Source organism: Micromonospora sp. M71_S20 (assembly GCF_003664255.1).
In the GTDB taxonomy this organism is placed as follows: Bacteria; Actinomycetota; Actinomycetes; order Mycobacteriales; family Micromonosporaceae; genus Micromonospora.
Window position 1 is genome coordinate 621678 of the sequence record NZ_RCCV01000001.1, and the last position, 114131, is coordinate 735808.

Consider the following 114131-nt stretch of genomic DNA (forward strand, 5'->3'; position numbering starts at 1 on the left):
TGCGCGTCGCGTACGGGGACCCGGACGCGGTCAGCGTCGGCGACTTCCACGTGCCGAACACGGTGGCCTGGGCCCTGGCGGGCGAGCCGCGCGGCGACGACGCCCGGATGCTGGCCCTGCTGGAGCCGTTCCGGGGGCACCGGGGGCGGGTCTGCGTGCTGCTGGCGGCCGGTGGCGTGCAGGCGCCGAAGTACGGCCCGCGGATGCCGATCCGCTCCTTCGCCCGGTTCTGACCGGGTCCTGCCGACCGCCGGGCTTCGCGCCGGGGTACGACGCGGTGCCGGCCGGGCATGCGGGTCGTCGTGGCGGGCTGCGACGACGGGTGGCGAGGGTGCGGGTCAGGGGCGCGCGCAGAGGCGGCGCAGGGTGCGGCCGAGCCACCAGGCGTACGCCCGCTGGAAGGCCCGACCGGCGGGCCCGGCGGCGCGCATGACCCAGCGGTCCGGCCGACTGAACGCGACCACCTCGAACCAGACGTGGCCGGCGGCGTCGCGGCTGACCACGAACGCCTCCTCGCCGCGCGCCGGGTGCCCGGGCAGCGTGCCGTACCCGAAGCCGGCCCGCCGCCCGTCGTCGACGGCCCAGACCACCTCGCAGGGCGCGGCCAGCCGCAGCGGCCCGACGCCCAGCCCGGAGACCACCCGGACCCCGGGCGCGGCCCGCTCGGCGGCGGCGTCGATCCGGATGCCGGCCGCCCGGTGCAGGCGCCAGCCGAGCACGGCGTCTCCGGCCGTCGGGAAGCAGGAGTCGGGCAGCCGGACCCGGTGCCGCACGTGCCGCCAGCCGGCCGGCAGCTCGCCGGTCTCGGTGGCGCCCACGTGCGGATAGGTCAGTGCCGGCACGGCGCACCCCCACGGCTCGACGGGACACCGCCAGCGTACGGGCGGTGCGGGCGGCCCGCCCGGCGGCCTGTGGTTGGCTGTCGGAGTGATCATCGAGCCGCGCATCGCCCCCGCCGACGTCACGGACGCCGGCGAGATCCTCACCGTGCAGCGCGCCGCGTACCTCACCGAGGCCCAGCGCTACGCCGACCCGTTCCTGCCCCCGCTGACCGAGACCCTGGAGGAGGTGCGGGCCGCGCTGGCGGGTCCGGCGACGGTGCTCACCGCCCGGCTCGGCGACCGGCTGGTCGGCTCCGTGCGGGCGCACGTCGACGGCGACACCGCGCACGTCGGCCGGCTCTCCGTCGCCCCGGACCAGCAGGGCCGGGGCGTCGGCGGGCGGCTGCTGCGCGCGGTGGAGGCGGCCTGCGCCGCCCGGGTGCGCCGCTTCGCGCTCTTCACGGGCGCCGACAGCGCGCAGAACCTGCGCCTGTACCAGCGGCACGGCTACCGGGTGGTCGGGCACCGGCCGGACCCGAACGGCATCCGGCTCGCCCTGCTCGAGAAGGCGGTCAGTCCCGCTCGCAGCGACGCCTGAGCCCGTCTGCCTCCAGCCGCAGGTATCGGCGCATCAGGTCGCCGTAGAGCCAGCCGACGGGCCCGGCGAGCGGCCCGGACTGCGTGATGGCCAACTCGACGCGGCTGCGCCCGTCGGGCAGCGGCAGCACCCGGTGCTCGCCGAGCGTGCGCACCCCCGGGCTGCCCGACACCCAGGAGAACGACCGGCCCTCGGTCAGCTCGGTGACCCGCCACACCGCCGGTCGCAGCTTCGGCTGCTCCAGCCGGGCGGTGGCGCCCAGCGCGAGCGGTCCCGCCTCCCCCCGTAGCGCCCGGCGCACCGAGGGCGTCCATTCCGGCCACCGCTCGACGTCGACCAGCACCGCCCAGACCCGTCCCGCCTCGGCGGCCACCTCCGTACCGGCCTCGAACCGCATCGCGCCCCCTCCCCGTGTCGGCGCCCGGCGGCGCCGCTGCCAGTCTCGACGACGCCGGCTGGAGAATCGTGACGGGGCGTCGTCCGCCGGCCGGTCCGCCGGGGTGCCGGGGCCGGCGGCGTGCCGGGCCGCCGGGGGGTCCGCCGGGCTCGGCCGCCGCCGGGTCAGGCGGCCTCGCGCAGGTCGGCCAGCCCGAGGGGGGTACGCCGGCGCAGCAGTTCCTCCAGCTCCGCCACCGTGCCGGCCTCGCCGAGCACGTCCTTGCCCCCGCCGAACTGGCGGGGATAGCGGCGCACCAGCCGGTACCGGTAGCGGCCCCGGATCAGCTCGACGCTCACCCGCCACCGCCCGCAGCACCCGCACACCCACTCCGACACCCCGCGAAGGTAGCTCTGACCTGGGCTTTTGCGATTCGCTCGGTGCGGCACGAGCGGCGCGCGGCCGGACACGCCGCCCGCCAACCGAACGTGTTCTGCCTCACAACTGTCGGTGCGGTCTGGTTGACTGTCGCCGTGAAGCTGCCGATCAGTCCGCCGGTCGAGCCGATGCTGGCCAAGAGCGTCCCCCGGATCCCCACCGCGCCCGGGATGACCTACGAGCCGAAGTGGGACGGCTTCCGGTGCATCGTGTTCCGCGACGGCGACGAGGTGGAGCTGGCCAGCCGCGGCGGCAAGTCGATGACCCGCTACTTCCCCGAGGTGGTCGAGCAGGCCCGCCGCCAGCTGCCCGCGCGGTGCGCGGTCGACGGCGAGCTGATCGTGATCCGGCGCGACGGCCCGGGCGGGCAGCCCCGGCTCGACTTCGAGCTGCTCGCCCAGCGCATCCACCCGGCCGCGTCCCGGGTGAAGCTGCTGGCCGAGACGACCCCGGCCGACTTCGTCGCCTTCGACCTGCTCGCCCTCGACGACGAGACGCTGCTCGACGAGCCCTATCCGCGGCGTCGGGCCCGGCTGGAGTCGGCGCTGGCCGGGGTGCGCCCGCCGGTGCACGTCACCCAGGTGACCACCGACGTCGACACCGCGCACCGCTGGTTCGACGTCTTCGAGGGCGCCGGCCTGGACGGCCTGATCGCCAAGCCGGCCGACCTGCCCTACGAGCCGGGCAAGCGGCTCATGTTCAAGGTCAAGCACGCCCGCACGGCCGACGTGGTGGTGGCCGGCTTCCGCTGGCACAAGTCCGGCCCGGTGGTCGGCTCGCTCCTGCTCGGCCTGCACGACGACGAGGGGGTCCTGCACCACGTCGGGGTGAGCGCGTCGTTCACCATGGCCCGCCGCGCGGAGCTGCTGGAGGAGCTGGAGCCCTACCGTGACGTCGGCGCCGACCACCCGTGGGTGCACGGCGACCACGAACGCGGCCAGCGCCTCCCCGGCGGGGTGAGCCGCTGGACGGGCGCCCGCAACCTCGAGTGGGAGCCGCTGCGCCCCGAGCTGGTGGTCGAGGTCGGCTACGACGCCATGGAGGGCGACCGGTTCCGGCACACCGCCCGGTTCGTCCGCTGGCGGCCCGACCGTGATCCCCGCTCCTGCCGCTACGACCAGCTCGACCGGCCCGTACGGTTCGATGTGGACCAGGTGCTGCGCGGCGATCCCACGGTTACCGTGGGGTCCGCCGCCGGTCCGGCGTAGCCTGGCCGTCGACCCGACACGGAGGCCCGCTCGTGACCCGCACCCCCGACCGGATCCGCCGGTTCCGGCTCACCCTCGCCGGGCTGGCCGCCGCCGCGCTGGTCGCCGCCGGCTGCACCATCCCGACGATCGCCCCTCGGACGGAGGCCGGCGGCGAGGCCGCCGCCCCGGGCACGGCGCCCACCTGGCGGGCCTGCCCTGAGGTGGCCGAGGAGCTGGTCGGGCGCGGCGCGCCGAACATCCGCTACGAGTGCGCGCGGATCAAGGTGCCGCGCGACTGGGGCACGGGCCCGGGCAGCGGGGCCACCGCCGGGCCGGGCGCCGGGCAGACCTTCGAGATCGCGCTGCTGCGGGCCCGGTCGACCAAGCAGCGCGACCGGATCGGCTCGCTGGTGATCAACCCGGGCGGGCCCGGCGGCTCCGGCGTGGACACGGCCGTCTACCTCTCCTTCGGCCCGGCGTTCGGCGGCCTGCCCGCCTCGGTCACCGACCGGTTCGACATCGTCGGCTTCGACCCGCGCGGGGTGTCCCGTTCCAGCCCGGTCAAGTGCATCCCCGACGCCGACCTGGACGCCAGCTTCGGCTACGACCCCGACCCGGAGAGCCAGGAGTCGTTCGACGGGTTCGTCGCGCTCAGCCAGCGGATCGGGCGCGGCTGCGGCGACCGCTACGGCGACCAGCTGCCGCTCTACGGCACCGAGCAGGCCGCCCGGGACATGGACGCGGTCCGCGCCGCCGTCGGCGACGACAAGCTGACCTACCTCGGCTACTCCTACGGCACCCTGCTCGGGGCCACCTACGCCCAGCTCTTCCCGCAGCGGGTACGGGCGCTGGTCCTCGACGGCGCGGTCGACCCGAAGCAGGACCTGATCGCCGGCTCGGAGGGCCAGGCCAAGGGCTTCGAGCGGGCCTTCGGCAACTTCACCACGTGGTGCGCGGCCAACGCCGGGCGCTGCCCGATCGCCCCCGACGCCCGGGCGGCGGTCACCTCGGCGATCGACAAGGCGCGGGTGTCCCCGGTGCGCGGGGACGACGGCCGGGAGGCGACCGCGGGCTGGGTCTTCTACGCGATCATCTCGTCGCTCTACACGGAGTCGGGGTGGCAGGAGCTGGCCCGCGCCATCGACAAGCTGGAGGGCGGCGACCCGGCAGACGTGTTCCGCCTCGCCGACGCGTACGCCGACCGGGACTCCGACGGGCACTACTCGAACATGTTCGACGCCAACCTGGCGGTCAACTGCGCCGACGAGGAGCAGAAGCCGAGCCGGGAACGCATCCGGCAGCTCCAGTCGCAGTGGCGGGCGAAGTATCCGCTGTTCGGGCCGGCCCTGGCCGTCGGCCTGCTCTCCTGCGCCGAGTGGCCCGGGGGGCGCGACCCGTACCCGACGGGCCCGGCCGCCGGGGCGCCGCCGATCCTGGTGGTGGGCACCACCGGCGACCCCGCGACGCCCTACGAGCAGACCCCGGCGCTGGCCGCGATGCTGGGCGTGGGCCGGGTGCTCACCTGGGAGGGCGAGGGGCACACCGCGTACCCGCAGACCTCCTGCATCACCCGGGCGGTCGACGCCTACCTGATCGACCTGGTCGTGCCCAGGGATGGGCTGCGCTGCCCGGCCCGCTGACCGGTCGTTCCGGCGGCAGGTCGGGCAGGTCGATGCCCTGCCGGGCCGCGATCTCCTCCAGCAGCGCCCGCATCCGGCGCACGTCGGCCTTGAGCTGCTCCTGCTCCTCGTGCTCGAAGGCGTCGTCGTCGACGATGAGCTGACTGGCGAAGTGCGCGGTGATCAACGGGATGACCAGCAGCACCATGGTCGAGATGAGCAGCGCGGCGAGGGTACGGCCCTGCCAGCTCACCGGGGAGATGTCGCCGTAGCCGACGGTGGACGCGGTCACCACCGCCCACCAGACGGCGTCCGCCGGGCTGCGCTTCTCCACGTGGCCGTAGATCACGCCGGCCACCACGATCATCAGCAGGTAGGAAATGATCAACGTACGGGGGGAGTTGGCGAACCAGACCAGCCCCCGGTAGATCAACCGGAACGGCAACAGCAGGACGTCCATGGACAGTCATGTTGCCCCCCGTACGCCAGCGCTGCCTGCCCATCGGTCCGGCTCACTGTGCCACGCTGAGCGGCATGAGTGACGTGATCTTCCGGGAGGCCGTCCGAGCCGACCTGCCCGCCGTGATCGCCCTGCTCGCCGACGACGTGCTCGGCAGGACCCGCGACTTCACGGAGGTCGACGCCCGGTACGAGAAGGCGTTCGCCGACATCGACGCCGACCCGCGCAACCAGCTGATCGTGGCCGACGCGGACGGTGAGCTGCTCGGCTGCATGCAGCTGACCTACATCCCCGGGCTGGGCCGGCACGGCGCGGAGCGGCAGCTGATCGAGGCGGTCAGGGTCCGCTCCGACCTACGGGGGCAGGGCCTCGGCCGGCAGATGATCACCTGGGCGGTCGACCAGGCGAAGCAGCGTGGCTGCGCCCTGGTCCAGCTCACCACCGACAAGACCCGCCACGACGCCCACCGCTTCTACCTCGACCTCGGCTTCCTCCCCACCCACGAGGGCATGAAGCTCCCCCTCTAACCCGCCTCTCCCCCTCTCCCGCCCAGCCCAGCGCCACCCCGCCGCCCCACGGCCGCAGCCCCGCCGCCCACGGCCGCAGCCCCACAGCCCGCCGCCCAACAGCCCGTCGCCCAACAGCCCGTCGCCCCACAGCCCGTCGCCCCACAGCCCGTCGATCATGCAGTTGTGGTGCCCGACGAAAGGGGTGAAGTAGCTGAGAGCTCCCACCACAACTGCATGATCGACGCGGACGGGGCGGGCGATGCGGGTGGGGCCGGGCGACGCGGACAGGGGGCGGGCGACGCGGGTGGGGCCGGGCGACGCGGACGGGGGCGGGCGGCGCAGGCAGGGCTGGGCGGGGCGGGCGGGGGGCGTGGAGGGGGTGGTGGGAGTGGTTTCAGGTGGGGAGGAGGTGGCCGTCGCGGAGGGTGAGGACGCGGTCGGCGAGGTCGATCAGAGCCGGATCGTGGGTGGCGACCAGCGCGGTCATGCCTCGGGCGTGCACGACCGCCCGGAGCAGGTCCATGATCGACCGGCCGGTCTCGGAGTCGAGTTGACCGGTCGGCTCGTCGGCGATCAGCAGGTCCGGCTCGTTGGCCAGGGCCCGCGCCACCGCCACCCGCTGCTGCTGCCCGCCCGAGAGCTCGTACGGGCGCTGGCCCGCGTGCCCGCCGAGGCCCACCAGCTCGAGCAGCACCGCCACCCGCTCCTCCCGCTCGGCCGCGGGGACCCGCGCCAGCCGGAGCGGTACGCCGACGTTCTCGGCGGCGGACAGGATCGGCACCAGCCCGAAGGTCTGGAACACGAAGCCGACCGTGCCGCGGCGCAGCTCCAGCAGCTCCTTCTCACCGGCGCCGGTGACGTCGTACCCGGCGACCACCACCCGGCCCGAGTCGGGCCGGTCCAGCCCGCCGACCAGGTTCAGCAGGGTCGTCTTGCCCGCACCGGAGCGACCCCGCACGGCCACCAGCTCGCCCCGCCCGGCCGAGAACGACACGTCCCGTACGGCGTGCACGGCGTGCTCGCCGCGGCCGAACGTGCGGCTGACCCCCTCCACCCGGACCACCTCGTCGGTGACGGTGGCGCCCGCCACCGTCCCGGCCGACCGTCCGTCCCGCGTCACGTCGCGCTCGCTCATGATCCCGCCCCGCTGTGCTCGGCGCGGTCGACCGAGTCGACCACGCGGTTCCGACTGATGCCCCGCCCGCTCACGGCGACGGCCTTCCGCCCGCCCGCCGCGCCGGCTTCCCGCCCGTTCACCGCCACGACGATCCGCCCGCTCATCGCGGCGTCTCGCGCTCGTCCTGCGGTCGGTCGCCCGGGCGCACCTCCACGTGGTCCGGCTCCAGGTTGAGCCGCACCCGGTCGCGCAGCGACAACGCGTCCACGAACGGCGCCGGCAGCTGCATCCGGCCGCTGCGGTCGAGCACGGCGTACTCCTCGCTGACCAGTTCGGTGCTGCCGTCCGCGCCGATCCGCGCGGTCCGGCGTACCTCGGAGGCGGTCCGGCCGTCGCGGATCGCGACGGTCCGGCGGACCTGGTCGGCCACGGCGTGGTCGTGGGTCACCACCACGATGGTGACGCCGAGTTCGGCGTTGATGGTGCGCAGCGCCGCGAAGACGTCGGCTCCGGTCGCCTCGTCCAGCTCACCGGTCGGCTCGTCGGCGAAGAGGACCTCGGGATCGTTGGCCACCGCCACCGCGACCGCGCAGCGCTGCTGCTCGCCGCCGCTGAGCTGCCCGGGCCGCCGGTCGGCGCAGTGACTGACCCCGACCATGTCGAGCAGTTCCCGGGCCCGCTCGCGGTGGGCCCGGCGGCCGCCGCGCCGCCCGGCGAGCCGCATCGGCAGCTCGACGTTCTCCAGCGCGGTCAGGTACGGCAGCAGGTTGCGGCCGGTCTGCTGCCAGACGAATCCGACCATGTTCCGCCGGTAGCTCAGTCGCCGCCGGGTGGAGAGGTTGAGCAGGTCGTACTCCCCCACGCGGGCGATGCCGGCGGTGGGCGTGTCCAGCCCGGAGAGGATGTTCAGCAGTGTCGACTTCCCGGAACCCGAGGCGCCGACGATCGCCACCAGCTCACCCCGGTCGATGACCAGGTCGAGCCCCTGCAACGCGACGACCTCCACCCCCTCGGTCTTGAAGATCCGGACCAGCCCGTCGCAGACGATGTGCCCGCGCAACCGGTCCCGGCCGCCGGCCCGCTCGGCCGCACGCTGGGCGGCCCGCTGTTGCAGGGCGGCCAGATCCGGCACGGCGGTGGTCTCCGCGGTAGCGGTCATTGTCAGTTCTCCTCTCCGAGCCGGAGCACCTCGCCGAGGCGCATCCGGCGGTTGTTCAGGGCCTCGACGGCGACCGCGAAGCCGAGGGCGAGCGCACCGAGCGCGACGACCGCGGCCGCCAGGCCGGGCTCGAACGCGACCCGGACCTCGACGCCATCGGTGAAGGCGGACAGTCCGAGCACCGGGGTGAGCAACAGCGGCAGGGCCGTGCCGACCAGCGCACCGGTCACCACCGAGACGCCCACCAACGGGACCAGCTCCACCAGCAGCAGCCCGCGCCACTGGCGTCGCGACAGGCCGAGGGTGCGCAGCCGGGAGAGCACCTGGCCGCGCTCACGGGCGCCGGCGAGCACCGTGAAGGCGATCGCGAGCAGGCCGAGGGCCGTCCCGCCGGCCGCGCCGGCGGTGAAGCCGAAGGCCAGCACCCCGTTCGCGCCGCCCTCACCCACCTGCCGGCGGGTGTCCGCGAAGGTCAGCACCTCCACGCCGCGCGGGCGCTCCCGGCCGGTGACCGCCCCGCCGGTCTGGAAGCGGGACTGCCCCGCATCGCCGGCCCGGCGCAGCGCGTCGCCGTCCAGGTCGTCGCCCGCCACGAGGAAGCCGGTCGGCACGGCGGCGTAGTCCCGCCGGGGCAGGGACTGCCAGGGCAGGACGACGAACCGGCTGCTGTCGGCGCGCAGCAGCGGGAAGCTCTCCGCCTGCCCGGCGACCCGGAACTCGTACCGCTGGCCCTGGGCACTGACGAAGGCGGAGCCGTCGAGGCCGGCGGCGGCCAGCTCGGCGGCGACCGTCGGGGAGACCACCGCGGGCAGCGGGCCGCCTCCCCCGGCGGGGGCGAGCAGCGCCGCCGGCACCGTCACGTCGACGCCGGACTCGCGGACGATCCGGGCCAGGGCCGGACCGTCGACCATGAGCACGGTCACCCCGCCGAGCCGGGTCTCGGTGCCGACCGCGTCCTTCGCCAGGCGTTGGCCCGCCTCGTACAGCACGGGGCTCGCGGCGCGGACCCCCGGCAGCCGCTCCAGTTCGGCGCCCGTGTCCGGGGCGATCCGGTCCCCCAGGATCAGGGCGTCGGCGGGGACCACCCGGCTGGCGGCCCGGTCCCGGCTCGCCTCGATCCCGGCGGCCGTCACCGCGCAGAACGCCGCGGTCGCGATGGCCAGCACGACGACCACCAGCGGCACGGCGACGACGGAGCGGCCGGCCCGGGCCGTGCCCAGGAAGGCGACGCTGCCCCGGGCCCGGGCCGCGAGCCGGCTGACCAGCCGCAGCGGCCACGGGTACAACCGCATCGCGACCACCGCCGCCGCGACGGCCAGCAGCACCGGCACCGAGACCAGCAGCGGGTCGACCTCCCCGGGGGTGAGGCCGCGGCGGCGCAGCAGCACGACCGCGAGGCCCGCGAGGACCAGCAGGCCCGCCTCCACCGTGAGGCGACGCGCGGAGGGGCGCGACCGGATCAGGTCGCGCCGACCGGCACCGCCCCTGGACGCGGCGAGGGTGGCCACCGGCAGCGCGAACGCCACCAGGACGGTCGCGGCGACGGCGAACCACAGGGTCTCCCCCGCTGCCCCCGGGGCGAGGCCACCGACCAGCCAGCCGAGCGCGCCGGCGGGTGGCACCACCAGCAGCGCCTCGGTCAGGCTGCGGCCCGCGCTCGTGGTGGCCGCCCCGCCCCGGGCACGCAGCAGCGTGAACTCCGAGCGGCGGCGGCGCACCAGCAGGCCGGCGGCCAGCACGACGAGCCCGGTCAGCGTGGCCAGTACGCCCGCGGCGATGACCCCGAGCACCGTCCGCGCGCTGTCCACCTCGGCGGAGAACTGCCGCAGCGGGATGTCCAGCCCCTGGACGAGGTTGCGGCCGCCCGCCTCCCGGGTCATCTGCTGGAGGCCGTCGATCACCTGGTCCAGCTCGCGGGCGTCGACGCCGTCGGCGCCCAGGCGGTAGCGCCAGCTGAACGTCAGCGGCCAGCCGGCGACGGCCTGGCGGTTCAGCGCGGCGCCGTCGACGACGCCGACGGCGATGAAGGGTTGGCCGTCCCCCACCGGCTCGACGATGCGCAGCAGCGGCGGCAGCCCGTCCCAGAACCCGTCGGCGGCGTCACGGGGCTGGAAGAGGCCGACCACGGTGAGCTGGGTGGGGGGCGGGGAGTCGGCGGTGAGCGGCTCCGGCGCGGCGAGGGTGAGCCGGCTGTTGAGCCGCAGGTTCAGCTTGCCGGCGACGTCCGCGGCCAGCGCCACCTGCACCGGCTGGTCCTTCGGCGTGTCGGCCGGCCAGCGTCCCTCGACCAGCGTGCCGGCCTCCTCGATCCCGGTCACGGACCGCAGGCCGAGGTGGACCAGGAGGTTCTTCGCCGCCAGGTCCGGGCCCCGCACCAGGCTGGCCGGGGTCTCCCCGGCGTACCACCGCTGCTCGACCATCCGCCGGACGACCGGCGGCATCGCGCCCTCGATCGCCGCCAGGTCGCCCTCGTGCGCGGCCACCACGGAGGTGCCGTTGTCCGCCGCGGCGAGCGGCCCGGACGAGTACGTCACGTCCCGCTGCTGCGGCGGCACGGCACCCAGGTGGGCCTCCAGGCCCTCCTGGGCGTGCCCGTTGACGATCCTGGGCACCCCGCTGATCACCAGCGTGGCGACCAGCGTCAGCGCCGCGAGGAGCAGGAACTGCCCGCCGTACGCCCGGACCCGGCGGACGACCGCCCCGATGCTCACCACGCCCCGTCTCCGCTCCTGGTCGTCCCTACGCTCCCGGTCACCGGTCTCCCCCGATCCGCAGCTGCGCCACGGCCACCCGCTGCCGGATGCCGAGGGCGATGAACGCGCTGAAGGCGAGTGCCGCCAGCAGCAGGCCGAGCGCGGTCAGGCCGATGGGCAGCCAGGGCAGCACGAAGGCGGCCTCCGGCACCGGCCGGCCCGCGGACGGCGTGAGGATGACCAGCGGGGCCATGGTCGCGCCGACCGCGGCGCCCAGCAGCAGGCCCACACCGACGCCGATCCCGGCCAGGAAGGTCTGCTCGGCCAGCAGCGCCCGGGCCAGCAGCCGGGGGCTGGCGCCGAGCGTGTGCAGCACGGCGAACTCCCCCAGCCGGTGCCGGGCGGTCGCCCAGACGTCGACGATCAGGCCGACCAGGGCCAGCAGCACCGAGCCGAGCGCGGCGGCGAGCAACCCCGTGCGGGCCCCCTGCCAGTACGGGTCGTCGGCGGCCCGCGCGGCCACCTCCCGCCGGTCGAGCAGCGTGGCGTCGGTCAGTCCGGCCGCCGCGCGGGCCGCCTCGGCGTGGCCGCCGTCGTCGGTGCTCAGCCACCACTCCCCGACCGGTCGGACGCCGCCCCGGTCCCGGATCAGCCACTCCGCCGCCGCCGGCAGGTCCAGCAGCACGCCCTCGCCGGCCGTGGACGGCACCTCGTCCAACTCGCCGACCAGCGTGACCGGCACCGTCGCGCCGGACAGCACGAGATCGACCGTCTCACCGACCTTCAGGCTCAACGCGTCGCGCACGGCCGGGGTCATCAGCGCGGGCACCGGCCGGTCCTCGCCGGCCGGCACCACGGCGAACCGGCTCGGCGGCTGGAACGCGAACCGGCCGCCCGCCCGGTACTCGACCTCCCAGTCGGCGCTCAGGCCGGTGGCCGTGACCGGCGCGCCGACCGGCTTGCCCTGGCCGTCGACGGCCACCCAGTCGCCGTCCAGCGACGCCGGCCGGGCCGTGCCGTCGGCGCCGACCAGCCGCAGGTCCGACACCTCCAGGCGGTACGCCCGCCCGCGCGCGCTCCCCCCGTCGGCCTCGAAACCGGACAGTCGTACGGAGCCCTCCCCCGCAGGGACGGCGACGGTGAACGCCGCCGGCCGGCCGTCGCTGCCGGTGCTGCCCGCCGGAAGCCGGAAGACCAGCCCGTCCGCCCGGGTCAGCAGCACCCAGAGGCCGATCTGGTGCGGCGTGACGGCGTCGCGCACGGGGGTGCGTACCGTGCCGGTGAGCGAGCGGGTGCCGGCGGGCAGCTCCACCCCGGTCGGCGCGCCGCGCGCCCGGGTCAGCCGGTCGAACAGCGCCGCCGCCGGCTCGTCGGTCAGCCTCTCGTTGAGTCGCAGCACGTCGGCCGCGGCCGAGGCGTCGAGGCTCACCACCGTCGTCGGCAGGTCGGCGCGGCCGAGGCGGATCTCGTCGCGCCAGGCCGGCAGCGCCTCGCCGACGCCGGGCAGCGCGGCGAGCTGACCGGCCCGGCCGTCGGGCGCCGAGCCGGTGCGCTCGATTACCCGCAGGTCGGCGCCGACGGTGTGGTCGGCCTGGTCGGCCTGCGACAGCTCGCCCGTGGTCACCAGCGACCACGCCAGGGTGCTGCCGCCGACGGCGAGCGCGAGCAGCAGCACCGGGCCGGCGTGCGGGCGTCGCCCCGCCTGCCACATGCCGAACATGGTCGCGGTCCACGGCTTGCGGTCGACGAACCGCTCGGCGAACCGGGTCGCGGGCGGCAGCAGCCGCAACGCCACGACCGCGCCGGCCAGCACGCCCAGCGTCGGCGCCGCGACCAGCAGCGGGTCCACCCCGAGCCGGCCGGCCGCCCCGGCGACCGGCGACGAGTACTGGCGCAGCTGGGTCCAGGCCAGCACCGCGAAGCCGACCAGCACCAGGTCGAGGCTGGCCCGCTGGACGCTCGCGGCGCGGGTGGGCCGGGACCGGGCCGCCATGTCGGCGACGTAGGTGCCGGCGCCCCGCAACGTCGGGACGACCATCGCGACGAGGCAGCCGGCGGCGGTGGCGGCCGCGGCGGCCCAGACCAGCGTGGTGTTGCCGGCGGCGAGCGTCAGCGGGGTCGCGCCGCCGGTGCCCACGTGCCGCAGCGCCTCGCCGGCGATCAGGGGCCCTAGCACGCCGGCGGGCAGGACGACCAGTGCCGCCTCCCGGGCCGCCAGGCCGGCCAGTTGCCGCCGTGCGGCGCCCCGGGCCCGGAGCAGGGCGGTCTGGCCGCGCCGGTCCTCGTGCAGCAGGGCGGCGACGAGCACCAGCGCGTACCCGCCGAGGACGACGATCAGCAGCAGCGGGGTGGCCAGCGAGGAACGGCCCACCAGGTCGGCCCGGGTGACGCGGTCGAGGAGGCGGTCGATCGCCGTGACGGTCTGGCCGGAGGAGCCCAGCCCGGCCGCCTCGGGCACCTCGGCGAGGGCCGCCGTGAGCGCCTGCCGCACGTCGGGCAGCCGGCCCGCGCCGGCCGCCGCCGCGAGGTCCGGCTCGACGACCCAGGACGCCGACACCGAGCCCGGGTAGGCGGCGACGAAGTCCGCCGGGTCCAGCACGAACGGCCCGTACGAGGTGCCGGCGTCCGCGGCGCTGCCGGCCCCGACCCCGGGTGCCAGCCGCCAGTACGGGTCGGCCGGGTCGCGGGGCCGCCACGTCCCGACGAGCACCACGGTGCTGGCCTCGTCGGACCGGCGGTCCAGCATCGGCACCCGGTCGCCGACGGTCATCCCGAGCAGGCCGGCGACCTTCTCCGGCAGCGTGACCTGCAACGGGGATGTTCCCGGGGCGGGCCAGGCGCCGCTGCTCAGCTCGGCGTGGCGGGGCAGGTCGTCGAGGGCCGCCAGGGTGGCGAAGACCGGGTCGTCGTCGCGGACCACGGTACCGAGGTCGCCGGTCAGCTCGCGGCCACCGCCGTAGCGGGCGGCATCGACGGTGACCGGCGCGCCGCCGAGGCCGGCGGCGAACCCGTCCCGGACGGCCCGGTCCCGGGTGGCGAACTCGGCCGCGTCCCGGCCGGCCGTGCCGCTGACCAGGAGGCTGCGCTCCTCGAACGACGCCCCGCTGAGCAGGGCACGCTGGCCCGCCTCGACGGCCCGCCGGTTGTAGTCAGAAAGCCCGGTGACCAACGCGACCGCCACCAGGGCCGCGACCACCGCGGCGAGCAGCAGCCCACGCGCCTCGCGGGCCCGCCTCCACACCAGCTTCATCCGATGCCCTCCCCTGGCCCGCTGTCGGGCCGACGATCAGGGAGAGGGGCGACGTGCCGGGAAAGGTTCGCGCCCGTTACTTGATCGTTATCCGGCGGCGCCGGCCGGTCGCCGGGTCGCCGGCCGGGCGAGCGGAGGAGCGCGGTGGCGCGGATGTGCTTCGATCACCGGATGGAGATCGCCCTCACCGCCCTGATGGCGGCCGTCGTCGCGCTGCTCGTCGCCCAGTTGCCGGGCAGGGCCGAGCAGGCGCGCACCGCGTACCGGCTCGCCGAGATCGAGCGCCGGCTCCGGCTGGTGATGGACCACCTGGGCGTGGTGGACGCCTCGCCCCTGCCGCCCGAGGTGGGTCGGCACCTGGCCCGGGGCGACAAGATCAAGGCGATCGCCGCGTACCGGAAGGCGACCGGCGCGGACCTGCGCTCGGCCAAGGAGGCGGTGGAGGCGTACGGCGACCGGCGGTGACGGCGCGGGGCGTCAGCGGGGGCGGTCGCGGTCCTTGGAGGGCTGCACGCGCTTCGGCTCGCCGGGCATCTTCGGGTGGTCCGGCGGGTAGGGCATGTCGCCCTGGCCGGCGGTGGCGTCCCGGTCGGCCCACTCGAGCAGCGGGGTGATGTCCCACGCGGTGTCGTCGATGCCGGCGTGCGGGTCGCCGCGCTCGGCCAGCCGGGCCGGGACGGTGCGCAGGTCGAAGTCGTCGGGCTCGACGTCGGGCAGCTCGTCCCAGGTGACCGGGGTGGACACGGTGGCCCGGGCGTTGGCCCGCAGCGAGTACGCGCAGGCGATCGTGCGGTCGCGGGCCATCTGGTTGTAGTCGACGAAGACGCGGGCGCCCCGCTGCTCCTTCCACCAGGCGGTGGTCACCAGCTCCGGCCGCCGCCGCTCCAGCTCGCGGGCCAGCGCGATGGTGGCCCGGCGCACCTCGGTGAACGTCCAACGGGGCGCGATCCGCAGGTAGACGTGCACGCCACGGCCGCCGGAGGTCTTCGGCCAGCCGGTGACGCCCAGCTCGTCGAGGAGCCCGCGCAGCTCGCCGGCGGCAGAGGCCGCGTCGGCGAAGTCGGTGCCGGGCTGTGGGTCGAGGTCGATGCGCAGCTCGTCGGGGCGGTCGACGTCGGCGGCACGCACCGGCCACGGGTGGAACACGATGGTGCCCATCTGGGCGGCCCACGCCACGTGGGCCAGGTCGGCCGGGCAGAGCTCGGCCGCGCTGCGCCCGCTCGGGAAGCTGATCGTGGCCGTCTGCACCCACGGCGGTACGCCCCGCGCGGGCACCCGCTTCTGGAAGAACGCCTCCCCCTCGACGCCCTCGGGGAAGCGCTGCAACGTGGTGGGGCGCTCGCGCAGGGCGCGCATGATGCCGTCGCCCACCGCGAGGTAGTAGTGGAAGACGTCGGCCTTGGTGAAGCCGCGCTGCGGGAAGATCACCCGATCGGGACTGGTCAGCCGGACGTCGCGCCCGGCCACCTCGATCTGTTCGGCCGCGGCCTTCGTACCACCCATTGCGCGACCATATGCCACACCCCCGACGTCCGGCGTACCGTTGGCGGGTGAGTCTTGACGAGAGTGAACTGCCCCGTACCGAGGAAGAGTGGCGGGTCCGGCTCAGCCCGGAGGAGTTCCGGGTGCTGCGGGAGGCCGGCACCGAGCGCCCGTGGACCGGCGAGTACGTCGACACGAAGACACCCGGGACCTACCACTGCCGGGCCTGCGGCGCGCAGCTCTACCCCAGCGACACGAAGTTCGACTCGCACTGCGGGTGGCCCAGCTTCGACGACGCGATCCCGGGCGCGGTCAAGGAGATCGAGGACCGCAGCCTGGGAATGAGCCGCACCGAGATCCGCTGCGCCCGGTGCGACAGCCACCTGGGGCACGTCTTCCGGGGCGAGGGTTTCACCCCGAAGGACACCCGGCACTGCGTCAACTCCGTCTCCATCCGGCTGGAGCCGCGCGCCGACGCCTGAGGCGCCCCGGCTCCGACGACGGCGGCCGGCGGACCTCCGGGGCGCCGGCTCGCCGGGTCTCGGCCGACGCCGGCGCGCCCGGAGGGTCAGGCCCGCCGGCCCGGCGCCAGGCCGGCCATCAGCGAGACCTCGGCCGTACGCGACCGCTCGACGCGCCCGGCGAAGTCGCGTACGCGCGGGTCGGCGCCGACCGTCTGGTGCGCCCGGGCCAGGTCGGCCGCCGCGTCCTGGTGCGGGGCGAGCAGGTCGAGCAGGACGCGGTCGACCTCGCCGTCCGGGGCGGCCCGCAGGCGTGCCATGTCCTCGGCGGCGGTCCCGTGGTGCCCGTGGTCGTGCCGGCGGGCGGCCTCGGCGGCGGCCGGTCCGGCGTCCGTCAGCCAGCCGCGCATGGTGGCGAGTTCGTCGGTCTCGGTGACCTCGATGGCGGCGACGAGGGTGCGCAGCTTCGGGTCGGTCACCCGGTCGCGGCTGAGCCGCACCATCTCGAGCGTCTGCTCGGTGTGTGCCGCCAGCGTGGCCAGGAAGACCACGTCCAGGCCGTTCATCGCGGTCCCGCTGGTCGCGGCTGTGCCCGGCGGCGCGGGGGCGGGCGACGCCGGGGTGGTCTGCGCGGCGCAGCCGGGGACGATCAGCAGGGCGGCGAGCAGGGCGACCGTGGGCAGCCGTCGCATGGCGTACTCCGATCCGGGGAGGGGTGACGGGTGCGGCGGACGCCGGGAAGGCGGGCCGCACCCGTCCGGTCAGACCTGCGACCAGAGCGCCGGCACGTGCGGCGGCTCCCAGCCGGGGATCGCCGTGTGCGCCTGCCGGCAGCGGTACGTCAGCCCGCCGTAGGTGACCTGGTCGCCGACCTGGTAGGCCCGGCCCGTCGTCCAGCTGCCGCCCGGCGCGGGCGGGGTGGTCGGGGCGGCGGTGGGGGTCGGGGTCGGCGACGGGGCCGGCCGCGTCGGGCTCGGGGTGGGCGACGGGTTGCCGCCCCCGCCGACCTGGAGGTCCACGCAGGAGTAGAACGCGTTGGCGGTGTCCGCGATGTTCCACACGGCGAGGACCTTCTGCCGTCCCGGGTAGCCGCCCAGGTCGACGGTGTGCGAGACGGTGGCGCCGGGCTGCTGCCCGCCGCCGTTGACGACGGCCACCCGGGTGCCGCCGATGAAGTACTCCCAGTTGCTGGTGGCGTGCCGGGCGGTGTTGGTCCAGGTGAAGGTGACGGAGCTGCCGACGGAGGTGGCGGGCCAGCCCCGGCTGTCGTCGTTCAGGACGGCGAACTGGGCGATCCCCGCGTGGCAGCTGCGCAGCCCCTTCGGCCCCTCGACGCTCTGCGGCTCGTACTTGATCTGCCCGCAGTCGGAGACCCGCCCCTGGGCGCAGAGCGCCTGCCGGCTCGGCGGGCCGGAGACGTAGCCGTGGGCCTGGGCGGGCGCCGCGACGGCGAGTGCGGAGACGACGGCGCCCGTCGCCACGAGCGGGATCGTGATTCTTCGGCGCATGATGGCCGCTCCTTCGGACTTCAGCCTGGTGAGGTGCCCTCAACATAAATTAAAGCTTGTTAACAGTAAAGACTCCTGTCGATAAAACATCGGGCGATCTGAGTACGCAGGGTGACCGTCAGAGCAGCAGCAGGCTGCCCCGCTCGTCCACCCGGTCGGCGGACTCGTCGTCCAGCCAGACGCCGCCGGCGGCGAGGTAGCGGAAGCGGTACTCCCCCGGGCCGAGTCGCACGGTGACCGTCCGGGTGCCGTCGCGGCGCGGGACGAGTTCGTGCCGCCCCGGTTCCCAGCCGTTGAAGGAGCCGACCACGCTGACCGCGCCGGGCGGGGTGTCGCGGGGCAGGCTGAAGGTGACGCGTACCTGGTTGCCGAAGAGCTTGTTCCGCTTGATCATGTCGTGTTCCTCCGGGGTCGTGCGCGGTCAACCGGTACAACGCCCGACACGCCGGGGGCGACACGCCGCCACCGCGGAGTGACCCGGGCCGTTCCGCCGGCCGGGCACGGTCCGGCTGCCGCACGCTCGGGGAAACCGTGTCGGCGTTCGGGGGGTTCTGTCGTGGCGACGTGCGAGGTCTGCGGTAACGACTACTGGATGGCGTTCGAGGTGCGGACCGTCAGCGGCGACGTGCACACCTTCGACTGCTTCGAGTGCGCCGCGCACAAGCTGGCGCCGATCTGCGAGCACTGCGAGGTCAAGATCGTCGGGCACGGGGTGGAGGTGTCCGGCCGCTTCTTCTGCTGCGCGCACTGCGCCCGCGCGGAGGAGGGCACCCGGGGCGCCGAGATCCGCGACGCGGTCGGCGCCCGCCCCGCCTGAGGCCGGCCACCGGACCGGACGCTCGGCGGGGCGACGGCCGGCGGGCCGACGGGCGCGGCCTACCATCGCGGAGTGCCGCAGACCCCCGTGACCAGGACCGCCTCGTTCGCCGACCTCGACGCCCGCACCTTCCACGACCTGCTCCGGCTCCGGATCGACGTGTTCGTGGTGGAGCAGGCGTGCCCGTACCCGGAACTCGACGGGCGCGACGTCGAGCCCGGCACCCGGCACCTCTGGCTCGACGACGGCGGCGCGCCCCTGGCGTACCTGCGGATCCTCGCCGACCCGGGCGGCGTGGCGCGGATCGGTCGGGTGGTGGTGGCGCCGAAGGCGCGCGGCGGCGGGCACGCGGGCCGGCTGATGGCAGCGGCGCTGGAGCTGGTCGGCGACCGCCCCTGCGTGCTGGAGGCCCAGTCCCACCTGGTCGGCCTCTACGGCCGCCACGGCTTCGCCGTCGCCGGCGCGGAGTACGTCGAGGACGGCATCCCGCACACCCCGATGCGCCGGGAAGGCATTGACGGAAGCCGATAAATGTGGCAGCCTCCGGGCAGAGCCGTCGCGGAAGCCACGCAGCGCGCACGGGAGGGGCAACTCCCGGGCCGTCCGGGCGTCGTCGTCCGACCTCTCCCCCCGGGGGCTCCATGTCCACTCAACTTCGATCTTCCCGCCTGGCATGGCTGCTCGCCGTCACGGCGACCGCCGTGCTGCTGCTGACCACGGCCCTGGCCAACCCCGTGTCGGCGCACGGCTCCGTGGTGGACCCGGCGTCACGCAACTACGGCTGCTGGCAGCGCTGGGGCAGCGACTTCCAGAATCCCCGGATGGCCACCGAGGACCCGATGTGCTGGCAGGCCTGGCAGGCCAACCCCAACGCCATGTGGAACTGGAACGGCCTGTTCCGCGAGGGCGTCGCCGGCAACCACCAGGCCGCCATCCCGAACGGCCAGCTCTGCTCCGGCGGCCGGACCGAGGGCGGTCGCTACAACGCCCTCGACACGGTCGGCGCCTGGAAGACCGCCCCGGTCTCCAGCAACTTCCGGGTCCGCCTGTACGACCAGGCCAGTCACGGCGCGGACTACATCCGGGTGTACGTGACGAAGCAGGGCTTCGACGCGCTCACCGAGCCGCTGGGCTGGGACGACCTGGAACTGGTCGGCCAGATCGGCAACACCCCGGCGTCGGGGTGGAAGCCGGAGCCCACCGGCGTGTCCATCGAGATCCCGGCGAACGCGCCGGGGCGGACCGGGCGGCACGTCGTCTACACCATCTGGCAGGCCAGCCACCTGGACCAGTCGTACTACCTGTGCAGCGACGTCGACTTCTCCGGCGGGCCGACCAACCCGCCGCCGACGACGCCGCCGCCGACCACTCCCCCGCCCACCACGCCGCCGCCGACGACCCCGCCGCCCACGACCCCGCCGCCGGCCGGGGCCTGCACGGCGACGTACCGGGTGACCGGGCAGTGGACCGGCGGGTTCCAGGGCGAGGTGACCGTGACCGCCGGTGGTGGGGCCGTCAAGGGCTGGTCCGTGACCTGGACCTACGCCAACGGTCAGCAGGTCACGTCGGCGTGGAACGCGACCGTGACCACCAGCGGCACGCGGGTCGTCGCCCGCAACGCGGAGCACAACGGGTCGCTGGCCCCCGGGGCGAGCACCACGTTCGGCTTCCTCGGCTCGTGGTCCGGCACCAACAGCGCGCCGACACCCACCTGCACGACCGTGGTCTGATCCGCACCGGAACCCCGGCCGGGGTCGCGTCCCACTCCCTCCGGGGCGCGCCCCCGGCCGGCCCGCGCCTCGGCACCGTCAGGTGACTGTCGAGCTGCCCCACCGGTGGGACCACCACCGGGCGGGCGGCCGGGCGTCAGACGAGACAGTTGACGATGTCGGCGACCGAACGGCGACGACCGGTGTAGAACGGGATCTCCTCCCGGACGTGCCGGCGGGCGCCGGAGGCCCGCAGGTCACGCATCAGGTCGACGATGCGGTGCAGCTCGTCGGCCTCGAACGCGAGCATCCACTCGTAGTCGCCGAGCGCGAACGAGGCGACCGTGTTGGCCCGCACGTCCGGGTAGCCGCGGGCCATCTTGCCGTGCTCGGCGAGCAGCTCGCGCCGCTCGGCGTCCGGCAGCAGGTACCACTCGTAGGAGCGGACGAACGGGTAGACGCAGACGTAGGAGCGGGCCTCCTCGCCGGCCAGGAACGCCGGGATGTGGCTCTTGTTGAACTCCGCCGGCCGGTGCAGCGCCATCTGCGACCAGACCGGGGTGAGCGCCCGGCCCAGCGTGGTGCGGCGGAACCGCAGGTACGCGTCCTGGAGGTCGTCGCTGGAGGCGGAGTGCCACCAGATCATCAGGTCGGCGTCGGCGCGCAGCCCCGAGACGTCGTACGTGCCGCGGACGACCACGTCCTTGCCGGCCAGCTCCGCGAAGAGCGCCTCGACCTCGCCGGTGACGTTCTCGCGCAGCGACGGCAGCGGGCTGGTGGCCCGGTACACCGACCACATCGTGTAGCGGATGCTGTCGTTGAGCTCCCGCAGCCGGGCCGCGTTGGTCTGCTCGGTCATGTCCCCGATCCTCCCAGTGCTGTGATGATCTCCTCGGCCGCCGTCTCGCCGGAGCGGACGCAGACCGGGATGCCGACCCCGTCGTACCCTGCGCCGGCCAGGACCAGCGTCGGATGGCTCGCCCGCAGGGCCGCCCGCGCGGCGGACACCCGGTCGGCGTGACCCGGGGTGTACTGCGGCAGCGACCCGCCCCAGCGCTGCACGTGGCCGGCGACCGGTGCGGGCAGCGGCACGCCGAGCACCGCCGACAGTTCCCGGTGCACGGTGGCAGCCAGGTCCTCGTCGGTGCGCTGCACCTGCCGTTCCTCGCCGTAGCGGCCCACGGAGGCGCGGACGAGCGCCAGCCCGTCGGTCCGGCGCAGGTGACCCCACTTGGTGGTGAAGAAGGTCGACGCCTTGATCAGCAGGCCCTCGGTGCTCGGCACCAGGAAGCCCGACAGCTCCGGCAGCTCCGGCTCGGGCAGCGCCAGGGTGACCAGCGCGACGCTGGCGTAGTCCAGTCCGCCGACGCCCTCGGCCACCTGCGGGGCCGGGCCGGCGAGCAGCCGGGCCGCCGGGCGGGCCGGCACGGCCAGCACCACGGCGTCGACGTCGACCGACTCCGGATCCCGGGTGGGTCCGACGGTCAGCCGCCACCCGGCCCCGGCCGGGGTCAGCTCCCGGACCGCCGCGCCCCGCCGGATCGTCGCCCCGCTGGCCGCCGCCGCGGCCTCGACCAGCGTGCTGAGCCCGCCGGCCAGGGTGCCGAAGACCGGCGCCCCCGGCGCGCGGGGGGCCGCGGCCTGCGCGGCGCGCACCGCGCCCACCAGGGTGTGCTCCACCCGGGCGGCCCGGGCCAGCGCGGGCATGGTGGTGGTCAGGGAGAGGTCGTCGGCCCGGCCGGCGTAGACGCCGCCGAGCATCGGGTCGACCAGCCGGTCGACCACCTCGTCGCCGAACCGGGCCCGGACCAGCGCGCCGACGGAGACGTCGTCGTCCGTGCCGAGCAGCGGACGGCCGGCGTCGACGTCGGCGTCCGCCGCCGGCCGCGCGACCGTGGCCACCCGCTCCAGGTCCCCGGGTACGCCGACCAGCGTGCCGCCCGGGATCGGGCGCAGCCCCCCGTCGACGACCAGCGCGGCCTGCCCGACGGTGGGGTGCACGATCCGCTCGCCCAGGCCGAGCCGGCGGACCAGGGCCACGGCGGCGGACTCGCCCCCGGCCGGGTCGCGCATCAGGAACGACTCGGCGCCGAACTCCACCGCCGAGCCGGCCAGCTCCCCGGTGCGCAGCTTGCCGCCGAGCGCGCCGGACTGCTCGTACACCGTGATCCCGGTGCCGGCGGGGGCGCGGTCGCGCAACCGGACCGCGGCGGCCAGCCCGGCGATCCCGCCGCCGACCACCGCCACCCGCCACGGCGCCCGCATGCCGCTCAGCCCCGGTCGGCCGGCTGGGCGGACAGCTCGTGCACCAGGGCCACCACCCGGGTCAGCACGTCGGGGTCGGTCTCCGGCAGCACGCCGTGCCCCAGGTTGAACACGTGCCCGGGCGCGGCCCGGCCCTGCTCCAGGATCCGCCGCACCTCGCCCTCGACCACCGGCCACGGCGCGAACAGCACGCACGGGTCGAGGTTGCCCTGCACCGCCCGGTCCGGCCCGATCCGCCGGGTCGCCGCGTCCAGCGGCGTACGCCAGTCGACGCCGACCACGTCGGCGCCGGCCTCGCCCATCGCGCCGAGCAGCTCGCCGGTGCCCACCCCGAAGTGGATCCGGGGCACGCCCGCGTCGGCCAGCCCGGCCAGCACGCCCGCCGAGTGCGGCAGCACGAAGCGGCGGTAGTCGGCCTCCGACAGCGCACCGGCCCACGAGTCGAAGAGCTGCACCGCGGACACCCCGGCGGCCACCTGGACCCGCAGGAACGCGAGCGTCACCTCGGCCAGCCGGCCGCAGAGCGCGTGCCACAGCTCCGGCTGGCCGTACATCATCGCCTTGGTCTTCGCGTGGGTCCGCGACGGGCCACCCTCGACCAGGTAGCTGGCCAGGGTGAACGGCGCGCCGGCGAAGCCGATCAGCGGGGTGTCGCCCAGCTCGGCGACGAGCATCCGGACCGCCTCGTCGACGTAGGAGACGTCGTCGCGGGTGATCGGCCGGATGCGTTCCACGTCGGTCAGGGTGCGTACGGGCTCGGCGACCACCGGGCCGGTGCCGGGCACGATGTCCAGGTCCACCCCGGCGGCGGCGACCGGCACCACGATGTCGCTGAACAGGATCGCGGCGTCCACCCCGTGCCGGCGTACCGGCTGGAGGGTGATCTCGGTGACCAGGTCGGGGCGGCGGCAGGACTCCAGCATCGCCACGTTGGCCCGGATCTCGCGGTACTCCGGCAGCGACCGGCCGGCCTGGCGCATGAACCAGACGGGGGTGTGCGGGCCGGGCTGGCGCCGGCAGGCCCGGACGAAGGGCGAGTCGGCCGGTCCGCCGGGGCGGGGGTCTTCGTCTCGGGCGTCGGCGCCCGTCGTCGTGGTGGTCATCGCGGCCATCGTGCCACGGGGGACGCGGGCGGCAGCGGGCAGCGCCGCCTTTTGTGACGCCGGTCGGCCCGGCGAAAGGCGGGCGCCCGCGGGGCGTCCTCCGGGGCAGTGGCACGGCCGCCGCGTGGCCCGGCATCGGCGCGCCTCTCGGGCGGGCGGCTGGCCGGCGGCATAGGCTGCCGGCATGGCCCCCCCGATCGCGCTCCCGGAGACCTTCGCCCGCGCGGTCTCCGGGCTGCGGTCCGCGGCGCCCCGGTCGGAGATCGTGCTGGAGGAGGTCGGCGCGCCGCAGCGGCTCGCCCCGTACGCCTTCGCGCTCTCCGCCACCGTCCTGCGCGACGGCGAGGAGGTGGCCTCCGGGCGGCTGATCCTGCTGCACGACCCGGCCGGCCACGAGGCGTGGCAGGGCACCCTGCGGCTGGTCACCTACGTGACGGCGGAGCTGGAGGTCGACCTGGCCGCCGACCCGCTGCTGCCCGGGGTGGGCTGGACGTGGCTGACCGACGCGCTGGAGGCGCAGGACGCGGAGCACCGGGCGATCGGCGGCACCATCACCCAGACCATGTCGACCCGGTTCGGTGACCTGGCCGGGCCGCCCGCCGCCGCCGACATCGAGATCCGCGCCTCCTGGACGCCGGTCGACGACGACCTCGCCCCGCACCTGCTGGCCTGGTGCGCGCTGCTGGCCTCGACCGCCGGGCTTCCCCCGCCCGGGGTGACCGCGCTGCCGGAGCGTCGCCCCGCCGGCGCGGCCTGACCCCGCGACGGGTCACCTCACAGGTACTTCTCGGCCTCGTTGCAGACCTTGTCCATGCCCTGGATGGCCTTGTCGTAGGCCGCCTTGTTGCCGTTCGCCGCCGCCGCGAGGGCGGTGGTGAGCTTGTCGAGGCAGCTGGCGATGACCTTCTTCTGCCGGGCCTGCTCGTCCCGGTCGTTACGGGTGCCGGTGAGGTCCTGCTCGGTGTCGCCGAGCTTGTCCCGGACCGCCTGGAGGTCGGTCTTGAGCTTCTCGATCTCCTTGCCGTTCGCCGCGATGGTGCCGTCGCGCTGGCTGACCTCGCTGGCCATCTTCTTCTCGGTCCGGTCCAGCTCGTTGGTGGTCGACACGAACAGGCCGGTCATCACCCCGCCCAGGACGAAGAGGAGCCCGGCCACGACGGCCAGGATCAGCACCTTGTGGCTCTTGCCGGGGCCGCCCGGCGCGGGGGCGCCGAAGGGCGGGGCGGAGCCGGGCGGGGCGGACAACGGCTGCCCGTACGCCGGCCCGGAGGCCGGGGGCACGGACATCGGCTGCCCGAAGGCCGGCCCGCCGGAAACCTGGCCGGCGTGCGGCGACGCGCTGCCGGGGGCGTAGCCGGGCGACGCGCTGCCCGGGGTGTAGCCGGGCGACGCCGGCGGGGCGGACTGGGGGTAGCCGCCGGACGGGGCCGGGTTGTACTGCTGCGGCGCCGGGGAGTACTGCTGGCCGGCGTCCGGCTGTTCGGGCGTGTACGGGCGCGCGCTGCCGTAGGTGGTGCCGTGCGGGGCGCCGCCCGACGGCGGCTGACCGGGCGCGGCCGGCGGGTACGGCGGGTAGCCCTCCGGCCCGGTCGGTGGCTGGGACATGTCGTTCTTCCTCCACGTGTACTGGTCCGCGCGGCATGCTCCGCCGGGCCGAGGGGGGTTGGGCGCTGACGGGGTCAGCAGATCTTGAAACCGTCGCAGGCGACCTTGATCGGTACGGCGAGACCGATCCCCTCGGCGTTGCGGGCCTTGGCGGTGGCGATGCCGACGACCTGCTTGCTGCCGTTGATGACCGGGCCGCCCGAGTTGCCGGGGTTGATCGGGGCGTCGAACTGGATGACCGGGCCCTCGCCGCCGCCGGCCTCGCGGAAGGCGCTCACCACGCCGGTGGTGACGCTGTCCTCCAGGCCGAGCGGCGCGCCGACGACCACGATCTGCTGCCCGGACTTCACGGCGGCGGGCGCGGCGACCAGGCCGGTGAACTTGCCGTTGGTCCGCAGGTGGGCGACGTCGTTGGCCTCGTCGACGCGCACGATGGTCGCCGGGAAGCGCTGGTCGGTGCGCTCCAGGAAGACCTCCCGCTCGCCGGTCTGCCAGAGCGCGTCCACGACGTGGTAGTTGGTGAACAGGTTGGTGCCCCCGCCCGCGGCCGGCTTGCCGATCGCGAACGCGGTGCCGGTGGAGTTGCCGGCCCGGACCCGGAACACGCTGGGCAGCACGGCGCTGGCCACGGCCTCCGGGTTGAACGCGGCGCCGGCCTGCTTCTCCAGCGCCCCCGCCCGGGACTCCAGGCCGTCGAGTCGAGTGCCGTCGGCCGCCTGCGCCGCCGCCATCCTGCTGTCGGTGTCGCCCAGCCGGTTCGAGAGCCGGTTGATCTGGTACGCCTGCACGCCCGTCACGACGGCCAGCAGGCCGGCGAGCACTAGCGCGGTGATGGTGAGCCCGCGCCCCTTCGTCGCCGGGGCGGGCCCGGCGGGGTACGGCTGGCCCGGTCCGGCGCCCTGCGGGTGGCCGTGGGCGGGCGGCTGGCCGGGGACGCCCGGCGGCGTCGAGCCGGACGCGGGGGGCCAGCCGGGCCCCGGGGTGGCACCGGGCGGCGGCGTCGACGGGCCCGGGGCGGTGGACGGCGCGCCGCCGTGCCCCCAGCCGCCGGCGGCGGGCGTGGCGGCCGGGGCCGGCGCGTTGGCGGGGGCCGCGCCCCACTGGCCCGGCTGCGCCGGCGGCGACCAGGCGGGCCGGGGGGACGGGGCGGGCGCGGGCTGCCCGGGGGCGCCCGGCGGCAGGTAGGCGGAACCGGCCGGCTCGATCCGGGGCGGCAGTGGCCCGGGACGGGCCGTCCCCGGCGGGAACCCGCCGTCGCCCGGTCCCGCCGGGCCCCTGTCCGCCGACCCGTAGCCAGCAGTCATGATCGCCTTGCCCTCCCCGTAGACGCCCCGCTCCGTTCGCGGGACCCTGATGATGCCGTACCCGCGCAACGGCCCGATGGACCGTACCTGCGTCAACGGGCTTTGTCTTCCCCTATGTCCGGCCTCCGGAAGGACATCCGGCGGTCGCCCGGCGACACACACCGGACCGGCTTCACCCACCGCGTCGCGTCGCGCACTAGGGTTGTCAGGTGACCGACGAACCACCCCTGCGCCGTCGGCCCGCCGAAAGCCGTACGGGAAACGATGCGCACCACCCGCCGTCGGCCCGCCCGGAGCCGGAGGCCGCGGGGACCGAACCGACCGCCGACGGGCCCGTTCCGCTGACCGCCCCGCGCGAGGGCACACCCCAGCCGGCGGCCACGCCCGGCGAGCTGGCCGACGTCTTGGCCCGCTTCGCCGCAGGCACCGGCCCCGTCGCCCTCGACGCCGAGCGCGCCTCGGGCTACCGCTACAGCCAGCGGGCCTACCTGGTGCAGCTGCGCCGGGCCGGTTCCGGCACGGCGCTGATCGACCCGCTGCCGCTGCCCGACCTGAGCGCCCTCGACATGGTGATCGGCGAGGCCGAGTGGGTGCTGCACGCCGCCAGCCAGGACCTGCCCTGCCTGGCCGAGCTGGGTCTGCGCCCGCGCCGGCTGTTCGACACCGAACTGGCCGCCCGGCTGGCCGGATTCGAGCGGGTCGGCCTGGCCGCGCTGACCGAGCAGCTACTCGGCTACAGCCTGGAGAAGCACCACTCGGCGGCCGACTGGTCGAGCCGCCCGCTGCCGGAGTCCTGGCTGACCTACGCCGCGCTCGACGTGGAGATGCTGGTCGACCTGCGCGACGCGCTCGACGAGGAGCTGACCCGGCAGGGCAAGTCCGCGTGGGCGGCGGAGGAGTTCGCCGCGCTGGTCCGCACCGGCGCCCGGCCGCCGAAGGCGCGTGCGGAGCCGTGGCGCCGCACGTCCGGCATCCACCGGGTGCGCGGGGCGCGGGCCCAGGCCCGCGTCCGTTCCCTCTGGTACGCGCGGGACCAGATCGCCGCCCGGCGGGACGCCGCCCCGGGGCGGGTGCTGCCGGACTCGGCCATCGTCGCGGCGGCGGAGCTGGATCCGAAGGACGAGAAGACCCTGCTCACCCTGCCCGGCTTCGGTGGCCGCTCGGTGCGCCGGCTGGCCCGTACCTGGCTGGCCGCGCTCGACGACGCGCGGCAGCTGCCCGAGGACGCGCTGCCGGTCGCCCCGACGGTCGAGGGTCCTCCGCCGCCGCACCGCTGGGCGGAACGGGACCCGGTGGCGGCGGCCCGGCTGGCCCGCTGCCGGGAGGCGGTGGTCCGCATCGCCGGCGCGCACCAGCTGCCGCCGGAGAACCTGATCGCCCCCGACTCGATCCGCCGGCTGGCCTGGGTCCCTCCGGAGGAGGTCACGGAGGCGGCCGTCGCGGAGACCCTCCGGGGCTTCAACGCCCGCGAGTGGCAGATCACCCTGCTCCTTCCCGACCTCACGGAGGCCCTCACCGATCCAGCCCCCGCCCCCTGACCCGGCGGTGTGGGGTGGGCCACACGGGGGCGGGTGCCAGCGATGGTTACTGGCGAGTAGCATCCGGAGGAACACGCCCGTGCCGGCGACCTTCGTCCGGTCCGTAGTGCCGCCTGCCGGCGCCGAGGCCGGGTCAGGTCGAAGAGGAGGCTCAAGTGCCCCGTGAAGTTCGGGATGTCGTCTTCGTCGACGGCGTCCGTACCCCGTTCGGCAAGGCGGGTGGCATGTACGCCAACACCCGCGCCGACGACCTGGTGATCCGCTGCATCCGCGAGCTGCTGCGTCGTAACCCGCAGCTGCCGCCGGAGCGGGTCGAGGAGGTCGCCATCGCCGCCACCACCCAGATCGGCGACCAGGGCCTGACCATCGGCCGGACCGCCGCCCTGCTGGCGGGCCTGCCCAAGACCGTCCCCGGCTTCGCGATCGACCGGATGTGCGCCGGCGCCATGACCGCGGTGACCACCGTCGCCAGCGGCATCGCCATGGGCGCCTACGACGTCGCCATCGCCGGCGGTGTCGAGCACATGGGCCGCCACCCGATGGGCGAGGGCGTCGACCCCAACCCGCGGATCGTCGCCGAGAAGCTGGTCGACCCGTCCGCGCTGGTCATGGGCGCGACCGCGGAGAACCTGCACGACCGGGTCCCGCACATCACCAAGGAGCGCACCGACGCGTTCGCGCTCGCGTCGCAGCAGAAGACCGCCAAGGCGTACGCCAACGGCAAGCTCCAGGACGACCTGGTGTCCGTGGCGGTCCGCGACGAGGAGAACGCCTGGGGCATGGCCACGGTCGACGAGGCCCCCCGGGACACCTCGCTGGAGAAGCTCGCCACCCTGAAGACCCCGTTCCGCCCGCACGGCAAGGTCACCGCGGGCAACGCGGCCGGCCTGAACGACGGCGCCACCGCCAGCCTGCTCGCCTCCGAGGACGTCGCCCGCGAGCTGGGCCTGCCGGTCGCCATGCGGCTGGTGTCGTTCGGCTTCGTCGGCGTCGAGCCCGAGGTGATGGGCGTCGGCCCGATCCCGTCGACCGAGAAGGCGCTGCGCCTCGCCGGCCTGACCATCGACGACATCGGCCTGTTCGAGCTGAACGAGGCGTTCGCCGTGCAGGTGCTCGCCTTCCTCGACCACTTCGGCATCGCCGACGACGACCCGCGGGTCAACCCGTGGGGCGGCGCGATCGCCATCGGTCACCCGCTGGCCTCCTCGGGCGTCCGGCTGATGACCCAGCTGGCCCGGCAGTTCGCCGAGCACCCCGAGGTCCGCTACGGCGTCACCGCCATGTGCATCGGCATCGGCATGGGCGGCACGGTCATCTGGGAGAACCCGCACTGGGAGGGAGACAAGTGAGCGCGCTCGCCGCACCGAACGAGGTCGTCACCAGGGCGCTGCTGCGCCAGGTGAACGTACCGGGGCTGGACCGGCCGGCCGCCCTGATCACCCTGGACAACGGCTTCGACCACACCAAGCCCAACAGCTTCGGCCCGGGCGGCCTGACCAGCCTGGACGAGGCGATCACCGCCGCGCTGGCGGCCGACCCGGCCTTCGTCGCGGTCACCGGCAAGCCGTACGTCTTCTGCGTGGGCGCGGACATCACCAGCCTCCCGCAGCTCGCCGACCGCGAGCAGGCGCTGGAGATCGGGCGGCTCGGCCACCGGGTCTTCGCCCGGCTCAAGGACAGCGAGGTCCCGACCTTCGCCTTCGTCAACGGCGCGGCGATGGGCGGCGGCCTGGAGTTGGCGCTGCACTGCCACTACCGGACGCTCTCCGGCGGCGCGGCGGCGCTGGCGCTGCCCGAGGTCTTCCTCGGCCTGGTCCCCGGCTGGGGCGGCACCCAGCTGCTGCCGAACCTGATCGGCATCCCGGCGGCGACCCAGGTGATCATCCAGAACCCGCTCATGCAGAACAAGATGCTCAAGCCGAAGCAGGCCGCCGAGATGGGCATCGCGGACGTGCTGCTGGAGCCGGCGGACTTCCTGGAGCGGTCCCTGGAGTGGGCCGCCGGCGTCGTCCGGGGCGAGGTCACCGTGACCCGGCCCGAGGTCGACAAGGACATGTGGGCGGGCGTGCTCTACTTCGCCCGGCAGACCCTCGATGCGCGGCTGCACGGCGCGGTTCCGGCCGCGTACAAGGCGCTGGACCTGCTGGAGACCGCGAAGGACGCCGACTTCGCCACCGGCACCGCCGCCGAGGACGAGGCCCTCGCCGACCTGGTCTTCTCCGAGGAGCTGCGCAGCGGCCTCTACGCGTTCGACCTGGCGCAGCGGCGGGCCAAGCGCCCGGCCGGCGCGCCGGACAAGGGGCTGGCCCGCACGGTCACCAAGGTGGGCATCGTCGGCGCCGGCCTGATGGCCAGCCAGCTCGCCCTGCTCTTCGCCCGCCGCCTCCAGGTGCCGGTCGTCATGACCGACCTGGACCAGGCCCGGGTGGACAAGGGCGTCGGCTACGTGCACACCCAGATCGAGAAGGCCGTCAGCAAGGGCCGCATGGACAAGGGCACGGCCGCCAAGCTGTACGGCCTGGTCAGCGGCTCGGTCGACAAGGGCGTCTTCGCCGACGCCGACTTCGTCATCGAGGCCGTCTTCGAGGACCTGGCCGTCAAGAAGCAGGTCTGGGCCGAGCTGGAGAAGATCGTCAAGCCGGAGGCAGTGCTGGCGACCAACACCTCCAGCCTGTCGATCACGGCGATGGCCGAGGAGCTGGAGCACCCCGAGCGGGTGGTCGGCTTCCACTTCTTCAACCCCGTCGCGGTGCTGCCGCTGCTGGAGATCGTCCGGGGCGAGCGGACGGACGACGCCACGCTCGCCACCGCGTTCGCGGTCGGCAAGCAGCTGAAGAAGTCCTCCGTGCTGGTCTCCGACGCCCCGGCGTTCGTGGTCAACCGGCTGCTCACCCGCTTCCTCGGCACCGTCTTCGCCGCCGTCGACGCGGGCACCCCGCTGGACGTGGCCAACAGCGCGCTGGACCCGCTGGGCCTGCCGATGCGCCCGCTCGCCCTGCTCCAGCTCGTCGGGCCGGCCGTCGCGTACCACGTGGGCGGCACCCTGCACGCCGCGTTCCCGGACCGCTTCGGCGTCAGCGAGAACCTCAAGCGGATCGCCGACTCCGGGCAGCCGATCGTCGTCGACGACCAGATCAACGACGAGGTGGCCAAGCTGCTCGTGGTCGGCGACCGGCCGCTCACCGCCGAGCAGGTGCGCCAGAACGCGCTCGACGCGCTGGCGCAGGAGATCCGGCTCATGCTCGACGAGGGCGTCGTCGCCGAGGCGCAGGACATCGACCTGTGCATGATCCTCGGTGCGGGCTGGCCGTTCCACCTGGGCGGCATCACGCCGTACCTGGACCGGACCGGCACCTCGGAGCGGGTCACCGGCCGGCGGTTCCTGCCGCACGGGGTGGCCAGCCTGCCCGCCTGATCCACACCGCCCCCCGCGTTCGCGGTGGTTGCCCCGTCCAGCTTGGATGGAGGTGGCCACCGCGTTCGTCGTTGCGGCCGATACGGTCGGGGTCGGGACAGCGGTACCGTGCCGTGGCTGGCTACGATCACCCGTTCGCACCCTCGCCTGGAGCTGATCATGTCCCAACCGCCGGTCGATCCCTGGTCCGGGCAGCCGGAGCACGACACGCACTACGACTTCCCCCCGCCGCGGCCGGACGGCTACCCGGCACCGCCCGCCGACGGCTGGGGAACTCCGGCGGGCGGGCAGCCCCCGGCAGGCGGCGGCTGGCCCACCACGCCGCACCCCGGCCCCCAGCAGGCCCAGCCTTACCCCGGCCCCACGTCGGCTCAGCCGTATCCCGGGCCGACTTCGGCCCAGCCGTACCCCGGGCCGACTTCGGCTCAGCCGCACCCCGGGCCCACGTCGGGCCAGCCGTACCCCACCCAGCCCTACGGCGGCTATCCCGTCACGCCGCAGGGCGGGTTCCCCACCAGCCCGTACGCCGGCTACCCGCCGTCCCCTGCCGGCGCGGGCCGGCCGGCGAGGCCCCACCAGCTGGTGCTGACCCTGGGCCTGGTCGGGCTGCTGGTGCTCTGCCTCGGCGGGGGCGGCATCGCCTACCTCGCCTACGAAGGCGACCAGGGCGCCGACCCTCGGCCCACCCCGACCGCGTCCCCGACCGGGGCGGCGTCGAGCGCCACGCCGAGCGCCCCCACGTCGTCCGAGCCCGCCCCGTCGCCGGAGTCCAGCGACGCCCCGCAGATCCGGGTCGTCACGCCGGAGAGCCTCGGCGGCCGCACGAAGAGCACCGAGCCGACCCTGCGCAAGGCCGCCGACGACATGGTCCGCGAGCTGCGGTCCTCGGTGCGCGGCGAGACCGGCGTCGCCGGCGCCTTCTACGGCAGCGCGGAGGAGCGGAACATGGTCATGGTGATCGCCGCCTCCTCCTTCGTGCTCAACCCGGAAGGGGAGCTCGACGACGCGTTCAAGGGCATCTCGAAGGATCTGGCGGTCAAGCGGCTGACCGCGATCGCCCCCGGACCGCAGGGCGGCCTGGCCAAGTGCGGCGACGGCGAGTCCGCCGGCGTGCCGCTGGGCGTCTGCGCGTGGGCCGACCACGGCAGCGTCGGGCTCATCGTGATGTTCTTCTCCTCGTCGGCAGCCGCGGCGGCGGAGTTCGTCGCCATCCGCGGCCAGATCGAGCAGAAGTACTGACCGGCATCCGTCCGGTGCGCGCCGCCGCCCACAGTGGACGCGGGGCGTCGGGCGGGGCCGCACGGACCACCAATCCCCTCGCGCAGACCCGGAGCTGACCGATGTCCTACCCACCCGCCAACTCATACCCGCCGCCGGACGGCGGGGGCGGTCCGTACGGCTCGTACCCGCCCCAGCAACCCGGCGGGTACGGGCCACCGCCCCAGGCCGGCGGGTACGACCCGCTGCCCCCGCAGCCAGGCGGGTACGGACCGCCGCAGCAATCGGGCGCGTATGGACCGCCGCCGCAATCCGGCGGGTACCCGCCGCAGGCCGGTGGGTTCGCCCAGCCGCCGTCCGGGGGCGTTGCGGGGGCGCCCTACGGCGGCCCGCCGGTCGCGCGGAAGTCGAACGCCGGCAAGATAGTGCTGATCTCGCTCGCCGTGGTGCTGGTGCTCTGCCTGGGCGGCGCGGCGATCGTCGCCTTCGCCGTCAAGGACGAGGTCAAGGAGACCGTCGACGCCACCCGGATCCGGGTCGTCGCCCCGGCGACCCTCGCCGGGCGGCCCAAGGCGACCGACCCGGCCCTCCAGGCCGGCGCCCGGCAGCTCGAGGCGGAACTCAACAAGACGATCCCCGAGGCGAGCAGCACCGTCGGCGGGTTCTACGGCACCCTCGCCGACAAGGACCTCGTGATGATCGCCGCCGCGTCCGGCTTGAACCCGAACCCGGCCAGGACGCTCGAGGACACCATCAGGGGCGCGCGCACCAGCGACGTGCGGCTGGGCGAGATGAGCTCCGTGGACCCGGGCCCGCTCGGCGGCGAGGCCAAGTGCGGCGACGCCAAGGCGCAGGACGTGCCGCTCGGCGTCTGCGTGTGGAGCGACAAGGGCAGCGTCGGCATGGTCATCATCTACTTCAAGACGGGCCAGCAGGCCCACGCCGAGTTCGCAACCATCCGGGGGCAGGTCGAGCAGAAGTCCTGACCCGTACGGCAGCGGCGGGGGCCCGCCCACGACGGTGGACGGACCCCTTTCGCGTCAGCCCGTCGTGGCGGCCCGCTCGGCGGCGCTGCGCAGCACGCAGAACTCGTTGCCCTCCGGGTCGGCGAGCACCACCCAGCCCGAGCCGTCGGCGCGGCGCTGGTCGGCGACCTGCGTGGCACCGAGGGCCACCAGGCGCGCGACCTCCTCGTCCCGGGTGCGGTCCGTGGGCTCCAGGTCGAGGTGGAGGCGGTTCTTCACCTCCTTGCTCTCGGGCACCGCCACGAAGAGCACCTCCGGGCCACCCGGGGGCAGCAGCATGGCCTCCGGGTCGCCGGGGAAGTCGTCCGGCTGGCGGGAGCAGCCGAAGACCTGCCCCCAGAAGCCGGACAGCGCGTACGTGTCGCGGCAGTCGATGCTGATGTTGTGGATCCGTGCGCTCACGGGTGTACCTCCTCGATGGTCGTACCCGCCCGCTCCGCCGCGGCGAGGCCGGGCACCCGCGCGACCTCCCGGTTCCGGCCGGCCGGTCCGGGGCGGGCGTGCACCCGGTCCCTGACCGCCTCGGCCTCGGTCACCTGCGGGAAGAAGACGTTCGGGGTGGTACCGCCCGGCGGCGGCAGCACCGCCGCCGGGTCGCCGGGGGCGTGCCGGGCGTGCCCGGGCACCGCCGGCCGCAAGCCGGAGCGGGCATGGGTGTCGTGACAGTCGAAACTGACGTGGTGGATCCGTGGATACACAGGTTCCTCCGCTGAGGATGGAGGCGCCCCGCGTACGGGAGAGTCAGCCGGCGAGACGGGGCGCGGAGATCATGACGGTGGACATCGACGCACCCCCCCTCCGGTCCTCGAGCTGACGCCATGATCCTTCCACCGGGCCCGCCCTCCCCGCAACCCCGGGGTGGCCCGTCACCGCCGGGCGACCGGCTCCTGGGCGGTGACGGCCGGGGCGGCCTCCGCCGCCGGCAGGGTCACCGTGACCTCCAGCCCGCCACCGGGCTGGGCGATCACCTTCACGGTGCCGCCGTGCGCGTCGCAGACCGCCCGGACGATGGAGAGCCCGAGGCCCGAGCCCCGCGCGCCGGTACGCTCCCGACCGCCGCGCCGGAACGGCTCGAACAGGCCGGGCACGTCGGCCTGGTCCACCTCGAAGCCGGTGTTGCCGACCACCAGCCAGGACCGGCACCCGTCGGAGCCGGTGCGCACCCAGAGCCGGCCGTGCAGGTGGTTGTAGCGGATCGCGTTCTCGATCAGGTTGCCGGCGAGTCGGTCGAGCAGCCCGGGGTCACCGACGACCGGCGCGGACTCCAGCGAGGTCTGCACCCGCAGCTTGATCCGCTCCACCTCCCGGCGTACCGCCGACAGGGCGTTGGCGGTGCCGGCGGCGAGGTCGCACTCGGTGCGGCGGCCCAGCCGCCGGCCCGCCTGGGCCTCGCTGCGGGCGAGCACCAGCAGGGCGTCGACCAGCCCGTTGGCCCGCTCGGAGGCGTCCCGGACGACGGTGGCCATCCGGCGGTACTCGGCGGCGTCCGCGTCGTCGTCGCTGAGCGTCACGTCGATCTCGGTACGCATCACCGCGAGCGGGGTCCGCAGCTCGTGCGAGGCGTTGGCCACGAAGCGCTTCTGCGCCTCGAAAGCGGCGGCGATGCGATCCAGCATCTCGTCGAAGGTCGCCGCCAGCTCGGCCACCTCGTCGTCGGCGCCCGAGTAGCCGATCCGCTGGTCCAGGGTGGTCTCGCCGAGCCGGCGGGCGGTCGCGGTGACCTGGTGCAGCGGGCGCAGCGCCCGACCGGCCACCGCGTACGCGCCGGCCACCCCGACCACGCTGATCGCCAGCAGCGCCACCAGGCCCTTGGCCAGCAGCTCCGCGCTGGCGGCGTCGACCAGTTGGCGCTGCCACTGCGCGGCGTCCAGCGACCGGCCGTCGGCCAGCACCACCATGGTGCCGGACAGCAGCTCGTCGGTCGGGCGCAGCGCGTCGCGGACCAGCAGCCAGGCCAGCAGCACCAGGATCGCGCCCGCGCCGACCAGCAGCACGCCGTTGAGCAGGGTCAGCCGCAACCGCAGGGTGGGTCGCAGCCTGGTCCGCCGGCCAGCCTTCGGCTGCGCCTGTGGCGCCCGCGCTGTGGACGCGCTCACCGTGCCACCTTCGTTCGCGACTGCGGGGCTCGCAAAACCGGCTCACTCCTCGCGCTCATGCCGACGCCTCCGCCGTGCGGTAGCCCGCACCGACCACCGTCTCGATCAGCGGCGGGTCGCCGAGCTTCTTGCGCAGCGTCATCACGGTGACGCGGACGATCGTGGTGAACGGATCGGTGTTGGCGTCCCAGACCCGTTCCAGCAGCTCCTCGCTGGAGACCACCGCGCCACGCGCCTTGAGCAGCTCGCAGAGCACACCGAACTCCTTGTTGGTCAGGTCGACCGGCTGGCCGCCCCGGGTGGCCACCCGGCGGGCCGGGTCGAGGACCAGATCGGCGAGTTCGAGCACCGGCGGCGCGGCCGGGGTGGCCCGGCGGCCGAGCGCCTGCACCCGGGCGACCAGCTCGTCGAAGGCGAACGGCTTCGGGAGGTAGTCGTCCGCGCCGAGCTGCAACCCCTCCACCCGCTCGGCGACGGTGCCGCTGGCGGTCAGCATCAGCACCCGGGTGAGCGTGCCGGAGGCGGCCAGCTCGGCGCAGATCTGATCACCGTGCACGCCGGGCAGGTCCCGGTCCAGCACCACCACGTCGTACCGGGTGACGAACGCCATCTCGTGGCCGCTGTCGCCGTCGTAGGCGACGTCCACCGCCATGCCCCGCTTGCGCAGCCCCCGCGCGATCGCGTCGGCGAGGTTGCGCTCGTCCTCGACCACCAGTACCCGCATCCCGGCCTCCTCGCGCCCCTGACCACCCACAACCTAGTGCCGGCGACCAAACCGGGCCGCACCCGCCGTCCCGGTCCGACCCCGTTGCAGAAAACCTTCGTCGTACGCGATGCTCTTGGCGGCAACCTTCACGACGGACGGGAAGACGCATGACCGACGCGGCGCCGACGATCCGACGGGACGTCACCTACCGGGGCTTCCGCCTCCCCGGCGACGCCGGGCTGGGCAGCCTGTCCGGGCTGCGCGCGGGCGGGCGGGGCCTCGAACTGGCCGACCCGGTCGACCGGCTCGACCACACCGACGCCGACGGCCGCACCCGCCGGTACGCGGCCGGCAGTTGGACGTCCCCACCCGTGCCGGTCGACTTCGCCGTGCGCGACGTGGTGCCCTCGTGGAACGGGGACACCCCCGGTGACTGCTGGCTGCGGGTGGAGTTGCGGGGCTGGCGCGACGACGCGCCGGCCACCGGGTGGTACGTCCTCGCCGACTGGGCGGCCGACGACCACGCGATCCGCCGGACGTCCGTGCCCGGGCAGCGCGACGCCGACGCCCGGGTGGACACGGACACGCTGGTGGTGACGGGCGCGACCGTCACCGGCTGGCAGGTCCGGGTGACCCTGCTCCGGCCGGAGGACGCCGACGCGACCCCGGTGCTGCGCGCGGTCGGGGCGGTCGCCGCGGGCCCGCGCCCGACCGCCGCGGCCGGGCCGTCCCGACCCACGGGGGAGGGCGCCCCGCCGGTGGGGGCCGGGCCCGCCCCGGTCGCCGGGCCCGGGTCCCGCGCGCCGGGTCCGGCGCCTGCCGGCGGGTCCGCCGCGACGACCCCGGTCGCCTGGGGCACGGTGCTGGAGGTGCCGCGGTACTCGCAGCGGCTGCACGCCGGCGCCCACCCGCAGTGGGGCGGCGGCGGGGACTCGTGGTGCAGCCCCACCTGCACCTCGATGGTGCTGGCCTTCTGGGACGCCGCCCCGGCCCCGGCCCGGTACGCCTGGGTGGCCCCGGCCGGCCCCCGCCCGGTGGTGGTGCACGCCGCGCGGCACTGCTACGACCACGCCTTCGCCGGGGCCGGGAACTGGCCGTTCAACACCGCGTACGCGGGCCTGCACGGTGTGGACGCCTTCGTCACCCGGCTGCGGTCGCTGACCGAGGCGGAGGCGTTCGTGGCCGCCGGCATCCCGCTGATCGTCTCCGCCGCGTTCCGGGTGGGCGAGGTGCCCGGGTTGGACTACGACACCGCCGGGCACCTGATGGTGCTGGTGGGCTTCACCGCCGCGGGCGCGCCGGTGCTCAACGACCCGTACGCCCCGGACGACGACGCGGTGCGCCGGACCGTCGACCGGGACCGGTTCGAGGCCGCCTGGCAGGGTGGCAGCGGCGGGGTGGCGTACGTGCTCCGGCCGCCCGGCGTGCCGCTCCCCCCGGCGCCGGAGCAGCCCAACTGGTGACCCGCCGGCGCGGCCCGGTGCGGCGGCCGGGCCACCCGGCGCCGCGCCGGGCTCAGCCCGGGTAGTGCCAGACGCCGAACCCACCGGCGCGCAGCCGGCACACCACCGCGTCCGCGCCGCGCCGGCAGTCGGCCATGGCGTCCCGCAGCACGTCGAGCACCCGGGCCTCGCCGGCGGCGGCGTCCAGCTCGGCGACCGTCAGCCCGCTGCCGGCGGCGGCCGGCCGGACGACGAGGGGCCGGTCCTTGTCCTGCCCCCAGATCAGCTGCCACGTGCCGAGCTCGGCGACCACCCGGCCGGTCGCCGCGTCGAGCAGGACAAACCTCTGCCCGAGGGGCCCCGGCTCGATCGCGAGCAGCCGCCCGTCCCGCTCGTCCAACACCCCCGCCCACTGGCCCCCGGTCCACCGGACGGCACCGGTGGCGGGGTCGAGGACGCTGAATCCGCCGTTCTCCCTGTTGACGCAGATCACCGCGCCGCAGTCCTCGACGTGGGCCACCGCCGGCAGGCTGGTCTCCCATCGCTGCCGGAGCCCATCCAGCCCGTACGCGGTCATTAGGCCCCTCTTCACCTGCCCGACCAGCAACAGGCCGTGGGCCACCGCCAACTGCGCGCGCCCGGACAACTCGCCCATGCCCAGGTCCCGCGCGTGCAGCAGCTCGCCCGAGCGGGCGTCGCGCACCTCGACCCGGCCCCGCTCGGCGATCACCGCGATCCGGTCGACCAGCCCGTTTCGGAGGTCGTACAGCGCGCCCTCGCGCGGTGTCCGGGTCGACCAGAGCGCCCGCCCGGAGGCCGGGTCCACCGACCGCACCGTGCCGCCGTTATCACCGACGGTCTGCAGCAGCAGCGCCCCGCCCGGCTCCCACCAGGCGTGGCCGGGCTGCCGCCAGCGCACGCCACCGGTGGCGGCGTCGAGCGCGACCGTCTCGCCCGAGTCCTGGTCACCGACGACCCCGAACAGCACCACGCCCGGCCCGCTCCGGGCCTGCCAGATCCGGGCGGTCGTCGCAAGCAGGGCGCGCCACAGTGGAGCCAGCGGCCGACCGGCGACCGGCGGCCGACCGGGCAGGGCGTACGCGAGCACCTCGGCGGTGCCCGCGGTCTCCCCCTCCGCACGGTCGACCACGTAGAGCCGGTCACCGTGGAGGAACGCCTCCGCTCCCGCGCCCGCCGGGACCACGAGCGTGTCCCGCTGCGGTGCCGGGGCGGCGCCGGCCACCGTCGCCACCACCAGCGCGAGCGCCAACGCGACCCGCAGCGGCCGACCGACGGCGCGGGGCGCGCGGGGTGGCGGTGCCTCCTCCCAGCCCGGCTCGTCACGCAGCTCGCCGAGGTCGATGACCGTCACGTGCCGTCCTCCCCCCGGCGGCGGCCGTCCCGCGCCGACGTACTGGCCATCGGAGCCTATGTCCTGTTCGGCGTTCTCGTGTGCCTGCCATGCTGCTCGGCCCACAGGCCCCGGAGCATGCCAATTGGTGACCGGCGACGCGGCCTTCGGCGGCGGGTAGCGCCGGGCTCAGCCGGGATAGCGCCAGACGCCGAGGTCGCCGGGGAGCCGCCGGCGCGCCAGCGCGTCCGCACTGCTGCGGCAGTCCAGGATGGCCTCCCGCAGCACGTCGAGCACCCTGGCCAGACCCGCGGCGACGTCCAGCTCGGCGACCACCAGCCCGCCGCCCTTGGCCACCCGGACGGCGAGGAGCCGGTCGTCGTCGTACCACGGCAACAGGGTCCACACGCCCAGGTCGGCGGTCACCCGACCGGTCGCGGCGTCGAGCACGCTGTACCGCTCCCCGAGGGGCGCGGTCTCGATCGCGAGCAGCCGGCCAGCCCGCTCACGCAGCACCGCCGCCCACCGGTCCCCGGTCCACCGGACGGCACCGGTGGCCGGGTCGAGGGCGCTGAACCCGCTGCTCTGCCTGTTGGCGCAGATCATGGGGCCGCACTCTTCGACGTGGGCCACCATCGGCAGGCTGATCTCCCACCGTCGCCGGAGCCCGTCCAGCTCGTACGCGGTCAGCACACCCGCCGCCGGCCGGTGGACCAGCAACAGGCCGTGGGCCACCATCGTCTGCTGGGGCCCGGGCAGCTCGCCCAGGCGCAGGTCCGCCGCGTGCAGCAACTCGCCCGAGCGGGCGTCGCGCACCTCGACCTGCCCCCGCGCGGGACCCATCACGATGCGGTCGATCCGCCCGTCCCGGACGTCGTACATCGCAGGCATTGGCCGTGTCCGCGCCGACCAGATCGCCCGCCCGGAGGCCGGGTCCACCAGCCGCACAGTGCCGCCGTCCTCCCCGCCGGACTGCATCAGCAGCGTCCCGGCCCGGTCCCACCGGGGGTAGCCGGGCTGCCGCCAGCGCTCGCGGCCGGTGGCGGCGTCGAGCACGAGTGACTGCGTGCCCTGCACATCGGCAATCGTGAACAGCACCACGCCCGGCCAAGCCCGGCTCTCCGAGATCCGGCCGGAAGTCCGGACCAGGGCGCGCCACAGTGGAGCCGACGGCCGACCAGCGGCCAGCGACCTCTCGGGCAGGGCGTACGCGAGCACCTCGGCGGTGCCCGCGGTCTCCCCCTCCGCCCGGTCGACCACGTAGAGCCGGTCACCGTGAAGGAACACCTCCGACCCCGGGCCGGCCGGCACCACGACCGCGATCCGCTGCGGTGCCGGGGTGGCGCCGGCCACCGTCGCCACCACCAACGCGAGCGCCAGCGCGACCCGCAGCGGCCGGCCGACGGCGCGGGGCGGACGGGGCCGCCGCGCTTCCTCCGAGCCCGGCTCGTCACGCACCTCGCCGAGGTCGATGACCGTCACGCGCCGTCCTTCCCGTCACACCGCACCCGTCGATGGACCGGCAAATCGGCCGGGGAGACACCGGCCCGACAAAAACGACGCCGCAGCGCCTGTACGATGGCGCGTCGTGGCTGTGCCGGTGGTAGACCCCTCGCTGAACTCCGTCTCCGAGCCCGTCGCGGCCGAGCCGACGCGCCGGCCCCGGCGCAGGCCCTCCCGCGCCGACGTACTGGTCATCGGAGCCTATGTCCTGCTCGGCGTTTTCGTGTGCCTGAACTACTGGGCGGACGTGCAGAACCGGGTGTCGTCGCACCTGCCCACCGACCACAGCTGGTTCGAGTGGCTCTTCTCGCACGGTGCGTACTCGGTGCGACACCTGGAGAACCCGCTGTTCACCGAGCGGCAGAACGCCCCGGACGGGGTGAACATGATGGCGAACACCTCGCTGCTCGGGGTGACGCTGCCGCTGGCGCCGCTGACCATGCTCCTCGGCCCGCAGGTCATGTACGCGCTCTACCTGGGCGGCGCGCTGGCCGCGACCGCCGGCACCTCGTACTGGATGCTGTCGCGGCACCTGGTGCGCTCCCGCGCGGCGGCCTTCGTCGGCGGCGCGTTCCTCGGCTTCGCGCCGGGCATCGTGCACCACGCCAACGGCCAGCCCAACTTCGTCTCGAACTTCCTGCTGCCGCTGATCGTGGTGCGGGTGCTCCGGCTCGGCGAGCCCGGCCGGTGGCGGCGCAACGGCATCGTGCTCGGCCTGCTGGTGGCGTACCAGATCTTCATCAACGAGGAGATGCTGCTGCTCACCGCGCTGGCCTGCCTGGTCGTCGTGCTCGCGTACGCGATCATGCGGCCGGCGCGGACGCGGGCGGTGGCCGGCACCTTCGCCGCCGCCCTCGGCGTGGGCGGCGGGTTGGCCCTGCTGCTGACGGCCTACCCGATCTGGTTCCAGTTCAACGGACCGCAGTCCTACCGGGGGTTGCAGGGCGGGGTGTTCCACAGCTGGGGCGAGGACCTGGCCGCCTTCGTCACCTTCGCCCGCGACACCGTGGCCGGCGACGAGGCGGTGGAGAAGACCATCGGGCTGACCGAGCAGAACACCTGGTTCGGCTGGCCGCTGGTGCTGCTGTCGGTGGTGGCGCTGGTGCTGCTGGTCCGCCGCTCGCTCGCCGCCCGGATCCTCGCGGTGCTGGTGGTGGTCTTCACGGTGGCCTCGATCGGCCCGAAGGTGCGGATCAACGGGGTGGAGACGGAGACGGACGGCCCGTGGGCCTACGTCTCCGACGACCTGCCGCTGGTCGAGATGATGATGCCGACCCGGCTGGCCCTGGTGGTGGCGGCGGCGCTGGGCGTGCTGCTCGCCCTGGCCTGGGACACCGTCGCCGGCTACGGCCGCCCGCCGGTGCCGGCCCCCCGCGCCGGCGACGACGCCGTCGACGCCGCCGGGCCGCGCCGCCGCTGGCTGCGGCCGGTCGGGTACGCGGCCGTCGCGCTCGCCGTCCTGCCGCTGTTCCCGCGTCCGCTGCCCGCGCAGCCCGTCGACCCGCCGCCGCACTTCATCACCGCCGGCGGCTGGCGCCCGTACGTGCCGCAGGGCCGGACCCTGGTGCCGGTGCCGATCCCGAGCAACGTGCACGGCCTGCCCACGCTGCGCTGGAGCGCGCTGACGCAGCACGCGTTCCCCGTGCCCGGCGGCTACTTCATCGGGCCGAACGAGCTGGGCGAGGGCGTCTTCGGCGCGCCGAACCGGCCGACCAGCACCCTCGTCTACTCCACCATGGACAAGAACGCGGTACCCGCGCTGACCGACGAGAACCGCCGCCAGGCGGTCGAGGACCTGCGCTTCTGGCGGGCGTCCGTGGTCGTTCTCGGCGCGCATCCCCGCGAGGCGGTCCTGCGCGAGCTGATGACCGCGTTGATCGGCCCGCCCCAGCGCATCGACGACGTGTGGCTCTGGGACGTCCGGCCGCTCGTCGGCTGAGCCGTCGACCGACCGGTGGCGGGGCTGAGCCGTCGACCGGCGGGAGGCCGGGGCCGGGCCGTCGCGCGGAGCCGGGACGTCAGCCCACCAGCGGGCGGACGTCCCAGACGTGGGCGCCGGCCACCTCCCGGCCGGGCCCGAGCAGCGCGTCGACCGTACGGCGCACCGGGTCGCCGTGGTGCAGACCGCCCTGCACCACCACAGCGGCGCGCCAGTGCCGCAGGTCCTCGACCGCCTGCCGGCGGTGCTCGTCGGTGACCACCGGCACCTCGCCGGTCTCGGCCACCCGGCGCAGCAGCGCGGCGGTGGGGCGGTCCGGGGCGCCCCACCGGGCGGCCGGATCGTCGGCGGCCCGGGGGCCGATGAAGTAGCCGCCCGGAGCCGGGAAGGCCAGCCCGGTGCGCGCCGACCAGAGCATCGCCGGGCTGACCCCGGCGCCAGTCACCGGCGGCACCGGAACCAGGGTCCGGCCCGGCGGGACGTGGGCCCGCCAGCCGCCCTCGGCCACGAACGCCGGCACGGGCCAGGCCGGCACGGTCCGGATCGGGGTGGGGGTCAGCGGCAGCAGCGCGGCGGCCACCGCCCCGCCCCAGAGCAGCCGCACCGGCACGCCGGCCGCCCGCGCTCCGGCCGCCGGCTGGGGGCGCAGCCGGTCCAGGGACAGGGCCAGCAGGATGCCCAGCACCGGGACGCAGACCAGTGGGAAGCGCGCCGGCACCGCGTGGTCGAGCAGCGGCAGCTCGGCGACCAGCCGGTACGGCCCGGGGATGCCGGTGGACGTGCCGTCCAGGCGGACCTGCTCGCCCAGCGAGAGCAGCGCGAAGAGCAGCCCGCAGGCGGCCAGCGCGCGGACCAGCGGCCGGCGCCACAGCCAGATCACGATCACCACGGCGAGCACCAGCAGCCCCGGGCCGAAGAAGGAGTTCTCCTCGGTGGGGTTCGGCGCGAGCAGGCCGGGCAGGTGGTCGTCGCCGAGCACCGTCTGTCGCGCCGAGGCGGTGAACGACGCGGCGTCGAGCTGGTAGCCGTACGCGTGGAAGGGCATCCCCCGGTAGTGGCCCGGGCCGAAGAACTGGAACCACAGCGGGTACGCCAGCAGCGGCAGCGCCACCGCCACCCCGACCGCGAGCCGGCCGAGCAGCGCGGGCGCCAGCCGGCGCGCCGTCGCCCGGTCGGCCGCCGCGTACGCCAGCGCGAACGTCCCGGCGGCGAGGACCAGGAAGACCAGCACCTCCTCGCCGAGGAAGAGCTGGTACGCCACGAGCAGCCCGAGCAGCGTGCCGTGCCGCCACACCCGGCGCGGGTCCGGATGGAACACCAGCGCCAGGATCACCGGCACCAGGAACTGCGCCGCCATGTGCAGGTGCGCCCCGGCCTGCGCGACCATGCCGGGGGCGAAGCCGCAGAAGAGCCCGCCGACGGCCGCCGCCGCCCGGGAGTCGACCAGCCGGCGGCGCAGCAGCGCGTACCAGGCGGTCGCGGTGCCGGCGAGGCAGCAGACCACGGCCACCAGGAACGCGACCTGCGAGCCGAAGAGCAGGGTGACCGGCGTCAGCGGCACGCCCAGGCCCAGCACCGAGGTGTTGGCCATCAGGTTGACCCCGTCCGGGGCGTTCAGCTGCGCGCTGTACAGCGGGTTCTCCAGGCCCGTCACCGCCCGGGCCGCGCGGGCCAGCATCCACTCGAAGAGGATCTGGTCCCCCGCCTGGTGGAACAGCCGCCCGGGGCGACCCCACTGGCCGCAGGTCAGCAGCACCGCCAGGGCGAGGTAGCCGGCGACGACCAGCGCGTCCGGCGCGCGTACCGGCAGCCGGCGGGACCGCCGGGCGGGTGCCGCCTCGGCGGTGCCGGTCGCCGCCGGTGCGGTCATCAGGTCGGCTGGTCGGTCAGCGCCCGGACGTCCCAGACCCAGACGTCCAGCTCCCGGCGGCCGGGACCGACCAACTGCTCGACGGTGCGCCGCAGCTGCTCGGAGTGGTGCTGGCCGACCGGGAGCACCAGGATGGCCGCCCGCCAGTGCCGCAGCTCGTCGAGCGAGCGGCGGCGCTGCCGGTCGTCCAGCTTCGGGATGCGGCCGGTCGAGGCGACCTCCTCCAGCAGTCGCCCGACGCCGCTGGGCCGGCCGCCGAAGCGGCCGGGGTCGCCGGTGTTGCCGTTGCGCGGCGCCAGGAAGTAGCCGCCGGGGATCTTGAAGTCGAGGTTGGTCGAGGCGGCCCAGCGCATCCCGTGGGTGTGCCCCATGTTCGGCACCGGGATCGGCACCAGGGTCTGGTCCTCACCGACGTAGCCGCGCCACCGGTCGGCGGTGATGAAGTCCGGCACCGGCGGGCGGGAGGTCACCTTCAGCGGCATCGGCGCGATCGGCAGCAGCGCGAGGACGAGCCCGGCCACGGTGAGCGTACGCAGCGTCCGCCGCTCGACCGGCAGCGTCCGGGAGCGCTCGACGGCGAGCGCCAGCAGGATGCCCACCACCACGCTGGTGATCAGGCCGAACCGGGTGGGCACCACCGCGTCGAGCAGCGGCAGCCGGACCAGCCACTCCCAGGGCCCGGTGAACAGCTCGCGGTCCCACCAGGACACCCGCTCGCCGAGGGAGAGCACCGCGAAGAACGCCCCGGTCGCGGCGAGCGCCCGCACGAGCATCTCCCGGCGCAGCCAGGCCACGATGCCGACGGCGATCAGGGCGAGGCTCCAGCCGAAGAAGGCGTTCTCCTCCGAGTAGTTCGGCGCGAGGTTCACGTTCGCGCGTTCGTCGCCGCCGATCGTCGGCGAGCCGGGCGCGAAGAAGGCCGCGATGTCGTTGCCGTAGTCGCGCACCGCGTCGCTCAGGCCGTGGTACGCCATCGGCCCGGCGAACTGGACGTAGAGCGGGTACGCCAGCAGCGACCCGGCGAGCACGGTGCAGATCGCGAGGGCCTTGGCCAGCGGTCGCCACGCCGCCGACCAGAGCGCGGGCCGCTGGGCGAGCACGGCGAGCAGGAACACCCCGCAGGCGAGCGCCGTGAAGAGCAGGATCTCCTCGTTGATGAACGCCTGGGCGGTGACCATCAGGGCGAGCAGCACGCCGTCGCGCCACGGCCGTCGGGACCGGGTGATGACCAGCACCCGCCAGACGATGAACGGCAGCAGGAACTGCGAGATGATGTTGGGGTGCCAGTTGGCGTGCGACAGCATCGCCGGCGAGAACCCGCAGAACCAGCCGCCGACGGCCGCCGCCAGCGGGCTGCGCACGACGTGCCGGGAGAGCACGAAGTACCAGGCCGAGGCGGTGCCGGCGAGCGCGAGCGTGACCAGCACCACGAAGGTCACGGCCGGCCCGAAGAGCAGCGTCACCGGCACCATCGGGATGCCCAGCGCGAGGATGGCCGTGTTGGCCATCAGGTTGACCCCGTCGGGGTAGTTGAACTGCTCGGTGAAGAACGGGAACTCGCCGTGCAGCACCACGCGTACCGAGTGGGCGAGGAAGAACTGCACCTGGGCCGGGTCGCTGCTGTAGAGCGAGGCCACCCGGCCGGCCGGGTCCACCCAGATCTGGCTGGTGACCCACACCGCGGCGAGCAGGAACAGGCCGAAGACCGTGAGGTCCTGCCGCCGCCGGGTCCACCGCCGCGGCCAGGCCGCGCCGTCCGCCCCGCCGGCCTCGCCGGAGGGGGCGGCCGCGTCGGTCGCTCCGGTGGCCACGGCCGCGCCGGGGGCATCGGCCCCGTCGGCCGGGTCGGCCCCGCCCGGCGTACGGTCACCGACGCCGTCGCCCACGGGCGGCGCCACGGGTTCGGACGCGGGGGCCGCGGCGGCGTCGGATTCCGACCAGGATTCGGCGCGGGTCTCGGCAGGCGTCACAGTCGGCGGAGTCTACCCGAGCGGGACATTCACCCTGAAACCACGGCAGTGTCCTCTGTGGTCGGCGTCGATCACCGCCCGCGACCTGCGCACGGACGGTGGGCGAGGTGGCGCGTTCCCGTGATCCGACATCTCGTACTATGGCGCTTTCCGTTGAACGACGGCTGAGGCGATCGAGGGGGCGTACAGGTGGCTCCAGTCCGCCGGCGCGGCATCACGGCCACCGCTCTGCTGACCCTGCTGCTCACGGCGACCGCCTGCGGTCCGGTGGCCGACCGGCAGCCGGGCGACCTGCGGGTCGGCTACGACAGCCTGGACGGCGACCTGACGGTCTGGCCGCCACGCGGCACCCTGGCGGGCGACACCACCGTCAGGTCGGCCGTGACGGAGGCGGTACGCGACTGGCGGTCACCGGCCGACGACCGGGTGCACCTGCCCACGTCCGGGATCCTCTGGTCCGGCGAGGTCGGCGGTGCGCCGCTGGCCCTGGTCGCCGCGGACGTGCCCGGCGAGAGCGCCTCCTGGCTGCTCCAGGTCACCGCCGAGGGCGGCCGGTACGCGGTCACCCGCGCCGTCGAGTACACCGACCCCGGCTACCTCGTCTACTCCGACGTGCTCCCCGTGCACACCTCCGACGGGCGGCGCTACCTCACGTCGGGCCGGGTGCAGCGGCTGCTCGGGCCGGACGGCCGCGCCCTGCGGCACACCGACGGCCTCACCGAGCCGGTGGACGTGCCGGCCTGCCGGGCGGTGCCGGTGACCGCCACGCTCCGGGCCACCGAGGCGCTGCCCCGGGGCCGGGCCGCCGACCGGCTGCTGGACCTCGGCACCGGCACCACCGACCCGCGCTACCCCCTCGTACGCGACGAGAGCGGCTCCGGCAAGCGGGCCCTCACAGGGCTGGACACCTGCGCGCTCGCCGGCGAGGAGGGCCCGTTCGGCAGCGTCCCCCGGCGCATCGGCGACCGGGACGCGCCGCGCTCGGTGCCGTCGTCCTGGCCGATGACCAAGCTGACCGTACGCACGCTGGGCGAGGTCGCCCTCGGCGGCGGCGAGCCGGCGGAGCTGGAGCAGCTGAGCTGGGAGACGGCCGACGGCACGATGACCGCCGTGGTCTACCGCCCCGCCGACGGGGGCACGCCGGTGGTCTCCCCCGCCGACCGGGCCAACCCGTTGCAGACGTACACGCTGCCGGTGCCGGGGCAGCCGCTGGCCGTGCTGAGCTGGCGGCCGACCGCCGACAGCTCGCTGTCGACGCCGCCGGACACGCTCCGGCTGGTGGACCGGCCGGGGCTGGTCGTGGTGCCGATGCCGACCCGCTCGGAGACGTTCAGCCTCGCCGAGGCGGAGAAGACGCACTACCGCTCCCTCGGCGGTCGCTGACCCGGCAGGCGAGACGCCGACGGCGGGTGGCCCGGTCTCCCGGGGCACCCGCCGTCGGCGGTCGCAGGCTCAGTTCTGCGCGGTCGCGTCGTCGGCGGTGATCACCGGCTCGACGGGCTCGACGTCCAGCCGGGAGATCCAGCCGGTGACGTCGCGGGCCACGTCCTGCGCGGTCAGGCCGAGGTCGGCGAGGATCTGCGCGCGGGTGCCGTGCGGGTGCCAGTCGGCCGGTACGCCCAGGTCCTTCAGGGGCACCCGGACGTCGGCGTCCCGCATCGCCTGGGCGAGGGCGTCGCCGACGCCACCGACCCGGACGCCGTCCTCGACGGTGACCACGAGGCGGTGCCCGGCGGCCAGCTCGACCAGCTCGGCCGGGACCGGGCGGACCCAGCGCGGGTCGACCACGGTCACGCCGAAGCCCTGCCCGGCGACCCGGGTGGCCACCTCCATGCCCAGGTGGCCGAAGGAGCCGACCGCCACCAGCAGCACGTCCTTGCGCGCCGACTCGGCCAGCACGTCGACGGTGCCCACCCGGCGCACGGCCGGCAGGTCGGCGGCGACGGTGCCGGTCGGGAAGCGGACGATGGTGGGGCCGTCGTCGACGGCCACCGCCTCGCGCAGCTCCTCGCGCAGGGTGGCGGCGTCGCGGGGCGCGGCGATCCGCAGGCCCGGCACGACCCCGAAGACGGACATGTCCCACATGCCGTAGTGGCTGGGCCCGTCGGGGCCGGTGATGCCGGCCCGGTCCAGCACGAAGGTCACCGGCAGCCGGTGCATGGCCACGTCCAGCAGGACCTGGTCGAAGGCGCGGTTGAGGAACGTCGCGTAGACCGCCACCACGGGGTGCAGCCCGCCCAGGGCCAGGCCGGCGGCCGAGGTGGCCGCGTGCTGCTCGGCGATGCCCACGTCGTAGACCCGGTCCGGGTGCTTGCGGGCCAGCTTGGCGATGCCGGTCGGCTCGGCCATCGCGGCGGTGATGCCCACCACGTCGGGCCGCTCGTCGGCGATCGCGACCAGCTCGTCGGCGAAGACGTGGGTCCACTTCACCGACGGGGCGGCGACCAGCTTGCCGGTCTCGATGTCGAAGGCGCTGCCCGGGCCGTGCAGGCAGTCGGCCTCGTCCTCCTCGGCCGGGCGGTAGCCGTAGCCCTTGCGGGTGACGGCGTGCACGATCACCGGGCCGCCGAAGTTCTTCGCCGCGCGCAGTGCCGACTCGACCGCGGTCACGTCGTGCCCGTCGACCGGGCCGACGTACTTGATGCCGAGGTCCTCGAACATCGCCTGCGGGGCGACCGCGTCCTTGATGCCCCGCTTGACCGCGTGCAGCACCTCGTACATCGGCCTGCCGACCAGCGGCGTCGAGCCGAGCGCCTCCTTGACGGTGTCGAGCACCTTCTCGTAGCCGGGGTTGAGCCGCAGCGACGAGAGGTGGTCGGCGAGGCCGCCGATGGTCGGCGCGTAGGACCGGCCGTTGTCGTTGACCACGATCACCAGCGGGTTGCGGGCGGTGGCGATGTTGTTCAGCGCCTCCCAGCACATGCCGCCGGTGAGCGCGCCGTCGCCCACCACGGCGACCACGCTGCGCTGCTCGCCCCGCAGCGCGTACGCCTTGGCCAGGCCGTCGGCGTAGGACAGGGCGGTGGAGGCGTGCGAGTTCTCGATCAGGTCGTGCTCGCTCTCGGCCTGGCTCGGGTAGCCCGAGAGGCCGCCGCGCTGGCGCAGCTTGTCGAAGCCGGTCTGCCGCCCGGTGAGGATCTTGTGCACGTACGCCTGGTGGCCGGTGTCGAACAGGAGCCGGTCGCGCGGGGAGTCGAAGACCCGGTGCATGGCCAGGGTGAGCTCGACCACGCCCAGGTTGGGACCGACGTGCCCGCCGGTGCGCGAGACCTTGGCGATCAGGAAGTCCCGGATCTCGGCGGCGAGGACGTCCAACTCCTCGGCGGACATCCGCTTGACGTCCTGCGGACCCCGGACGGTGGCCAGCAGCCCGGTGTGGTGGACCGTGCCCTCTTCAACGCTCATGACGCAAGAGTCTATCGGCCGCCCGGTACTCCGCAGCCCGGCCCGCACGCCCGCCCACCGGCCGGGGGTGCTGAGCGCCTGGTCAGCCCCTCAAGGATCGCGGCCGGTCGGGACGCCTGCCGTGGTCAGGCCGCGACCCGCAGCCGCCGGGGCGCCGGGACGGCCGGGGCGTCCCGGTACGCCGGCCCGGACGGGGTCCAGGAGCCCAGCACGGCGGCCCGGGCGGCGCCGGTCACCGAGGGCAGCGCGCCGGGCAGCCCGTGCCAGGAGAGCCAGCCCAGCAGCGCGAACGCGTACGCCTCCTTGGCCTGCGCGGGCACCCCCAGCTCGTCGGTGGTGCGCAGCCGCCAGCGCCCCGCCCCGAGGGCGGCCAGCCGGGCGGTCAGCGTGGGGTTGCGCACCCCGCCGCCGGCCGCCACCACCTCCGCCACGCCGTGCCGGTCGCACTCGGCGGCCACCACCCGGGCGGTCAGCTCGGTCAGGGTGGCGAGCACGTCGTCGGCCGGCACCGGCTCGCCGAGGGCCGCCAGCCGGGCGTCCAGGTAGCCGGCGTGGAACAGCTCCTTGCCGGTCGACTTGGGCGGCGGCGCCGCGTAGTAGGGCTCGGCGAGCAGGGCGTCGAGCAGACCGGGGTGCACCCGACCGGCCGCCGCGCGGGCGCCGTCGAGGTCGCAGGGCCGCCCCAGGAGGCGCCGGGCCGCCGCGTCGAGCAGCGCGTTGGCGGGCCCGACGTCGTACCCGAGCACCGGCGCGCCCGGCGCGAGGACCGTGAGGTTGGCGATGCCGCCCAGGTTGAGCGCGGCGCGCGGGGCCGCGCCGTCCGCCGGGTCGAGCAGCAGCGCGTCGAACGCCGGGACCAGGGGCGCGCCCTGCCCGCCGGCGGCGACGTCCGCCGAGCGCAGGTCGCTGAGCACGGGTACGCCCACCCGGGCGGCCACCCGGGCCACCGCGCCCAGTTGCAGGGTGCCCTGGGCCCGCCCGTCGGCGACCCAGTGGAAGACCGTCTGCCCGGGCGAGACCACTGCGTCGACCGCGCCGCCGGCCAGCTCGACGCCGAGGGCCGCCGCCTCGGCGAAGACCTCGCCCAGGCGGTTGTCCAGCCGGCAGACCGCCTCGACGGTGGTGCTCCCGGGCGGCAGCAGCGCGCCGATCGCTTCGCGCAGCCCGTCGTCGTAGTCGAGGCCGCGGTGCCCCAGCGGGCGCAGCAGCAGCGTGTCCCCGTCGAGGGTGAACTCGGCGGCGGCCACGTCCACCCCGTCGTAGGAGGTCCCCGACATCAGCCCGACGATCTTCATCGCGTCAGGCTAGCGGGCGGCTCCGTCGGGCGGCAGGAGCAGACCGACCAGCTCGACGTGCTGGGTCATCGGGAACAGGTCGAAGCCGCGCAGCGCGGCCAGCCGCCAGCCCAGCCCGGCGAAGGTGCGCACGTCGCGGGCGAAGGCGGCCGGGTCGCAGGCCACGTACGCCACCGCGCGCGGCCCGGCGGCCACCACGTCGCGCACCACCCGGGCGCCCGCGCCGGAGCGTGGCGGGTCGAGCACCACCACGTCGACCGGGCCGGTGATCCGGCGGCGGGCCAGCGCGGTCTCCACCCGGGCCGGCACGACCTCCACCCGGGGCAGGTCGCGCAGGTTCTCCCGGGCGGCGGCGACGCCCTGCGCCGCCGACTCGACCAGGGTGACGCGGCCCGCCTCGCCGACCCGGCCGGCGAGCGCGGCGGCGAAGAGTCCCGCCCCGCCGTAGAGGTCCCAGGCCCGCTCCCCCGGGCGCGGGTCGACCAGCCCCAGCACGGCGTCGACCAGGGTGTCGGCGGCGGCCGGGTGGACCTGCCAGAACGACGACGCCGGCAGCGTCCACTCCCGGCCGGCCGCCACCTCGCGGACCCGCTCCGGGCCGCTCACCGTGCGGGGCACCCCGTCGGCGACGGCGGTCACGGCCACGTCCCCGCCGGTGGAGGCGACCGTCTCGACCGCGTCCGCGTCCGGCCAGCGCGTCCCGGTCGGGGCCAGCACGGGCAGCTCCCGGATCGCCGGGTGGGCGATCAGGCAGCGGTCGATCGGGACCACCTCGTGCGAGCGGTGCTTGAGCAGCCCGGCCCGGCCCGCCCCGTCGACGGCGTAGCGGACCCGGGAGCGCCAGCCCAGCGGCCCGCCGGACAGCGCCTCGACCCGGACGCCGAGGGCGTCCAGCTCGGCGTCGGTGAGCCCGCCGAGGCGGGTGAGCTGCTCACGCACCACCGCCGCCTTCCAGTCGAGCTGGGCGGCCGGGGCGACGTGTTGCAGGTCGCACCCGCCGCACCGGCCCGGCTTCGCGTACGGGCAGGGCTGCTCGACCCGGTCCGGCGCGGCCTCGAGCACGCTCACCGCGTCGGCCCGGACGAACCCCTTGTGCACCTCGGTGACCTCGGCGACCACCCGCTCGCCGGGCAGCGCGTGCCGGACGAAGACCACCTGGCCGTCCACCCGCGCGACGCAGTGCCCGCCGGGTGCGACCGCCCCGACGGTCAGCTCGACCCGCTCGGCCTCCTCCAGCCCCCGGCCGTTCCCGTGCGCGGTCACCGTTCACCTCCACCACTCGGGCCGCTCTCGCCGGGCGGCGCGGACACGACGGGCGGGACGCTCGGCGGCAGGGTGCCCCGCGGCGCGACCCGGGGGCCGCGTGCCGGGCCCCGGGTCAGTGTGGCGTCCAGCCGGTCCAGGTCCTTGCCGGCGGTCGAGGCGAGCTGCCACGGCACGCTGGTCACCATCACCCCCGGTTCGAAGAGCAGCCGGCCCTTCAGGCGCAGCGCGCTCTGGTTGTGCAGCAGGTTCTCCCACCAGCGCCCCACCACGTACTCCGGGATGAAGACCGTGACCACGTCGCGCGGCGACTCCCGGCGGACGCCGGCCACGAAGTCCAGGATGGGGCGGGTGATCTCCCGGTACGGCGAGTCGACCACGGTCAGCGGGACGGGCAGGTCCCGCCGCTCCCACTCCGCCTGCAACTCCCGGGTGTCCTTCTCGTCGACGTTGACGGTCACCGCGGTCAGCGTGTCCGGCCGGGTGGCCCGGGCGTACGCGATGGCCCGCAGCGTCGGCTTGTGCAGCTTGCTGACCAGCACGACGGCGTGGTTGCGGGCGGGCAGCACGGCGCGGCCCTCGTCCGGCGGGGTCAGCTCGGCGGCGACCCGGTCGTAGTGCCGGCGGATGGCCAGCATCAGCACGTAGATCATCGCCATCGCGGCGATGGCGATCCACGCGCCGAGCAGGAACTTGGTGACGAGCACGATGACCAGCACCGCGCCGGTCATCGCCATGCCGAAGGTGTTGATCGCCCGGGACCGGAGCATCCGTCGGCGCGCCTGCGGGTCCCGCGTGGTCCGCAGGTGGCGGTTCCAGTGCCGGATCATGCCGGCCTGGGAGAGCGTGAACGACACGAACACGCCCACGATGTAGAGCTGGATGAGCCGGGTCACCTCGGCCTGGAAGCCGACGATCAGCACGATCGCGGCGACGGCCAGGAAGACGATGCCGTTGGAGAAGGCCAGCCGGTCGCCGCGGGTGTGCAGCTGCCGGGGCAGGTAGCGGTCCTGGGCGAGGATCGAGCCGAGCACCGGGAAGCCGTTGAACGCGGTGTTCGCGGCGAGGAAGAGGATCAGCGCGGTGACCCCGGCGACCACGAAGAGCAGCACCGAGCCGGAGCCGAAGACCGTCTCCCCGAGCTGGGTGGTGACGGTCTTCTGCACGTACCCCTCGGGGCCGGAGATGATCTGCAGCCTCGGGTCCTCGACGAACTGCAGGCCGGTGAGGCGGGACAGCCAGATGATGCCGACCAGCATGGCCACCGAGATGGTGCCGAGCAGCAGCAGCGTGGTGGCCGCGTTGCGGCTCTTCGGGGCCTTGAACGCCGGCACCCCGTTGGAGATGGCCTCCACGCCGGTCAGCGCCGCGCAGCCCGACGAGAAGGTGCGCAGCAGCAGGAAGACCAGGGCGAAGCCGGTGACGCTGTGCTCGGCCTGGATCTCCAGGCCGGCGCTGGGCGCGCGCAGGTCGTGGCCGAGCACGAAGACCCGGACCAGGCCGGTGAGCAGCATCCCGACTATCACGATGATGAAGCCGTAGGTGGGGATGGCGAAGGCCGTGCCGGACTCCCGCAGGCCGCGCAGGTTCACCGCGGTGAGCAGCACCACCGCGGTGACCGCGATCAGCACCTTGTGGGTGGCCACGAACGGCACCACCGAGCCCAGGTTGGCCACCCCGGAGGAGACCGAGACCGCGACCGTGAGCACGTAGTCCACCAGCAGCGCGCTGGCCACCGCGACCCCCGCCCGGGGGCCGAGGTTGACGGTGGCCACCTCGTAGTCGCCGCCGCCGGAGGGGTAGGCGTGCACGTTCTGCCGGTAGCTGGCCACGACGGTGAGCATCACCACCACGACGGCCAGGGCGATCCACGGCGAGAAGAAGTACGCCGAGGCGCCGGCGATGGAGAGGGTCAGCAGGATCTCGTCGGGCGCGTACGCGACGCTGGAGAGCGCGTCGGAGGCGAACACGGGCAGCGCGATGCGCTTGGGCAGAAGCGTGTGCTTCAGCCGGTCGGACCGGAACGGTCGACCGAGGAGCAGCCGCTTCAGCAGCGAGGTGGGTCTGGCCACAACCGCCAAGCGTACGACCACCCTGGTGGGCGTCGCGGGGTGGTCGATCGCGGCGGGGCGGACCCGCGGAGTACCGTCGGTCCCCGCCCACGCCGGGAACGTGGCAGGCTCGCAGACGGCACGCTCACCGGCCGGGCGTTGCGCACCTTGAGGAGGGACGCGGTGCATGTCGTGATCATGGGTTGTGGCCGCGTCGGCTCGACCCTCGCCTACAGCCTGGAGTCCCGGGGGCACTCGGTCGCGGTCATCGACCAGGACGCCGACGCCTTCCGCCGGCTCGGCCCCGACTTCGCCGGGATCACCGTCACCGGTGCCGGCTTCGACGGGGAGGTGCTGCGGCAGGCCGGCATCGAGCGGGCGGACGCCTTCGCGGCCGTCTCCAGCGGCGACAACTCCAACATCATCTCCGCCCGGCTCGCCCGGGAGACGTTCGGCGTGTCCCGGGTGGCGGCGCGGATCTACGACCAGCGCCGCGCGCAGGTCTACGAGCGGCTCGGCATCCCCACCGTGGCCACCGTCCGGTGGACCGCCGACCGGATGCTGCGGCACCTGGTGCCGGAGGGGAACGTGGAGATCTTCCGCGACCCGACGAGCACGGTGTCGATCATCGAGGTGCCGGTGCACAAGGACTGGGTCAGCCGGCCGGTACGCGCCCTGGAGGGGGCGACCGGGGCCCGGGTGGCGTACCTGATCCGCTTCGGCATCGGCACGCTGCCCACCCCGTCCAGCGTCGTCCAGGAGGGCGACCAGCTCTTCATGCTGGTCACCGACGACATGGCGGCGACGGTCACGTCGGTGGCGGCGGCGCCGCCGGAAGGAGGGCTCTGAGCATGCGCATCGCCATCGCCGGCGCGGGCAACGTGGGCCGCTCGATCGCCCAGGAGCTGATCGACAACGGCCACCAGGTGATGCTCATCGAGCGCCAGCCCAGGATGCTCCGGCCCGACCGGGTGCCGGCGGCCGACTGGGTACTGGCCGACGCCTGCGAGCTGGCCAGCCTGGAGGAGGCCGACATCGCCGGCTGCGACGTGGTGGTCGCGGCCACCGGGGACGACAAGGTCAACCTGGTGGTCTCGCTGCTGGCCAAGACCGAGTTCGCGGTGCCCCGGGTGGTGGCCCGGGTCAACCGGGCCGAGAACGAGTGGCTCTTCACCGAGCAGTGGGGCGTCGACGTCGCGGTGAGCAAGCCGCGGGTGATGGCCGCCCTGGTCGAGGAGGCGGTCACCGTCGGCGACCTGGTCCGGCTGATGACCTTCCGGCAGGGCGAGGCGAACCTGGTGGAGATCACCCTGCCGCCGACCGCCCCGTACGTGGGCGAGTCGTTGCGCGCCGTCCCGCTGCCCCGCGACTCGGCGCTGGTGGCGATCCTGCGCGGCAAGCGGGTGCTGGTGCCCACCCCGGACGATTCGCTCGAGGCCGGCGACGAGCTGATCTTCGTGTGCACCGCGGAGGTCGAGGACGCGGTCCGCGCGGTGGTGCTCGGGGCGGACAGCGTCGAACGTACCCGCGAGCAGCGCTGAGCCTGCGGTTCAGCCGCCGGGCGGTGCTGAGGCGGCGGCCTCAGCCACCGGGCAGCGCCTCGGGCTCCGACTCCCGGGTCACCCGCCGGACCGTCCAGACCGTGATCAGCAGCAGCAGCACGTACGGCGGGTAGCCCAGCACCAGCCGTGCCACGCCGAGGGCCGTGTCCTGGTGGGCGAGGTAGAGCCCGGCCTGTACGCCCACCTTGGCCAGCCACACCACGCCCCAGAGCACGGTGAGCCCGGTGAAGGTCCGCACCAGGCGCGGGTCGTCGCGCCACTCCGAGCGGCCCTTGGCCACCAGCACCGACCAGATCCACCCCACGAGGGGCTGCCGGATGGCCGCCGAGACGAGCAGGGCCAGCCCGTAGCCGATGCCGTAGAGGATGCCGGGGAGGTAGAAGTCACGTTCGTCGCCGGTGCGCCAGGCGATCGCGGCGCCGACGGCGACGCCGAAGAGCCCGTTGACCGCGTGCCGGACCGGCCGGCGCTGCGCGAGCCGCAGACCGGCGATCACGAGCGCCACCGCCACCGAGGCGATCACGGCGGGCCGCAGCTCGCCGATGATGTTGGCCAGCACGAAGACGACCACCGGGATGCTGGACTCGACCAGCCCTCGCCAGCCGCCGAGCTGGTCGGCCATCTGCTCGGCGAGGGTGGGCAGCGGCTCCTCGCCCTGCGGGTCGCTCTCCGGCTGTGCCGCCCGGTGCTGTCCCGTCGTCATCGCACGCCTTCCGTCCGCCGCGGCCACCGGGTCACTTCGGCGGTTCCAGCTCGTAGTACGGGTTGTAGATCACCTTGCGGTCGTCCCGCAGGGCCACCCGGCCGCGCGCGGTCAGGTGGCGACCGGGCTCGATCCCGGCGATGTGCCGCCGGCCCAGCCAGACCAGGGTGACCACGTCGCTGCCGTCGTAGAGGTCCGCCTCCAGCGTGGGCAGGTTGGTCCGCGGGGTGTAGACGACCGTACGCAGCCGCCCGGCCACCGAGACCAGCTGGCCCCGCATGCACTGCCCGGCCGGGACACCGCCGTGCTCGGCGCTCTCCCGGCGCAGCTCCTGCGCCTCGATCTCCGCCTCGCTCGCGGTGAGCCGGCGCAGCATGCGGCGCAGCGGACCCCGGCCCTCGTCGGTCGACATGACCTCCGCGTCACCCTCTCCACGCTGGGCCGACGCGACGCCGGCACCCGGGACGGCCCCGGCGGCGCCGGAACCGTCCCGCCAGCGTACGCCGACGGGGCCGGTCCCGGCGCGTCGTGACGGACGGTCAGGCCTCGCGGGGCGCGGGCGCGGGGTTGCCGTCGGCCGGCGCCCCCTCGACCGCCTGGTCGGCCACCTCGCGGGGCAGCCGCAGCGGCAGCGGCTCGCGCACCGGCTTGGCCTCCTGGCCCCGGTCGACCACCAGGCCGTCGAGGCACTCGGCCAGCGGGCCGGCGGCGGCCGGGTTGGTGGCCACCTCGCCCTGGTAGACGCCGCGGACCATCCAGCGCGGCCCGTCGATGCCGACGAACCGCAGGTCGGTCAGTCCGTCCGGGGTACGCACCCGGGCGTGCAGCTCGATGCCGTACTCGCCCTGGACCTCCTGGGCCGCCGCGCCGTCGTTGAACAGCGACTGGCGGATCTCCTCGCGCACCTCGTCCCAGATGCCCTCGGAGCGCGGCGCGGCGAAGACGCCGAGCTGGAGCGCGTTCGGACCGTGCACGAGCACGACCTGCTGGATCACGCCCTCCGGGTCGGCCTGCACCCGCACCTCGACGTCGCGCACCGCCGGGATGTGCAGGCTGCCCAGGTCGAGCCGCTGCACCCCCTCGGGCGCCTCGGAGATGTCGTACGGGCCGCGGGCCGGGGTCGACTCCTCGTTCGAGTCGAGGACCTCGGTCGTCCGCTCGTCGCGGGCGTGCCGTCCGGCACTGTCCCGCTTCCGGGAGAAGATCACTGCGCCAACCCTCCGCTGTTCGGTCTCACCCTGCCACCTCTTCCGTCCGGCCGTCTGCCCGGTCCCGCTCTTCCCGCCGGGCGTCCGGCACGTCCGGCGCCCGCCGTCCGTCCGGTGCCTCCGGGGCCGCTGCCGGCCCGCCACCGGTCGGGGACGACATTAGGCCGGCGTGGCCGCCCGTGGAGCCGTGCCCGCCGGTCCCGCGCCGGGACGCGGTCAGCTCGGCCGCCGGCCGGAAGTCCGCCCGCGCCACCCGCTGCACGACGAGCTGCGCGATCCGGTCGCCACGGGAGATCTTCGCCGGTGTCTCCCGATCATGGTTGATCAGGTTGACGAGGATCTCACCCCGGTAGCCGGCGTCGACCGTACCGGGCGCGTTGAGCACCGTCACGCCGAGTCTGGCCGCGAGCCCCGAACGGGGGTGGACGAGACCCACGTACCCCTCGGGCAACGCGATCGCCACGCCGGTCGGGACCAGGGCCCGGCCGCCGGGTGGCAGCTCGACGTCCGCCGCCGCCACCAGGTCTGCCCCGGCATCGCCGGGATGGGCGTACGCCGGCAGCGGCAGCTCGGGGTCGAGCTGCCGTACGGGCACGGGTACGACGTCGGTCACGGTTCCCCTCTTCCGTCCGTTTTGCTGGGGTGACCCTGCCATCCTGCCGGTTCGGCCGCCCGTCGTGCGCCGTACCCTCGCAGGAGTGAGCCTGTCACCATCCTCGCCGTCCCCGGCGCCGCCCGCCGCGGCGCCCCCGCAGCACGCCGAGCGGCTCGGCCTGCCCTGGTGGCTGTGGCTGGGCGGGCTCGGCGCGGCCGCCCTACTCGCCGTGGAGGTCTGGATGGGCGCGCCCGGCGTCCGCGCCTGGCTGCCCTTCGTGGTGCTGCTGCCGGCGACCGTCGCCGGCCTGGCCTGGCTCGGCCGGATCCGGATCGCGGTACGCGACGACGAACTGCGGGTGGACGACGCCCGGCTGCCGGTCCGGTTCGTCGCCGACGTCGTCCCGTTGGACGCCGCCGGCCGGCGCGAGGTCCTCGGGGTCGGCGCCGACCCGCTGGCCTTCGTGGTGCAGCGACCCTGGATCCCCGGCGCCGTCCAGGTGGTCCTCGACGACCCGGCCGATCCCACCCCGTTCTGGGTGGTCAGCACCCGCCACCCGGTCGAGCTGGCCGAGGCGCTCCTCGCCGCCCGCGACGCCGCCCGCACCTGAACCCGCCCGCGCCCGGTCGCGCCGTCGCCTGCCCGGCACCGCCCCCTCAGCGGTCGCCGGGGAGGGCCGGCGGCGTGCCCGGCAGGGCCGGGCTCCGGCGGCGCAGGTCGCTGCGGAGCTGGTCCGCCATCGTCCGGGTGGCCCGGCGGTTGAGGTAGCTGGCCACCGCCGCCCCGGTGAGGAAGGGCCCGAGCGTGGTCAGGTTGCGGCCGAAGCGCTTGAGCAGCGTGTCCCGCAGCTCCTTGCGCGCGGCGGTGCCCAGCACGGCGCTCACCCCGACGCCGGGCATCATCGGGTTGATCCCCCGCTGGCCGGCCCAGGACTGCACCAGCGCGACCGCCCGCTGGGTGCCGCCGCCCGGCACCGGCGCCCCGTAGACCTCGTGCAGCTCGCCGATCAGCTTCAGCTCGACCGCCACCACGGCGACCGTCTCGGCGGCCAGCAGGACCGGCGCGGAGAGCAGGGTCGGGGCGACCGTCCACTCGACCGCCGCCACTCCTCCGCCGGCGGCGCCGATGCCGGCCGTCGTCCGCGCGGCGTTGCGCACCAGCCGCTCGGCCAGCGCCTCGCCGTCCAGGCCGTCGAAGTGCCGGCGCAGGGTGGCCAGGTCGCGTACGGGCACGTGCGGGGCGATCTCGGCGACCGTGTCGACCATCCAGCGCACCGCGCTCTTCGGCTTGAACAGGTCGCTCAGCCCACGCGCCCGCGCCTGCCCGACGAGGCGGCCGAGCAGTTGCCGCCGGCGGGCCGGCTCGATGTCGTCGGCGGTCAGGGCCGCCACGGTGGCGCCCAGCTCGTCCGCGCCGCGCGCGGGCACGGCGTGGGCGTGGGCGTGGTCGTCCCGCGCGCCGGGGTCGCCCGCGCCGTCGACCCGGCCCGGGTCCGCGCCGCGCGTGCCGCCGGACTCGCTCCGCTCGCTCATGGTGCGACCTCCCGAATGGACCGACGTCGACATGACGGTCAACCGTCAACGAGTCAAGCAGGTCCCCCGGGTGGCCGCACGGCGACTCGGGCAGCGGCGGCCCCGCCGAGGGAGCCGCCGCTGGTGCGGACGCACGGTGTCAGACGCACTCGCGGCAGATGAGGTCGCCGTTGCGCTCGACCGCCAACTGGCTGCGGTGGTGTACGAGGAAGCAGCGGGCGCACCGGAACTCGTCCTGCTGCATCGGCAGCACCTTGACCGTGAGTTCCTCGTCCGCCAGGTCGGCGCCGGGCAGCTCGAAGCTCTCGGCCACCTCGGCCTCGTCGACGTCCACGGCGCCCGATTGTGAGTCGACGCGTCGGGCCTTGAGCTCTTCCAGGCTGTCCTCGCCGAGGTCGACCTCGTCGCGACGCGGGGCGTCGTAGTCGGTGGCCATCGGTTTCACTCTCCCATATCGATGTTGTCGCTTCCGGTTGTAACGCCGGACGACGCTGTTTCGGTTCCGCTGGCCGGCCACCACTTGTGTCGGTCACCCGACCCGAAGACAGCACGGACGGAGGCATCCCGCAGGAACACCCGACGGGCGCGGAACCATACCCCCCCTTTAGGCGAGGCATGTATACCGCCCTCGTGGCTGAGATGTACGCCCCCGCACGCGAAGTTGTTCCCAATGTGACTCAGGCGACACGAAGATAGGGGTAGTACTACCTGGTTCCCGGATGGCGCGCCGGCATGTCCGGCTGTTTCCACGCGACGGCCGGACAACCGTTAACCTCAGCGGCGTACTCGACGGCCGGCGGGGCGGCCCGTCCACCGGCGGCCGCCACCACCCACCCACTGTCCGGGGAGCACCCTGATGAGCTTTGCGCGAGTGCGAGCACTCGTTGTCGTCGGCCTGCTGGCGGTGCTGGCCCTCGTCTTCGTGGTCGTCGCGCTGGTCCGCGACACCCAGAGCAGCGCCGGCCTCGCCGGAGGTTGCCCGGAGGGCTGGCCGATGGCCGACGTGACCCTGCGGGAATCCAAGGACGTCAAGATCAACGTCTACAACGCGACCGACGAGCCGGGTCGGGCCAGCACCGTCGCGGACGACTTCCGCAACCGCAAGTTCCAGGTCAAGAAGGTCGGCAACGAGAAGAAGCAGATCGACGACATCGCGGTCCTACGCTACGGCCCGAAGGGAGTCGGCTCGGCGCACCTGCTGCGGGCGTACTTCCTCGACAACGCCGAATGGGACTACGACCCCAAGCGCACCGACGACGTCGTGGACGTGGTGCTCGGCAGCAGCTTCCAGCAGCTCGCCACCACCACCGAGGTCAACCAGTCCCTGGGCGACCTCGGCGCGCCGGTCGCGCCGGCCGAGTCCTGCCCGATGTCCGAGGACGACTGACCGCGCCGTGCCCCCGGTCCCGCCGGGGGCACGGCGCCGGCCGGTCAGGGACCGCCCGAGGCGTCCAGGTCGGCGAGGCGGTCGTGCAGCGGCCCGAACAGCGCCGCCGGCGCGGCGATCACCAGGTCCGGGCCGGCCGGCAACCCGCCCAGCCCGGCGACCAGCAGTCCGGCCTCCGTGGCCACCAGGGCGCCGGCGGCCTGGTCCCAGGCGGCGAGCCCCTTCTCGTAGTAGGCGTCCACCCGTCCCTCCGCGGCCAGGCAGAGGTCCAGCGCCGCGGCACCGAAGCGGCGGATGTCCCGGATGTGCGGGATCAGTTCGGCGACCACCCGGGCCTGGTGGGCCCGGCGCCCCGGGTCGTAGCCGAACCCCGTGGCGACCAGCGCCTGGCCGAGATCGGTCTCCGTGGAGCAGCGCAGCCGCTCACCGTCGCGCCAGGCGCCCCCGCCGACGGTGGCCGTCCACTCCTCGCCGGTGCTGACGTTGCGCACCACCCCGGCGACCACCTCGCCGTCGACCTCGGCGGCGAGCGACACCGCGCAGTGGGGGATCCCGTAGAGGTAGTTCACGGTCCCGTCGATCGGGTCCACGATCCAGCGGACGCCGCCGGGGGCGACCGGTCCGGTCTCCCCCGCCCCGTACTCCTCGCCGAGGACGGCGTCGCCCGGCCGCAGCCGGCGCAGCGCGTCGACCACCTGCCGCTCGACCGCCCGGTCGGCGGCGGTCACCACGTCGGTGACCGTGCTCTTGGTGGCCGCCACCGACACGCCCTCGACCCGCATCCGGTACGCCGTGGCGGCCGCGTCCCGGGCCACCTCGACCGCGATCTCCAGCAGTTCCGCCGGCGCCGAGCGATCCATCGTTCGTCCCCTTCCCGCACGGCCGGGGTGTTCCGGGTCACGCGCGGTACCATCCTTACAAAGTCCACATCTACGTCGAATCGGCGGTCCCCGCCGCCGGTCCGCCGTGCGGCGAGGGATGATCGCCGCAGACGGCGTTACAATTCACCCCTGCCCACGCTGCGACGGACCGCCACGACCGGCCGGCCCGGGACACGGGGGTCCCTCAACCACATCGCCCGGCAAGGTGCCCCGCTCTGCGTCGGACGACCCGGCCGTGCTCGCTCTTCGCCTCCGGAAGGTCATTCGTGACAGAACCCCGCCAGACCGGCGCCGACGTTCGCTCGCTCACCGACACTCTGATCGCCCACGCGCAGAGCGCCGGCGGCCAGCTCACGTCGGCTCAGCTCGCGCGCACCGTCGAGTCCGCCGAGGTGACTCCGGCCCAGGCCAAGAAGATCCTGCGGGCGCTCTCCGAGGCGGGAGTGACCGTGGTGGTCGACGGCTCGGCGAGCACCCGCCGCCGCGTCGCCGCCGCCCGATCGGCCACCCCCGCGTCCCGGGCCACCACCGCCAAGACCACCAAGAAGGCCGTCGCGCCCGCCCCGAAGCAGGCGCCCGCCGCGGACGAGGCGCCGGCGCCCGCCCCGCGCAAGGCCGCCCCGCGCAAGGCCACCGGCACCACCGCCGAGGTGGCCGCCAAGGCCGCCGCGCCCGCGAAGGCGACCAAGTCGACCCGGGCCACCAAGGCGACGGTCGCGGCGGCCGGCGCCAAGCCGGCCAAGGCCGGCGCCAAGGCCAAGGGCGAGGGCGCCGAGGGCGACATCGACCCGGAGGAGCTCGCCAAGGAGATCGAGGACGTCGTCGTCGAGGAGCCGGCGGAGCTGACCCGCGCCGCCGAGACCGACGCCGCCAACTCGGCCAGCGACAACGACTTCGAGTGGGACGACGAGGAGTCCGAGGCGCTCAAGCAGGCGCGTCGCGACGCCGAGCTGACCGCCTCCGCCGACTCGGTCCGGGCCTACCTCAAGCAGATCGGCAAGGTCCCGCTGCTCAACGCCGAGCAGGAGGTGGAGCTGGCCAAGCGGATCGAGGCCGGGCTCTACGCCGCGGAGCGGCTGCGCGCGGCCGAGGAGGGCGAGGAGAAGCTCACCCGCGACATGCAGCGGGACCTGGGCTGGATCTCGCGGGACGGCGAGCGCGCCAAGAACCACCTGCTGGAGGCCAACCTCCGGCTGGTCGTCTCGCTGGCCAAGCGCTACACCGGCCGCGGCATGGCCTTCCTCGACCTGATCCAGGAGGGCAACCTCGGCCTGATCCGCGCGGTCGAGAAGTTCGACTACACCAAGGGCTACAAGTTCTCCACGTACGCCACCTGGTGGATCCGGCAGGCGATCACCCGGGCCATGGCCGACCAGGCCCGCACCATCCGCATCCCGGTGCACATGGTCGAGGTCATCAACAAGCTCGGCCGCATCCAGCGCGAGCTGCTCCAGGACCTGGGCCGCGAGCCCACCCCGGAGGAGCTCGCCAAGGAGATGGACATCACACCGGAGAAGGTGCTGGAGATCCAGCAGTACGCCCGGGAGCCCATCTCGCTGGACCAGACCATCGGCGACGAGGGCGACAGCCAGCTCGGTGACTTCATCGAGGACTCCGAGGCCGTGGTCGCGGTCGACGCGGTCTCGTTCTCGCTCCTGCAGGACCAGCTCCAGCAGGTGCTCCAGACGTTGTCCGAGCGTGAGGCGGGTGTGGTACGCCTGCGCTTCGGCCTGACCGACGGCCAGCCGCGCACGCTGGACGAGATCGGCCAGGTCTACGGGGTGACCCGGGAGCGCATCCGGCAGATCGAGTCCAAGACGATGTCCAAGTTGCGTCACCCGTCGCGTTCGCAGGTGCTCCGGGACTACCTGGACTGATCGCGATCGTCAACCGAACGTGTCGTTTTGACCACCTGGCGTGCAACGTCGGAAGGTGATCGTTCGGTTGCACGATTGTGATCGTTGACGTGGCACCCTTGGTGCACGGCACACTGTCCCTGCCATGTGTGACCTCGGTCCCCCGCGGGCACACAGGGAAGGCAGCGCCGGGACAGGGTGTTGCACGATAGGTGAGCAAAGACCGAAGAGAGTGTTCATCGGTGACGACCAGAGGAGGAAGGCGATGACCCCGACCCTCACGCCGCCGCCCGAGACGGTGGCTCCCCCAGCCGCCGATGAACGGTGCGACCGCTGCAATGCTGCCGGCAAGCTCCGGATCACTCTGGCGGGTGGGAGCGAGCTGGTGTTCTGTGGGCACCACGCGAACAAGTACGCGGAGGATCTCGTGAAGATCACCGTGCGGTTCGCGACGGACCCGGAGTTCAGCTGGCGTGGCGCCGATCTGATGGCGAACTGAGATCCGCAAACCCACGACATAGCCGGCCGGAGGCCCCTCAGGGGGCCTCCGGCCGGCTTTCGGCGTCTGCCCGCCGTCGCCGCCCGATCCCGGGCACCGGCGACGGCGGGGGCCGTCAGAGGGTCTGCACGGTGGCGATGCGTTCCTCGAGCTGCTCGATGGTGGCCTGGGCGCTCGGCGGTCCGCCGCAGAGGCGACGCAGCTCCGCGTGGATCTTCCCGTGCGGCTGCCCCGTGCGGTGGTGCCGGGCGGCCACGAGGGCGTTCAGTTGGCGGCGTAGGGCAACCCGACGCTGGGCGGCACTCATCGGTGCCGGCGGCGCCGTGGGGGCCGCAGCGGCCGCCTCAGCCGGCCTGGCGGCCCGGCGGCGCTGGGCCGCGAGCTGCTCCTGCTGCCGCTTGGTCAGCAGCAGGGCCACCTGGTCGGCGGTGAGCAGCCCGGGCAGGCCCAGGTACTCCTCCTCCTCGGGGGTGCCGGCCTGGGCGGCGGTGCCGAACGAGGCGCCGTCGAAGATCACCTGGTCCAGCTCGGCCGTCGCGGAGAGCGCGGCGAACCGCTTCTCCAGCTCGCCGCTGGCCTGGTCGTCGCGCTGGGCGCGCTCCAGCAGGTCGTCGTCGAAGCCCTCGCGGTCCTTGGGCTTGCCGAGCACGTGGTCCCGCTCGGCCTCCATCTCGCTGGCCAACCCGAGCAGGTGCGGCACGCTGGGCAGGAAGACCGAGGCGGTCTCGCCGGGGCGGCGGGCGCGGACGAACCGGCCGATCGCCTGCGCGAAGTAGAGCGGAGTGCTGGCGCTGGTCGCATACACGCCGACCGCCAGCCGGGGGATGTCGACGCCTTCGGAGACCATCCGGACCGCCACCAGCCAGCGCTGCTCGGACGCCGCGAACGTCGCGATCCGCGCCGAGGCGCCCACGTCGTCGGAGAGCACCACCGCCGCGCGCTCGCCGGTCACCTGCGCGATGAGCTTCGCGTACGAGCGGGCGGTCTGCTGGTCGCTGGCGATGATCAGGCCGCCGGCGTCGGGCATCCCCGCGTTGCGCAGCACGGTCAGCCGGGCGTCGGCGGCCCGCAGCACCTGCGGCATCCAGTCGCCCGCCGGGTCCAGCGCGGTACGCCACGCCTGTGCGACGAGGTCCTGGGTCATCGGCTCGCCGAGCCGCGCCGCCAGCTCCTCCCCCGCGTTGGTCCGCCACCGGGTCTCCCCCGAGTACGCCAGGAAGAGCACCGGCCGGACGACGCCGTCGCGCAGCGCGTCGGCGTAGCCGTAGACCGAGTCGGCGCGGGAGCGCAGCAGGCCGTCTCCGCCGCGCTCATAGCTGACGAACGGGATCGGGTTGTCGTCGGAGCGGAACGGGGTCCCGGTGAGCATCAGGCGGCGCTCGGCGCCCTCGAAGGCCGCCTTCACCCCGTCGCCCCAGGAGCGGCTGTCCCCCGCGTGGTGGATCTCGTCGAGGACGACCAGGGTGCGCCGGGTGAGGGTGCGCCGCTTGTGCACGTGCGGCGCCATGCCCACCTGCGCGTACGTCACGACGGCGCCGTGGAAGTCGGCGGAGGAGTGCAGGTCGGCGTTGCGGAAGGCGGCGTCGAGCTGGATGCCGACCCGGGCCGCCGCCTGCGCCCACTGGGTCTTCAGGTGCTCGGTCGGGGCCACCACCGTCACCGCCTCGACGGTGCCGTCGGCCAGCAGCTCGGCGGCGATCCGCAGGGCGAAGGTGGTCTTTCCGGCGCCGGGGGTGGCGACCGCCGTGAAGTCGGGGTCCCGCCGACGCAGGTACTCCACGAGTGCCTTGCGCTGCCATGCGCGCAGTGCCGGAAACGTCTCGATCGCCGGCAACCGGGCCGCCACGGGAAGCTCCTCTCCGACCGCCTGACGGCGGACCCCGGGCGAGGGCCACGGGTACCGCCGCCCATGAAAACGCCTCCGCGCAGATGGTGCCGCGAAGGCCGACTCAGCATAACCAGCGCGGGCCGTCCGACCCAGCCGACGCCACGCTGGTCACATCCGCCACGCGTGTCAGGGGTGCGTGCCGGGGGTTCCCGTACGTGGGGGACGCAGGGTGGCCACCGGCGCGGACCAGCGCCGCCGCAGCGCCACCAGGCGCAGCAGGAAGACCACCGCGGCCGCCGCGGTCAGCCAGGCGGCGTTGGCGTGCCCGAGGGCGTCCAGCAGCGCCACGAGGATCGAGCCGGCGAGCGCGGCGACGGCGTAGATCTCCCGCCGCAGCACCACCGGGATCTCGGCGGTGAGCAGGTCCCGCCCCAGGCCGCCGCCGATCGCGGTGAGCATGCCGATCACGCAGGCCCCCACCGCCGGCACCTGGGCGTCGAGGGCCTTGACCGTGCCGGTGACGGTGAACAGCGCCAGCCCGGCCGCGTCCAGCACCAGCACGGTGGTGCGCAGCCGGGCGAACTGGGGGTGCAGCCAGAAGACGGCGGCGGCGGTGACGGCGGCCGTGGCGGCGTACCGCCAGTCGCCGAAGGCCAGCGGCGGCGCCTCGTCGATCGCCAGGTCCCGGAAGATCCCGCCACCGAGCGCGGCCACGAAGCCGACGAAGACGACGCCGAAGAGGTCGAGCCGTTTGGCCACCGCCGCGGAGGCCCCGGAGGCGGCGAAGACCGCCACCCCGGTGAGGTCGGCGAGGAGCAGGGCGGTGGAGGTGGTCACCGGCGAAGGTTACGTGCGCGACCGGGAGGGTCGCCCACGCTCACTCGCCCCAGGAGTCGTAGATCTCCTTGCACTTCGGGCAGACCGGCGAGCCGGGCTTGGCGGCCTTGGTGACCGGGAAGGTCTCCCCGCACAGCGCGACGACGAAGGTGCCCATGACGGCACTCTCGGCGATCTTCTCCTTGCGCACGTAGTGGAACATCTCGGGACCGGTGTCGGCGTCCTTCAGCTCCGGACGCTCGAGAACCTCTGTGCTCACTTCTCCACCTCCGACCGTCAAGTCTGGCAGGTCACCCCCGCTCCGGTCCACTTCAGGTCGCCCGGCCGGGGGCCGTACGGTGGTGACGTGACCGACTTTCACATCCGCTACGGCAGCGAGGTTGCCGACGCCCTGCGCGACGGGCGTCCCGTCGTCGCCCTGGAGAGCACCATCGTCTCGCACGGCCTGCCCCGGCCGGACAACCTCCGGGTGGCCCGCGAGATCGAGCAGGCCGTCCGCGACGCGGGCGCGGTCCCGGCCACCATCGGCATGGTCGGCGGGCGGCTGGTGGTGGGCCTGGACGACGCGGAGCTGACCCGGCTCGCCACCGTCGACGGGGTCGCCAAGCTCTCCGTACGCGATCTCGCCCTCGCCGCCGCGACCGGCGCGGACGGCGCCACGACCGTGGCCGCGACCAGCGCGGTGGCCGCCGCCGCGGGGATCGGGGTGTTCGCCACCGGCGGCCTCGGCGGGGTGCACCGGGAGGCGGCGCAGACCTTCGACGAGTCGGCCGACCTGGTCACCCTGGCCCGTACGCCGATCGCGGTGGTCTGCGCCGGGGTCAAGTCGATCCTCGACGTGGGCGCGACCCTGGAGCGGCTGGAGACCCTCGGCGTCGGCGTCGTCGGCTTCCGGACCCGGCGCTTCCCCGGCTTCTTCATCACCGACGGCGGCTTCGACCTGGACTGGTCGCTGGACTCGGCCGAACAGGTCGCGGACGTGCTGGCGGCCCGGGAGCAGCAGCGCGTGCACCACGGCGGCCTGATCGTGGCCAACCCGCTGCCGACCGACGAGCAGCTCGACCCGGAGTTGCACGACCGGACCCTCGCCGACGGGCTGGCCCTGCTGGAGCGCGACGGGGTGACCGGCAAGGCCGTGACGCCCTACCTGCTCGCGCACTTCCACTCGGCGACCGAGGGGGCGAGCCTGGCGGTGAACGTCCGGATCATCCTGCGCAACGCCGACCTCGCGGCCCGGATCGCCGTCGCCGCGGCCGCCCGCCGCGCCGGGGCATGACCGCAGGCCGCGTCCTCGTCGTCGGTGACCTGATCACCGACGTGGTGGCGGTGCTGGCCGGGCCGATGGCCACCGGGTCGGACACGCCGGCGGCGATCCGGTTCAGCGGGGGCGGGCAGGCCGCCAACACCGCGGCCTGGCTCGCCGCCCAGGGCGTACCGGTCACGCTGGTGGGTGCCGTCGGCGACGACGACGCCGGGCGGGACCGGGTGGCCGAGTTGGAGCGCGCGGGGGTCGACTGCGCGACGCGGGTGTGCCCCGACCGCGCCACCGGGACGGTGATCGTGCTGGCCACGGCCGGGGAGCGGTCGATGATCACGGAGCGGGGCGCGAACCTGCGGCTGGCCCCGGCCGACGTCGACGCGGCGCTGGCGGCGACGCCGGACGCGCGGCACCTGCACCTGTCCGGGTACACCCTGCTGGACGACGAGTCCCGACCGGCGGGGCTGCGGGCGTTGGCCGCCGCCCGCGAGCGCGGGCTGACGACCAGCGTCGACGCGGCCTCCGCGGCCCCGCTGCGGCGGGTCGGCGCGGCGGCCTTCCTGTCCTGGGTACGCGGGGTCGACCTGCTCCTGGTCAACGCCGACGAGGCCACGGTGCTGGCCGGGGGGCTGGACCCGGCGGCGCAGGGGCGGGTGCTGTCGGCCTCCGCCCGGCGGATCGTCGTCAAGCAGGGGGCGGCCGGGGCGGTCTGGGTGGATCGGGACGCCTCGGTGGCCGTGGCGCCGGCCCGCCGGGTGGCGGTGGTCGACGTCACGGGGGCCGGGGACGCGTTCGCGGCCGGGCTGCTGGCCGCCTGGCTCGACGGCGCGCAGCCGGCGGTGGCGCTGGGCCGCGCCGGCGACCTCGGCGCCCTCGCGGTCTCCCAGATCGGCGCCCGTCCCACCTCCTGACGGGAGGCGTCGGGTCAGGTCAGGGCTCGGCGTCGATGATCTTGTGGGGGCGCTCCTCGGCGGTGAGGCTCATCGGCGGGGTCTCGTCCCGGTGCCGCGGCTGGAACCGGTTGGCCAGCCGGTGCTTCTCCTTGGGCGGGCGGTCGTTGGCCAGCAGCACCGCCAGCCACGGGATGAGCACCATGCCCAGGGCCACCATCGGCAGCCAGAGCCAGAGCAGCGGGGCCTGCACGCCGACCAGGACGGCACCGACGATCACGCAGGCCACCCGGATGCCCATCATCAGCACGTAGCGCTTCTGGCGGCTGGTGAGCTGGTCGTCCTGGCTGCGCGACGCGTCGGTGATCAGGATCGGCTGGTACGCCTGACGCTTCACCACGGGCCTCCTCGAGGGGGTTACGCCCCATCCTGTCACCTGCGGCGCGTGATCAGCGAAAATCGCTCGACCCGGCCTCGTGTTACGTGCGTGGTACGCTCGCGCCGTGGGCAGCAGGTTCAGCTTCACCGACGAGGCGTTGGCGAACCTGAGGGTCTACGACGTCACGCCCGGGGAAGTCTGGGAGGCGCTGCACAGCACCCGCCGGGTGATCCGGCATCTCGGCGACGACGTGACGGTCGTCTACGCCGCCGCCCGCCGGGGGCGCCGGTTGGCCGTGCTGCTCGCCGAGGCCGACGGCACCGACAACGACTGGGACATCCTCTCCGCCCGTGAGCTGAGCGACGTCGAGGCGAAGCGCTACGACGAGGCCGTGCGGAGATCTCGCCGATGAGGAGGCGGTGACGATGAACCGTAACGACGCGACCAAGCAGTTCCACAGCGGCGGTGACCGGCTCGCGGAGCTGATCGACGCAAGCCAGCCGGTGGAGCTGCCCACCCCCGACACCGACAACCCCATGGTCAGCCGCTCCGTACGCCTGCCGCTGGAGACGTACGAGCGGGTCCGGGCCGCCGCCGACGCGCGCGGCATCGGGGTCACCACGCTCATGCGGCAGTGGATCGAGGCCGGCCTGGCCGACCTGGACGACTCGGCCACGGTCTCCCTCGCCGACGTCCGGCGGGCGCTGGCCGCCCTCTCCCGGCCGACCGCCGCCTGACCCGGCCGGTCACGGCGCGGGGAACTCGCCCCCGCCGGTCCCGCCGTGCCCGAGCGGCGACGCGGCCGTCTCCGGCGGGCGCCCCCTGCTGCGCCACGCGTCGGCCGACGCCACCCCCGCCAGCACCAGGGCGACCAGCGCCAGCGCCAGCATGGGCGGCCCCAGGGTGAGCGCCGGCGACAGCAGGAGCAGCACCAGCAGGCCCGCGACCCGCGACCGGGACACCCGGCCGAAGATCTCGTACTCGAAGCGGGCCCGGGCCGCGAGGAAGATCGCCGGGCCGCCGACGACGAAGACCAGCCAGATCGGGTCGGTCCGCCCGTGCGGGTGCTCGATCACCAGTTCGTAACCGACGGCGGTGCTCAGCACGCCGATCACGATGACCAGGTGGGTGCTGCCGGCGGAGGCGCCCAGCCGCCCGGGCGACCGGGCCACCCGCAGCGCCTCGGCGAGCAGGTGACCCGCCCGGTGGAAGTAGATCCGCCAGAGCAGCGCCGTGGTGGCGAAGGCGGTCGCGAAGGCGCCGGCCCGGTCGGCGGTGAACTCCGCGCCGCTGTAGGTCAGCCCGATGACCAGGATGGTCTCCCCCAACGAGATGAGGAAGATCTGCTGGTACCGGTCGGCCAGGTGCTCACCGGCGATCAGCCAGCCGGCGGTGCGCGCCGGCCCCAGCCGGGGCAACGGCCAGCCGAGCAGCAGGCCGGCGTAGTCGACGACCACGGCGAGCATCCAGAGCGGCAGGCGCAGCTGCTCCGGCCCGAACGCCCCGGCCAGCCACGGCACGCCCCCCGCGGCGGCCCAGGCGAGAAGTCGCAGCGGGACCGTGCGGCGCGGGTGGCGGCGCAGGGCCGTGGCGATGACCAGCGGCCGGACGAGCATCACCGCCAGGTACGCCAACACGAACGAGGGCGCCCGGTCCTCGAACGCCCGGGGCAGCGCCACGGCCATCACCATGGCGCCGAACATCGTTCCGACCACGACGAACTGGATCACCGGCTGCTCCGGCTCGTACCGGCTGGTGACCCAGGTGGTGATCGACCAGAGCAGCCACAGGGCCAGGAAGAGCACGCCCGTACGCCCGATCTCGGCGAGCAGCGTCCCGACGGAGCCTCCGGTGCCCTCGACCAGGCGCAGCGAGACCCGGGTCAGCGCGAAGACGAAGACCAGGTCGAAGAAGAGCTCCAGGAAGGTGGCCCGGGGCGAGCTGTCCTCCGGCCGCAGCAACCGCCCGCCGCGTTCGTCCGTCATCGGCTGCCCGTCGTCGCCATCCTGGCTACAACGACCGCCCCGACGATGCGGTTGCGTCAGCCCCCGGCGGCCTTCGCCTTCGCCGCCGCCTTCACCTGCTGCTTGTACTCGCGCACGAGGCGCAGCGAGTCCGCGTCGGTGACGTCGGCCACCGACCGGTGGGCGTCCGGGTCGCCGTAGCCGCCGGCCGCCTCCCGCCAGCCCGCCGGCGTGACCCCGAACCGCTTGCCGAGCAGCGCGAGGAAGATCTGGGCCTTCTGCGTACCGAAGCCGGGCAGGTCGCCGATGCGGCGCAGCAGCTCCCGGCCGTCGGCCGCGCCGGACCAGAGCCGGGCGGCGTCGCCGTCGTACCGGTCGACGAGGGCCCGGCACACCTCCTGCACCCGGGCCGCCATCGCCTTCGGGAACCGGTGCAGCGCCGGCGGCCGGGCGAACAGGGCGACCAGGTCCTCCGGGTCGTGGTCGGCCAGCTCCCGGGCGTCCAGGTCGCGCCCGAGTCGCTGCGTCAGCACGTACGGCGAGGAGAACGCCTTCTCCATCGGCACCTGCTGGTCGAGCACCATGCCGAGGAGCAGCGCCAGCGGGCTGCGCTCCAGCAGCCGGTTGGCCTCGGGGTCGATGGGCAGTGCGAGCGTCATGGCGACAATGCTGTCACCACCCGGACCGGCGGGCACCGGGACACGCGCATCGGTCCCGGTACGGCGACACCCGCGCCGGACGTTCGCCCGGGTGGCCGCATGCCGGCGCCGGGCACCAGGCAGGATGGCAACGTGGACGGACACGACATGTTGCTCTCCCCCGCCGGCGTCGAGGCGCTGCGGACCGCGCTGACCCGGGCCGGGTTCACCTCGAACGGCATCGCCACCCGGCTCGGCCCGCAGGCCACCGGTGGGGTGGCTCGCAACGACTTCCGGGCCGCGCTGCGCGCCACCGAGGACCGCGACCCGCTCGGCACCCTGATCCGGGTGTTCATCTGCGAGCAGACCGAGCCGGAGGCCGCCGTGGCCGCCGCGCTGGCGCCGCTGTCGCTGGACGAGGCGCTCGCCGGGGGCCTGGTCGAGCGGCACGGCGACGGGCTGCGGATGGGCGTGGACCTGGAGCCGTACGGGGACGACTGGTGGGTGCTCGCCGACGTGCCCGCCAGCGCCCGGCCCGGCCGTCCGTTGCACTCCGAGCACGTGCTCGGCATCGGCGGGGCGACGCAGACGCTGATCGGCGCGACCGTCCGCCGGCCCGTCGAGGCCGCGCTGGACCTGGGCACCGGATCCGGCGTGCAGGCCCTGCACCTGGCCGGCCACGCGCGGCGGGTCACCGCCACCGACCTCTCGGCGCGGGCGCTGCGCTTCGCCGCCACCACCGCCGCGCTCAACGGCCAGGACTGGGAGCTGCTCCGCGGCGACATGGTGGCCCCCGTCGCCGGGCGGCGCTTCGACCTGGTGGTGAGCAACCCGCCGTTCGTGGTCGGCCCCGGCACCACCACGCACGTCTACCGCGACTCCGGGCGGGTGGGCGACGCGATCGGCGCGGAGCTGGCCGCCGCCGCGCCCGGCCTGCTCACCGAGGGCGGCACCATGCAGTACCTGGCCAACTGGGTGCACGTCGCCGGGGAGGACTGGGGCGAGCGGGTGACCGGCTGGTTCGCCGGCACGGGGCTGGACGCCTGGGTCATCCAGCGCGAGGTGGCCGACCCGATGGCGTACGTCAACCTGTGGCTCACCGACGTCGGCGAGGCGGCCGACCCGCGCCGGATGGCGGACTGGCTGGACTGGTTCGACGCGCACAAGGTGGAGGCGGTCGGCTTCGGCATCGTCTCGCTGCGCCGCTCCGGCCACGACGACCCGGTCGTGCGGGTGGAGGACCTGCGCCAGCGGGTGGAGGCGCCGCTCGGCGACCGGGTCGGCGCGTGGTTCGACCGCCAGGGCTGGCTCCGCGCCCGCGACACCGACGGACTGCTCGCCGCCCGCTTCCGGGCCGCCGACGGCCTCCAGCTGCGGCAGGAGGCCACCATGGGCGACGAGGGCTGGGCGGTGGACCGGCAGGTGCTGGCCATGCCGCACGGCCTGCGCTGGACCGAGGAGATCGACCCGCTCGTCCTGGCCCTGGTCGGCGGGGCCGACGGGCGGCTGCCGCTGCGCGACCAGCTCGCCCTGCTCGCCGCCGCGCACGACGTGGCCCCCGGCGAGCTGGCCGAGGCGGCCGGGCCGATCGTCGCGCACCTCGTCGAGCGCGGCTTCATCGAGCCGGTCGCCGACTGATGCGGGCCGTGGTGCAGACCGTCGGCCGGGCCGCCGTGACGGTCGACGGCGAGGTGGTCGGTGCGATCGACGACGGGCTGCTGGTGCTGCTCGGGGTGACGCACACCGACACCGTCGAGACCGCCCGCACGATGGCGCGCAAGGTGCACGAGCTGCGGATCCTCGACGAGGAACGGTCCGCGGCGGACACTGGCGCGCCGGTCCTGGTGGTCAGCCAGTTCACCCTCTACGGCGACGCCCGCAAGGGTCGCCGTCCGAGCTGGACGGCGGCCGCCCCGGCCGAGGTCGCGGAGCCCCTGGTGACGGCGGTCGTGGAGGCGCTGCGCGCCCGGGGCGCGAAGGTGGAGACCGGTCGCTTCCGCGCCCACATGCTGGTCGAGAGCGTCAACGTCGGCCCCCGCACGGTGCTGCTCGAACTCTGACCGGCACCGGTGGCGGAGTCGCGCCGTGGCGCAACCCCGCCGACGTCAACTGTTCCCGGGGGCGGAACGACGACGGTAGAACCATCGCATGCCAACCCCCTCACAGCCCTTCACCTGGGGTCGCGCGAGACGGCGGCTCACCGCCGCCGCGGCGGCGACCGGAATGGTCGCGGCCGGCCTCGCCGCGATCCAGGCGCCGGCGACGGCGGCCGCCCCGTCCCCCGCCGCCCAGGCCGCCACCCGCAACACCCACACCGTCACCCTGATCACGGGCGACGTGGTCACCGTGACCACCTTCGCCGACGGCAAGGCCACCGCCGAGGTCGACCGGCCCGACAACGCCACCGGCGGCGTGCGCGTCCGGCAGAGCGGCGACGACCTGTACGTCCTGCCCGACGAGGCCCTGCCGCTGCTGGACGGCGGCAAGCTCGACCGGCGGCTGTTCAACGTCACCGACCTCATCGAGATGGGGTACGACGACGCGAAGACCCCGACGCTGCCGCTGATCGCGGCGTACACCCCGGCGAAGGCCCGCTCGGGCAAGCCGACGGCGCCGCGCGGGGCGAAGCTGGTCCGCGACCTGCCCAGCATCCGGGGCGCGGCGCTGGCCACCGAGAAGAAGCAGGCCCGGGCCTTCTGGTCCACCGTCGCGCCCGCCTCGGCCGCGGCGCCGGCCCGGGCCCTCGGCGGCGGGGTGGCGAAGCTCTGGCTCGACGGCCGGGTGACGGCGGCGCTGAAGGAGAGCGTGCCCCAGGTCGGCGCGCCCGCCGCGTGGGCCGCCGGGTACGACGGCAGCGGGGTGACGGTCGCGGTGCTCGACACCGGGATCGACCCCGGCCACCCCGACCTGGTCGACCAGGTCGACGACAAGGTCAGCTTCGTGCCGGGCGAGGACACCTCCGACGTCCACGGGCACGGCACCCACGTCGCCTCGACGATCGCCGGCAGCGGCGCGGCCTCCGGCGGCGGCAACCGGGGCGTCGCCCCGGGCGCGGACCTGATCGTCGGCAAGGTGCTCGACAACGGCGGGTACGGCCTGGACTCCTGGATCATCGCCGGCATGCAGTGGGCGGCCGAGTCCGGGGCCGACGTGGTCAACATGAGCCTCGGCGACGGCTCGCTGACCGACGGTACCGACCCGATGGCCGCCGCCGTGGAGACGCTCTCCGCGCGGCACGGCACGCTCTTCGTCGTCGCCTCCGGCAACTCCGGCCCGCAGACCATCGGGTCGCCCGGCACCGCGCCCAGCGCGCTGACGGTCGGCGCGGTCGACAAGCAGGACGCGCTGGCGGGCTTCTCCAGCACCGGCCCGCTGGCGCGCACCGGCGCGCTCAAGCCGGACCTCACCGCGCCGGGCGTCGGGATCGTCGCGGCCCGCTCGCAGCAGTCCGCCGGCGAGGGCGCGTACCAGGGCATGGACGGCACCTCGATGGCCACGCCGCACGTGTCCGGGGCCGCCGCGATCCTCGCCCAGAGGCACCCGGACTGGTCCGGGCAGCAGCTCAAGGACGCCCTGACGAGCAGCGCCAAGGGCCTGGCCGACGAGTACCGGCCGTACCAGGTGGGCACCGGCCGGCTGGACGTGGCGGCGGCGGTGCGCGCCACCGTACGGGCCACCGGCTCGGCGTTCTTCGGCAACTTCGACTGGCCGCACGAGCCGACCGACGCCCCGGTCACCCGGTCGGTGACCTTCACCAACGCCGGCACCACCGCGGTGACCCTCGACCTCGCCCTGACCGGCGGGGGCCCGTTCGCGCTGGGCGCCGCCTCGGTGACGGTGCCGGCGGGCGGCAGCGCCGACGTCGCGGTGACGGGCGACCCGCGCGGCGCCACCCACGGTGAGTTGACCGGCTACCTGGTCGGCACCGACGCCGCCACCGGCGCGGCGGTCACCCGTACCGCGCTGGGCCTGCTCAAGGAGCCCGAGCGGCACGACCTGACGATCAAGCTCACCGGCCGGGACGGCAAGCCCGCCAGCGCGGTGGTGGTGGTGAACAGGGCCGGCGACCTCAACCCCTCGCAGTACCCGGTCACCGGCGAGCGGGCGCTGCGGCTGCCGCCGGGGACCTACACGGTGGAGGCGGTACTCGACGTGCCCGGTGAGCGGCCCGACCGCCTCGGGTTCGCCCTGCTGGTGGACCCGGAGACCGTGCTGGACCGCGACGCGGAGGTGGTGCTGGACGCGCGCCGGGCACGCCTGCTCGACACCGCCACCCCGGAGCGGACCGAGGACCGGCAGCGCCGGCTGGACTACACGGTCGGGTACGACGAGGGCAACGACTTCCGCGCGGCGTACCAACTGCCGGTGCGCTACGACGACCTGTACGTCCTGCCCACCGAGCCGGTCCGCAAGGGCTCGTTCACCATGGCGGCGCGGTGGCGCAAGGGCGAGCCGATGCTGAGCCTGCGCCTCCCCGGCCAGCCCCCGATCGACGCCACGGTCCAGCCGGGCAGCACCGTCACCGCCGGCACGGAGACGCTGCGCCCGGTCCACGCGGGCACCGGCGCCCCGCGCGAGTACGCCGGCCTCGACGTCAGGGGCCGGGCCGTGGTGGTGACCCGCAGCGACGCGGTGAGCCCGACCGACCGCGCCGCCGCCGCGGCGGCGGCCGGGGCGAAGCTGCTGCTGGTCGTCCACGACGGCACCGGCATACTCAACGAGTACGTCGGCGAGTCCCCCATCCCGGTCGCCACCGTGCACCGCGACGCCGGCAGGCAGCTGATCGCCGCGACCCGGGGCGGGCCGCGCAAGCTGACCGTCACCCGGGTCCCGTACGCCGGTCACGTCTACGACCTGGCCCGGGTCTGGCCCGGACAGGTGCCGGACCAGCCGCTCGTCTACCACCCCCGGCAGCGGGACCTGGGCCGCATCGACGCCCGCTACCACGCGGCCGTCGACTCCCCCGGCTCCGGCTACCGGTACGACATGGTCTTCAGCCCCTCGTTCGGCTTCCAGGAGCCCGAGTCGCACCCGGCCACGCGCACCGAGTGGGTCACGCCCGACGTGGTCTGGCACGAGGTGCACGACCAGGGCGGCTGGACCGACACGGCCTACCTGAACACGTACGCCAGGGGCACCACGACCAGGCTGGACTGGTTCGCGCCGGCCGTCCGGCCGGCCTTCAGCCGGGCGTTCGGGGTGCGCAACAGCCGCTACCGGGACTACCTGACCCTCAACGTGCAGGCCTGGAGCCCGTCGGACGACGTGCTGGAGCACGGCGGCAACCTGGAGTGGGGCTCGGTGCCGACCAACCTCAAGCTCTACCAGGGCGACAAGCTGGTGGGCGAGAACAAGTGGAACGCCGACCTCCAGTGGACGCCGGTGCCCGCCGGCACGCTGCCGTACCGCCTGGTGCTGGACGCCTCGCGGCCGGCCGAGCGGTGGCGGCTCTCCACCCGCACGCACACCGAGTGGGACTTCGTCTCCGGCTCGAACGACGCCGACACCTTCGTGCCGTTCGCGCTGCTCCAGCTCGACTACGCGCTGGAGACCGACCTGCGCGGCGACGTCAGGGCGGGCACCCGCCAGCGGATCAGCGTCAAGGCCGGGCCGCAGCCGGGCGGCACCGGCACCGGCACGGTGACGTCGGTCACGCTGGACGTCTCCTACGACGACGGCGCCACCTGGCGGAAGGTGACCCTGCGTAAGGGCGCGGGTGACCGCTGGGACGGCTCGCTCACGCTGCCGAAGCAGCCGGGCGGCTTCGTGTCGGTGCGCGCCAGCGCCACGACGGACGCCGGCTTCGGCATCCGGCAGGAACTCATCCGGGCCTACGGCCTGCGGTGAAGTGGTTGGCGGGGCCCCGGGACGGTACGCGTCCCGGGGCCCTCCCCGACGACCGGCCGGGCCGCCAGGGCTGGTCGGGACCGGCGGGCATGTCCCATACTCTGCGTGCCGCGGCGGGCAGAGGGAGGCAGCCACCGATGCTGGGCGCGTTGGGCCTGAGCCCCGAGGACGAGGCGGTCTACGGCCTGCTGGTCCGACGGTCCCAGGCCGGGCCGGCCGAGCTGGGCGACGCCCTGCGGATGCCCGCGGCGACGGTCGAGGCGGCGCTGTCGCAACTGGCGGCGTACGGGCTGGTGAAGTGCGGCCCGGACGGGCAGTTCTCCGTGGCGCCGCCCGCGGTCGCGCTCGGGGCGCTGATCAGCGAGCAGCGGGGCGCGCTGCGCAGCGCGGAACTCGCGCTGGTCACGCTCGCCGAGGAGTACCGGTCGTCGATCGCGGGACGGACGATCGACGAGCTGATCGAGGTGGTCAGCGGCGTCGACGCCGTCCGGCACCGGTTCGCGCAGGTGCAGCACGCCGCCCGCACGGAGGTGCGCAGCTTCGTCACCACCCCGTTCATCGCCGTACCGCCGGGCACCAACGCGGTGGAGTCGGCGGCGGTCAACCAGGGGGTGCGCTTCCGGGTGGTGATCGACCGGCCGACGCTGGCCGAGCCGGGGGTGGTCGCCGAGACGCTGGAGTCGCTGCGTGACGGCGTCCAGGTGCGGGTGGTCGACCACCTGCCGATCAAGCTGATCCTGGCCGACGCGGAGCTGGCCCTGGTGCCGTTGACCGCCACGCCCGGTGGCGAGCCCGGCGCGGTGCTGCTGCACCGCACCGGGCTGCTGGCGGCGATGGACGCGCTGTTCGAGATCGTGTGGCGGCACGCCCACCCGCTCGACTCGGCGGCGCTGACCGACCCCGCCGCCGACCGGACCGCCGCGCAGGCGGCCGACGGCCCGACCGAGCTGGACCGGAGGATCCTGGCGCTTCTGCTGGCCGGGCTCACCGACCCGGTCGTCGCCGCCCAGCTCGACCTGTCGTTGCGGACCCTCCAGCGGCGCCTGCGCCACCTCATGGACCTCGCGGGGGTGGAGACCCGGATGCAGCTCGGCTGGCACGCCGCGCGCCACGGCTGGGCCTGACCGCCCGGCGCGCGTCGCGTCAGGAGAAGAGGCCGCGGCGCTGGAGCGACTGGCGGATCCAGCCGTCGAGCTGGGGGGTGAAGTCGGTGCGCTCGGCGGTGGCGTGGTCGACGGTGAAGCGGCCGAAGGCGTCCCGGCCCTCGGTGAACAGACCGCCGCGCTTGTCCAGCTCCAGCACCACCTGGATCTGCTGGGGGTCGGTGACGAGGGTGACCTCCAGCTGGTTGATCGCCCCGGCGTACTGCGGCGCCGCGTAGAACTCGATCTCCTGGTAGAACGGCAGGCTCTGCCGCACGCCGTAGATGTGGCCCCGCTCCACGTCGGCCCGGGCGAACCGGAAGCCCAACCGCAGGAACGCCTCCAGGATCTTCTGCTGGGACGGCAGCGGGTGCACCGCCACCGCGTCCAGGTCACCCTTGTCGACCGCGCGGGCCACCTCCAGCTCCGTACGCAGCCCCATCGTCATCCCGTGCAGGTGCTGCCCGTACAGCTCGGTGAGCGGCGTCTCCCACGGCACGGCGAAGCGGAACGGGACGTCGTGGCGCTGCCCCGGGTCGAGCCGGAACGCGCCGGTCGCGGCCTGCCGGTGGAACTCCTGCGTGGTCTCGTAGTCGTTGTCGCCGCTCTCGACCTCGACCCGGGTGACCAGGCCCAGGGCGACGTACGACACGTCGACGGGGTGGTCGCCGCCGGCCACGTGGATGACGCCCTCCAGCTGGCCGCCGGGGCGGCAGTTCGGATTCGTCAGCACGGTTTCCACGGACGGGCCACCCACACCCATCGCCTGCATGAGCCGCTTGAAGACCACGACACCCTCCACAACCTGTTCGGTACGCCGACGTCGCCGGCGGGCCGGCCGTGCGGGCCGACCGCTGGCACGGTAACCGCCTGCGGCAACCAGCGCTCGGCGACGAGTCGGCCACGCTGAGCAGGGCATCGACGGAATTCGTGTCGGGTCCCCGATCGCCTCACTCCCGTTTCACGCCCCGCCCGCCAAGCTGTGTGTCACACCGGCACCACTGGGCCGGATCCAACGGCACAGACGTGGACACGGGGAGAGACTGAGATGGCCCTGCAGATGACGGAGCACCGGACGCGCCCGGCCGGCACCACCGAGGCCGCGAGCGCCACCGACACCCTGACCGACCTCGACGCCACCGACGAGCGCGGCGTCTCCACGGACCTGGTCCGGGCATACCTGAACGGGATCGGCCGGACGAAGCTGCTGACCGCCGCCCAGGAGGTCGACCTCGCCAAGCGGATCGAGGCCGGCCTGTTCGCCGAGGAGAAACTGGCGACCTGCACCCCCGTCTCGACGGAGCTGCGGGCCGACCTGGAGCTGATCGTCGCGCAGGGCCGCGCCGCGAAGGACCACCTGCTGGAGGCGAACCTGCGCCTGGTCGTGAGCATCGCCAAGCGGTACACCGGTCGCGGGATGGCCTTCCTCGACCTGATCCAGGAGGGCAACCTCGGCCTGATCCGCGCGGTCGAGAAGTTCGACTACGCCAAGGGCTACAAGTTCTCCACGTACGCCACCTGGTGGATCCGGCAGGCGATCACCCGGGCCATGGCCGACCAGGCCCGCACCATCCGCATCCCGGTCCACATGGTCGAGCAGGTCAACCGCATGGTCCGGGCCCGCCGCGAGCTCTCCGTCTCGCTGGGCCGCGAGCCCACCGTCGCCGAGGTCGCCCGGGCCATGGACATCCCGGAGTTCCAGGTCATCGAGCTGATCTCGTACGACCGGGAGCCGGTGAGCCTCGACCAGGCGGTCGGTGAGGACGGCGAGAGCGCGCTCGGCGACTTCGTCGCCGCCGTCGACCCGAGCGCCGAGCCGGGCGACGCCGCCGCGCAGGGCGAGCTGCGCAACGAGGTGAGCATCGTGCTCTCCTCCCTCTCCCAGCGGGAGCAGGCCGTGATCCGGCTCCGCTTCGGCCTCGACGACGGCCGGCAGCGCACCCTCGACGAGGTCGGTCGGGAGTTCGGCCTGTCCCGGGAGCGGATCCGGCAGATCGAGAAGGTGACCCTGCTGAAGCTGCGTGACCCGGAGCGGGCGCAGCGCCTGGAGGCGTACGCCTGCTGACGTTTCCCGGACCACGCGGGGCCCTGGCGGTTCGCCGGGGCCCCGCGTCCGTCCGGGCCGTGGTGCTTGACCCGGGGCGCCCGACGGGCTACCAACGGGTGTGAACTGGACCCTGGAAGTGGTGATCGTGCCGGTCTCCGACGTGGACCGCGCCAAGTCGTTCTACGCCGACCAGCTCGGCTTCGTCGTCGACCACGACACGGTGGTCAACGACGACGCGCGGATCGTGCAGCTGACCCCGCCCGGCTCCGGCTGCTCGATCGTGATCGGCAAGGGGGTGGTGCCGGACATGCCGCCCGGCTCCCTCAAGGGCCTCCAACTGGTCGTGCCCGACCTGCGGCGGGCGCGGGCGGAGCTGGTCGGGCGCGGCGTCGACGTCAGCGAGATCCAGGTGATCGGCGAGAATCCCCGCCCGGTGCCGGACCCGCTGGACAACGTCGGCTTCGTCCACTTCGCCGACCCCGACGGCAATGCCTGGGCCGTGCAGCAGATCTCCGACCGGGCCTGACCGCTCCGCCGCCGGGATGGTGCCTCCGCCGGCGGCGCGGCAGGTGGCCTTCTCACAGCCGGCGGGGGCCGGTGTCGGGGCGGACCGCGGCGGAACCGACCCGGACCGTGGCGTGCAGCACCGAGATGCCGTCGGGGCGGGCGAGCACCGGGTTGAGGGTCAGCGCGCGGACCCGGGGCTGCTCGTCGGCGAGCCGGCCGACCCGCAGCAGCAGGTCCGCCAGGGCCGCCCGGTCCACCGGCGCCGCGCCCCGATGCCCGCGCAGCAGCGGCGCCGCCCGGGGCTCGTCGACCAGCTCGGCCGCGTCCAGGTCGGTCAGCGGCACCGCCCGCCAGGCCCGGTCGCCGAGCAGCTCGGTGGCGACGCCGCCGAGCCCGAAGCCGACCACCGGGCCGAAGGCCGGGTCCTCCACCAGCTCGACCACGCAGGCCACACCGGGCGGGACCATCGGCTGCACCAGGACGTCCGCGCCGAAGACCGCCGACAGCTCGGCGTACGCGCGATGGACCGTGGCCGCGTCGGGCAGGTCGAGCCGGACCGCGCCGAGGTCGAGCCGGTGCCGCAGGCCCGGGGCGGCGGCCTTGAGGGCCACCGGGAAACCCAGCCGGGTCGCCGCGTCGACGGCCTCGGCGGCGGAGCGCGCCGGCACCGACTCGACCACGTCGATGCCGTACGCCGCGAGCAGTCCCGCCGGGTCGAGGGCCTCCGGGCGCAGGGCGGCGTGCGCCGCCTCCCGGTTCACCCGGGGCAGCTCCGGCGGCACCCCGGCGGGCCGGCGCAGCCAGTCGGCGTACGCGGTGACCCGGGCGAGGGCGCGCACGGCCTCCTCCACGCTCGGATAGGCGGGCACCCCGGCGGGCGTCCGGCCGGCCAGGAACGTCGCCACGGCCGGCTTGCCGGCGGCGAACGCGCTGGGGAGCGCGGTGGTGAAGTCCGCCTCGGTGTCGGCGAGCTGGCCGGGCAGCGGCGGGGCGAACACCACCACCAGCGCGTCCACCTCGTCGTCGACGCCCGTCCCGGCGAGCGCGGCGGCGAACTCGGCCACGCCGGCGCGCGGGCCGACGTCGCGCGGGTAGCCACGGGCGACGGTGAGCCCCTGCGCGGCGCAGGCGGTGGCCGCCAGCCCCGTCAGCGCCGACGAGTTGCCGACCACGCCGACGCGCGGGCCGGCGGGCAGCGGCTGGTGGGCCAGCAGCACCCCGACGTCGAGCAGCTCGGCGACGGTGTCCACCCGGATCACGCCCGAGTGGGCGAACAGCGCGGCGACCGCCACCTCGTCCGGGCCGGCGGAGTCGCCCACCCCCGGCGGGCGGGCCGGCGAGGCCAGCGCCACGACGGGCTTGTCCCGGCCGATCCGGCGGGCCAGCCGGGCGAACTTGCGCGGGTTGCCGAAGGTCTCCAGGTACAACATGATCACGTCGGTGCCGGGGTCGTCCTGCCAGTACTGGAGCAGGTCGTTGCCCGAGACGTCGGCCCGGTTGCCGGCCGAGACGAAGCTGGACAGGCCCAGCCCGCGCCGGTCGGCCTCGGCCAGCAGCGCCACCCCGAACGCCCCGGACTGGCTGAAGATGCCCACCCGGCCCGGCACCGGCAACCCTGGGGCGAGGGTGGCGTTGAGGCGTACCGCCGGGTCGGTGTTCGCCACCCCCAGGCAGTTCGGGCCGACCACGCGCATGCCCGCCGCGTGCGCCGCGCGGACCAGCGCGCGCTGCGCGGCCGCGCCCTCGCCGCCGGCCTCGGCGAAGCCCGCGGAGATGACCACCAGGCCGTGTGCGCCCGCGGCGGCCGCGTCGGCGACCACCTCCCGCGCCGCCTCCGGCGGGACCGCCACCACGGCCAGGTCGACCGGCACGCCGGCGTCGACCGCCGAGGAGTACGCGGGCAGCCCCGCCACCGTCGCCGCGCTCGGGTGCACCGGGACCACCGCGCCGGGGTAGCCGCCGTCACGCAGGTGCCCGAGCACCGCCGCGCCGACACCCTGCCCGGAGGCGCTGGCGCCGTAGACGGCGACGCCGCGCGGGGCGAGCAGCCGGGCGATGGAGCGGGCCTCGGTGCGGTGCTCCCGGCCGCGCTGCACCTCCAGCGTGGCGTCGGTGGGGGCGATCGGGAAGGTCAGGTGCACCACGCCGTCGGCGAACTGCCGCTGGACCTGGTAGCCGAAGTCGGAGAAGACCCGCAGCATCGTGCCGTTGGCCGGGAGCACCTCCGCCACGAAGTTGGCGATGTCGTTGCGGCGGGCCGCGTCGGCCAGGTGCTCCAGCAGCACCGAGCCGATGCCCCGGCCCTGGTAGGCGTCCTCGACGACGAACGCCACCTCGGCCTCGGGCGCCTGCGGGCCGAGCCGCTCGTAGCGGCCGACGGCGACGATCCGGTCGCCGACCAGCACCACGAACGCCTCCCGGTCGCGGTGGTCGACGTTGACGAAGCGTTGCAGGTCCCGCTCCGGAATGCGCGGGTACGGCGAGAAGTAGCGCAGGTAGCGGGTGCGCTCGGAGAAGCGCGAGTGCATCGCCACGACGCCCGGCGCGTCCGACGGACGGATCGGGCGCAGCTGCACGGTGGTGCCGTCGCTGAGCAGCACGTCCACCGGTTGTTCCACCGTGGTCACCTGTGCGGTCCCCTCCGCCCGCCGGATCAGTCGCGCGGATCGTGCGGGTCGAGCCCGAACAGCGGGAAGGCGGTCTTGCGGGCCGCCGCGATCGCCCGGTCCACGGCGCTCGGCTCGCCGGTCGGCTGCCACGGCTCGTACGCCGGGTCGACGTCGTCGGTCATCCGCAGCGGGATCTGCCGGCCCGGCCGGCGCGCGGCGGCCAGCTCCCGCCATGCCGGCGGGGTCAGCGTCGCCGGGTCGATCGGCTCCCCGGCCGCCACCGCGAGCAGGTGCGTCCAGGCCCGGGGCACCACCTCGACCAGCGCGTACCCGCCGCCGCCGGTGGCCACCCAGCGGCCCTCGCAGAGCTCGTCGGCGAGCGCCCGCAGGGCCAGGTAGGTGGCGCGCTGCCCGTCCACGGAGAGGTTCAGGTCGGCGAGCGGGTCGAGCCGGTGCCCGTCGGCGCCGCACTGGGTCACCAGCACCTGCGGCCGGAACGCGCGCAGCACCGACGGCACCACCGCGTGGAAGGCGCGCTGCCAGCCGGCGTCGTCCACACCGGGCGGCAGCGGGACGTTGACGGCGCTGCCCTCGGCGCCCGGCCCGCCCGTCTCGTCGGGGAAGCCGGTGCCCGGGAAGAGCGCCAGCGGCGTCTCGTGCACGCTGACCGTCAGCACCCGGGGGTCGTTCCAGAAGACCTGCTGCACCCCGTCGCCGTGGTGCACGTCCACGTCCACGTACGCGACCCGCTCGGCGCCCAGGTCGAGCAGGCGGGCGATGGCCACCGCCGGGTCGTTGTAGACGCAGAACCCGGCCGCCCGGGCCGGCATGGCGTGGTGCAGGCCGCCGGCCACGTTGACCGCCCGCCGGGCCTCGCCCCGCCAGACCGCCTCGGCCGCCGCCACCGTGGCGCCGGCGACCAGCGCGCTGGACTCGTGCATCCCCTCGAAGACCGGGTTGTCGGAGGTGCCCAGCCCGAAGCCGGCGAAGAGCGGATCGCGGGGGGCGGCCCGCACCGCGGCCAGGTAGCGCGGGTCGTGCACCCGGCTCAGCAACGCGTCGTCGGCGGGCTCCGGCTTCACCAGCCGCACCCCGGGACGTGCCAGGACACCCAACTCCCGGGCGAGGGCGAAGGTCAGCTCCACCCGGACCGGGTCGAGGGGATGGTCCCCCATGTCGTAGGCGAGCAGCGACTCGTCCCACACCACCAGCGTGTCGTCGGACATTGCCCCATCGTCGCACGCGCACCCCGGCACGCCCGCGCACGCGCTGCCCAGCCGCCGGGTGTCGCCCGCTACCCGTTCCCGCCCGGCCGCCGGTCCACGTTCCCCGCTCAGCCGGCCGGGGTCGCTCCCGTGGCCACCCGGCGGGCCGGGTCGGCGACCCAGTTGCTCCACGAGCCGACGTAGAGGGCGGCGTCCGGTCGGCCGGCCAGGTGCAGCGCGAACACGGCCTGCGCGGCGGTCACCCCCGACCCGCAGTACGCCCCGACCGGACGGTCGGCGCCCACCCCGGCGGCGGCGAAGCGCTCGCGCAGCGCCTCGGCGGCGGGGAACCGGCCCTCGGCGACGTACTCGCCGGCGGGCAGGTTCACCGCGCCGGGGACGTGGCCCGCGACCGGGTCGATCGGCTCGGTCTCGCCGCGGTAGCGGGGCGCGGCGCGCACGTCGAGCAGGACACCCTCGCCGGCCGCGGCCAGCCGGGCCGCCTCCCCCGCGTCGAGCACCGGCAGCGCGCCGGGGCGCACCTCGACGTCACCCGGTTGGGGGTTCGGCGCCGTCGTGCTCGTGGGCAGCCCGGCCGCGAGCCACGCCGGGAAGCCGCCGTGCAGCAGCCGTACCGGCCGGTGGCCCGCCCAGCGCAGGGTCCACCAGGCCCGGGCGGCGGCCATGCCGTCGCCGCCGTCGTACACCACGACGGGATGACCGGCGCGCACGCCGGCGGCCCGCAGCGCGGCCCGGAGCGCGGCGGGGTCGGGCAGCGGGTGCCGGCCGGCGGGGCCGGGCGGCCCGCAGAGCGCGGTGTCCAGGTCGACGAAGACCGCGCCGGGCAGGTGGCCGGCGGCGTAGTCGTCCCGGCCGGGCGGGCCGGCGAGCCGCCAGCGGACGTCGAGCAGCGTCGGCGGGTCGGCCTGGCCGAGTTCGACCGCGAGCCGCTCGGCCTCCACCAACAGATCCCCGGTTGCGGACATGGCGTCCAGTCAACACCATCCCGGCACCGACCTGGCGGTTCGCCGTGGGTCGTTCGGTGAACGCCGAGGTAGCATCGTTGGCCGGAGGTCCGCTGACGTGAAGCATGATCTGGTCGACACGACCGAGATGTACCTCAAGACGATCCTCGAGCTGGAGGAGGAGGGGGTGCCGCCCCTGCGTGCCCGCATCGCCGAGCGGTTGGGGCAGAGCGGGCCGACCGTCAGCCAGACCGTCGCCCGGATGGAGCGCGACGGCCTGTTGACGGTCGAGGGTGACCGTCACCTGGCGCTCACCGCGCACGGCCGCAGCAACGCGGTCTCCGTGATGCGCAAGCACCGGCTCGCCGAGTTGCTGCTGGTCAACGTCATCGGGATGCCCTACGAGGAGGCCCACGAGGAGGCCTGCCGCTGGGAGCACGTGATGAGCGACGCCGTCGAGAAGCGGGTCTACGACCTGCTCAACCGGCCGACCCGCTCCCCCTACGGCAACCCGATCCCGGGGCTGGAGGAGCTGGGCAGGCCGGAGCAGACGGCCGCCGCCCCCATCGAGGGCGAGCGCAACCTGGCGTTCCCCGGGCTGTCGGGGCCGGTCGTGGTGCGACGCATCTGCGAGAGCGTGCAGACCGACTCGGACGTCCTGCGGCAGCTGCACGCCGCCGGCGTCGACCCGGGCGCGACCGTGCTGGTGGCGCAGGAGCGCGACGGGGTCTCGATCGACCGCTCGGGCGAGCGGATCAGGCTGCCCCGCGAGATCGCCTCCCGCGTCTTCGTCGCCGCCCACTGACCCACCGGCCCGCGCCCGCGTGCGGGCGGGGTCAGACGGCGCGGGTGTCGAGCTGTCGGGCCAGGGCGACCAGGGCGGTGGTGAGCTTCTCGGCCTCGGCCCTGTCGGCGTCGCGCGGGGTGGCGTAACGCAGGGTGGCGAGTCGTCCCTCGGCGGCCAGCCAGCCCACCTCCGCGACGGGCCCGAGGGCGCCCTTGGCCGAGGTGGTCCGCCGGTACGCCCGCTGGCCGAGCCCGGAGACCTTGGCCGCCTTCTCCGGCACCACGTCGGCGGTGAAGGTCGCCGCGTCGATCGACGTCCGGGTGACGGTCAGCGTCAATTCCGGCAGCGCCTCGCGACCTGCGCGCACCACGCAGGTGTGGCTGTCGCCCGTCGCGCTGGCCGCCGCGACGTCGAAGCGGACGCCCGCGTGCTGCTCGATCACGCCGAAGTCCAGCAGCCGGCACGCCCCGCCGGAGGATGCGGCGGCCACGTCGACCGTGACCGGCGCGGGCGGCGGTACGGCCACCGGTTCCGCCTCCCCGCCGCACCCGGTCACCAGCAGCAGGGTCACCCCGGCGCCCACCATCCGCCCGCGCACGATCACTCCTCCGCTGCCCACCCCGACGTGTCCGCCGGACACCGTACGATGTGGCCCGCCCGGGCGGTAGCCCTCCGTCGGCCGGTCGCTCAGTCGTCGACGTACGGGCAGTGCCGGCAGCCGCGCCCGCAGCAGGTGCCGCGCCGGGCCAGGAAGCCCGCGCTGAGCACGAAGAGTCCGGTCGCCGGGTCGAGGTAGCCGGCCTCACCGGCGGTCAGGGCGGCGGCGTGCGCGGCCAGGATCCGCTCCCGGTCCGGGTGCTCCGGCGGCAGCCGGGACGGGTGCGGCTCGGTCAGCGGCCGGTCCGCCAGCGGTCGTCGCTCTCCGGTCACCGGCGCAGTCTAGAGAGGCGCTCGCCGCCCGCTGCCGGGACCGCGCCCGGACGCCGCCGGATCCCGTACGCGCTCGCAGAGCCGCGAACCGACGCGTCGGATAACCGGTGGCGCCGAACCGGGCGGGGCCGCCAGGCTGACCCGATGGACCATCGACGGGCCGGGCGCCCGCGTCGGGTGTCAGCCCCCGGGACCCCGGCGGCCTCCCCGCGACAGTCGTCGACCGGCCTCAGGGACCCGACGTGACGCAGCAGGCGACCACGCCCGCCGAGGGTGCCGCACCGAGGCGGCCGTCGCTGCTGCGCAGCCGCAACTTCGGGCTGCTCCTGGCCGGGCAGACGGTCAGCGAGCTGGGCACCCGGGTCTCCAGCGTGGCGGTGCCGCTGCTCGCCGTCGGCACGCTCGACGCCAGCGTCTTCCAGGTCGCGCTGCTGACCGCGCTCGCCTGGCTGCCGTATCTGATCTTCTCGCTGCCGGCCGGGACCCTCGCCGACCGGCTCGACCAGCGGCGGCTGATGGTCGTCTGCGACCTGGGTCGGGCGGCGCTGCTGCTGTCGGTGCCGGTGGTCGCCCTGGCCGGTCGGCTCACCCTCGTCTTCCTGTACGCGGTGGTCGGGCTCTCCGGCGTGCTCACCGTCATGTTCACAGTGGCCTACAAGAGCATGCTGCCGAGGCTGGCGCCGTCGGACCGCCTCGTGGACGCCAACGCGAAGCTCACCGTCGGCCAGGACTCCGCCGAGCTCGTCGGCCCGACGATCGGCGGCGTGCTGGTCGGGCTGGTCGGCGCCGCGAGGACGTTCGTCGTCACCGCCGTCGCCTTCGCCGTGAGCGGGTTGACCCTGCTGCTGATCCGGGAGGCGCCGGCCGAGCCCGCGCCACGCCGCGAACGGGTGCCGCTGCGGGTGGAGATGACCGAAGGGCTGGGCTTCATCCGCCGCCAGCCGATCCTGCGCAGCATCCTCGCCTGCACCACCACCTCGAACTTCTTCGTCATGGCGTCCGGCTCGATCGAGGTGGTCTTCCTCCTTCAGGAGCTGCACGCGCCGCCGGCCCTGGTCGGGCTGGTCTACTCGGTCAGCGCCGTGGGCGGCCTCGTCGTCGGCGCGTTCGCCGGTCGGTTGACCGCGTGGCTCGGCTCGGCCCGGGTGATCTGGGTGGCGATGGCCGCCCCGGGCCCGCTCTACCTCCTGATGCCCCTGGCGCAGCCCGGCTGGGGAGTGCTGCTCTACGGCATCGGCATGGCCGCGTTCTCCGCCAACGCGGTGCTCTACAACGTGGCCGCCATGACCTACCGGCAGCGGATCACCCCGCCCGCCCTGCTCGGCCGGGTGAACGCGGCGTTCCTCTGGATCTGCTTCGGCGTGATCCCGTTGGGCGCGCTCACCGGCGGCACGCTCGCCAGCCAGCTCGGGCTGCGGCCGGCGCTGTGGATCTGCGTGCTCGGCACGTGGAGCGCCTCGCTCTTCGTCGTCCTCTCCCCGCTGCGGCGGATGCGGGACATGCCGGGGACCTGACCGGCCGACGTCAGAACTGGCCCCCGGCGGGGCCCGTCGGCGGCCGACCAGGCTGCACGTCCCGGCCGGGTGACCCCGGGCACCGGGCCGGCCCCGTGCGTACGGGAAGCACGTTGGCTTTCCGCTCCGCCCGGCCTATGGTGGCTGCATGTGTTCGACCGGTCAGCAGAACAGCACCGCCGTCGTGGTGACGGCGGCGCCCGCTGCTGCCTGCCGGTGTGCCCTGCGGGTGAACGTGGCGACCCGGGTGGTGCGATCCGCGGTCGCGCCGTCGTGCGCCGGCTCGGTCGCCTCCCGACTGCCGAGCCCCGCCGGACGTGGCCCTCCGTGAACCGGTTGCAACTCTTGCGAACGGCCACCAGGGCGAAGCTATCCAGCTTCGGCCCTTTTTCTTTTTCCCGAAGGAGCTACGCCATGACCACGCCCACCCAGTCCAGCGAGCAGAAGTGGCTCGACGACCTGCGTACGACACTGACCAACGACTTCGAGGCGCAGACCGTCCGGCTGACGCAGCTCACCGCCGACACCGGCGACCCGGGCGAGGCGCACACCCAGAGCGCGCTGATCGCCGCCACCCGGCGGAGCATCGAGCAGATCAGCGGGGCGCTGCGCCGCCTCGCCGAGGGCCGCTACGGCACCTGCGAGCGCTGCTCCGCCGCGATCCCCCGGGAGCGCCTGGAAGTGCTGCCGCACGCCCGCTTCTGCGTGCCCTGCCAGCAGAAGCAGCACTGACGTACGCAGGGCTGCCGTGCCGGAGGACGGCACGGCAGCCCGCCGGTCAGCCGAACCAGGTCATCGCCTGCCCGTGCGAGCGCGTCCAGGCGAGTGGCCGACCGTCCAGCGCGAGCACGTTGTACAGCGCCTCGTCCGGCGGCTCCGGCAGCGCGTCGTGGGGCAGCACGCCCGGGGACTCGTTGGAGATCCAGTGGCCGGGCAGGCGACGTACCACGTCGGCGAACGCCGCCCGGCGCGGTGCCGGCACCTGGTAGAGCACGGAGGTGTGGAACACCACCAGCGTCGCGCCCGCCGGCGCCCGCGCGGCCAGCGCGGGCAGGTCGTCCACCAGGTCGCCGCGCGCGAGCAGCGGCGGGTCGGACGTGGCGACGGCCGCGGCGGCCCGCAGCCGGGCGCGGCGGTGCGTGTGCTCCGGCCAGATGAGAGCGTCGAGCCAGGCGACGTCCGCCGGATCGGTCACCCGCAGCGGGTTCAGGTCCAGGCCGGCCCGCCACACCACCTCCGGTAGCCGGTCCGGCGGGGCCAGGCCGGTGGCCGCGCACCCGAGGACCGGCTCGCCCACGCCGAGCGCGTGGTCGCCGTAGCGGTAGGCGTACCGGTCAGGGTAGAGGCAGAGCCCGGCGGACGCGCCGACCTCCAGCAGCGCCAGCGGCTGCGGCAACGCGGCGAGCACCGGCAGCAGTACGGCACAACCGCCCGGGCTCGTTCGTCTGGGTCACGCGGGTGCGCAGTTCCGCCTCGATCGCCGGCCAGTTCGCCAGCGCGAAGTCGCGGAAGGCCGCCGGGTCGTCGACCGGCCCGTCGAGCAGCCGTACGACGCCGAACAGCAGGTTCGGCTGCCGCCGGGCCGGCGGGAGCGCAGCGAGGAGGGTCAGCAGCTCGTCGTCGCGGGAGACGGCGAGGGAGAGTCGCTCGTACGTCGGCGACACGCCGCGCGCCTCCCGGATGCCGAACTCGGCGTACGTCCCGGCGATCGTCATCTCCCCATGATCGAGGCTGACGCCCACGGCGTCTCTCTCCCGCGCCGCGGCTTTCTGCGCGCCGACATTTCGTCCAGGTACTGGCGCTGGTGCTGCCGCACCATCTCGCCCCAGGCCTCCTGGTCGTCGTCCGGGTCGGGTGGAGTCCATCGGTGCGAGCCGTGCTGTAGGAAGCGCTCGTCGTCGCGCCGCATCACGCTCACTCGCCCTCAGGACTGGCAGCGGGTTGAGGTCCTCAGCCCTCTTCCTTGTCGCCCTTGGTTGCTGCGCTCGTCGCCCCGCCTCCGAGGAGCGCCAGGACGATGAGACCCCCTATCACCCAGGGGAGATAGTTGGTCTCCTCACTCGGCTGCTTTTCGGCCCAGGTGCGGACCTCGACATGGACTGTCTTACGGTCACCGCCACCGCGTACGCGCAGGACGGTCACGAGGCTGCGCCTCCCGGCATCGGTCAGGACGCAGAACCGGTCTCCCGGATTGAGGTCCGCGTATTGGATGGCGCTCGACACGTAATCGGTGTTCGACGAGCACATCGCGAAGGTCGCGGCCGCCTTCTTCTCGACAACGGCGATCTGGGTTCCGGCGGTGATGCTCCGGGTCAGCCCCCTGCCGTCGTTGCCGATGTCCTGCTTGGTGCCGGCCACATCGGTGACGTCCCAGTCCGGGCAGAGCGAGTCCAGGTCGGCGTAGTAGCCCTTCGCCAGGATCAGCGTTCCGTCATGACGCACCACTTCAGCTGTGACCGTTGGGCTGACACCGGACGCCGCCTGTCCCGGTGAGGCGCACGGTTCGGTGGGGCTGCTCTCGGACGGACTCACCGACGGAGCATCTGTGGTGGGAGGAGGTTCCGAGGGCGAGGAGCCGCCTGCCTCGCTGGCGGGTTCTTCCGACGTGTCTGCGCCCCCCGAGGCGAGCCCCACCACGACGACGATGAGCAGACCGACAGCCATCGTCGCCACACCAGTCACCACGCTCGGCCTCTTCAGTAGCGACGAGTGGTTCGGGGGTGAATTCTCGCTGTCCTGCTGGGCGGAGCGTCGTTGCAGCTCGACCACGGTGACGGTCAACGCCCCCAGCCCGACCAACATGGCGATGACGCTGGCCGCCTTGTCCGCCCGGTCGAGCGACTGCTCACCCATGCACACGGCAAGCAGGATCCAGATGGCAAGCACGATCAGGCCCACCGTGACGACCGGGTGCATCCTTTTGCGGGGCGTCGGCGGCTCCGTCATCTCGGCATGATCTCAGAACCACGTGCCGACGCAGCCCTCGCCGCATGTCGTGAAGTGGACAGACGTCCACCAACGAGCGGGGCGGGCCGGCGGATACCCGCCGGCCCGCCCCGCTCGGTTCGTACGTCAGCTACAGCCGCTGGTGGAGCCGCAGCCCTCGCAGACGTAGCAGCTACCGGCCGGGCGCATCTTCGTACCGCAGGTGAAGCAGAGCGGCGCGTCGGCGGCCTTGCCGATCACGGCCTCCAGCAGCTCGGTGCTGGAACCCACGGACGGCGCCGGCTTGGCGGCGGCCACGTCGGCGGTCTCCTGCGCCGGCTGGGCGACCGGTCCGGTCTTCGGCTCGGTCGGCGCCTCGACCGGGGCGGAGGCGGCCATCGCGGTGAGGTCCGCACCGCTCGCCTCCGCCTCCGCCTCGGCCCGCAGCTGGGCGGCCCGCTCGCTGGCGGTGAAGATGCCCAGCTCCGCGCGGCGCTCGTACGGCAGGAAGTCCAGCGCCAGGCGACGGAAGATGTAGTCCATCACCGAGGCGGCCATCCGCACGTCCGGGTCGTCGGTCATGCCGGCCGGCTCGAAGCGCATGTTGGTGAACTTGCTGACGTACGTCTCCAGCGGGACGCCGTACTGGAGACCGATGGAGATGGCCACCGAGAAGGCGTCCATCACGCCGGCCAGGGTCGAGCCCTGCTTCGACATCTTGAGGAAGACCTCGCCGAGGCCGTCGTCCGGGTAGGACGAGGCGGTGAGGTAGCCCTCGGCGCCGCCGACGGAGAAGCTGACCGTCTGGGACGGACGCTTCTTCGGCAGGCGCTTGCGCACCGGGCGGTACTCGACGACCTTCTCGACGACCTTCTCCACCTCGGCCGGGGCCTCCGTGGTCGCGACGGCCTTGTTCGGCTTGGCGACCGACAGGGGCTGGCCGACCTTGCAGTTGTCGCGGTAGATCGCCAGCGCCTTGAGGCCCAGCTTCCAGCCCTCGAAGTAGATCTTCTCGACGTCCTCGACGGTCGCCTGCTCCGGCATGTTGACCGTCTTGGAGATGGCGCCGGAGATGAACGGCTGGACCGCCGCCATCATCCGCACGTGGCCCATCGGGGCGATGGACCGCTCGCCCATCGCGCAGTCGAAGACCGGGTAGTGCTCCGGCTTCAGGCCCGGGGCGTCGACCACGTGGCCGTGGTCGGCGATGTGCTCCACGATCGCCTCGACCTGCTCCTCGGGGTAGCCGAGGCTGCGCAGGGCGCGCGGCACGGTCTGGTTGACGATCTGCATCGAGCCGCCGCCGACCAGCTTCTTGAACTTGACCAGCGCCAGGTCCGGCTCCACGCCGGTGGTGTCGCAGTCCATCATCAGGCCGATGGTGCCGGTCGGCGCGAGCACGCTGGCCTGCGAGTTGCGCCAGCCGAACTTGTCACCGATCTTGTTGCCCTGGGTCCACTGCTTCGTCGCCTCGCGGACGAGCGCGGTGGCCACGGTGCCCGAGGGCTTGATCTCGTCGTTGGCGGCGGCGTGCTTGCGCATGACCCGCTTGTGCGGCTCGGCGTTGCGGGCGTAGCCGTCGTACGCGCCGACGACGCCGGCCAGCTCGGCGGAGCGGCGGTACGCGGTGCCGGTCATCAGCGAGGTGATCGCCGCGGCGACCGAGCGGCCCTGCTCCGAGTCGTAGGGCAGGCCGGAGGCCATCAGCAGGGCGCCCAGGTTGGCGTAGCCGATGCCGAGCTGCCGGTAGGCGCGGGTGGTCTCGCCGATCTTCTCGGTCGGGAAGTCGGCGAAGCAGATCGAGATGTCCATCGCGGTGATGACGAACTCGACGGACCGGACGAACTTCTCCACCTCGAAGCCGCCGTCGGCGCGGAGGAACTTCATCAGGTTGAGCGAGGCCAGGTTGCACGAGGAGTTGTCCAGGTGCAGGTACTCCGAGCACGGGTTCGACGCCGTGATCCGCCCGGTCTCCGGGCAGGTGTGCCAGTCGTTGATGGTGTCGTCGTACTGCAGGCCGGGGTCGGCGCACTCCCAGGCGGCGTGGGAGATGGTGCGGAACAGGTTCTTGGCGTCGATGGTCTCGATGACCGCGCCGTCGAGCCGGCCGCGCAGGTCGAAGCCGCCGCCGTTCTCCACGGCGGTCATGAACTCGTCGGAGACCCGGACGGAGTTGTTGGCGTTCTGGTACTGCACGCTGACGATGTCGGCGCCGCCGAGGTCCATGTCGAACCCGGCGTCGCGCAGCGCGCGGATCTTGTCCTCCTCACGCGCCTTGGTGACCACGAACTCCTGGATGTCCGGGTGGTCCACGTCGAGGATGACCATCTTCGCCGCGCGCCGGGTGGCGCCGCCGGACTTGATGGTGCCGGCGGAGGCGTCCGCGCCGCGCATGAAGCTGACCGGGCCGGAGGCGTTGCCGCCGGAGGAGAGCAGCTCGCGGGAGGAACGGATCCGGGACAGGTTCACGCCGGAGCCGGAGCCGCCCTTGAAGATCAGCCCCTCCTCCTTGTACCAGTCCAGGATGGAGTCCATCGAGTCGTCGACGGCCAGGATGAAGCAGGCGCTGACCTGCTGCGGCGAGGGCGTGCCGACGTTGAACCAGACGGGCGAGTTGAAGCTGAACACCTGGTGCAGCAGCATCCAGGTCAGCTCGTGGGCGAAGATCTCGGCGTCGGCCGGGCCGGCGAAGTAGCCGTACTCCTCACCGGCGGTGCGGTAGGTGGTGACCACCCGGTCGATCAGCTGCCGCAGCGACCACTCCCGTTCCGGGGTGCCCACGGCGCCCCGGAAGTACTTGGTGGTCACGATGTTCGCCGCGTTGACGCTCCACGACTCCGGGAACTCGACGCCGCGCTGCTCGAAGTTGACCGAGCCGTCCCGCCAGTTCGTCATGACGATGTCGCGGCGCTCCCAGGCGACCTCGTCGTAGGGGTGCACCCCCTCGGTCGTCCAGACCCGCTCGATCTTGAGCCCCGCGCCGGCCTTGTTGCGTGCCCTGCTGGTTGTCACACCGTCCCCCGACATCTCATCCGCCCCCTCGTCCGCACGGCCACCCGCCGCCCGATCCGACTGTCATCACCTGCAAGAGAAACTTCAACTGGTACGGCCGGCGGCCTCGGCCGCGTCGGCCCCGGCGCCCTCCCGGGCGCGCGCGGCGGCTCGCAGCGTCTCGATCTCGCGCTCGAAGTCGGCGAGCGAGTCGAACGACCGGTAGACGCTGGCGAACCGCATGTAGGCGACCTCGTCCAGGTCCCGCAGCGGGCCCAGGATGGCCAGCCCCACCTCGTGGCTGGGGATCTCGGCGGCCCCCTTGGCCCGGACGGTCTCCTCGACCTTCTGCGCGAGCAGCGCGATCGAGTCGTCGTCCACGGGCCGGCCCTGGCACGCCTTGCGCACCCCGCCGATGATCTTCGTGCGGCTGAACGGCTCGGTCACCCCGCTGCGCTTGACGACCGCGAGGACCGCCTCCTCGACGGTGGTGAACCGCTTGCCGCACTCCGGGCAGGATCGCCGCCGGCGAATCAACTGGCCGTCGTCGGCCTCCCGCGAGTCGACCACCCGGGAGTCGGCGTGTCGGCAGTACGGACACCGCATCGCACCCGACCTCCTTCATCGATCGCGGGCCCGCAGACCGCTTCCCGGGCACGCGTCAGCGCGACGGAGCCATCTGCCGATGGTCTTCGCCGTGTCGACGGTGCCGGAGTGCGGTCGGTAGTCGAACCCAACCTGTAGGCGACTTACGCCCGTGTGACTACTACATCTAGGGGTTGACCGTAGGCCGCTGCGGATCGGAGGTCAAGTTGGCCGGCGTGTCCGGCGCGTCACCCGACTCCCGGGGCGACCGGCACCGCCGCCCGCCGGAGGACCAACCGTCCGACGCCCCCGCGGGTTACCGGTCCGGTCGGCGCGAAACGGCCGACGATCGGACGGAAGTCGAACACCCGTTCGACCCGACGTACCATTTATCAGAACACGAGTACGAGCGGAGCGGTTTTTCACGCCGACACGCCGAGCAAGGTCGTACAGATGTTTGAAAATGACCGATCTCACCTATACGGTCTTGAACAACCGGGCGCGGAATCCTCCGTCCACCGGTCAGCTCGCACCACCGCACGCACCACGAGCCGCCAAGGCACCCAGCGCCGACCAGGGAGGACGGACGTGACCGAGGATCGGGCCAGCCGGCCGAAGAGCCCGCAGCAGATCACCGAGGCGGGACCGCCGGCCACCCGACGCCGGGGCGCCGCGCGCAGCCGGACCGGGCAGCCCGCCGTGCGCCCGGTCACCCCGGTGGTCAGCGCCTTCCCCGACCCCGCGACGGTGGATCTCACCGCGCGGCAGCGCCGGATCCTGGAGTTCATCCGCACCTGGGTCGAGCGGCACGGCTACCCGCCGAGCGTGCGCGAGATCGGCGAGGCCGTCGGCCTGGTCTCGCCGTCCAGCGTCGCCTACCAGCTCAAGGAGCTGGAGAAGAAGGGCTTCCTGCGCCGCGACCCCAACCGGCCGCGCGCCGTGGACGTCCGGGCCCCCGCCGACGTCGACGAGGAACTGGCCCGCTCGCAGCGCCCCGCCCCGGCCTACGTGCCGATGCTGGGCCGGATCGCGGCCGGTGGCCCGATCCTGGCCGAGCAGGCCGTGGAGGACATCTTCCCCCTCCCCCGCGAGCTGGTGGGTGAGGGCGAGGTCTTCATGCTCCAGGTCAAGGGCGACTCGATGCTGGACGCGGCGATCTGCGACGGCGACTGGGTCGTGGTCCGACAGCAGCCGACCGCCGAGGCCGGCGACATCGTCGCCGCCATGCTCGACGGCGAGGCGACCGTGAAGACCTATCGCCGCCGCGACGGGCACGTCTGGCTCATGCCGCAGAACCCGGCCTTCGACCCGATCCCCGGCGACGACGCCACCATCATGGGCCGGGTCGTCGCGGTGCTGCGCCGCATCTGATCCGCCGCCGCCGCGCCGGGTGGCCGCCCTCGGCGGTCACCCGGGCACCGCTGCCGCTCAACCGCAGGGCCTCAGCCTCCGCAGGGCCTGAGCCTCCGCCAGGGCCTGAGCGTCCTTCGCCGTGTCCGGCGGGCCCAGCGCCCTCAGTAACGGTCGCCCCGGTAGCCCCGGCCGCCACCGGGCACGTGACCGTAGCCGCGACCGTCGTCGGGGCCGTCGTCACGCCGGCGGGCCCGCCGCTGGCCACGGGGGTCCGGTTCGTCGCCCCGCCGCGGCGGCTCCGCCCGGCCACCGCCGTAGACGCCGCCGCCCGGCTGCCCCCCGCCACCGTAGACACCGGCACCGGGGCGACCGCCACCCTGACGTCCGCCACCACCCTGGCGGCCACCGCCGCCGCCCTGCCGTCCGCCGCCACCGTGCGGCGGCCCGCCCAGGCCGGGCGGTCCGTCCACCGGCGGGCGACCGCCGCCGTAGACCCCGCCGCCAGCAGCCGGACGGGCGCCGCCGTAGACGCCACCGCCGGCCGGACGGGCGGCGCCGGGGCCCCCGCCGCCGGCCGGCGCGGGACCGCCGCGCCCACCGGCCGGGCCGCCGTAGACGCCGGCCGCCGGCGCACCGCCGTAGACGCCGCCCCGACCCCGGTCGCCCGGCGGACGGAAGCCGTCGTCCGCCGGCCCGCGCCGGTCGTCGACGAGGGCGTCGCCGCGGTCCGGTCCGTCGTCGCCGCGGGGAGGCGCCGGCTTGCGCCGGGACCGGAGGATGCCGAAGACACCCGCCGCCACCATCAGCGCGCCGATCACCCCCACGGCCGCGATCAGGTACGTGATGTCGCTCAGGCTCAGACCGTCGACCCAGGACTGGCCGGCCTTCTTCGGGGCGTCGCCCCCGCCGGCCACCGGCTTCGCGCCCTCCGTGGAGGGCGTGTAACCGAGGATGTCGATCGGCGCGTCCTCGTCGAGCTGGCCGCCGTCGGAGACGGTCAGGAAGGTCTTGCCGTCGGGGCTGTAGGTGATCGCCTCACCGAACGGGTCGGCGAGCGCCGTCACCCGGGGCTTGCCGCCGGTCAGGGCCCCCACGACGTTGCCGTCGGTCACGTCGTACTCGAAGGCGTCGGCGTAGGTGCGCACCACCACCCGGGAGCCGTCGGGGGACCGGGCCGCGCCGGTGATCGCCACGCGGCCGGGAGCGCCGAGCCGGTTGTCCGTGTCGGTCTCCGGCAGGCTGATCTCGCCGACCTTCTTCATCGGTACGGCCGGGGTGTCCCCGCTCTTCATCTTCTCGGCGGGGGTGAAGATCTGGGCCTTGCCGGACATCACCTTGGTGATGATCAACGGGTTGCCGTCGTCGCCGATCAGCAGCGCCTCGGCGTCGTGCGGCTTGCCCTCCGGGTAGGAGAGGCGGTGCAGCTGCGGCCGCTTGGAGCCGTTGACCGGCATGCTCCACACCGCCACCCGCTCGCGACGCTCCCGGCTGGTGACGTTGTCACCGGTGTCGGCGATCCAGACCGTCGTGCCGTCCGGGGAGAGCGCCAGGTCCTCGGTGTCGAACGGCCCCTCGCCCGAGTAGCGGACCGGCTCCTTCGAGATCCCGCACTTGGTGTCGAGGAAGAAGACCCGCTTGCGGCTCTCCACCTCGGTGCCGTCGTTGATCACGATGTAGCCGCTCTTGGTGGCCACCAGGCCCGACAGCTCACGCAGCCGCTCGTCGGTGACCGTGCACCGCTTTTTGCCGGGGGCGGCCGCGAGCGGGGACGCGGCCGAGGCGGGCGCCGCCGCCAGGGCGACTCCGGTACACGCCACGGTCGCCCCCAGCAAGCCGAGGGCGACCGTGACCGAAGAAACAGCGCGGCGCATTGAATCAGTGTCGCATGCCGGGCGTTTCCGACGCGTGACGCCGGGAGGCCGTCACCGTGCGCCCGCGACCGCCTGGCCCTCGTCCGCCCGGAACGGCGCCAACTCGGCGGCGAGCGCCTCGCCGACCCGTACGTGCACCAGGGTGCCCTCCGCCAGGTGGGAGGTGCTCAGCACCTCGCCCTGACGGTGCACCCGGGCCACCAGGTCGCCCCGGTCGTACGGCAGCACCGCGCGGACCTCCACGGCCGGGCGGGGCAGCCGCGACTCGACGGCCTCGCGCAGCCCGTCGATGCCGCGACCCGTGTGCGCGGAGACGAAGACCGCCTCCGGCCAGAGCCGCTTGAGCCGCAGCAGCGTCTCCTCGTCGGCGGCGTCGGTCTTGTTGACCACCAGCAGCTCGGGCAGCCGGTCGGCGCCCACCTCGGCGAGCACCTCGTGGACCGCCCGGACCTGCTCCTCCGGGTCCGGGTGGGTGCCGTCGACGACGTGCACCACCAGGTCGGCCTCGGCGACCTCCTCCAGGGTCGAGCGGAACGCCTCGACGATCTGGTGGGGCAGGTGCCGGACGAACCCGACCGTGTCGGAGAGCGTGTAGAGCCGCCCGTCGGCCGTGGTGGCCTTGCGGGTGGTCGGGTCGAGGGTGGCGAAGAGGGCGTTCTCCACCAGCACGCCCGCCCCGGTCAGCCGGTTGAGCAGGCTCGACTTGCCGGCGTTGGTGTAGCCGGCGATGGCCACGGCCGGCACGGCGTTGCGGGAACGCCGGGCGCGCTTGGTCTGGCGTACCGTCCTCATGCCCTTGATCTCCCGGCGCAGCCGGGCGATGCGGTGGCGGATCCGGCGCCGGTCGGTCTCCAACTTCGTCTCACCGGGGCCGCGCAGACCCACGCCGCCGCCGGCGCCGCCGCCGCGACCGCTACCACCGGTCTGCCGCGAGAGGGTCTCACCCCAACCACGCAGGCGCGGCAGCAGGTATTCGAGCTGGGCCAGCTCGACCTGCGCCTTGCCCTCCTTGCTCTTGGCGTGCTGGGCGAAGATGTCGAGGATCAGCGCGGTGCGGTCGACCACCTTGACCTTGGTGCGCTGCTCCAGGTTGCGCAGCTGCGACGGCGACAGCTCACCGTCGCAGATCACCGTGTCGGCGCCGGTGGAGAGCACGACCGAGCCGAGGTCGTCGACCTTGCCCCGGCCGACGTAGGTGGCGGGGTCGGGGCGGGTGCGCCGCTGGATCAGCCCCTCGAGCACCTGCGAGCCGGCGGTCTCCGCCAGCGCGGCCAGCTCGGTGAGGGAGTTCTCGGCGTCGCTCTGCGAGCCCTCGGTCCAGACGCCGACGAGGACCACGCGCTCCAGGCGCAGTTGGCGGTACTCGACCTCGGTGATGTCCGCGAGCTCGGTGGAGAGGCCGGGGACCCGCCGCAGCGCCTGCCGCTCCGACAGCTCGAGCTCACCGGTGGTGGCGTCGAGCTCGTCGTCCTCGTAGGGAAGAAGGGTCTCCTGGTTGTGCAAGCCGGTCTCCTGTCCGTTCTGTCACGTACCGAGCAATCCTGACATGTGCCAACGCGGAACGCACCCGCTATATGCCCGCTCGAACGGGCCACAAAAGTGGGGGCGGATGCCGGAGGGGCCGGCCGGGGCGAGTAGAAATGCGGGGCGAGCCGTTCAGCGTCGACGGAGGGATCCCGTGGCCATCACCCGACTTCCAAGTGCCGGATTCTCGATCACGATTCGGATCGCCGTGCCGGCGGACGCGTCCTCGATCGGCCGGCTGACCACCTCCGTGGGTGAGGCAGGGGCGATCGTCACCGCGCTCGACGTGGTGGACTCCGACCCGACCCACGTGCTCGTCGACCTGACCTGCGACACCGCCGACGCCAGCCACGCCGACCAGGTGGTCGACGCGTTGACGGCGCTGGACGGCGTGGACGTGCGCAAGGTCTCCGACCGGACCTTCCTCCTGCATCTCGGCGGCAAGATCGAGGTCAGCTCGAAGGTGGCGCTGCGCAACCGCGACGAGCTGTCCCGGGCGTACACCCCAGGGGTGGCGCGGGTCTGCATGGCGATCGCGGAGAACCCGGCCGACGCCCGCCGGCTGACCATCAAGCGCAACACCGTGGCCGTGGTCAGCGACGGCTCCGCCGTGCTGGGCCTGGGCAACCTCGGGCCGGCCGCGTCGCTGCCCGTCATGGAGGGCAAGGCCGCGCTGTTCAAGCGCTTCGGCGGGGTGGACGCCTGGCCGGTGGTGCTCGACACCCAGGACACCGACGAGATCGTGCAGATCGTCAAGGCGATCGCCCCGGCGTACGGCGGGATCAACCTGGAGGACATCGCCGCGCCCCGCTGCTTCGAGATCGAGGCGCGGCTGCGCGAGGCGCTGGACATCCCGGTCTTCCACGACGACCAGCACGGCACCGCGATCTGCGTGCTGGCCGCGCTGACCAACGCGCTGCGCGTCGTGGGCAAGCAGCTCGCGGACGTCCGGGTCGTGGTCTCCGGCGCGGGCGCGGCCGGCACCGCGATCATGAAGCTGCTGCTGCGTCAGGGCGTCGGCGACATCATCGCGTACGACCGGCAGGGCGCCCTGCACCGCGGCCAGAGCGGGCTCAACCCGGCCTGGCAGTGGCTGGCCGAGAACACCAACAAGGAGAACTACTCCGGCGACCTGGCCGGGGCGGTACGCGGCGCGGACGTATTCATCGGGGTGAGCGCGCCGAACCTGCTCACCGGCGACGACATCGCCACGATGGCCAAGGACTCGATCGTCTTCGCGCTGGCCAACCCGGACCCGGAGGTCGACCCGCGGGAGGCGCGCAAGCACGCCGCCGTGGTCGCCACCGGCCGCTCCGACCAGCCGAACCAGATCAACAACGTGCTCGCCTTCCCGGGCGTCTTCCGGGGCATGCTGGACGCGCACGCCGAGGAGTTCACCGAGGAGATGGCGATCGCGGCGGCCCGGGCCATCGCGGACGTGGTCGGCGAGGACAAGATCAACCCGACGGTGATCGTGCCCAGCGTCTTCGACTCCCGGGTCTCCCCGGCGGTCGCCGCGGCGGTCCGCGCCGCCGCCCAGAACCCGCCCCCGGCCCCCGCCGCCGACCCGGGCCCCGCCGACCTCCCCGAGATCGCCGCCGAAGCCAGCGCCACCCCCTGACCCCCACGCCCCGCCCGCCCGCCCCGCCCCCGTCGGGTCGATCGAGCAGTTGTGGCGCCCCGCAAATGGGGTGCCAGAGGGCAATACGCCCACCACAAGTGCATGATCGACGCGCCCTGGGGAGGGGCGGGGGTGGGAGGGGCGGTCAGGGGGTTGCGAGGGTGGTGGGGTCGAGGGTGCCCGTGGCCACCAGGGTGGCCGGGCCGGCCAGCCAGCAGGAGTCCTCGGTCACCGTGACCGACAGGCGTCCGCCGGGGACGTCCACCGCCAGCACGCCGGTGTCCCGGCCCGCGTCGCGCAGGGCCACCGCGGCCACCGCGCAGGCGCCCGTGCCGCAGGAGAGCGTCTCGGCGGAGCCGCGCTCGTACACGCGCATGAGCACGTGGCCGTCGGTGTCGTCGACGGGCTCGCCCGGCGCCGTGAACTCCACGTTCACCCCGGCCGGGAAGACCAGCGGGTCGACGTCGGGGGCCCGGGTGAGGTCGAGCGCGGTCAGCTCCAGCCCGGCCGGCAGCGCGCAGACCAGGTGCGGGTTGCCCACGTCCACGGCCGTGCCGGGCAGGGTCAGCCCGCCGAGGGTGGCGGTCGCCGTGTCGTACAGCCGAGGGCGGCGCATCTCGACGGCGATGGCGTCGGCCGTGACCAGCGCGCGCACGACGCCGGCCCGGGTCGCCACCGGCAGCGCCCCTTCCTCCGGCTCGGCCAGCCCGGAGGCGACCAGGTAGCGGACGAAGACCCGGGCGCCGTTGCCGCACATCTCCGCGAACGACCCGTCGGCGTTCCAGTAGTCCATGAACCACTCGGCCTCGCCGGACGTCCCGGCGCCCTCCGGATGGGCGGCCGCCCGGACCACCCGCAGCACGCCGTCGCCGCCGAGGCCGCGCCGCCGGTCGCAGAGGGCCGCGACCAGCCCCGGTGTCAGGTCGAGCCGGTTGTCCGGATCGGGCAGGATGACGAAGTCGTTGCCGGTGCCGTGGCCCTTGGTGAACTGCACGCCCCCATCATCGCGCAGCGGCGGGAAGCAGGCGCAGCGCGGCCGGGATCAGGTCCGGCGCCGACGCGTCCAGCCAGTGGATCCGCGGGTCGCGGCGGAACCAGGACCGCTGCCGCCGGACGAAGCGCCGGGTGGCCCGGACGGTCTCGTCGTGCGCCTCGGCCTCGGTCAGCTCCCCGGCGAGGAAGCGCAGCACCTGCTGGTAGCCGAGCGCGCGGCTGGCCGTACGGCCCTCGGGCAGCCCGCGCGCGACCAGGTCCCGGGTCTCGGCGACCAGGCCGTCGACCCACATCCGGTCCACCCGCAGGGCGATCCGCTCGTCCAGCAGCGCGGTGTCCAGGTCCACCCCGAGCTGCACCGAGCGGTAGTACGGGGTGGGGTCGGGCAGCGCGGCCGTGAACGGCGCCCCGGTCAGCTCGATGACCTCCAGGGCGCGGACGATCCGCCGGCCGTTGCCGGGCAGGATCCCCGCCGCGGCGGCCGGATCGGCCTCGCGCAGCCGGGCGTACAGGGGCGCGGGGCCGACCTCGGCCAGCTCCCGTTCCAGCCGCTCGCGCACCGCCGGGTCGGTGCCGGGGAACTCGAAGCGCTCCAGCACCGCCCGCACGTAGAGGCCGGAGCCGCCGACCAGCAGCGGCACCCGGCCCCGGGCCAGGACGTCGTCGACGGCGGCGCGGGCCAGCCGCTGGTATTCCGCGACGCTCGCCGGCTCGGTGACGTCCCAGATGTCCAGCAGGTGGTGCGGCACCCCCTCGCGCTCGGCCGGGGTGAGCTTGGCGGTGCCCACGTCCATGCCCCGGTAGAGCTGCATCGAGTCGGCGTTGACCACCTCGCCGTCGAGGGCGTGCGCGAGGGCGATGCTCAGCGCCGACTTGCCGGCCGCCGTCGGCCCGACCACGGCGACGACCGTCCCGGCCGGTGGACGGGTGGTCACGCCGGCGCCCAGGACGACACGAGGTAGGCGACGCCGTAGGGCGCCGAGTAGTGGCGCAGCTCGCCGCGCCAGTCGCCGCCCGTCGCGCGCACCGCGCCGGCCAGCACCTGCCACGGCGCGCGGCCGGCGGCCTTCAGCTGCGCCGACAGGTCCGGGTCCAGGTCGAGCAGGGCCTCGGCGTCCGCGTCGGCCAGGGCGCGGGCCACCCCGTCGTCGTACGCCTCGGCGCGCGGGTCGTCGTAGCCGGGCGACTTCGGGCCGCGGCAGGCCGACCCGTCCCCCGTCACCAGCAGGGCGGTACGCGGCTCCGTCGCCGCGCCGAGCGCCGCACCCAGCTCGGCGCACTCGGCCGGGGAGGCGTCGGACGCGACGGAGCGGGCCAGCCGGGGCAGCTCGGTGCGGGAACGCCCGAGCAACCACGCGCCGACGGTCAGGCTCAGCGGCAGCCGCTCGCCGCCCGCGCAGTTCACCTTCCACAACCGCACGTGCCGGTCGAGGCCGTACTGGCGCAGCGAGCCGTGATCGGCCGCGTTGAAGCGGGTGGTCTCCGGCCCGCCGCCGACCAGGACGATCACCTCGGGGCCGGCGGCGAGCAGCCCGGCGACGGCGGCGTCGCAGGCGGCACGGAGCTCGTCCAGCTCGGGCGCGGCGGCGCCGGCCAGCTCGGGGACGATCAGCGGCGGGTGGGGGCAGACGGCAGCGGCGACCAGGGGCACCCGGCAACGGTATCGGCACGACGGCGCCGCGCGCCCCGCACCCGGACTCTCGGCGCCGCTCCCGCCCGCCGGTCCGCTCCGGCGGGTCGCTCCGGCGGGTCTCTGCCTGGTCGGGTCTGCCTCGGTGGCCGCCCGGCTGCCGGGTCGACACGCCGCCGACGAGACCCACCCGTCCCGATACGTCGTACGGTACGTCGTACGCCGGATTCCGACACTCCTCCCAGGGAGCCTGTCCGCGGGCGCTAGGACACCGTATGGTCACGGTCGGCGATAGGCGCTCGACGGGAACGGGGTCGCACCTGTGACAATGCCGGGGGAAACTTTGCTGCGCCGTGGCGGCGATCGCGGGACTGCTCCCCGACGCCGGGAGAACGAGGATGGGCACATGAGCGACTGGACTGCCTTCGGACGGGTGGACGCGGACGGCACCGTGTACGTCAAGACCGCCGACGGCGAGCGGGTGGTCGGATCCTGGCAGGCGGGAGCGCCCGAGGAGGGGCTGGCCCACTTCGCCCGCCGCTTCGACGACCTGGTGACCGAGGTCAACCTGACGGAGGCCCGGCTCAATTCGGGCGCCGCCGACGCCGGCCATTCACTGACCACCATCCGGCGGATCCGCGCGTCGCTGGCCGAGGCGCACGTCGTCGGCGACATCGACGCGCTGGCCGCTCGACTGGACCGGCTCGCCACGGTGGCTGAGGAGAAGGCCGGCGAGGCCAAGGCCGCCCGGGACGCCGCCCGCAGCGAGGCGCTCGCCCGCAAGCAGGCCCTCGTGGAGGAGGCGGAGAAGCTGGCCGCCGAGTCGACCGGCTGGAAGACCGCCGGGGACCGGCTCAAGGAGATCCTCGACGAGTGGAAGACCATCCGCGGGGTTGACAAGAAGGCCGACGGTGAGCTGTGGAAGCGGTTCGCCGCCGCGCGCGACGGCTTCACCCGTCGCCGGGGCGCCCACTTCGCCTCCCTCGACGCGCAGCGCAAGCAGGCGCAGACGGTCAAGGAGGAGCTGGTCGCCGAGGCCGAGAAGCTCAAGGACTCCACCGACTGGGCGGCCACCGCCAACCAGCTCAAGGAACTGATGAACCAGTGGAAGGCCGCTCCCCGGGCCTCCAAGGAGGCCGAGCAGAAGCTCTGGGAGCGGTTCCGGGGCGCGCAGGACGAGTTCTTCACCCGGCGCAGCGAGGTCTTCTCCGCCCGCGACAACGAGCAGCGGGGCAACCTGGAACGCAAGCAGGCGCTGCTCGCCGAGGCCGAGGCGCTGGACGTCGACGGCGACCCGAAGGGCGCGCAGGCCAAGCTGCGAGAGATCCAGGCCCAGTGGCACGAGGCCGGCCGGGTGCCCCGCGAGGCGGCGGCTGGGCTGGAGCGCCGGCTGCGCGCCATCGACGAGAAGGTCCGCGAGGTGATGGACTCCGCTTGGCGGCGCACCACCAAGGAGGACAACCCCCTGCTCGCCCAGATGCGTGCGCAGGTCGCCGAGGCCGAGGAGCGGCTGGCCCGGGCCCAGGCTGCCGGCGACGCCCGGCGGGTCAAGGAGGCCGAGCAGGCGCTGGCGTCCAAGCGGCAGTTCCTCCAGCTCGCCGAGCAGGCCGGCTGAGCCGGACCTACGCACCACGACGGCCACCGAGCCACCTCGGGCCGAGCAACCACGGAAGCCCCCGATCCGCCACGGACCGGGGGCTTCCGCATGTCCGCCCGCAGCCGTCCGGCCGGGGACGCGACGGTTTGACGCATCGAGGGGCGCCGATCGGCGTAACGGGCGGAGCCAGGCCTTTACATCGATGGATGTCTGTGTTTACATCAGGAAAGCGCTTACCTGATTACTCGTGAGCGCCAGCAAGGGAGCCGCAACTTCGCGTAGCCAGTCCGCATCCGCGGGGCCGCCGACCGCCGTCCCCGCCGACCAGACGCCACCGGGCACGGCGTCGCAGGGTCGGCCCCACGGTCCGCGAGCCCGCCACCACCGAAGGGAAGCACCATGCGTACGTCCCGACGTCGCACCACCCTGCTCACCGCCGCCGCCAGCGCCGCCCTGCTCGCCGCGGGGGCGCTGACCGCCGGCACCGCGCCCGCCTCGGCCGCCCCCACCGGGCTGGTCGGCTGGGCCACCCAGAACGGCGGCACCACCGGCGGCAGTGGCAACCCCGTCACCGTGACCACCGCCTCGGCCCTGACCAGCGCGGTCGGCTCCAGCAGCGCGGCGGTGATCCGGGTCTCCGGCACCATCTCCTGCTCCGGCATGCTGCGGGTGCGGTCCAACAAGACCATCCTCGGCAACCCCGGCGCGACCATCTCCGGCTGCGGCTTCAACATCAACGGCGACCGCAACGTCATCATCCGGAACCTGACCTTCCGAAACTGGAACGACGACGCGATCAACGTGCAGGAGTCGGCCACCAACATCTGGATCGACCACAACAGCTTCACCAACGGCACCGACGGCGCGGTCGACATCAAGCGGGGCTCGGACTTCATCACCGTGTCGTGGAACCGGGTCTACGACCACGACAAGTCGATGCTGCTCGGGCACAGCGACAGCAACGGCAGCCAGGACACCGGCCACCTGCGGGTGACCTACCACCACAACTGGTTCGACGAGAGCACCCAGCGCCACCCCCGGGTCCGCTTCGGCAACCCGGTCCACGTGTTCAACAACTACTACGACAGCAACGGCGGCTACGGCGTGGCGTCCACGGAGAACGCCGGGGTGCTCGTCGAGGGCAACTACTTCGAGAACGTCGACGACCCGTACCACCTCGGTGAGGGCGACTCCGGCCCGGGCACGCTGGTCGCCCGGAACAACCACTTCGTCAACTCCGGCAGCGGCCAGGCCGGCGGCAGTGTCAAGAGCATCCCGTACTCGTACAGCCTGGACGCCGCGAGCAGCGTGAAGTCCATCGTGACCGCCGGCGCGGGCGCCGGTCGGATCCAGGTCTGACCGGCTGAGCGCACCGGCCGGGGCCCGCGCGTGCGGGCCCCGGCCGGTCGCGGGTCAGTGCGCGGCGCAGCCGGTCGTCGGCGCGGGCGCCGCGGCCGGCGCGCCGATCGTGGGCAGCCCGAGCAGCACCCCCGGCGTACGCGGGGCGCGCCCCGCCTCGGCCGCGTCGCCGGCCCGGGTGCGCCGGTGCGCCAGCGGCTCGCCGTCGGCGTTCAGGTGGTGCGGGGCGGCGTAGGTGATGGTGGTGTGCACGATGTCGCCGGGGCGGATCCGCCCGGCCTGGGAGCCCGCCTCGCCGTGCTGGCCGTTCGCACCGGTGGCGAAGTGGACCAGGCGGCCGTCGCGGGCGCGGCCGGACATCCGGCCCGTGCGCTCGTCCTTGCGCCCCTCGCCGACGGCGACCAGCACCTCGACGGTCTCCCCCACCAACTTCTTGTTCTCCGCCCAGGTGATCTCCTCCACGCAGGCGATCAGCCGCTCGTAGCGCTCCTGCACGACCTGCTTGGGCAGCTGGCCGTCCATGGTGGCGGCCGGCGTGCCGGGGCGCTTCGAGTACTGGAAGGTGAACGCGGAGGAGAACCGGGCCTCGCGGACCACATCGAGGGTGCGCTCGAAGTCGGCGTCGGTCTCGCCGGGGAAGCCGACGATGATGTCGGTGGTGATCGCCGCGTCCGGCATCGCCGCCCGGACCTTTTCGATGATGCCCAGGTAGCGCTCGGCCCGGTACGAGCGGCGCATGGCCCGCAGCACGTCGTCGGAGCCGGACTGGAGCGGCATGTGCAGCGAGTGGCAGACGTTGGGCGTCTCGGCCATCGCGGCGATCACGTCGTCGGTGAAGTCCTTCGGGTGCGGGCTGGTGAACCGCACCCGCTCCAGCCCCTCGATGTCGCCGCAGGCGCGCAGCAGCTTGCCGAAGGCGAGCCGGTCGCCGAACTCGACGCCGTAGGAGTTGACGTTCTGCCCGAGCAGGGTCACCTCCAGCACGCCCTCGTCGACCAGGGCGCGGACCTCGGAGAGGATGTCGCCGGGGCGGCGGTCCTTCTCCTTGCCCCGCAGAGAGGGCACGATGCAGAACGTGCAGGTGTTGTTGCAACCGACGGAGATCGACACCCAGCCGGCGTACGTGGACTCGCGCCGGGTGGGCAGCGTCGAGGGGAAGACGTCGAGGGACTCGAGGATCTCCACCTCGGCCGCCGCGTTGTGCCGGGCCCGATCCAGCAGCACCGGCAGCGACCCGATGTTGTGCGTGCCGAACACCACGTCGACCCAGGGCGCCTTGCGGACGATCTCGCCCCGGTCCTTCTGGGCGAGGCAGCCGCCCACGGCGATCTGCATCCCCGGGTGCCTGGCCTTGACGGGGCGCAGGTGACCGAGGTTGCCGTAGAGCCGGTTGTCGGCGTTCTCCCGGACGGCGCAGGTGTTGAACACCACCACGTCCGGGTTGTCGTCGGCTTCGGCGGCGCGCACGTAGCCCGCCTGCTCCAGCAGGCCGGAGATGCGCTCGGAGTCGTGCACGTTCATCTGGCAGCCGTAGGTGCGCACCTGATAGGTGCGCGGGCTGCTCGCCGCTGCGGTAGTCATGACCCGGACAGCGTATCCGGGACCACCCGACCGGACCGAACGAGGAGGAGCCGTGTGCCGGAGCATCAAGACCCTGCGTGAGCCGTACGTCGAGGAGGTGACCCCGGCGGACGTCGACGCCGCGGCGTTGCAGTACGTCCGCAAGATCTCGGGTTTCCGCAAGCCCGCCGCCCACAACGCCGCGGCCTTCGACGCGGCGGTCGCCGCCGTCGCCGCGGCCACCGCGACCCTGCTCGCCGAGCTGGAGGTACGCGGCGGCCGCTCCGCCAGCCCGGCGGGCTGACCCCGCCGCCGGGCCGACGAGGGCCTCGTCGCCCGCCGGAGACCCCGGGGCCGGACGCCCCGGCAGGGCCGGCGGGTCGGCGGGCGGGGTCAGGCGGCGGCGAGCGCCGGGAGCACCGAGTCCGGCGCCCAGCGCGAGCGGTGGCACTGCGACCAGCCGCGACAGCGGGGATCGGCGTCGGTGCACAGCCGCCGGTCGGCGAGCACCTCGCCGTCGTCGGTCTCCCGGACGTCGAAGTGCACCGGCCGGATCGTGCCGTCGGGCGCGACGAGCAGGTGCCGCCCGGCGTCGAGCGTGTCGTCGCGCAGCAGGCAGTTGCGGTCCAGCAGCCGCGCCAGCGCGGCGATGCTGCCGTGTTCGGGCAGCCCTTCGGGCACCCCGTAGCAGTCCACGATCGTGGCGAACTCCCCCGGCGCCTGCCAGACGTCGCAGATCACCGCGTACGTCGGCAGGCGGGCGGGGTCCGCCGCCGCCAGGGGCATCACCACCCGGCCGAGCGCCTCGGCCAGTGCCGGGTAGACCTCCACCGGCCGCACCTGCTCGATTCTCCAGTTCCACAGCTCGGTCATGCCGCCTCCTCGCTGTGCTCGTCCCACCGGCCTCCGGATCGGGCCTTACTGACGATGGTGGGGTGCATATGACCTCAGCCGGGGGCAAGTTACCGGTCTGTGACCATTCCGGGCAAAATTTCCTCGAGCGCCGTTGCTCCGAGTAGCGGAAAGGTGACAGTTTATCGGGTACGGTGGCCCGCTCCGGACGCCACACGCCGGCCGGCAGAGATCCTTCCGGCCCCGGCCGCGCCCGGCCCGACGACCGCCCCGCGCCGACGGCACGGGGCAGGCGTCATCCGGTTGCCGAAGCCGCGGCCAGGGGCCGGGGCGGGGGCCGTCCTCAGCGCACGAGCACGCGGTGTTCCCCGGGGGGCAGCAGCTCGCCGACCACGGTGGCGCCCGGCAGCTCGCCCGCGACCAGCAGGCCGCCCGAGGTCTGCGCGTCGGCCAGCAGCAGCCGCTCCTCCTCGCGCACACCGCCGAAGTCGGTCCACGGGGTGACCCACTCCAGGTTGCGCCGGCTGCCGCCGCTGACGTGCCCGTCGCGCACCGCCTCCCGGGCGCCCGCCAGGTAGGGCACCCGGGAGGCGTCGATCGCCACCGTCAGGCGGCTCGCGCGGGCCAGCTTGGACGCGTGCCCGAGCAGGCCGAAGCCGGTCACGTCGGTGCCGCAGCGGACGCCGGCCGCCACCGCGGCCCGCGCCGCGTCCCGGTTGAGGGTGGTCATCGCGGCGACCGCCTCGGGGAAGCTCTCGCCGGTGGCCTTGTGCCGGGTGTTGAGCACCCCGACGCCGAGCGGCTTGGTCAGCGACAGCGGCAATCCCGCCCGGCCCGCGTCCAGGGTGATCAGCTCCTCCGGCCGGACCACCCCGGTGACGGCCAGCCCGTACTTGGGGCCCTCGTCGTCGACGCTGTGCCCGCCGGCGAGGTGGCAGCCGGCGTCGCGGGCCACGTCCTGCCCGCCGCGCAGCACCTCCCGGGCCAGCTCCAGCGGGAGCACGTCGCGCGGCCAGCAGAGCAGATTGAGCGCGACGAGGGGGGTGCCGCCCATGGCGTACACGTCGGAGAGGGCGTTGGTCGCGGCGATGCGCCCCCAGTCGTACGCGTCGTCGACCACCGGGGTGAAGAAGTCGGCCGTGGTGACCAAGCCGGTGCGCTCGTCGAGCCGGACCACCGCGGCGTCGTCGCCGTGGTCGAGCCCGACGAGCAGCTCGGCGGTGCCGGTGGCCGGGCCGAGCCCGGCGACCATCGTCTCCAACTCCCCCGGGGGGATCTTGCACGCGCAGCCGCCACCCCGGGCGTACCGGGTCAGCCGTACCGGTTCCGTCATCCCCACATGATCTCCCCGGCCGCCCCGTCCCCGCTACGCGGGCGGGCCGGAGCGCGGTCAAAATCGGACTCTTGACCCCGTTACGAACTGGTGTTATCGCTCCGTGACCAACTGAGTTGCGTCCCGCCACATCCCCCCGCCTACAGTTGCCCAACCGGGGGTCACCCGACCCCGCGCGACGACAGGGACGGTGAACGACGTGACGACGGGCGAACCGCTCATCGTGCTGGACTCGGTCAACAAGTGGTTCGGGCCGCTGCACGTGCTGGACGACGTCTCACTGTCGGTCGGGCGCGGCGAGGTGGTCGTGGTGATCGGCCCGTCGGGCTCCGGCAAGTCGACGCTGTGCCGCACCATCAACCGCCTCGAACCGATCAGCTCCGGCACGATCACCTTCGACGGGCAGCCGCTGCCGGCCGAGGGCAAGGCGCTGGCGAAGCTGCGCAGCGAGGTCGGCATGGTGTTCCAGTCGTTCAACCTCTTCGCGCACAAGACGATCCTCGAGAACGTCACCCTCGGGCCGGTCAAGGTCCGCAAGGAGAAGCCGGCGGCGGCGCGCGAGCGCGGCCTGGCCCTGCTCGACCGGGTGGGCATCGCCAACCAGGCCGACAAGTTCCCGGCCCAGCTCTCCGGCGGTCAGCAGCAGCGGGTGGCGATCGCCCGGGCGCTGGCCATGCAGCCCAAGGCGATGCTCTTCGACGAGCCGACCAGCGCGCTGGACCCGGAGATGGTCGGCGAGGTGCTGGACGTGATGACGTCGCTGGCCCGCGAGGGCATGACCATGGTCGTGGTGACCCACGAGATGGGCTTCGCCCGGCACGCGGCGAACCGCGTCATCTTCATGGCCGACGGGCAGCTGGTCGAGGACGCGCCGCCGGCCGAGTTCTTCGCCAACCCGCGCAGCGAGCGGGCCCGGGACTTCCTCTCCAAGATCCTCACGCACTAGGCGTCCGTACCTGGAGCGCGCCGTCCCCCGGCGGGTTCCGTCGAAGAAGGAGATCAAATGCGTATCACGCGCGTAGCGACGCTCGCGGCGGCCGCCACCCTGGCGCTCGGCATGACCGCCTGCGGTGGCGACGACGCCGACGAGGGCACCGGCGCCGGCAGCAAGTCCTTCGCCGCCGGCAGCACGATGGAGCGCCTCAACAAGGCCCAGGCCATCAAGATCGGCACGAAGTTCGACCAGCCCGGCTTCGGCCAGAAGGGCCTCTCCGGCAAGCCGGAGGGCTTCGACGTCGAGGTCGCGAAGATCATCGTCAAGGAGCTGGGCATCCCCGAGGACAAGATCGAGTGGGTCGAGGCCCCCTCGAAGGTCCGCGAGGACGTGATCGTGAACGGCACGGTCGACCTGGTCGCCGCCACCTACACGATCAACGACAAGCGCAAGGAGCGCATCGCGTTCGCCGGGCCGTACTACGAGGCCGGCCAGAACATCATGGTGAAGAAGGACGAGGCCGCCATCACCGGGCCGGACTCGTTCAAGGACGGCGCCAAGAAGGTCTGCTCGGTCACCGGCTCCACGCCTGCCGAGGAGATCAAGAAGTACGTCAAGGACGTCGCCACCCAGCTGGTGCTCTTCGACACCTACGACAAGTGCCGCGACGCCCTCAAGGGCGGCCAGGTCGACGCCGTCACCACGGACAACGTGATCCTGCTCGGCTACATCGCCAAGGACGAGGCGTCGTTCAAGCTGGCCGGCGAGAACTTCACCAAGGAGCCGTACGGCCTCGGGGTGAAGAAGGAGGACACCGACTTCCGCAACTTCGTCAACGACACGCTGGAGAAGGCGTTCGCCG

Annotated in this window: 104 protein-coding genes and 1 pseudogene (2 of these 105 cut by a window edge); 45 read left to right on the forward strand and 60 right to left on the reverse strand. The window is 74.4% G+C overall.

What is annotated here, in order from left to right; genetic code table 11:
* Positions 1 to 233, forward strand: the 3' end of a protein-coding gene (locus tag DER29_RS02915) for a DNA-3-methyladenine glycosylase (RefSeq protein ID WP_121398961.1). Its footprint begins 688 nt before the window's first position; only the last 233 of its 921 coding nucleotides appear in the window; its start codon lies beyond the left edge, outside the window; its stop codon occupies positions 231 to 233.
* 105 nt (positions 234 to 338) lie between these two features.
* Here the strand turns inward: DER29_RS02915 and DER29_RS02920 are convergent, their stop codons facing one another.
* On the reverse strand, positions 339 to 842 hold the full coding sequence (locus DER29_RS02920) for a DUF1990 family protein (RefSeq protein WP_233599621.1): 504 nt from the start codon (positions 840 to 842) through the stop codon (positions 339 to 341).
* 85 nt (positions 843 to 927) lie between these two features.
* Here DER29_RS02920 and DER29_RS02925 point away from each other — a divergent pair, with 85 nt between their 5' ends.
* Complete coding sequence (locus DER29_RS02925; RefSeq protein ID WP_121395903.1) at positions 928 to 1419, forward strand: GNAT family N-acetyltransferase; 492 nt, start codon at positions 928 to 930, stop codon at positions 1417 to 1419.
* Here DER29_RS02925 and DER29_RS02930 read toward each other — a convergent pair.
* Both DER29_RS02930 and DER29_RS02935 read right to left on the reverse strand, forming a co-directional pair.
* The gene (locus DER29_RS02930) at positions 1394 to 1816 is read right to left on the reverse strand and encodes an SRPBCC family protein (protein ID WP_121395904.1); all 423 of its coding nucleotides are present in this window, start codon (positions 1814 to 1816) and stop codon (positions 1394 to 1396) included. The genes DER29_RS02925 and DER29_RS02930 overlap by 26 nt on opposite strands.
* A 164-nt stretch (positions 1817 to 1980) precedes the next feature.
* A complete protein-coding gene (locus DER29_RS02935; RefSeq protein WP_121395905.1) occupies positions 1981 to 2193 on the reverse strand; it encodes a hypothetical protein in 213 nt (70 codons plus the stop codon).
* A 135-nt stretch (positions 2194 to 2328) separates the two neighbouring features.
* Here DER29_RS02935 and DER29_RS02940 point away from each other — a divergent pair, with 135 nt between their 5' ends.
* Complete coding sequence (locus tag DER29_RS02940) at positions 2329 to 3441, forward strand: ATP-dependent DNA ligase (RefSeq protein WP_121395906.1); 1113 nt, start codon at positions 2329 to 2331, stop codon at positions 3439 to 3441.
* A gap of 32 nt (positions 3442 to 3473) precedes the next feature.
* Positions 3474 to 5063 carry an alpha/beta hydrolase gene (locus tag DER29_RS02945; RefSeq protein WP_121395907.1) on the forward strand — a complete coding sequence of 530 codons (1590 nt, stop codon included), beginning with the start codon at positions 3474 to 3476 and terminating at the stop codon, positions 5061 to 5063.
* Here DER29_RS02945 and DER29_RS02950 read toward each other — a convergent pair.
* The gene (locus DER29_RS02950) at positions 4990 to 5502 is read right to left on the reverse strand and encodes an ion channel (protein WP_121395908.1); all 513 of its coding nucleotides are present in this window, start codon (positions 5500 to 5502) and stop codon (positions 4990 to 4992) included. The two genes, DER29_RS02945 and DER29_RS02950, sit on opposite strands and share 74 nt — an antisense overlap.
* A gap of 74 nt (positions 5503 to 5576) precedes the next feature.
* Between DER29_RS02950 and DER29_RS02955 the strand changes: the two genes are divergently transcribed.
* Positions 5577 to 6029 carry a GNAT family N-acetyltransferase gene (locus DER29_RS02955; protein ID WP_121395909.1) on the forward strand — a complete coding sequence of 151 codons (453 nt, stop codon included), beginning with the start codon at positions 5577 to 5579 and terminating at the stop codon, positions 6027 to 6029.
* Positions 6030 to 6405: 376 nt separating this feature from the next.
* Here DER29_RS02955 and DER29_RS02965 read toward each other — a convergent pair whose 3' ends face one another.
* From DER29_RS02965 to DER29_RS02980, 4 genes are all read right to left on the reverse strand, one after another.
* Positions 6406 to 7146 (reverse strand): ABC transporter ATP-binding protein, encoded by a 741-nt coding sequence (locus tag DER29_RS02965; RefSeq protein ID WP_233599622.1) that lies wholly within the window; start codon positions 7144 to 7146, stop codon positions 6406 to 6408.
* A gap of 142 nt (positions 7147 to 7288) precedes the next feature.
* Entirely contained in the window at positions 7289 to 8287 is a 999-nt protein-coding gene (locus DER29_RS02970; protein WP_121395911.1) for an ABC transporter ATP-binding protein, read from the reverse strand.
* Between the two features lie 2 nt (positions 8288 to 8289).
* Positions 8290 to 11001: an FtsX-like permease family protein gene (locus DER29_RS02975; protein ID WP_233599623.1), complete on the reverse strand. Its 2712-nt coding sequence runs from the start codon at positions 10999 to 11001 to the stop codon at positions 8290 to 8292.
* 37 nt (positions 11002 to 11038) lie between these two features.
* The gene (locus DER29_RS02980; RefSeq protein ID WP_121395912.1) at positions 11039 to 14230 is read right to left on the reverse strand and encodes an FtsX-like permease family protein; all 3192 of its coding nucleotides are present in this window, start codon (positions 14228 to 14230) and stop codon (positions 11039 to 11041) included.
* 171 nt (positions 14231 to 14401) lie between these two features.
* Here DER29_RS02980 and DER29_RS02985 point away from each other — a divergent pair, with 171 nt between their 5' ends.
* On the forward strand, positions 14402 to 14695 hold the full coding sequence (locus tag DER29_RS02985; RefSeq protein WP_148709970.1) for a hypothetical protein: 294 nt from the start codon (positions 14402 to 14404) through the stop codon (positions 14693 to 14695).
* A 12-nt stretch (positions 14696 to 14707) separates the two neighbouring features.
* Here the strand turns inward: DER29_RS02985 and ligD are convergent, their stop codons facing one another.
* Positions 14708 to 15733, reverse strand: a complete 1026-nt coding sequence (gene ligD, locus DER29_RS02990; RefSeq protein WP_121395914.1) for a non-homologous end-joining DNA ligase — start codon at positions 15731 to 15733, stop codon at positions 14708 to 14710.
* Positions 15734 to 15780: 47 nt separating this feature from the next.
* Between ligD and msrB the strand changes: the two genes are divergently transcribed.
* Positions 15781 to 16194 carry a peptide-methionine (R)-S-oxide reductase MsrB gene (gene msrB, locus DER29_RS02995; RefSeq protein ID WP_101414752.1) on the forward strand — a complete coding sequence of 138 codons (414 nt, stop codon included), beginning with the start codon at positions 15781 to 15783 and terminating at the stop codon, positions 16192 to 16194.
* Between the two features lie 86 nt (positions 16195 to 16280).
* Here the strand turns inward: msrB and DER29_RS03000 are convergent, their stop codons facing one another.
* The 3 genes from DER29_RS03000 to DER29_RS03010 all read right to left on the reverse strand — a co-directional run bounded on the left by DER29_RS03000 (position 16281) and on the right by DER29_RS03010 (position 18075).
* Positions 16281 to 16865 (reverse strand): DUF305 domain-containing protein, encoded by a 585-nt coding sequence (locus DER29_RS03000; protein WP_121395915.1) that lies wholly within the window; start codon positions 16863 to 16865, stop codon positions 16281 to 16283.
* Between the two features lie 69 nt (positions 16866 to 16934).
* Complete coding sequence (locus DER29_RS03005) at positions 16935 to 17681, reverse strand: lytic polysaccharide monooxygenase (protein ID WP_121395916.1); 747 nt, start codon at positions 17679 to 17681, stop codon at positions 16935 to 16937.
* A gap of 118 nt (positions 17682 to 17799) precedes the next feature.
* Entirely contained in the window at positions 17800 to 18075 is a 276-nt protein-coding gene (locus tag DER29_RS03010; protein ID WP_121395917.1) for an isoamylase early set domain-containing protein, read from the reverse strand.
* Between the two features lie 162 nt (positions 18076 to 18237).
* Between DER29_RS03010 and DER29_RS03015 the strand changes: the two genes are divergently transcribed.
* The 3 genes from DER29_RS03015 (at position 18238) to DER29_RS03025 (ending at position 20228) form a co-directional block, all read left to right on the forward strand.
* On the forward strand, positions 18238 to 18498 hold the full coding sequence (locus tag DER29_RS03015) for a Prokaryotic metallothionein (protein ID WP_121395918.1): 261 nt from the start codon (positions 18238 to 18240) through the stop codon (positions 18496 to 18498).
* Positions 18499 to 18570: 72 nt separating this feature from the next.
* Positions 18571 to 19029 carry a GNAT family N-acetyltransferase gene (locus DER29_RS03020; RefSeq protein ID WP_121395919.1) on the forward strand — a complete coding sequence of 153 codons (459 nt, stop codon included), beginning with the start codon at positions 18571 to 18573 and terminating at the stop codon, positions 19027 to 19029.
* A gap of 110 nt (positions 19030 to 19139) precedes the next feature.
* Positions 19140 to 20228 (forward strand): lytic polysaccharide monooxygenase, encoded by a 1089-nt coding sequence (locus DER29_RS03025; RefSeq protein WP_121395920.1) that lies wholly within the window; start codon positions 19140 to 19142, stop codon positions 20226 to 20228.
* 136 nt (positions 20229 to 20364) lie between these two features.
* Here DER29_RS03025 and hemQ read toward each other — a convergent pair whose 3' ends face one another.
* The 3 genes from hemQ to hemE are packed head-to-tail and all read right to left on the reverse strand — an operon-like array spanning position 20365 to position 23575.
* The gene (gene hemQ / locus DER29_RS03030; RefSeq protein ID WP_121395921.1) at positions 20365 to 21066 is read right to left on the reverse strand and encodes a hydrogen peroxide-dependent heme synthase; all 702 of its coding nucleotides are present in this window, start codon (positions 21064 to 21066) and stop codon (positions 20365 to 20367) included.
* Complete coding sequence (gene hemG / locus DER29_RS03035; RefSeq protein WP_121395922.1) at positions 21063 to 22472, reverse strand: protoporphyrinogen oxidase; 1410 nt, start codon at positions 22470 to 22472, stop codon at positions 21063 to 21065. Before hemG ends, hemQ begins: the two co-directional genes overlap by 4 nt.
* Positions 22473 to 22477: 5 nt before the next feature.
* Entirely contained in the window at positions 22478 to 23575 is a 1098-nt protein-coding gene (gene hemE, locus DER29_RS03040; protein ID WP_199729104.1) for a uroporphyrinogen decarboxylase, read from the reverse strand.
* A 184-nt stretch (positions 23576 to 23759) separates the two neighbouring features.
* Between hemE and DER29_RS03045 the strand changes: the two genes are divergently transcribed.
* Positions 23760 to 24332: a DUF3000 domain-containing protein gene (locus DER29_RS03045; protein WP_121395924.1), complete on the forward strand. Its 573-nt coding sequence runs from the start codon at positions 23760 to 23762 to the stop codon at positions 24330 to 24332.
* Positions 24333 to 24349: 17 nt separating this feature from the next.
* On the opposite strand, the gene DER29_RS03050 is transcribed toward DER29_RS03045, so the two are convergent.
* Both DER29_RS03050 and DER29_RS03055 read right to left on the reverse strand, forming a co-directional pair.
* Entirely contained in the window at positions 24350 to 25180 is an 831-nt protein-coding gene (locus tag DER29_RS03050) for a hypothetical protein (protein WP_121395925.1), read from the reverse strand.
* Positions 25181 to 25254: 74 nt separating this feature from the next.
* The gene (locus tag DER29_RS03055) at positions 25255 to 26484 is read right to left on the reverse strand and encodes a S1C family serine protease (protein ID WP_121398965.1); all 1230 of its coding nucleotides are present in this window, start codon (positions 26482 to 26484) and stop codon (positions 25255 to 25257) included.
* A 209-nt stretch (positions 26485 to 26693) separates the two neighbouring features.
* Between DER29_RS03055 and DER29_RS03060 the strand changes: the two genes are divergently transcribed.
* From DER29_RS03060 to DER29_RS03080, 5 genes are all read left to right on the forward strand, one after another.
* Positions 26694 to 28022, forward strand: a complete 1329-nt coding sequence (locus DER29_RS03060) for a ribonuclease D (RefSeq protein ID WP_121395926.1) — start codon at positions 26694 to 26696, stop codon at positions 28020 to 28022.
* Positions 28023 to 28177: 155 nt separating this feature from the next.
* Complete coding sequence (locus DER29_RS03065; protein WP_121395927.1) at positions 28178 to 29371, forward strand: thiolase family protein; 1194 nt, start codon at positions 28178 to 28180, stop codon at positions 29369 to 29371.
* Complete coding sequence (locus tag DER29_RS03070; RefSeq protein WP_121395928.1) at positions 29368 to 31437, forward strand: 3-hydroxyacyl-CoA dehydrogenase NAD-binding domain-containing protein; 2070 nt, start codon at positions 29368 to 29370, stop codon at positions 31435 to 31437. Before DER29_RS03065 ends, DER29_RS03070 begins: the two co-directional genes overlap by 4 nt.
* Before the next feature lie 159 nt (positions 31438 to 31596).
* Positions 31597 to 32676, forward strand: coding sequence for a hypothetical protein (locus DER29_RS33820; protein ID WP_148709971.1), 1080 nt, complete (start codon positions 31597 to 31599; stop codon positions 32674 to 32676).
* A 101-nt stretch (positions 32677 to 32777) separates the two neighbouring features.
* The gene (locus DER29_RS03080) at positions 32778 to 33641 is read left to right on the forward strand and encodes a hypothetical protein (protein ID WP_121395930.1); all 864 of its coding nucleotides are present in this window, start codon (positions 32778 to 32780) and stop codon (positions 33639 to 33641) included.
* A gap of 54 nt (positions 33642 to 33695) precedes the next feature.
* Here DER29_RS03080 and DER29_RS03085 read toward each other — a convergent pair whose 3' ends face one another.
* The 4 genes from DER29_RS03085 to DER29_RS03100 form a co-directional block, all read right to left on the reverse strand.
* The gene (locus DER29_RS03085; RefSeq protein ID WP_121395931.1) at positions 33696 to 34082 is read right to left on the reverse strand and encodes a VOC family protein; all 387 of its coding nucleotides are present in this window, start codon (positions 34080 to 34082) and stop codon (positions 33696 to 33698) included.
* Positions 34079 to 34378 (reverse strand): hypothetical protein, encoded by a 300-nt coding sequence (locus DER29_RS03090; protein ID WP_121395932.1) that lies wholly within the window; start codon positions 34376 to 34378, stop codon positions 34079 to 34081. Before DER29_RS03090 ends, DER29_RS03085 begins: the two co-directional genes overlap by 4 nt.
* 168 nt (positions 34379 to 34546) lie before the next feature.
* On the reverse strand, positions 34547 to 35776 hold the full coding sequence (locus tag DER29_RS03095; protein ID WP_121395933.1) for a cell wall metabolism sensor histidine kinase WalK: 1230 nt from the start codon (positions 35774 to 35776) through the stop codon (positions 34547 to 34549).
* 55 nt (positions 35777 to 35831) lie between these two features.
* Positions 35832 to 36500, reverse strand: coding sequence for a response regulator transcription factor (locus DER29_RS03100; protein WP_121395934.1), 669 nt, complete (start codon positions 36498 to 36500; stop codon positions 35832 to 35834).
* 149 nt (positions 36501 to 36649) lie between these two features.
* Here DER29_RS03100 and DER29_RS03105 point away from each other — a divergent pair, with 149 nt between their 5' ends.
* Positions 36650 to 37945 (forward strand): peptidase C39 family protein, encoded by a 1296-nt coding sequence (locus DER29_RS03105; RefSeq protein ID WP_121395935.1) that lies wholly within the window; start codon positions 36650 to 36652, stop codon positions 37943 to 37945.
* 52 nt (positions 37946 to 37997) lie between these two features.
* Here the strand turns inward: DER29_RS03105 and DER29_RS03110 are convergent, their stop codons facing one another.
* Complete coding sequence (locus DER29_RS03110; RefSeq protein WP_158618960.1) at positions 37998 to 39296, reverse strand: PQQ-binding-like beta-propeller repeat protein; 1299 nt, start codon at positions 39294 to 39296, stop codon at positions 37998 to 38000.
* Between the two features lie 168 nt (positions 39297 to 39464).
* Positions 39465 to 40757 (reverse strand): PQQ-binding-like beta-propeller repeat protein, encoded by a 1293-nt coding sequence (locus tag DER29_RS03115; RefSeq protein WP_121395937.1) that lies wholly within the window; start codon positions 40755 to 40757, stop codon positions 39465 to 39467.
* 106 nt (positions 40758 to 40863) lie between these two features.
* On the opposite strand from DER29_RS03115, the gene DER29_RS03120 reads away from it, so the two are divergent.
* A complete protein-coding gene (locus DER29_RS03120; RefSeq protein ID WP_121395938.1) occupies positions 40864 to 42717 on the forward strand; it encodes a hypothetical protein in 1854 nt (617 codons plus the stop codon).
* 79 nt (positions 42718 to 42796) lie between these two features.
* On the opposite strand, the gene DER29_RS03125 is transcribed toward DER29_RS03120, so the two are convergent.
* On the reverse strand, positions 42797 to 44587 hold the full coding sequence (locus DER29_RS03125) for a hypothetical protein (protein WP_233599624.1): 1791 nt from the start codon (positions 44585 to 44587) through the stop codon (positions 42797 to 42799).
* Entirely contained in the window at positions 44587 to 46557 is a 1971-nt protein-coding gene (locus DER29_RS03130; RefSeq protein ID WP_370040026.1) for a hypothetical protein, read from the reverse strand. The genes DER29_RS03125 and DER29_RS03130 overlap by 1 nt, the downstream gene beginning before the upstream one ends.
* A 189-nt stretch (positions 46558 to 46746) precedes the next feature.
* Between DER29_RS03130 and DER29_RS03140 the strand changes: the two genes are divergently transcribed.
* On the forward strand, positions 46747 to 47940 hold the full coding sequence (locus DER29_RS03140) for a hypothetical protein (protein WP_121395940.1): 1194 nt from the start codon (positions 46747 to 46749) through the stop codon (positions 47938 to 47940).
* Between the two features lie 69 nt (positions 47941 to 48009).
* Here DER29_RS03140 and dxs read toward each other — a convergent pair whose 3' ends face one another.
* From dxs to DER29_RS03160, 4 genes are all read right to left on the reverse strand, one after another.
* Complete coding sequence (dxs, locus tag DER29_RS03145; RefSeq protein WP_121395941.1) at positions 48010 to 49962, reverse strand: 1-deoxy-D-xylulose-5-phosphate synthase; 1953 nt, start codon at positions 49960 to 49962, stop codon at positions 48010 to 48012.
* A 125-nt stretch (positions 49963 to 50087) separates the two neighbouring features.
* Positions 50088 to 51257: an anhydro-N-acetylmuramic acid kinase gene (locus DER29_RS03150; RefSeq protein ID WP_121395942.1), complete on the reverse strand. Its 1170-nt coding sequence runs from the start codon at positions 51255 to 51257 to the stop codon at positions 50088 to 50090.
* A gap of 9 nt (positions 51258 to 51266) precedes the next feature.
* Positions 51267 to 52520 carry a class I SAM-dependent RNA methyltransferase gene (locus tag DER29_RS03155; protein ID WP_121395943.1) on the reverse strand — a complete coding sequence of 418 codons (1254 nt, stop codon included), beginning with the start codon at positions 52518 to 52520 and terminating at the stop codon, positions 51267 to 51269.
* Positions 52517 to 54592 carry an APC family permease gene (locus tag DER29_RS03160; RefSeq protein ID WP_121395944.1) on the reverse strand — a complete coding sequence of 692 codons (2076 nt, stop codon included), beginning with the start codon at positions 54590 to 54592 and terminating at the stop codon, positions 52517 to 52519. Before DER29_RS03160 ends, DER29_RS03155 begins: the two co-directional genes overlap by 4 nt.
* Positions 54593 to 54754: 162 nt before the next feature.
* On the opposite strand from DER29_RS03160, the gene DER29_RS03165 reads away from it, so the two are divergent.
* Together DER29_RS03165 and DER29_RS03170 are read left to right on the forward strand one after the other, a co-directional pair.
* Positions 54755 to 55420 (forward strand): TrkA family potassium uptake protein, encoded by a 666-nt coding sequence (locus tag DER29_RS03165; protein ID WP_121395945.1) that lies wholly within the window; start codon positions 54755 to 54757, stop codon positions 55418 to 55420.
* Between the two features lie 2 nt (positions 55421 to 55422).
* Complete coding sequence (locus tag DER29_RS03170; RefSeq protein WP_121395946.1) at positions 55423 to 56112, forward strand: TrkA family potassium uptake protein; 690 nt, start codon at positions 55423 to 55425, stop codon at positions 56110 to 56112.
* A 40-nt stretch (positions 56113 to 56152) separates the two neighbouring features.
* Here DER29_RS03170 and DER29_RS03175 read toward each other — a convergent pair whose 3' ends face one another.
* The 4 genes from DER29_RS03175 to dut all read right to left on the reverse strand — a co-directional run bounded on the left by DER29_RS03175 (position 56153) and on the right by dut (position 58657).
* The gene (locus DER29_RS03175; protein WP_121395947.1) at positions 56153 to 56836 is read right to left on the reverse strand and encodes a DUF3159 domain-containing protein; all 684 of its coding nucleotides are present in this window, start codon (positions 56834 to 56836) and stop codon (positions 56153 to 56155) included.
* Positions 56837 to 56867: 31 nt separating this feature from the next.
* A complete protein-coding gene (locus DER29_RS03180) occupies positions 56868 to 57248 on the reverse strand; it encodes an OB-fold nucleic acid binding domain-containing protein (protein ID WP_121395948.1) in 381 nt (126 codons plus the stop codon).
* A 127-nt stretch (positions 57249 to 57375) separates the two neighbouring features.
* Positions 57376 to 58044 (reverse strand): DUF3710 domain-containing protein, encoded by a 669-nt coding sequence (locus DER29_RS03185; RefSeq protein WP_121395949.1) that lies wholly within the window; start codon positions 58042 to 58044, stop codon positions 57376 to 57378.
* A gap of 25 nt (positions 58045 to 58069) precedes the next feature.
* Complete coding sequence (dut, locus tag DER29_RS03190; RefSeq protein ID WP_233599625.1) at positions 58070 to 58657, reverse strand: dUTP diphosphatase; 588 nt, start codon at positions 58655 to 58657, stop codon at positions 58070 to 58072.
* Positions 58658 to 58748: 91 nt separating this feature from the next.
* Between dut and DER29_RS03195 the strand changes: the two genes are divergently transcribed.
* Positions 58749 to 59249, forward strand: coding sequence for a DUF3093 domain-containing protein (locus DER29_RS03195; protein WP_121398966.1), 501 nt, complete (start codon positions 58749 to 58751; stop codon positions 59247 to 59249).
* A 46-nt stretch (positions 59250 to 59295) separates the two neighbouring features.
* On the opposite strand, the gene DER29_RS03200 is transcribed toward DER29_RS03195, so the two are convergent.
* Both DER29_RS03200 and DER29_RS03205 read right to left on the reverse strand, forming a co-directional pair.
* The gene (locus tag DER29_RS03200; RefSeq protein ID WP_233599626.1) at positions 59296 to 60171 is read right to left on the reverse strand and encodes a hypothetical protein; all 876 of its coding nucleotides are present in this window, start codon (positions 60169 to 60171) and stop codon (positions 59296 to 59298) included.
* Positions 60172 to 60310: 139 nt separating this feature from the next.
* A complete protein-coding gene (locus DER29_RS03205; RefSeq protein WP_013284790.1) occupies positions 60311 to 60607 on the reverse strand; it encodes a DUF4193 domain-containing protein in 297 nt (98 codons plus the stop codon).
* A gap of 435 nt (positions 60608 to 61042) precedes the next feature.
* Here DER29_RS03205 and DER29_RS03210 point away from each other — a divergent pair, with 435 nt between their 5' ends.
* Entirely contained in the window at positions 61043 to 61558 is a 516-nt protein-coding gene (locus DER29_RS03210) for a LytR C-terminal domain-containing protein (RefSeq protein ID WP_199729395.1), read from the forward strand.
* 44 nt (positions 61559 to 61602) lie between these two features.
* On the opposite strand, the gene DER29_RS03215 is transcribed toward DER29_RS03210, so the two are convergent.
* The gene (locus DER29_RS03215; RefSeq protein WP_121395951.1) at positions 61603 to 62418 is read right to left on the reverse strand and encodes an inositol monophosphatase family protein; all 816 of its coding nucleotides are present in this window, start codon (positions 62416 to 62418) and stop codon (positions 61603 to 61605) included.
* Between the two features lie 287 nt (positions 62419 to 62705).
* Between DER29_RS03215 and DER29_RS03220 the strand changes: the two genes are divergently transcribed.
* Both DER29_RS03220 and DER29_RS03225 read left to right on the forward strand, forming a co-directional pair.
* Complete coding sequence (locus DER29_RS03220; RefSeq protein ID WP_121395952.1) at positions 62706 to 64316, forward strand: RNA polymerase sigma factor; 1611 nt, start codon at positions 62706 to 62708, stop codon at positions 64314 to 64316.
* A 244-nt stretch (positions 64317 to 64560) separates the two neighbouring features.
* Positions 64561 to 64794, forward strand: coding sequence for a hypothetical protein (locus tag DER29_RS03225; RefSeq protein ID WP_074474066.1), 234 nt, complete (start codon positions 64561 to 64563; stop codon positions 64792 to 64794).
* A gap of 115 nt (positions 64795 to 64909) precedes the next feature.
* On the opposite strand, the gene DER29_RS03230 is transcribed toward DER29_RS03225, so the two are convergent.
* From DER29_RS03230 to DER29_RS03240, 3 genes are all read right to left on the reverse strand, one after another.
* A complete protein-coding gene (locus tag DER29_RS03230; protein ID WP_121395953.1) occupies positions 64910 to 66640 on the reverse strand; it encodes a DEAD/DEAH box helicase in 1731 nt (576 codons plus the stop codon).
* A 168-nt stretch (positions 66641 to 66808) separates the two neighbouring features.
* Positions 66809 to 67459, reverse strand: coding sequence for a trimeric intracellular cation channel family protein (locus DER29_RS03235; RefSeq protein ID WP_121395954.1), 651 nt, complete (start codon positions 67457 to 67459; stop codon positions 66809 to 66811).
* A gap of 40 nt (positions 67460 to 67499) precedes the next feature.
* Complete coding sequence (locus DER29_RS03240) at positions 67500 to 67718, reverse strand: DUF3039 domain-containing protein (protein WP_089001394.1); 219 nt, start codon at positions 67716 to 67718, stop codon at positions 67500 to 67502.
* Positions 67719 to 67805: 87 nt separating this feature from the next.
* Here DER29_RS03240 and DER29_RS03245 point away from each other — a divergent pair, with 87 nt between their 5' ends.
* Together DER29_RS03245 and DER29_RS03250 are read left to right on the forward strand one after the other, a co-directional pair.
* Positions 67806 to 68735, forward strand: coding sequence for a pseudouridine-5'-phosphate glycosidase (locus DER29_RS03245; protein WP_121395955.1), 930 nt, complete (start codon positions 67806 to 67808; stop codon positions 68733 to 68735).
* The gene (locus tag DER29_RS03250) at positions 68732 to 69628 is read left to right on the forward strand and encodes a carbohydrate kinase family protein (RefSeq protein ID WP_121395956.1); all 897 of its coding nucleotides are present in this window, start codon (positions 68732 to 68734) and stop codon (positions 69626 to 69628) included. The genes DER29_RS03245 and DER29_RS03250 overlap by 4 nt, the downstream gene beginning before the upstream one ends.
* A gap of 19 nt (positions 69629 to 69647) precedes the next feature.
* On the opposite strand, the gene DER29_RS03255 is transcribed toward DER29_RS03250, so the two are convergent.
* A complete protein-coding gene (locus tag DER29_RS03255; protein WP_121398968.1) occupies positions 69648 to 70004 on the reverse strand; it encodes a DUF3099 domain-containing protein in 357 nt (118 codons plus the stop codon).
* 106 nt (positions 70005 to 70110) lie between these two features.
* Here DER29_RS03255 and DER29_RS03260 point away from each other — a divergent pair, with 106 nt between their 5' ends.
* Both DER29_RS03260 and DER29_RS03265 read left to right on the forward strand, forming a co-directional pair.
* Positions 70111 to 70398, forward strand: coding sequence for a hypothetical protein (locus DER29_RS03260; RefSeq protein WP_233599627.1), 288 nt, complete (start codon positions 70111 to 70113; stop codon positions 70396 to 70398).
* A 13-nt stretch (positions 70399 to 70411) separates the two neighbouring features.
* Complete coding sequence (locus DER29_RS03265; RefSeq protein ID WP_121398970.1) at positions 70412 to 70723, forward strand: hypothetical protein; 312 nt, start codon at positions 70412 to 70414, stop codon at positions 70721 to 70723.
* Between the two features lie 9 nt (positions 70724 to 70732).
* Here the strand turns inward: DER29_RS03265 and DER29_RS03270 are convergent, their stop codons facing one another.
* Positions 70733 to 71971: a low temperature requirement protein A gene (locus DER29_RS03270; protein ID WP_121395958.1), complete on the reverse strand. Its 1239-nt coding sequence runs from the start codon at positions 71969 to 71971 to the stop codon at positions 70733 to 70735.
* A 56-nt stretch (positions 71972 to 72027) separates the two neighbouring features.
* A complete protein-coding gene (locus DER29_RS03275; RefSeq protein WP_199729106.1) occupies positions 72028 to 72609 on the reverse strand; it encodes an HhH-GPD-type base excision DNA repair protein in 582 nt (193 codons plus the stop codon).
* Between the two features lie 132 nt (positions 72610 to 72741).
* Here DER29_RS03275 and DER29_RS03280 point away from each other — a divergent pair, with 132 nt between their 5' ends.
* The 4 genes from DER29_RS03280 (at position 72742) to DER29_RS03295 (ending at position 79559) form a co-directional block, all read left to right on the forward strand.
* The gene (locus tag DER29_RS03280; protein WP_199729108.1) at positions 72742 to 74226 is read left to right on the forward strand and encodes a methyltransferase; all 1485 of its coding nucleotides are present in this window, start codon (positions 72742 to 72744) and stop codon (positions 74224 to 74226) included.
* A complete protein-coding gene (gene dtd / locus DER29_RS03285) occupies positions 74226 to 74648 on the forward strand; it encodes a D-aminoacyl-tRNA deacylase (protein ID WP_121395959.1) in 423 nt (140 codons plus the stop codon). The genes DER29_RS03280 and dtd overlap by 1 nt, the downstream gene beginning before the upstream one ends.
* 88 nt (positions 74649 to 74736) lie before the next feature.
* Positions 74737 to 78435 carry a S8 family serine peptidase gene (locus DER29_RS03290; protein ID WP_121395960.1) on the forward strand — a complete coding sequence of 1233 codons (3699 nt, stop codon included), beginning with the start codon at positions 74737 to 74739 and terminating at the stop codon, positions 78433 to 78435.
* A gap of 137 nt (positions 78436 to 78572) precedes the next feature.
* Complete coding sequence (locus tag DER29_RS03295; protein ID WP_121395961.1) at positions 78573 to 79559, forward strand: transcriptional regulator TrmB; 987 nt, start codon at positions 78573 to 78575, stop codon at positions 79557 to 79559.
* A 19-nt stretch (positions 79560 to 79578) separates the two neighbouring features.
* Here DER29_RS03295 and DER29_RS03300 read toward each other — a convergent pair whose 3' ends face one another.
* Positions 79579 to 80367, reverse strand: coding sequence for a sporulation protein (locus DER29_RS03300; protein ID WP_121398975.1), 789 nt, complete (start codon positions 80365 to 80367; stop codon positions 79579 to 79581).
* A 258-nt stretch (positions 80368 to 80625) separates the two neighbouring features.
* On the opposite strand from DER29_RS03300, the gene sigB reads away from it, so the two are divergent.
* Both sigB and DER29_RS03310 read left to right on the forward strand, forming a co-directional pair.
* Positions 80626 to 81642, forward strand: a complete 1017-nt coding sequence (gene sigB / locus DER29_RS03305) for an RNA polymerase sigma factor SigB (RefSeq protein WP_370040028.1) — start codon at positions 80626 to 80628, stop codon at positions 81640 to 81642.
* 100 nt (positions 81643 to 81742) lie between these two features.
* A complete protein-coding gene (locus DER29_RS03310; RefSeq protein ID WP_121395962.1) occupies positions 81743 to 82150 on the forward strand; it encodes a VOC family protein in 408 nt (135 codons plus the stop codon).
* A gap of 52 nt (positions 82151 to 82202) precedes the next feature.
* On the opposite strand, the gene DER29_RS03315 is transcribed toward DER29_RS03310, so the two are convergent.
* From DER29_RS03315 to DER29_RS03325, 3 genes are all read right to left on the reverse strand, one after another.
* Entirely contained in the window at positions 82203 to 84758 is a 2556-nt protein-coding gene (locus tag DER29_RS03315) for a bifunctional GNAT family N-acetyltransferase/acetate--CoA ligase family protein (RefSeq protein WP_121395963.1), read from the reverse strand.
* A gap of 26 nt (positions 84759 to 84784) precedes the next feature.
* Positions 84785 to 85966, reverse strand: a complete 1182-nt coding sequence (locus DER29_RS03320) for an acetoin utilization protein AcuC (protein ID WP_121395964.1) — start codon at positions 85964 to 85966, stop codon at positions 84785 to 84787.
* Positions 85967 to 86073: 107 nt separating this feature from the next.
* Entirely contained in the window at positions 86074 to 86931 is an 858-nt protein-coding gene (locus tag DER29_RS03325) for a sulfurtransferase (protein ID WP_121395965.1), read from the reverse strand.
* A gap of 97 nt (positions 86932 to 87028) precedes the next feature.
* On the opposite strand from DER29_RS03325, the gene DER29_RS03330 reads away from it, so the two are divergent.
* Positions 87029 to 87715, forward strand: a complete 687-nt coding sequence (locus DER29_RS03330; protein ID WP_121395966.1) for a metal-dependent transcriptional regulator — start codon at positions 87029 to 87031, stop codon at positions 87713 to 87715.
* Between the two features lie 31 nt (positions 87716 to 87746).
* Here DER29_RS03330 and DER29_RS03335 read toward each other — a convergent pair whose 3' ends face one another.
* The gene (locus DER29_RS03335; RefSeq protein ID WP_121398977.1) at positions 87747 to 88295 is read right to left on the reverse strand and encodes a hypothetical protein; all 549 of its coding nucleotides are present in this window, start codon (positions 88293 to 88295) and stop codon (positions 87747 to 87749) included.
* An 89-nt stretch (positions 88296 to 88384) separates the two neighbouring features.
* On the reverse strand, positions 88385 to 88627 hold the full coding sequence (locus DER29_RS03340; RefSeq protein ID WP_121395967.1) for a DUF5522 domain-containing protein: 243 nt from the start codon (positions 88625 to 88627) through the stop codon (positions 88385 to 88387).
* 242 nt (positions 88628 to 88869) lie between these two features.
* On the opposite strand from DER29_RS03340, the gene DER29_RS03345 reads away from it, so the two are divergent.
* The gene (locus tag DER29_RS03345) at positions 88870 to 90141 is read left to right on the forward strand and encodes an MFS transporter (RefSeq protein ID WP_121395968.1); all 1272 of its coding nucleotides are present in this window, start codon (positions 88870 to 88872) and stop codon (positions 90139 to 90141) included.
* A gap of 414 nt (positions 90142 to 90555) precedes the next feature.
* A complete protein-coding gene (locus DER29_RS03350) occupies positions 90556 to 90873 on the forward strand; it encodes a TraR/DksA C4-type zinc finger protein (RefSeq protein ID WP_121395969.1) in 318 nt (105 codons plus the stop codon).
* A gap of 46 nt (positions 90874 to 90919) precedes the next feature.
* Here the strand turns inward: DER29_RS03350 and DER29_RS03355 are convergent.
* The 4 genes and pseudogenes from DER29_RS03355 to nrdR all read right to left on the reverse strand — a co-directional run bounded on the left by DER29_RS03355 (position 90920) and on the right by nrdR (position 96663).
* A pseudogene (locus tag DER29_RS03355) lies at positions 90920 to 91856 on the reverse strand (DUF2332 domain-containing protein).
* Between the two features lie 235 nt (positions 91857 to 92091).
* Entirely contained in the window at positions 92092 to 93087 is a 996-nt protein-coding gene (locus DER29_RS03365) for a hypothetical protein (RefSeq protein ID WP_148709972.1), read from the reverse strand.
* A 126-nt stretch (positions 93088 to 93213) separates the two neighbouring features.
* Positions 93214 to 96093 carry a vitamin B12-dependent ribonucleotide reductase gene (locus DER29_RS03370; protein ID WP_121395972.1) on the reverse strand — a complete coding sequence of 960 codons (2880 nt, stop codon included), beginning with the start codon at positions 96091 to 96093 and terminating at the stop codon, positions 93214 to 93216.
* 69 nt (positions 96094 to 96162) lie between these two features.
* Positions 96163 to 96663, reverse strand: coding sequence for a transcriptional regulator NrdR (gene nrdR / locus DER29_RS03375; protein WP_121395973.1), 501 nt, complete (start codon positions 96661 to 96663; stop codon positions 96163 to 96165).
* Between the two features lie 567 nt (positions 96664 to 97230).
* On the opposite strand from nrdR, the gene lexA reads away from it, so the two are divergent.
* Entirely contained in the window at positions 97231 to 98013 is a 783-nt protein-coding gene (gene lexA, locus DER29_RS03380; protein WP_121395974.1) for a transcriptional repressor LexA, read from the forward strand.
* Positions 98014 to 98156: 143 nt separating this feature from the next.
* Here the strand turns inward: lexA and DER29_RS03385 are convergent, their stop codons facing one another.
* Together DER29_RS03385 and hflX are read right to left on the reverse strand one after the other, a co-directional pair.
* The gene (locus DER29_RS03385; protein ID WP_121395975.1) at positions 98157 to 99866 is read right to left on the reverse strand and encodes a hypothetical protein; all 1710 of its coding nucleotides are present in this window, start codon (positions 99864 to 99866) and stop codon (positions 98157 to 98159) included.
* Positions 99867 to 99917: 51 nt separating this feature from the next.
* Positions 99918 to 101369, reverse strand: a complete 1452-nt coding sequence (gene hflX / locus DER29_RS03390; protein ID WP_121395976.1) for a GTPase HflX — start codon at positions 101367 to 101369, stop codon at positions 99918 to 99920.
* 175 nt (positions 101370 to 101544) lie between these two features.
* On the opposite strand from hflX, the gene DER29_RS03395 reads away from it, so the two are divergent.
* The gene (locus tag DER29_RS03395; RefSeq protein ID WP_199729110.1) at positions 101545 to 103011 is read left to right on the forward strand and encodes an NAD-dependent malic enzyme; all 1467 of its coding nucleotides are present in this window, start codon (positions 101545 to 101547) and stop codon (positions 103009 to 103011) included.
* A 145-nt stretch (positions 103012 to 103156) separates the two neighbouring features.
* On the opposite strand, the gene dapF is transcribed toward DER29_RS03395, so the two are convergent.
* From dapF to DER29_RS03410, 3 genes are read right to left on the reverse strand one after another with little or no spacing between them, the layout of a single operon-like run.
* Entirely contained in the window at positions 103157 to 104005 is an 849-nt protein-coding gene (gene dapF, locus DER29_RS03400; RefSeq protein WP_121395977.1) for a diaminopimelate epimerase, read from the reverse strand.
* A gap of 7 nt (positions 104006 to 104012) precedes the next feature.
* The gene (miaA, locus tag DER29_RS03405) at positions 104013 to 104951 is read right to left on the reverse strand and encodes a tRNA (adenosine(37)-N6)-dimethylallyltransferase MiaA (RefSeq protein WP_370040239.1); all 939 of its coding nucleotides are present in this window, start codon (positions 104949 to 104951) and stop codon (positions 104013 to 104015) included.
* Entirely contained in the window at positions 104936 to 105655 is a 720-nt protein-coding gene (locus DER29_RS03410; RefSeq protein WP_121395979.1) for a hypothetical protein, read from the reverse strand. The genes miaA and DER29_RS03410 overlap by 16 nt, the downstream gene beginning before the upstream one ends.
* A gap of 385 nt (positions 105656 to 106040) precedes the next feature.
* Between DER29_RS03410 and DER29_RS03415 the strand changes: the two genes are divergently transcribed.
* Both DER29_RS03415 and DER29_RS03420 read left to right on the forward strand, forming a co-directional pair.
* Positions 106041 to 107249, forward strand: a complete 1209-nt coding sequence (locus tag DER29_RS03415; RefSeq protein ID WP_121395980.1) for a DUF349 domain-containing protein — start codon at positions 106041 to 106043, stop codon at positions 107247 to 107249.
* A 381-nt stretch (positions 107250 to 107630) separates the two neighbouring features.
* Complete coding sequence (locus tag DER29_RS03420) at positions 107631 to 108590, forward strand: polysaccharide lyase family 1 protein (protein WP_121395981.1); 960 nt, start codon at positions 107631 to 107633, stop codon at positions 108588 to 108590.
* Positions 108591 to 108644: 54 nt separating this feature from the next.
* Here DER29_RS03420 and miaB read toward each other — a convergent pair whose 3' ends face one another.
* The gene (gene miaB, locus DER29_RS03425; protein WP_121395982.1) at positions 108645 to 110171 is read right to left on the reverse strand and encodes a tRNA (N6-isopentenyl adenosine(37)-C2)-methylthiotransferase MiaB; all 1527 of its coding nucleotides are present in this window, start codon (positions 110169 to 110171) and stop codon (positions 108645 to 108647) included.
* A 52-nt stretch (positions 110172 to 110223) separates the two neighbouring features.
* Between miaB and DER29_RS03430 the strand changes: the two genes are divergently transcribed.
* Positions 110224 to 110454, forward strand: coding sequence for a DUF2277 family protein (locus DER29_RS03430; RefSeq protein ID WP_121395983.1), 231 nt, complete (start codon positions 110224 to 110226; stop codon positions 110452 to 110454).
* Between the two features lie 89 nt (positions 110455 to 110543).
* Here DER29_RS03430 and DER29_RS03435 read toward each other — a convergent pair whose 3' ends face one another.
* Complete coding sequence (locus DER29_RS03435; RefSeq protein ID WP_121395984.1) at positions 110544 to 111023, reverse strand: hypothetical protein; 480 nt, start codon at positions 111021 to 111023, stop codon at positions 110544 to 110546.
* Between the two features lie 322 nt (positions 111024 to 111345).
* Complete coding sequence (gene selD / locus DER29_RS03440; RefSeq protein WP_121395985.1) at positions 111346 to 112335, reverse strand: selenide, water dikinase SelD; 990 nt, start codon at positions 112333 to 112335, stop codon at positions 111346 to 111348.
* A gap of 190 nt (positions 112336 to 112525) precedes the next feature.
* Between selD and DER29_RS03445 the strand changes: the two genes are divergently transcribed.
* Together DER29_RS03445 and DER29_RS03450 are read left to right on the forward strand one after the other, a co-directional pair.
* Positions 112526 to 113281 carry an amino acid ABC transporter ATP-binding protein gene (locus DER29_RS03445; RefSeq protein ID WP_121395986.1) on the forward strand — a complete coding sequence of 252 codons (756 nt, stop codon included), beginning with the start codon at positions 112526 to 112528 and terminating at the stop codon, positions 113279 to 113281.
* Positions 113282 to 113338: 57 nt separating this feature from the next.
* Positions 113339 to 114131: the 5' portion of a glutamate ABC transporter substrate-binding protein gene (locus DER29_RS03450; protein WP_121395987.1), read on the forward strand. It continues 86 nt past the right edge of the window; the window shows 793 of its 879 coding nt (coding positions 1–793); the start codon lies at positions 113339 to 113341; its stop codon lies off the right edge, out of view.

Coding starts and splice junctions, on each gene's coding strand:
- DER29_RS03265 (WP_121398970.1), top strand. CDS start 70,412: ATGAACCGTAACGACGCGACCAAGCAGTTCCACAGCGGCGGTGACCGG.
- DER29_RS03225 (WP_074474066.1), top strand. CDS start 64,561: ATGACCCCGACCCTCACGCCGCCGCCCGAGACGGTGGCTCCCCCAGCC.
- DER29_RS03150 (WP_121395942.1), bottom strand. CDS start 51,257: ATGAAGATCGTCGGGCTGATGTCGGGGACCTCCTACGACGGGGTGGAC.
- DER29_RS03105 (WP_121395935.1), top strand. CDS start 36,650: ATGACCGACGCGGCGCCGACGATCCGACGGGACGTCACCTACCGGGGC.
- DER29_RS03385 (WP_121395975.1), bottom strand. CDS start 99,866: ATGCGCCGCGCTGTTTCTTCGGTCACGGTCGCCCTCGGCTTGCTGGGG.
- DER29_RS03370 (WP_121395972.1), bottom strand. CDS start 96,093: ATGTCGGGGGACGGTGTGACAACCAGCAGGGCACGCAACAAGGCCGGC.
- DER29_RS03175 (WP_121395947.1), bottom strand. CDS start 56,836: ATGACGACGGGACAGCACCGGGCGGCACAGCCGGAGAGCGACCCGCAG.
- dxs (WP_121395941.1), bottom strand. CDS start 49,962: ATGAGCGTTGAAGAGGGCACGGTCCACCACACCGGGCTGCTGGCCACC.
- DER29_RS02970 (WP_121395911.1), bottom strand. CDS start 8,287: ATGACCGCTACCGCGGAGACCACCGCCGTGCCGGATCTGGCCGCCCTG.
- DER29_RS03050 (WP_121395925.1), bottom strand. CDS start 25,180: ATGTCCCAGCCACCGACCGGGCCGGAGGGCTACCCGCCGTACCCGCCG.
- DER29_RS02950 (WP_121395908.1), bottom strand. CDS start 5,502: ATGGACGTCCTGCTGTTGCCGTTCCGGTTGATCTACCGGGGGCTGGTC.
- dtd (WP_121395959.1), top strand. CDS start 74,226: ATGCGGGCCGTGGTGCAGACCGTCGGCCGGGCCGCCGTGACGGTCGAC.
- DER29_RS03215 (WP_121395951.1), bottom strand. CDS start 62,418: ATGGATCGCTCGGCGCCGGCGGAACTGCTGGAGATCGCGGTCGAGGTG.
- DER29_RS02955 (WP_121395909.1), top strand. CDS start 5,577: ATGAGTGACGTGATCTTCCGGGAGGCCGTCCGAGCCGACCTGCCCGCC.
- hemG (WP_121395922.1), bottom strand. CDS start 22,472: ATGCGGGCGCCGTGGCGGGTGGCGGTGGTCGGCGGCGGGATCGCCGGG.
- DER29_RS03025 (WP_121395920.1), top strand. CDS start 19,140: ATGTCCACTCAACTTCGATCTTCCCGCCTGGCATGGCTGCTCGCCGTC.
- DER29_RS03250 (WP_121395956.1), top strand. CDS start 68,732: ATGACCGCAGGCCGCGTCCTCGTCGTCGGTGACCTGATCACCGACGTG.
- DER29_RS03420 (WP_121395981.1), top strand. CDS start 107,631: ATGCGTACGTCCCGACGTCGCACCACCCTGCTCACCGCCGCCGCCAGC.
- DER29_RS03320 (WP_121395964.1), bottom strand. CDS start 85,966: ATGTCCGACGACACGCTGGTGGTGTGGGACGAGTCGCTGCTCGCCTAC.
- DER29_RS03275 (WP_199729106.1), bottom strand. CDS start 72,609: ATGACGCTCGCACTGCCCATCGACCCCGAGGCCAACCGGCTGCTGGAG.
- DER29_RS03055 (WP_121398965.1), bottom strand. CDS start 26,484: ATGACTGCTGGCTACGGGTCGGCGGACAGGGGCCCGGCGGGACCGGGC.
- DER29_RS03180 (WP_121395948.1), bottom strand. CDS start 57,248: ATGTCGACCGACGAGGGCCGGGGTCCGCTGCGCCGCATGCTGCGCCGG.
- DER29_RS03200 (WP_233599626.1), bottom strand. CDS start 60,171: ATGAGCGAGCGGAGCGAGTCCGGCGGCACGCGCGGCGCGGACCCGGGC.
- DER29_RS02985 (WP_148709970.1), top strand. CDS start 14,402: ATGGAGATCGCCCTCACCGCCCTGATGGCGGCCGTCGTCGCGCTGCTC.
- DER29_RS03005 (WP_121395916.1), bottom strand. CDS start 17,681: ATGCGCCGAAGAATCACGATCCCGCTCGTGGCGACGGGCGCCGTCGTC.
- ligD (WP_121395914.1), bottom strand. CDS start 15,733: ATGGGTGGTACGAAGGCCGCGGCCGAACAGATCGAGGTGGCCGGGCGC.
- DER29_RS03325 (WP_121395965.1), bottom strand. CDS start 86,931: ATGTCCGCAACCGGGGATCTGTTGGTGGAGGCCGAGCGGCTCGCGGTC.
- DER29_RS03080 (WP_121395930.1), top strand. CDS start 32,778: ATGTCCTACCCACCCGCCAACTCATACCCGCCGCCGGACGGCGGGGGC.
- DER29_RS03000 (WP_121395915.1), bottom strand. CDS start 16,865: ATGCGACGGCTGCCCACGGTCGCCCTGCTCGCCGCCCTGCTGATCGTC.
- hemE (WP_199729104.1), bottom strand. CDS start 23,575: ATGACCACCACGACGACGGGCGCCGACGCCCGAGACGAAGACCCCCGC.
- nrdR (WP_121395973.1), bottom strand. CDS start 96,663: ATGCGGTGTCCGTACTGCCGACACGCCGACTCCCGGGTGGTCGACTCG.
- DER29_RS03435 (WP_121395984.1), bottom strand. CDS start 111,023: ATGACCGAGCTGTGGAACTGGAGAATCGAGCAGGTGCGGCCGGTGGAG.
- DER29_RS03010 (WP_121395917.1), bottom strand. CDS start 18,075: ATGATCAAGCGGAACAAGCTCTTCGGCAACCAGGTACGCGTCACCTTC.
- DER29_RS03045 (WP_121395924.1), top strand. CDS start 23,760: ATGGCCCCCCCGATCGCGCTCCCGGAGACCTTCGCCCGCGCGGTCTCC.
- DER29_RS03290 (WP_121395960.1), top strand. CDS start 74,737: ATGCCAACCCCCTCACAGCCCTTCACCTGGGGTCGCGCGAGACGGCGG.
- hemQ (WP_121395921.1), bottom strand. CDS start 21,066: ATGACCGAGCAGACCAACGCGGCCCGGCTGCGGGAGCTCAACGACAGC.
- miaB (WP_121395982.1), bottom strand. CDS start 110,171: ATGACTACCGCAGCGGCGAGCAGCCCGCGCACCTATCAGGTGCGCACC.
- DER29_RS02980 (WP_121395912.1), bottom strand. CDS start 14,230: ATGAAGCTGGTGTGGAGGCGGGCCCGCGAGGCGCGTGGGCTGCTGCTC.
- DER29_RS03170 (WP_121395946.1), top strand. CDS start 55,423: ATGCGCATCGCCATCGCCGGCGCGGGCAACGTGGGCCGCTCGATCGCC.
- DER29_RS03125 (WP_233599624.1), bottom strand. CDS start 44,587: ATGACCGCACCGGCGGCGACCGGCACCGCCGAGGCGGCACCCGCCCGG.
- DER29_RS03100 (WP_121395934.1), bottom strand. CDS start 36,500: ATGCGGGTACTGGTGGTCGAGGACGAGCGCAACCTCGCCGACGCGATC.
- DER29_RS02965 (WP_233599622.1), bottom strand. CDS start 7,146: ATGAGCGAGCGCGACGTGACGCGGGACGGACGGTCGGCCGGGACGGTG.
- DER29_RS03365 (WP_148709972.1), bottom strand. CDS start 93,087: ATGACGGAGCCGCCGACGCCCCGCAAAAGGATGCACCCGGTCGTCACG.
- DER29_RS03205 (WP_013284790.1), bottom strand. CDS start 60,607: ATGGCCACCGACTACGACGCCCCGCGTCGCGACGAGGTCGACCTCGGC.
- DER29_RS02930 (WP_121395904.1), bottom strand. CDS start 1,816: ATGCGGTTCGAGGCCGGTACGGAGGTGGCCGCCGAGGCGGGACGGGTC.
- DER29_RS03415 (WP_121395980.1), top strand. CDS start 106,041: ATGAGCGACTGGACTGCCTTCGGACGGGTGGACGCGGACGGCACCGTG.
- DER29_RS03295 (WP_121395961.1), top strand. CDS start 78,573: ATGCTGGGCGCGTTGGGCCTGAGCCCCGAGGACGAGGCGGTCTACGGC.
- selD (WP_121395985.1), bottom strand. CDS start 112,335: ATGACGGAACCGGTACGGCTGACCCGGTACGCCCGGGGTGGCGGCTGC.
- sigB (WP_370040028.1), top strand. CDS start 80,626: ATGGCCCTGCAGATGACGGAGCACCGGACGCGCCCGGCCGGCACCACC.
- DER29_RS33820 (WP_148709971.1), top strand. CDS start 31,597: ATGTCCCAACCGCCGGTCGATCCCTGGTCCGGGCAGCCGGAGCACGAC.
- DER29_RS03350 (WP_121395969.1), top strand. CDS start 90,556: ATGACCACGCCCACCCAGTCCAGCGAGCAGAAGTGGCTCGACGACCTG.
- DER29_RS03270 (WP_121395958.1), bottom strand. CDS start 71,971: ATGACGGACGAACGCGGCGGGCGGTTGCTGCGGCCGGAGGACAGCTCG.